The sequence below is a fragment of the Kineococcus sp. GCM10028916 genome (assembly GCF_042674865.1).
In the GTDB taxonomy this organism is placed as follows: Bacteria; Actinomycetota; Actinomycetes; order Actinomycetales; family Kineococcaceae; genus Kineococcus.
The window spans coordinates 56,459-170,156 of sequence record NZ_JBHTFM010000003.1 but is presented as its reverse complement, the minus strand read 5'-3'; the positions used below and the strand labels follow the sequence as shown (position 1 = coordinate 170,156).

Sequence of the window (113,698 nt, the reverse complement as noted above, 5' to 3'; positions counted from 1 at the left end):
AGGGTGGCGACCATGACGAGCGCGGCACCTGCGAAGCGGAGCTGCGCCGCCGCCCAGACGACCGGGACGACGAAGAACACCTGTCCCGTGACCCCGGCGTCCTGGCTGAGCAGGTCGAGCCACACCACGACCCCCACCCCGGCGAGCGGGGCGATGACGACCAGCGGCGCCGCCCGCTCGGCGGGGAGTCCCAGCAGCACCGCCGACACCGCGCCCAGGCCGAGCAGCGCGACGGTCTTCGCGGCGTGCAGCCCACCCATCGTCGCGGCACCGGCGACCAGGCAGGTGACGATCGTGGTCATGAGGGCGATCGCGGCCCAGACGCGGGCCGACCGCGGGTTCCGGGCGCTCAGCGACCGCACGAGAGCACCCGTCCAGGTGACAGTGCGCATCGGGTCCACGCTGCTACATCGGCATCTGCTGCGACGGCTCAACCCCTGGCGGCGCGGTTCGTCCCTCCGGCCCAGTGCCGGCGGAAGAGGGCGGCTCGCCCGGGGGTTGCCTGGACATGAGCACCCGCCCGCACAAGACCCCCGGACCCGACCACCCCATCAGCGTGACCCCGACGTCCGGGCGCGTCGTCGCGCGCGTGGGCGACACCGTGGTCGCCACCTCGACGTCGGCGCAGACGCTGCAGGAGTCGACCTACCCGGCCGTGCAGTACCTGCCGCTGGCCGACGTCGACCCGGCCCTCCTGCGCAAGACCGCCACCACGTCGTGGTGCCCCTACAAGGGTGAGGCGTCGTACTACTCGCTGACCGTGGACGGTGCGGAGCTCACCGACGCGGTCTGGACCTACGAGGACGCCTCCCCCGCGGTGGCCCCGATCACCGGCCACGTGGCGTTCTACCCGGACCGGGTCTCGGTCACCGTCGAGGACTGACCCACGGGCCCCTCGGCTCACCCGAGCGGAGGGGCCCGCAGCTCGTCGTCAGGACTGGGCCGGGACCTCGCCGCCGAGGGTCTCCTCGACGCCGTCGGACACGTCGTCGCTCACCTCGTCGCTGCGTCCTCCGCCGTCACCGCTGGTGAGGTGGTGGGCGGCGACGACGAGCGGGAAGTGGCTGAAGGCCTGCGGGAAGTTGCCGAGCTGACGCTTGGAGACGGGGTCGTACTCCTCGGCCAGCAGCCCGACGTCGTTGCGCAGCGACAGCAGGCGGTTGAACAGCGCCCGCGCCTCCTCGGTCCGGCCGATGCCGTGCAGGGCGTCGACGAGCCAGAACGAACAGGCCAGGAAGACCCCTTCGGAACCGGGGAGCCCGTCGCCGGACTCCTCCGTCCGGTAACGCATCACGAGCCCGTCCTGGGTCAGGTCGCGCTGGATCGCGTCGACCGTCGCCACGACGCGCGGGTCGTCGAAGGGCAGGAAACCGACGCGCGGGATGAGCAGCAGGCTCGCGTCGAGGTTGTCCGAACCGTAGGACTGGGTGAACGTCCCCGTCGTCGGGGAGACCCCGTTCGCGAGGACGTCGGCGCGGATCTCGTCCCGCACGCGACGCCAGCGCTGCACCGGTCCGGGCAGGCCGAACTCCTCGACGCTGCGCACCATCCGGTCCGCCGCGACCCAGGCCATGACCTTGGAGTGGGTGAAGTGGCGGCGGTCGCCGCGCATCTCCCACAGACCGTTGTCGGCCTCCTGCCACCGCGCCTCGAGGTGGTGCATGAGGGCCTTCTGCAGGTTCCACGAGTCGTCCTCGCGTTCCAGGCCGGCCTGGCGGGCGAGGAAGAGGCTGTCCAGCACCTCTCCCCACACGTCGAGCTGCAGCTGGCCGGCGGCCTCGTTGCCGATGCGGACCGGGGAGGAACCCTCGTAGCCCTTGAGCCACGGCAGCTCCATCTCGGGCAGGCGCCGGGTGCCGTCGAGGCCGTACATGATCTGCAGGTCGCCGGGGTCGCCGGCGACCGTCCGCAGCAACCAGTCGCGCCAGGCCCCGGCCTCCTCGACGTGACCGGAGAGCAGCATCGCCTGCAGGGTGTATGTGGCGTCGCGCAGCCAGCAGTACCGGTAGTCCCAGTTGCGGGTCCCCCCGATCTCCTCGGGCAGCGACGTCGTGACCGCGGCCACTATTCCCCCCGTGGGGGCGTAGGTCATGGCCTTGAGCACCACCAGCGACCGCGTGACGGCCTCTTCCCAGTGCCCCTCGACGGTCTCCGTCTGGTTCCAGTCCCCCCAGAAGTCGAGGGTGTCCTGCAGCGCGTGGAAGGGGTCCGGGCGGTGCGGCATCTTCTCGTGGCTCTTGCCCCACGTCAGGACGAACGGGACGCGCTCACCCTCGGTGATGACGAAGTCGGAGACGGACGTGAGGTCGCGGCCCTGGATGTCGGTGGTGCTCCAGAACCAGACCGAGTCCGGTCCGGCGACGGCCTCGAGCTCGTCGCCGCGCCGGCGGACCCACGGCACGATCGACCCGTAGTCGAAGCGGAGGGCGAGCTCGGAACTCATCCGGACCTCGCCCTCGAGGCCCTCGACGATGCGGATGACGTCGGGGTGGTTGCCGCGCGGCGGCATGAAGTCGGTGACGCGGACGGTGCCGTCCGGGGTGTCCCACTCCGTCTCCAGGATCAGCGAGCTGCCGCGGTAGCGGCGGCGGCTGCACGTGGCCCCACCGACGGGTCCCAACCGCCAGCGTCCCGCGTCCGGGGTGTCGAGCAACGCGGCGAAGCAGGCCGGGGAGTCGAACCTCGGGAAGCAGAGCCAGTCGATCGATCCGGTGCGGTCGATCAGCGCGGCGGTGTGGAGATCACCGATGAGCGCGTAGTCCTCGATCCTGGCCATTGGTCCATCCTCCCCCGAGCGGAGCACCCGGATGGACACAGGGCCCGGCGTGTCAGCGCAGGTGACCCGCGGTGACCGAGCGGAGGTGGCCGTCGACGACGGAACGCAGGTGGCCGTCGGTGGTCGCGGTGACCTTCACGGCCGTCTTGACGGTGGTGGTGACGGTGGTGACGGTGCGCAGGTGACCAGTGGTGCCGGTGGGGTTCCCGGCGGCCGACGCGGCGGGCGCCAGGGCTGCGCCGCCGGCGAGGAGAGCACCGGAGACGAGGACGGCGGCGAGCGTGCGGGGCATGGTCACGTCGAGCTCCAGTTCAGTCAGGGCCGGGACTGAGTGTCACCGACAACCCGAGCATCGGCGGGTTCCTGAGCACGCTTGAGCACTGAGAGGTTGTTCTTGAGACTACTCTCCGTGACCTCTGGGAATCTGCGACCGGGTCCGTCGAACTCCAGGCGCATCTCCACCTCGTCCTGCGTCGGGTCGAGGTCGTAGGGGACCCGGACACCGGTGTCGCGAAACCCCCAGCGACGGTAGAAACCCTGCGCCCTGGGGTTGTCCTCGTGGACGTGCAACGTCATGCGGGTGGCCTCGGGGCGACTGCGCGCCCAGCGCAGGACCTCGGCGAGCAACCGGTCCGCGAGCCCCGCACCCCGGTGGGCGGGATCGACGAAGACGGAGACGAGGAACAGTCCCTCCTGCGGGTGGGTGAAGGCGCTCATGGTGCCCACCCACCGTTCGCCGGCCTGGGCGACGACGGTGGAACTCCCCGGTTCCCGGGTGCGGCGGACGCGGAAGCGCCACTCGGCCTCGTCGTGGTGGCGGGCCGTCTCGAGGGTCTCGGCGAAGGCCAGCGGGGTGTCCTCGAGCATGCGCAGACGCAGGTCGCGCCAGCGCCGCCAGTCGACTTCGTCGACCCCCCTCAGCACCACGTCCACGTTGCCACACTAGAGGTGGCGATCCGTCGCACCGCGTGCCACGCTCGTTCGGAGCGTGATCCTCGGCGTTGAGGAAGGTGCACCGTGAAGGAACGACAGACGACCCGCGTGGCGACGGACGTCGCCACCGAGGCCGAGAACGTCCTGGAACTGCGCGAGGACGGACACCGGGTCGCAGCGGTCGCGGGGACCCGGGTGGCCGACCTGGACGTGCGACGCGTGCTGGCCTGGTGGCGCGGCTTCGAGGAGCAGGTTTCCTCCCGGGGAGAGGAACTGCGCGGCCTCGGCCCGGAACTCGAGGAAGCGGCCCGCGCCGCCGACGCGATCCTGGCGAAGACGCCGCCGGTCCTGGCCGCGGACGTGTTCGACGCCGTCGCGGTCGGGTTCGCCTCCGTCCCCGGCATCCCCACCCTGCTCGGGCCGTGGTTCGCGGAGTTCGCACGGTCCTGCGGACGCGAGGCCGGCACCCACGAACTGGCCGACGCGGCCTGGGCCGGGATGTTCGCCGTCCAGCGCGCCGGGGCACCCGCACCGGGTGCCGGGTCGCTCGTCGACGCGATGGCGCCGGCCGCCGACGCCCTCGCCGGGGCCGACGTCGCGGACGTCCCGGCGGTGGCCGCTCTGCACGCCGCCTACCGCGCCGCGGCCGACGGGACCCGGCACACCGTCGTCGACGGGGTCGTGGACCCCGGAGCCCTCGTGGTGACCTGGTTCTTCGAACGGGGCACCGTCGTCTGAAGTAGTTGACGCTTGAACGACCTCCGTGTACCTTCAGGGGTGAGCAGTTGAAGCTGCAATCATCTAGCGGAGGTCACCATGGGCTGGTTCGGCGGAAAGACCAAGGACGCGGAGTCCACCACCACGACGACGACGGGCGCACTGCCCGTCGTCCCCGGCTACCTGGCCGGGACGTGGACCATCGACGCCTCGCACTCCGAGGTGTCCTTCACGGTGCGCCACATGGCCGTCAGCAAGGTCCGCGGTCGCCTGGGCTCCGTGTCCGGCGAGATCGTCACCAGCCAGGACCCGGCCGGCTCGGCCGTCACCGCCGAGGTCGACGTCACCACCGTGACCACGTTCAACGAGCAGCGCGACGGTCACATCAAGAGCGGCGACTTCTTCGAGATCGAGAACCACCCCACCGCCTCGTTCCGCTCCACCTCGCTGACCCACGACGGCGACGACTTCGTCCTCACCGGCGACCTGACCCTCAAGGGCGTCACCAAGCCCATCACCCTCGGCCTCGAGGTCTCCGGCTTCGGTCCCGACGCCTACGGCGGCACCCGCGCCGGGTTCTCGGCCAAGGGCACCATCAACCGTCGCGACTTCGGCCTCTCCTTCGACGCGAAGCTCGACAACGGTGGCCTCGTCGTCTCCGACAAGGTCGACCTCGAGCTCGACATCGAAGCCGTCCTCAACGCCTGACCCTCACCGCCCACCCGTGATCTTGCTGGGAATCCCAGCAAGATCACGGTCGAGGAGGGTGCGGAGCATCGCGGAGCGGGGGGACGTCGCCATCAGGCGGAGGTCCTCGACGGGGTTCGTGGAACCGTCGAGGAAACCCAGCACGCGGTGGACCGGGTTGCGCCGGAACAGGTCCACGAAGAACCGGGCACCGTCCACCCGACCGGTGGCCATCGCCTGCAGGACGAGGGAGTCCATGAGCAGGTGCCGCGGCCGGTGCGCCGGCGGCAACCGCAGCTCCTCCCCCCGCACCGCCTGCCCGGCGAGGTCGTCCGCCTGGCGCTGCAGGGCCGTGAACGAGTAGCCCGTCGAGGGACGGACCGACCCGGAGTTCGCACCCCAGCGCAGCACCTGCGGGTCCCCCGACGCCGGGAACCGGGCGTCGGTCATCGGGATGACGCCGCGCTCCTCCCCCAGCACCTCGTGCGCACCGATCCCCGCGCGCTGCAGGTACGCCCCCAGCCGGTCCCGGTACTGCTCGTCGGTGAGCAGGTCGAACGAGAACTCGGTGTACTCGACGAGCGCCTCCGTCGGCGACGTCGGCAGGACGTAGCCGAACGCGACCCCGCCCGCGGGCTGCGGTGTGCGGAAGTCCATCAACGTGACCGTGCGCGGGTCGAAGACCGGGCGGGCGGTGCGGATGCGGTGGCCCAGGAAGTGCTGCCACAGCAGCGTCCGACCCGTGCGCGGCACCGGAACGGGCCGGGTGTCGATCACCCGACCCGCCAGCGACGCGGGGTCGTCGACGACCCGTTCGAGGATCGGGACGCCGTGAGCGGCGAGGCGCTCGCGGACGGCCCGGTCGAGGTCGGTGGAGTGCAGCATCCGGTAGCGCCACGAGCCGAGGTCGGCGGTGACGGCCGCGTCCTCCCCCACGACGCGGACCCGGGGCCAGGACGCGGCGACGAGGTGACCGAACGGCCCCGGACCACTCACCCCCCAAGTGCTCCAGGTGCGGTCCTGGGTCCGCTGGGTCGCGCCCCGGGGGGCCTCGACCACGTCGAAGGGGACGCCGGTACCGGCCAGGCGCCAGGCCAGGCTCGAACCCGCCGCGCCGAGGCCGACGATCGTGAGTCTGGTACGCGTGTGATCCACGCCCCTAGGGTCGGTCACGGACCACTGAGCTCGAGAAGGGGACTCCCGTGAAGATCGTCAACGGTTTCAAGGACTTCATCCTGCGGGGCAACGTCATCGACCTGGCGGTCGCGGTCGTCATCGGGGCGGCGTTCTCGGGGATCATCAAGTCCGTCGTCGACGGACTCATCAACCCGATCATCGCCGCGATCGGCGGCGCGCCCGACCTGAACGGGACGTGGGTCATCAAGCTCCGCGTGATCGACGGGCAGATCGTCGGCATCCAGGTCGGGACCATCGTCGGCGCGGTCATCAACTTCCTGATCATCGCGGCCGCCGTCTACTTCCTGATCGTCGTCCCGATCAACCGCCTGCTCGCCCTCCGCAAGCGGGGCGAGGTCGCGGAGCCCAAGTCCCCGTCCGAGGACATCCTGCTGCTCACCGAGATCCGCGACCTGCTCGCGCGTCAGTCCGGCGGGACCACGCCGACCCTGGACACCAGGGACTAGCGGGTGCCGGTGGGCCCGTCGTCGCCGGGGACGGCTTCGGCGAGGTCCTCCGCGGAGATCTGCACCCCGGCCGTCGGGTCGCCCGCACCGGTCCCGTCCGCGACGTCGTCCTCGAGCCCGAACGGGTCCTGGGGGTCGCGGGCGGGGCTGGGGATGGGGCCGGAGTCGCTGGAGCGGGCGTTCTCGCGGCTCCCGCCCTCCTCGACGGCGTGGACCTCGGCGTTGTCGAACACGTCGACCTGATCGGTGCTCTCGTTGCTGTCGGTGCTCTCGGTGCTCATCCGCCCACCCTGCTGGCTGGAGCGTGGGCCCGCACGCGGGAGTTCCCACCGTGTCCTGACCCGGTCCTGGGCCTGCGCACAGGACCGGTGCCGAACGTCAGGGGAACACCGCCCGCTGTGGGCGGTGGGTACCGCGTTCGAGGAGTCCCCTGTGAGTGAGCCGTTCACCCAGCCGATCGCCGGCCCCGTCGCGCCGGACCGGTCGCCGTGGTGGCAGAAGCCGATCGTCGCGATCGCGACGGTCGTGGTCGTCACCGGCCTGACCGGCGGGGTCGCGTACGCCGCGACCCGCGGTGACGCCGGCGGCGGCACCACCCAGGAGCAGTCCGGGTTCCCGGGCGGCGGGCAGTTCGGTCGTCACCAGCAGGTCCCGCCGGGTCAGGTGCCGGGCGGCACCCAGCAGGGTCAGACCTGGCGCGGCGCGGGAGCCCCCACGACCTGATCCCGCCGCGCTGCGGCCGCCAGCCAGGCCGCGAACTCCGCCGGCGGCAACGGCCGCGCGTGCAGGTAGCCCTGGGACTCGTCGACGTCGAGACCCCGCAGGACCGTCAGGGTCGCCTCGTCCTCGACCCCCTCCGCGACGACGCGCAGCCCCAGCCGGTGCGCGAGCGCCACGGTGGCCTCGACGATCTCGGCGGTGCGGGGTTCGGTGAGCACGCGCATCGTGAAGGCGCGGTCCAGCTTGAGCTCCGTCGCGGGCAGGTCGGTCAGGTAGGCCAGCGAGGAGTAGCCCGTCCCGTAGTCGTCGATGCTCAGCTGGACCCCGCGGCGGGTCAGCTCGTGGGTGACGGCGAGGGCCAGGTCGGGGTCGGCCATGAGGGTCGTCTCGGTCACCTCGAGGACGAGGCGGCCCGGGGCGAGGCCGGTCTGCTCGAGGACCCGGTCGACCAGGCACAGCAGGCCCGGGTGCGTCAGCGACGACGCGGACAGGTTCACCGAGATGCGCAGCGGCACGCCGCCGTCGCTCCAGGGCCCCGACTCCTCGACCGCCCGCTGGAGCAGGTGCACGGTCAGGGCGTCCATCAGACCGTGCTCCTCGACGAGGTCGAGGAAGGTCAACGGGGGCAGCAGTCCGCGCGTGGGGTGCTGCCAGCGGACGAGCGCCTCGACCCCGACCACCCGACGGGTCACCACGTCGAGCTGCGGTTGGTAGTGCACGGCGATCTCGCGCCGCATCTGCTGCTCCCCCGCGCCGACGAGGGCCTTCAGGTCGGCCACCAGCGCGGCCCGATCGCGCAGCCGGGCGTCGACCTCGCAGTCGTAGAGGCTGACGCCGCCGCCGGAGGTCTTCGCGGTGTACATCGCGGCGTCGGCCTGGCGCAGCAACCGGTCGGGGTCGAAACCCCCGGCGGGCAGCGACCGCACCCCGATGCTGAGCCCGATCTCGACCTGCGCGGCGACGGCCCGGTGCACCGTGGCGGCGATCTCGACGGCCTGGTCCTCGTCCCGGCCCGGCATGACGACGGCGAACTCGTCACCGCCGATGCGGGTGAGCACGGCGTCGGCGGGCAGGGCCCGCCGCACGCTCACCGCGACGCGACGCAGCAGGTCGTCGCCGGCGTGGTGGCCCTGCCGGTCGTTGACCTCCTTGAAGTGGTCGACGTCGAGCAGCAGCATCGCCGCGGGCAGACCCCGCCCGACCAGGTCCTCGAGTTCGCGGACCAGCGCACGCCGGTTGCCGACCCCGGTGAGCTCGTCGGTGAGGGCCTGGTGGCGCGACTCGGCCAGCTGGGCGAGCTCGCGGACCAGGTGCACGACGCGGAAGGTGATGCCGAGGATGGCGGCCGAGGCGTAGGCCGTCGCGTGCCAGCCGTCGGCCCGTCCGTCGGCGACGAGCACCACCACGGCGAGGGCGAGCACGATGAGCGCGCCGACCGCCGGGGCCTGGCTCGTCGCGGCGACGGGAACCGGTCGCCCGCGACGGGTGGAGGCGTAGGCGATGACCAGGAACGCGAGCGTCCACGCGGCCTGGCCGTGGACGGCGTCGCCGGGGTGCCCGCGCAGGGTCGAGCTGACGAGTCCGACGCTGACGAGCGCCGCCACGATCAGCCACATGCGAGGGTCCCGGGAGAGGCCGCCGACGCCGGCGACCGTCAGGGCGGTCCCGAGCAGGATGACCAGCGACCCCGCGATCAGCAGCCAGAGCTGCACCTTCCAGTCCGGCCACCCGGGCGACAGGAAGTGGAAGCGCTGCTGGGCGACGATCCCGGCGCCGGTGCAGGCCAGCACCGCGCTGAGGCCGTTGAGGAAGTCGCCGGGGTCGGAGGTGTAGGTGCGGAAGCGGTTCCAGCGCACCAGCCCCTGGTAGGCGAGGGGGATCGCCGCGAGGACGCACCCACCGAGGAGCCCGAGGCTCCGCTCGCCCGTGACGAGGGCCAGCACCGGCGGGACGCCCACGACCACCGACGCGGCCGCGAACCAGCGCCAGACGACGTCGTCGGTGCGGCGCTGCGCCCCGCGGGCGAGGACCAGGACGGCCACCAGGTGGGCGCCCGCGAGCAGCGCGGAGGACACGGGCCGGTCCACCGGGAGGAGCAGGGCCACGCCCACGGCGACGCAGGCCAGGGCGACGACCGTCACCCGGGCGTCCGGCCGGGTCGCGCTGTTCGTCACTGCAAGGAGATCGACGGGGTGGTCCCGGTTCTGGCTGGGCCGATCGGTGGGTTCGGGACCTGGTCCCGGTCAGCGCCCCGGTCAGCGCCCCGGTCAGCGCTCCGGTCAGCCGTCCGGTTGCGGCAGCCGGCGGACCCGGAGGACGCGGAGCCGGTTGAGGGCGGCGGCCACCTCGTGCCGGCGGGGAACGGCGACGTCGGCCGGTGAACCGTCGACCCAGTCCGCGACCGGACCGGCGAGGTCGGCGTCGAGGAGGTCGAGGACCTGCGCCAGCGTGCGCCGGCCGTCGAGGTGACCGGCCGCGACGGCGTGGTCGAGGGCCAACCCCGCCCCGGTGACCTGGCCGGCGTCGGTGAACTGGCGGACGGCGCGGACGTCCACGTCGTGCTCGCCGAACCGGAGGGTGTCGGTGCCGACGGCCGAGATCCGCCGCCTCCCCTTCGCGGTCGCGTCGACGCTGCCCGGTTCCGGGACGCGGGCGCGGACGGGCGGGAAGCGGCCGGCCTCGACGACCCGGCCGGTCGGGCGGGCGGCGACCTCGCGGGCCCGGGCGGTGATGTCGGTGCAGCGGTAGGAGTCCATCAGCAGCACCCGGTCGGCGACGTCGAGGTAGTCCCCCGAGGCGCCGACGACGAGGACGGTGGAGACGCCGTGGTCCTCGCCGAGCGAGCGGACCAGGTCGACGAAGGGGTTCAGCGGCTCGGAGGTCTTGGCCACGAGTTCCTGCATCCGGGCGTCGCGGACCATGAGGTTGCTGGCCGCGGTGTCCTCGTCGATCAGCAGCAACCGCGACCCGGCCTCGAGCGCCTCCAGGGTCGCCGCGGCCTGCGACGTCGACCCCGAGGCGTCGGCGGTGGAGAAGTCACGGGGGTCCAGCCCGCCCGGCAGGCCGGTGACGAAGGCGCCGACGTCGACGCGGGTGACGTGGCGGCCGTCCTCCGCGCGGATCGCGACGGCGTCACCGGTGGTGACGACCAGGTCGCGACCGTCGCCCGGCACGTGGTCGTGGACACCGCCCTCCAGGGCGCGCAGCAGCGTCGACTTGCCGTGGAAGCCGCCGCCGACGATCACGGTCACGCCCGTGGGGATCCCCATGCCCGTGGTCGCCCCCCGGTGCGGCAGGTCGACGCTCACCCGCAGCGACTCCGGGGAGGCGAAGGGAACGGCCCCACGGGCGGGTCGGTCGTCGACCCCGCTGGCCCGCGGCAGCACCGCACCGTCGGCGACGAAGGCGACGAGCCCCCGTCCGGGGAGGGCCCGACGCAGGTGGTCGGCGTCCTCGACGGCGTCCACGAACGCGCGGGCCTGCTCGAGGTCGACGCCGAGGACGTGGTCCGCGAGCAGGTCGGGGAGTTCCCGGGCGAGGTCGGCCGCGGCCGTGCGGCCCTCGATCCGACGTCGCGGACCCGGCAGGTGGTAGCCGAGGCGCAGCAGCGCACTCCCGTCGACGGAGACCCCGAAGCTGCTGCGCTGCAGCACCTCCTGACCGCCGGCGTCGATGCGGAAGGCGGACCGCGGGGCGGCGGCCGAGCGGGCCAGGAACCCCGCGAGGGCCCGCCGCCGCACCGCGGGGCGCAGGTCGAGCGCCGCGAACGGGGTGTCGGCGAGACGCACCTCCCACCGCGACGGCGGGGCGAACGGGTCGGCCTGCGGGTGCGTCAGCGTCGCCGTCACCCCCGGGGCCAGCGGCCAGGGCCGACCGGTCAGCGAGCGGTAGCGGGGGTAGGGAGCGCCGTCGAGTCGCTCCAGGGTCTCGCGCAGTTCCACGTGCCCCACGTGATCCGTCCGGGTGGGGGACTGTCAAGGTGAGCCGCCCGTGGTCGATGCTGTCAGGGTGCTGACGGAGCCTGCCCCGGGCGACGCGACAGCGGCCGACGACACGTCGGACCTGCTGGCGCGGTCCGAGGCTGCCCGCACCCGGGGCGACTACCGCGGCGGCCGGCTGCTGGCCGAGCAGGCGGTGGCGCTGGCTGCCGCCGCGGGGGACGACGCCGCCCTGGCCCTGGCCCTGCGGCTCGTCTGCAACCAGGCCCTGCGCCTGGGCGACGTCGAGGACGCCGCCCGCGCCGGCAACGAGGCCGTGCTGGTCGCCGAACGGCTCGGCGACCGGGGCGGGCAGGTGGACGCCCTGAACCTGCTGTCCTTCGCCTACCTGAACCTCGCCCTCTACGACGAGGCGCTGGAGTCGATCGAGCGCAGCATCGAACGCGCCCTCACCCTCGACGACCCGGAGCTGCGCTCGGGCACGTTCAACCGCGCCGGGACGATCCGGTCCGCGATGGGCGACTTCGCCGAGGCCGCGGAACTCTTCGACCGCGCGTCCGAGGAGATCGCCGGTGGCGGGGTGTCGAGCGAGACGGTGTTCTGCCTCCTGACGAACACGGCCGACCTCGTGGTGCAGGAGGCGCACTCCGGACGCGAGGTCGACACCGAGCGACTGCACCGCGGGGTCGACCTCTCCCAGCGCGCGCTCGTCCTCGCCCACGAGGTCGGGAACCCCTACCGGCAGGCGTTGTCGCTGCTGAACTCCGGAACCCTGTCGGCGTACCTGGGCGACGCCGAGGTCGCCGAGGAGACCCTCGCCACCGCCATGGCCCTCACCCGTGAGCACGGGTACCGCGGACTGGAGGTCGGGGTGCTGGAGACCCTGGCGATGGACGCGCAACGCCGCCGCGCGTTCGCCGAGGCGGTCGAACGGTTCGACGACGTCGTCGCCCTGGCCACGGAGGTCCACGACGCGAGCGTGCTCGCCCGGGCGTTCCACAACACCGCCCAGTGCCACGAGGAACTCGGGCAGTTCCGCGAGGCCCTCGCCGCCTACCGCCGCTTCCACGACCTCGAGTCGACGCAACGGACCCAGACGGCCGAGGTGCGGGCCCGGCTCCTCGGGCGGACGGTGGAACTCAGCGAGCTGCGCCACGAGGCGGCGTCGCTGGGTCGCCAGGCCCACGAGGACCCGCTGACCGGGCTGGACAACCGCCGGTCCTTCGACGCCGCCCTGCCGGAACTCCTGGCGGGTGCCTGCGAGCGCGACCTCGTCTGCGTCGCCCTGCTCGACGTCGACCACTTCAAACGGGTCAACGACGCGTTCGGTCACGCCGTGGGCGACGAGGTCCTGCGACGGCTGGGGGTGATCATGCGCGAGGAGGTCCGCCGTCGTGACGTGCTCGCCCGCATCGGGGGTGAGGAGTTCGCCCTGGTCTGCCTGCTGCCCGGCCCCGAACGCGTCGACCACCTCGCCGACGGGATGCAGTTGCGGCTGGACCGCCTGCGCCGCAAGGTGTCCGAGACCTGCTGGGACGAGGTCGTCCCGGGGTTGCACGTCACCGTGTCGATCGGGGCGGTCCTCACCGGCGTGGGCGGTGCGCAGGGCGCGGACGACCTGCTGCGCGCGGCCGACGAGTTGCTGTACGCGGCGAAGGCCGCCGGACGCGACCGCGTGCTGACGCGGTACCTCACCGTCCGCTGATCCTCACCGCCCGGCGAGGACGTCCTCGAGGCTGCGCGCGGGGTGGCCCGTGACGGATTCCACGTCGCCCGAGACGACGTCGAGCTCGCCCTTCGCGATGGCCGTGTAGGTGCTGACCCACCCCTCCACCATCCAGTCGGGCGCGCCGAAACCCGCCCGCGCGTCGTAGGCCTCCTCCAGCGTCTCCTCGACGTAGGTGACCTCCCGACCCTGGACGCGGGAGATCGTCGCGGCGATCTCGGAGAACGTCAGCGCCTGCGGACCCGTCAGGTCGTAGCTGCGGCCGGCGTGGGCGTCGTCGAGGAGGGCGGCGACCGCGACCTCGGCGACGTCGGCGCGGGCGACCGCACCCACCCGGCCCGCTCCGCCCGGACCGCGCAGCGCTCCCTCGACGACGAACTCCGGGAGGATGTCGGAGTAGAAGGAGTCACGCAGGAACGTCGTCCCGAACTTCGCCGCGCTCAGCATCTCCTCGGTGGCGAAGTGGTCGCGACCGAAGGTGAACGTGCAGTCCGCGGCGGCGTTGAGGAACGACGTGTAGACGACCCGCTGCACCCCCGCCGCGGCCGCGGCCTCCACGACCGAGCGGTGCTGGTCGAGGCGGTGCTCGTCCTCGGCCGCGGAGGTGAAGAACAGCGTGTGGACCCCGTGGAACGCGTGCTTCAGCGCCTTCGCGTCGCCGTAGCCCGCGGTCCGCACCCCGGCCCCCGGCAGGTCCGGGGCGCGGGAGGCGTCACGCACGACGAGTCGCTGCTGGACACCGGCCGAGGACAGCGCCCGGGCGATCCGGCCGCCGACCGCTCCGGTGGCGCCGGTGACTGCGATGAGGTCCATGGCTCCAGACTGCCACCGCCGGGCGTCGTGTGGTCACCCCACTGCGTCCGGGTGTCGCACCCACCGGTGTCACGACGTGGAGTGAGCCGTGGGTGCGACGAAGACGTCGCCATGGCGCCCGGATCGTCACACCCACACGTGCACCCACCCCGCGTCCAGGACGGGACGCCGACCCGGGGGTCAGCCGGCCGGGTAGCCGGTGGGGACGGTCGCTGCGCCCTTCAGCGGCATGAGCACCCACAGCACCGGGTAGATCAGCACCTGGCTGCCGGGGACCACGACGAGGGTCGCGATGAAGATGGCGCGCATCACCCAGGGGTCCAGCCCGAAGCGCTCGGCGAGGCCGGCGCAGACCCCACCGAGGAGACGGCGGTCCTGCGGGCGGGACAGTCCCTGGCGGGCGAAGCCGGTGTGGATGGCGTTCACGGTGGTGCTCCTTCGTCGTGGCGTTCCGCACCGTGCGGTGCCGATGGCTCAACTGTGCCGCCACCGGGTCACCCCGACATCGGGGACGAACCCTGAACGATCCCCGAGTCGACCCTGGCTCCCTACCCCCGGGCCGTCGGGGGCTGGCCGTAGTCGGCGAACTCCGCCACGACGCGTTCGATCTCGTCGGCCGGGAGTGCCACGGGTTCCGCGACGGCGGCCGCGCGCAGGTAGACGTCGCACAACCACTCCAGCTGCCGCGCCCGGTCGTAGGCACCCCGCAGGTCCCCGCCCGTCGTGAGGGTCCCGTGGTGCTTCAGGATCACCGCACTCCGACCCTCCAGGGACCGGGAGGCGTTGTCGCGCAACTCTTCCGTGCCGAACGTGGCGTACGGGGCGACGAGGACGGAACCGCCGAACATCGCGATCTGGTAGTGCACGGGCGGGAGTTCCTCGCGCAGCAACGACAGCGCCGTCGCGGCCGGGGAGTGGGTGTGCACGACCGCCCCGGCCCCGTGCTCGCGGTAGGCCACGAGGTGCAGCGGGAGTTCCGAGGTGGGTCTGAGCGAACCCGCCACGACCTCCCCGGCGAGGTCGACGACGACGACGTCCGAGACCGTCATCGACCCGTAGTCCGTTCCGCTCGGGGTGACGGCGACGAGGTCCCCCGCGCGCACCGACACGTTCCCCGACGTGCCCACCACGAGCCCGTCGGAGACCATCCGCCGGGCGAACTCCACGACCTCTTCCCGTTCGCGCTCCAGCACGTCAGGCCCGCCCCGTCCGGCGGAACTCCTCGACCTGGGCGAGGTCGACGATGCCGGCGTCGGAGCCCAGCCCGGTGGCGACGAGGCTGCCGCAGGCCAGGCCGCGGTCGGCGGCGGCGATCAGGTCGAGCCCTTCCAGCAACCCGGAGATGAAACCCGACGTGAACGCGTCCCCGCAGCCCGTGGTGTCCACGACGTCGACGTCGAACGCGGGGACGACGGTCTCGGCCTCACCGTTGCGGGCGACGCTGACGCCGTCGCCGCCGAGGGTGAGAACCGTGCAGCCGACCCCCTTGCCGTGCAACCAGGTGATGATCTCGGCGCGGTCCTCGGTGCCGACGATCCACCCCGCCTCCTCGATGTTCGGCATGAGGTAGTCGACGTGCGGCAGGACGGGTTCGAGGAGCTCGACGGCGTCGGGACGCGGGCTCATGAGGAAGTCGACGGTGGTGGTCAACCCCAGTTCCTTCGCCCGCTGGAGGATCCGCCCGGCGGGTTCACCGTCGATCCCGGGCAGGACGAACAACCCGCCCAGGTGGAAGACCTGTGCCTGCGCGACGACGTCCCACGGGACGTCCTCCTCCCGCAGCCCCGCGTTCGCGCCGATGACGTGCAGCGCAGGCCGGGAACCGTCGGCGCGGATCGGCAGCAGGCTCGCCGAGGTCTGCCGGTCGGGGTCGGTGAGCAGGTGGTCGACGTTCACGCCGTAGCCGGTCATGGTGGTGCGGACGAAGTCACCGATGGTGTCCGCGCCGACCCGGCCCACGCTGGCGACGTCGACACCGAGCTTCGCGAGGTTCACCGACGGTGCGGCCGCGGTCCCGGCGACGGTGAACCGGATCTGCTCCAGCGGGGCGAGCTGCTGTCCCGGCGGGACGGCCGTGAACGGCCACCCCAGCGCGTCGGCGATGTGCGCTCCGAAGGAGACGACCTGCGGCATCGAGCGTCCTCTCGTCGGGACGGTCGACGTCGATCCGCCCTCGTGATCTTCCGCGCCAGTCTCGGAGCATCCCCTCCCCCTCGCAACCGTGATCTTGCTGGGAATCCCAGCAAGATCACGAGTCAGGAGGGGTGGACGGCGAGGAGGGCGGAGTGGTCGGCCCAGGAGGCGGTGAGGGTCTCGCCGGGGGGTGCGGGGGTGCCGAGCACGCGGAGGACCACGAGGTCACCGGCGGCGGTCGTGATCGTCGTGACCGCGCCGACCGTCGCGACCTGGACCGACGTGATCGTCGGGGCGTCCGACGCCGATCCGCTGCCCCGGGCCGTGGCGTGCTTGGGGCCGGGCTCGAAGCGCCCGTCGACGGCGACCTGGATGTCCGCCTCGGTGCCGCCGGTGACGATCGCGCGGTGCAGGACGTCGGCGTGGACGGGATCGCCGACCGCGTCGTAGACCCAGCGCGGCCCGAGGACGGAGTGGTCCATCGTCGTGACCAGGAACTCCTCCGCCCCCTCGAGCGGAGCCGCCCGGTAGGTGAGCGGCGCCTGCAGCACCGGTCCCTCACCGACCCGCACGAGCATCGTCTCGACCCCGACCTCACCGGCGGGGTCGTCGAAGCGGAACCGGCCGACCTGGAGCAGTTCCGCGCCGGCCGCGACCCCGCTCCACGGCTGCCGCGGCAACCAGTCGGACAGCGCCTCGAGCTTGGTGGGCGTGAGCTGCGCCCGGTGGATGACGGCCATGCGCCGAAGCTACTGCGGCGGCTGCCCGTAGACGTGCCCGACGGGCAGCCGGACGACACGCCGCCGGTCGGCGACCATCGCCCGGCGGTAGTCGTCCCAGTCCGGGTGCTCGCCCGCGAGCGCCCGGTAGAGGTCGACGAGTTCCTCGACGGCCTCGTCGTCCTCGCGCTCGGCGACGGCGGAGAGGGTGGCGTCGCCCTCGACGACGACCCAGCTCCAGAAGTCGGGGGAGGTGACGTGCAGGCTGGCGCGCGGGTCGCGTTCGAGGTTCCTGGACTTGGCGCGGCCGGCGGTGACGGAGATGCGGATCAGGCCGGTGGCGCGGTCGAGGTGGTGGCTGACGTTGGACAGCTGAGGTCGCCCGTCGCGCTTCAGCGTCACGAGGACGCTGTTGCGGGTGGAGGCGACGAGGTCGAGCAGGTCGTTCTGCGGGTCCGTCATGGGGGAGGAAGTCCGGGGCGGGCGCCGTTCTTCCCGTCCGGACAGGTGGAGTGACACCGATGGGTGCGACGCGTGCGGTGGTGCGGGAGCAGGAACGAGGCCGGGAACGACGAAGGCCCCGGTCTCTCGACCGGGGCCTTCGCCATCTGTGCGCGAGGGGGGAGTTGAACCCCCACGCCCTTTCGGGCACACGGACCTGAACCGTGCGCGTCTGCCTATTCCGCCACTCGCGCAGACATCTAAACCGTACCAGCCCCCGGACGGTCCGGAGGACACGGGCGGGACGGCTCATCACGACAGCTCCACCGGCGTGCACCGCGTCCACACCGGCAGGAGGGGGCGTCCCGGCTACCATGCCGAGGGCTGGACCATCGGTGACGATCTTGGGAGGAGGCTCGACGTGGGAGTCCTGGACCGCTTCGAACGCGGCGTGGAACGCGCCGTCAACGGCGTCTTCGCGCGGGCCTTCCGCAGCGAGGTGCAGCCCGTCGAGGTCGCGAGCGCCCTGCGCCGTGAGCTGGACGACCGGGCGGCCGTGCTGTCCCGCGGGCGCACGCTCGTCCCGAACAGCTTCATCGTCGAGCTCGGCCCCGCCGACCACGAGAAGATCGCCTCCTGGCAGGACACCCTCGCCGACGAGCTCGTCGCGGCGGTGACCCAGCACGCCGAGAAGCAGCGCTACTCCTTCGTGGGCCCGGTCCGCGTCGACTTCCACGAGGCCGACGACCTGGAGACGGGCGTCTTCCGCGTCCTCTCCTCCACCGTCAAGGGCCGGGTCGCTCCGTCCACCCCGAAGACCGCCGACGCGGGCCGGCCGCGGCTCGAGGTCGACGGGCGCGGCTACGTGCTGGCGGAGTCGGTGACGGTCATCGGCCGCGGTTCCGACGCGGACGTCGTCGTCGACGACCCGGGCGTCTCGCGCCGTCACGCCGAGATCCGCGTCGTGGGCCAGGGAGCACGGCTGTCCGACCTCAGCTCCACCAACGGCACCTTCGTCGACGGCGAACGGGTCTCCTCGATGGACCTCTTCGACGGCACGACGATCACCGTGGGGCGCACCAAGCTGGTGTTCCACTCCGCGCGCCGGGACGAGGGCTGGACGTGACCCCGGGCGCGGCGAGGGGAACGGCTCCGTGAGCGAACTGACCCTCACCGTCCTGCGACTGGGGCTGTTGATCGTCATCTGGCTCTTCGTCCTCGCGATCGTCAGCGTCCTGCGCGCCGACCTGCTGGGCACGCGGGTCACCACCCGCCGGACGGAACGGGCGAGGGCGAAGCCGCCGCGCGAGGCCGCCCAGCCCCCGGAACCGGTGCGCCCCAAGCGGGCGACCCTCGTCGTCACCGAGGGTTCGCTGCGCGGGACGACGCTCAGCCTCGGCCAGGCCGCCGTCCTCATCGGCCGCGGCGCCGACTGCACGCTCGTCCTCGACGACGAGTACGCCTCGACCAAGCACGTGCGGATCACCGCGAACCCCGCCGGTGACGGCTGGGTCGTGGAGGACCTGCAGTCCACGAACGGAACCGTCCTCGGTCGCGAGAAGCTGACCACCCCCGCCCCCTTCGAGCCCGGCACGCCGTTGCGCATCGGCAAGACCGTGCTCGAACTCCGGAGGTAGCCCGTGGCCATCGCGCTGAACTACGCCGCGCGCTCCGACGTCGGACTCGGGCGCAGCAACAACCAGGACTCCGGCTACGCCGGACCGCACCTGCTCGTGATCGCCGACGGGATGGGCGGTCACGCCGGTGGTGACGTCGCGAGCTCGCTCGCCGTCGGGGAGCTCTCCGTCCTCGACGGGGAGTCGCACGGCAGCGACGACGCCGCCCAGCACCTGCACACCGCCCTCGACGCCGCCAACGGGCAGTTGCGCCGCCGGGTCGAGGACGAACCCGACCTGTCCGGGATGGGCACCACGGTCACCGCGATCCTGCGGGCGGGCAGCCGACTCGTCCTCGCCCACATCGGCGACTCGCGCGGCTACCTGCTGCGCGAAGGTCAGCTCACGCAGCTGACGAAGGACCACAGCTACGTGCAGAGCCTCATCGACGAGGGCCGGATCAGCCCCGAGGAGGCCGAACGCCACCCGCAACGTTCGGTGATCATGCGCGTCCTCACCGGTCGCGACGACGACGAGGCCGACGTCTCGGTCCGCGAGGCGAAGCCGGGCGACCGCTACCTGCTCTGCAGCGACGGGCTGTCCGGCGTCGTCAGCCACGAGACCCTCACCGAGACGCTCGCCGCGGGGATGGACCCCGACGCGACGTGCCAGCGCCTCGTGGAACTGGCGCTGCGCGGTGGGGGTCCGGACAACATCTCCTGCATCGTCGCCGACGTCGTCGAACTCGGGGGCGGGCCACCGCCCTCCACCACCCCGCAGGTCGTGGGCGCCGCGGCGTTCCACCGTCCCCGCCGCTCCTCCGCCGCCGGGACCCCGGCGGCCCGCGCCGCCGCCCTGCGCGCGCGGCAGGAGGACTCCGGCGACGACTCGGAGGACGACGATCAGCCGCCCCTGACCGAGCGCGAACGCCGACGGCGTCGCCGCCGCTGGATCGCCGGGCCCGTGCTGCTGGTCCTGCTGCTCGTCGCCGGCGGTTTCGGCGGCTGGCGGTGGAGCCAGCAGCAGTACTTCGTCGGGGTCGACGGGAGGACCGTCGCGGTCTACCAGGGCCTCACCCAGGACATCGGTCCGTTGTCCACGTCGCACGTGCTGGAGTCGACCGACATCTCCGTCTCCGACCTGCCCACCTACTGGTCGACCCGCGTCGAGGCGAGGATCTCGGCGCGCGACCTCGCCGGGGCCCACGACACGGTGCAGAACCTCGAGGACCTCGCCGCCGCCTGCCGCGCGGCCACCGCACCCTCCCCCGCGACACCCGCGACCGTGCCGACGGTGCCCACGACCGCACCCACGGACGCACCCACGGGTTCTCCCAGCGCGACCCCGACCGCGAGCGCGAGCGCGAGCCCCACGCAGACGTTGACCCCCGAGGACTGCGGAGGTGCCGGCTGATGGCGACCGTGCTGCCCGTCTACCCCACCACCCGCCGCAACGTGGAACTGCTGCTCGTGCTGCTCGCCGTCGTCATCGCCGGCGGCGCCTGGGCCGTCGTCGGGCTGACCATCGACGGGGCGCTGCCCCCGAACCTCTTCGCCTACGCCGGCGGTCTGGGGGGTCTCGCGGTCCTGCTGCACCTGGTCCTGCGCTGGCGCGCGAAGCACGCCGACCCGCTGCTGCTGCCCGTCGCGACCCTGCTCAACGGCATCGGGCTGGTGATGATCCACCGCCTCGACGAGGCGCTGGACACCTCCTCGGCGTCCCGGCAGTTCCTCTGGTCGGCGCTGGGGATCATCGCCGCCGGGGTCGTGCTGGTGTTCGTGCGTGACCACCGCATCCTGCGTCGCTACACCTGGACCGCGGCCGTCGCCGGTCTCGTCCTCCTGCTGCTGCCGATGGTCCCCGGCCTGGGCCGCACCGTGAACGGCGCCCGGATCTGGATCGGTCTCGCCGGGTTCACCTTCCAGCCCGGGGAACTCGCGAAGATCTGCCTGGCGATCTTCTTCGCCGGCTACCTCGTCGTGCACCGGGACGCGTTGAGCCTCACCGGCCGCAAGGTGCTGTTCCTGCAGCTGCCGCGCGCCCGCGACCTCGGCCCGATCCTGCTGGCGTGGGTCGCGAGCATCGGCATCCTGGTGCTGCAGCGCGACCTCGGGACGTCCCTGCTGTTCTTCGGGTTGTTCGTCGCGGTGCTCTACGTCTCGACCGAGCGGGTCAGCTGGATCGTGCTCGGGCTGCTGATGTTCTCCGCCGCCGCGGTGTTCGCGGCGCGGACGATGGGCCACGTCGAGGCCCGCGTCGACATCTGGCTGCACCCCTTCACGGCCGAGAACCGCACCGGTTCCAGCTTCCAGCTCGTGCAGGGGTTGTACGGCATGGCCAACGGGGGGCTGCTCGGCACCGGCCTCGGTGAGGGCCGTCCGCAGACCGTCCCGTACGCCAACTCCGACTTCATCTACTCCTCCCTCGGGGAGGAACTCGGCCTCGTCGGGCTGTTCGCCGTCCTGATCCTCTACGTGGTGCTCGTCGAGCGGGGCATGCGCACCGCGATCGGCGTCCGCGACGGGTTCGGGAAGCTGCTCGCCGCCGGTCTGGCGTTCTCGGTGACCCTGCAGGTGTTCGTCGTCGTCGGCGGCGTCACCCGCGTCATCCCGCTGACCGGTCTGACGATGCCGTTCCTGGCCGCCGGCGGGTCCTCGCTGGTGTCGAACTGGATCGTCGTGGCCCTGCTGCTGCGGGTCTCCGACCTGGCCCGTCGTCCCGCCGCGGAGGTCCGCAACGGCCCCGACGGCGACACGGGCGTGACCCAGGCGGTGAGGATCCCGTGAACCGGCCCCTGCGACGCCTGTCCCTCGTCGTCGCCTTCCTGTTCTTCGCGCTGTTCGCCTCGACGACGTGGATCCAGTTCCTGCGCGCCGACCAGCTCAACGCGATGCCGGGGAACTCGCGGCAGCTCTACGCGGAGTTCGGCCGGGAACGCGGCGCGATCCTCGTCGACGGCGGGGCCGCGATCGCCTCCAGCGTGCCCTCCGACGACCAGTACGACCGGCTGCGCACCTACGCCGCGGGCCAGTTGTACGCGCCCGTGACGGGCTACTACTCGCTGCGCTACGGCACCTCGGGCATCGAGCGGTCCGAGAACGACGTCCTCGCCGGGTCCGCCGACGAGCTGTTCTACCGCAACCTCTCCAGCCTGCTCACGGGCGAACAGCCCAAGGGCGCCTCCGTCACGCTGACGCTGCGACCCAAGGTCCAGCAGGCCGCGTGGGACGCCCTCGACGGGCGCAAGGGAGCCGTCGTGGCGCTCGACCCGGACACCGGCGACATCCTCGCGATGGTCTCCAGCCCGACCTACGACCCGAACACCCTGGCCACCCACGACGGGGACGCCGAGGCGCAGTCCTGGAAGTCGCTGAACGCCGACGAGGACGACCCGCTCATCAACCGGGCCACCGGCTCGCTCTACCCGCCGGGGTCGACGTTCAAGCTCGTGACCGCCGCCGCGGCGCTGGAGAGCGGCGACTACACCGCCGACACCCAGCTCGACGGACCGCAGGAACTCGCGCTGCCGCAGACCAGCAACACCCTGAAGAACGACGAGGGCACCGCCTGCGGCCCGGGCGACGAGGTGTCGCTGGCCGACGCCCTGAAGATCTCCTGCAACACCGCGTTCGGTTCGCTGGGCCTGAAGCTCGGCGCCGACACCATCGAGTCGCAGGCGGCGAAGTTCGGGTTCGGGCAGTCGCTGTCCATCCCGACCTCCGTCGCGACCAGCCGCTACCCCACGGGCGACGCCGTCGCCGGGCCGCTGCTGGCCTACTCCGCGATCGGCCAGGGCAGCGACGTCGCGACGCCGTTGCAGGTCGCGATGCTCTCGGCCGGCATCGCCAACGACGGGGTCGTCATGAAGCCCAACCTCATCGCCAACGTGCGCGACTCCGACTCCGCCGACGTCATCGAGGAACCGGCGCCGGAAGAACTCGGCCGCGCCGTCAGTTCCGGCACGGCGAAGACGCTGCAGCAGATGATGGAGCTCGTCGTCTCCTCCGGGACCGGCACCCGGGCCCAGATCGACGGGGCCACGGTCGGGGGGAAGACGGGGACCGCGCAGCACGGTGCGGGTCTGCCGCCCTACGCCTGGTTCACGTCCTTCGCGGAGAAGGGCGGCAAGAAGGTCGCCGTCGCCGTCGTGATCGAGGACGGCGGGTCGACCGAGAGCGCCTACGGTGGACGGTTGTCCGCGCCGGTGGCCAAGACGGTCATGGAGGCGGCGCTCGATGGGTGAGACGGACGCTCGCCGGGCAGGATCAACAGGAGAAGCGGGACGGGGAGAGCTGTGACGGACACGACGACTGGCCAGGGGGTGCCGGCACCGCGCGTGCTCGGCGGCCGGTACGAGGTCGGCTCACTGCTCGGCCGCGGCGGGATGGCCGAGGTCCACGTCGCCCGCGACACCCGCCTCGGGCGGATGGTCGCGGTGAAGCTGCTGCGCTCCGACCTGGCCCGGGACCCCTCGTTCCAGGCGCGGTTCCGCCGGGAGGCGCAGGCCGCGGCCGGGCTGAACCACCCCTCGATCGTCGCTGTCTACGACACCGGCGCCGACACGACGGTGGAACCCGGCGGCGGGCGGGTGGAGCTCCCGTGGATCGTCATGGAGTACGTCGAGGGCCGCACGCTGCGCGACATGCTGCGCACCGACCACCCGCTCGCCATCGAGGAGTGCCTCTCGATCACCGAGGGCATCCTGAACGGGCTGGAGTACTCCCACCGGATGGGGATCGTCCACCGCGACATCAAACCCGCCAACGTGATGATCACGCCGGCGGGCGAGATCAAGGTGATGGACTTCGGCATCGCGCGGGCCGTCAGCGACTCCTCGGCGACGTTGACGCAGACCTCCGCCGTGATGGGCACCGCCCAGTACCTCTCCCCGGAGCAGGCGCGCGGGGAGCAGGTCGACTCCCGCAGCGACCTCTACTCCACCGGCTGCCTGCTCTACGAGATCCTCACCGGCCGCCCGCCCTTCACCGGCGACGCACCGGTCGCGGTCGCGTACCAGCACGTCTCCGAGCAGCCGCGGCCGCCGTCGGCGCTGGCCCCGCAGATCCCGCCGGCCGTCGACCACGTCGTCCTCATGGCGTTGTCGAAGGACCGCGAGCACCGCTACCAGTCGGCCGCCGACTTCGCCGACGACCTGCGCCGGGCCGTCGAGGGTCGTCCGCTGCGCGGGGCGAGCTTCGCCACCCAGACGTTCGCGGCCGCTCCCCCGACCGCCGCGACCACCGTGACCCCGCCCGTGGCGGTCCCGGTCCCGGTGAGCCCGCCGACGGGCGCCTTGCCGCGCGTCAGCGACGGCGACCCGCCCTACGAGGAGGACCCCGCCCGCAGGCGCTGGCCGTGGGTGCTGCTCATCGTCGCGCTCGTGCTGGGCATCGGCGGGGTCGGCTACGCGCTGCTGAACAACGACGGCGGCAGCAGCAGCGGGGAGCAGACGTCCTCCGCGCCGGCGACCGTCGCGATGCCCGACGTCGTGGGCTCGGCGCAGGCCGACGCCGAGTCGCAGCTCACCCGGCTCGGGCTGACGACGACCGTGACCCAGCAGGCCGACGACACCGTCGCCGAGGGGAACGTCATCAGCACCGACCCGGAGGCGGGTGCGCAGCTGACCGTCGGCACGAGCGTGACCCTCGTCGTCTCGACCGGGTCGAACGCCGCCGTCGTCCCCGACGTGTCCGGGAAGACGCAGGAGGAGGCCCGCGCGGCCCTCACCGCGGTCGGCCTCAGCGTCGGCGACGTCAGCACCGGGGACAGCCCGACCGTGGACAAGGGCGAGGTCATCTCGACCGACCCCGCCGCCCAGGCGTCCGTCCCCAAGGGCAGTGCCGTCGCGCTGACCATCGCCAGCGGCAAGGTGACGGTGCCGGACGTGACCGGGAAGCCGCTCGCCGACGCCGTGAAGCAACTGCGCGACCTGGGTCTCAGCACGAACTCCACGGAGACGACGGTCACGACCGACGCCGACCCCGGCACGGTCGTGACCCAGGACGTGTCGCCGGACTCCAGCGTCGACGTCCGGACCCTCGTGAACCTGACGGTCGCGCCGGAGCGGACCGCCACGGAGTCGCCGACGTCGACGCCGACCGGGTCCCCCACCTCCAGCGCGTCACCGTCGAGCAGTCCGACGTCCTCGGGTTCGCAGACGGGCGCGGTCGGCACCCCGACCGAGGACGGGAACGGCCAGTGACCCGGATCCTGCACCTTTCCGACACCCACCTGATGGCGGCCGGGGCCCTGCACCAGGGGCTCGTCGACACCACGGCGGCGCTCGGGCACGTGCTGGAGTCGTTGCACGGCACCGGTTCCCTCGACGCCGTCGTCGTCTCCGGGGACGTCTCCGACGACGGGTCGCCGGCCTCCTACGAGACGGCGCGCAGCCTCGTGGGGCAGTTCGCGTCCGACCACGGTGCTGTCCCGGTGTTCGCGATGGGCAACCACGACCTGCCCGGTCCGTTCACCGCCGTCCTGGGGCCGACGCGGGCCGTGCACGTCGTCGACGGTCTGCGGATCGTTGTCCTCGACTCCTCGGTGCCGCAGCGGGGGTACGGCGAACTCTCCGCGGAGCAGCTGTCCTGGTTGGGCGCCGAGCTGTCGACGCCCGCCGCACGCGGTTCCGTCGTCGTCGTGCACCACTCCCCGCTGCCGGCGCCGACGGTCCTGCACGAGGCCCTGCGGCTGCAGGACCCCGCGGGGCTGCTGGCCGTGCTCGAGGGCTCCGACGTCCGGGCGGTGCTGTCCGGGCACTACCACCACCCCTTCGCGGCGACCTACCCCTCGGGACTGGCCGCGTTCGTCGCGCCCGGCGTCGCGAACCGCACCGACGTCCTGGTCGCCGCCGGGCGGGAACGGGCCGTGCGCGGCAGCGGGGCCCTGCTCGTCGAGCTCGACGACGACGGCGTCCGCGCGACCGTCCTGACGGTGACCACGCCCGGGGACGGTCAGGAACTCTTCGTGCTCGACGAGGCGACCGTGACCCGGATCGCCGTGGAGGCGGGCGTCCCCGCCTGACCCCCCGATCCGTGATCTTGCGGGGATTCCCTGCATGATCACGGGTGCTGGGAGAAGGCGGGTGGCCCAGGGTGCTCCGCTAGCGTGCAGGCGTGCCGAGCACCGCGCCCCCTCCTCGCGCCCTGGCCCACGGGATCGCGGGCGGGCTGGTCCTGATGGCGGTCTTCACCGCCTGGTGGGCCAGTGACTCGCTCTACGCCGGCCACCGGCCCGCAGCCGTCGCGTTCACCGCGCTGGGTGCGGCGGCGGCGGTGGTGTTCCTGGTGCAGGCCGTCCGGCTGGTCCGGGCCGGGCGCTCGATGCCCCGGGACCTCGACGCCGTCGACCAGGAGCACCGGCGTCGCAGCGGCCGCACCTTCGGGATCGTCTTCGCCGCCGAGGGGTTGCTGATCGGTGTCGCCGCAGGGGTGCTGAACGGCACCGGGCACGCGGAGTACGTGCTCCCGGTCATCGCACTGATCGTCGGGCTGCACTTCTACCCGATGGCGTGGGTGTTCCAACGCCGACTGGACCTGTGGCTGGCGACGTGGGTGACCCTCGTCGGGGTCGCAGGCGTCCTCGTCCTCGCGCTGAGCGCGGCCTCGCGCGACCAGGTGTGGGCCTGGGTGGGTGTCGCCACGGCGCTGGCGACCGCGAGCTACGGGACGTACATGGTCCGCTACGGGAACCGGTTGCTGCGCAGCGTCTGAGGGGCCGTCGCCCGGTCCGCGGAGTCTCCACGGGGTCCGCGCTGGCAGGGTGGGGCCGTGTCACGCCCCGACCTCACCGGACTGCAGCCGGTCTACCGCGTCCACCTGGGGCGAGCGCTGCGGTGGGCCGTCACCGGAGCCGTCGCCCTGATGGCACCGAGCGCGGTCTACCGGTTGCTGGACCACCCCGGCGGCTGGGACGTCGGGCTCGCGGTGGGACAGGTGGTCGTCTTCGGCTCACTGCTCCTCCTGCAGTGGCGCCAACCGGACGCCGTGTTCGTCCTCGAGGACGGGCTGGTGTGGCAGCAGTCCTTCCGGCGCCGGACAGCGGTCCCGTGGCACGACGTCCGTGAGGTCCGGACGGGCAGCCGGTGGAAGGGCTACAGCTCCGCCGTCCTCGCGAACGGCCGGAGGCTCCCACTGGTCGCGATGCCCCTCCCCGACGCACGACGTCTGGCGGACGCCCTGACCGCCTCCCGCTGAACGGGTCGTCGGCGGCGAGGGGCCACAGGAACCGCTGCACCGCGTCCGCGGTGGGAAGCGGGTGCCAGGATCGCGGGGTGAGCGCCGAGACGCAGGAGTTCTGGGACGAGCAGGCCGCGGACTTCGACGACGAGGCCGACCACGGTCTGCGGGACCCGGCGGTCCGGGCGGCGTGGGCGGAACTCCTGCTGCCGTTGCTGCCTCCCGCCCCGTCCCGCATCGGCGACCTCGGCTGCGGCACCGGGAGCCTGTCGGTCCTGGTGGCCGGCGCCGGTCACGACGTCCTCGGGATGGACCTGTCCCCCGCGATGATCGCGCTGGCCCGCGCCAAGGCAGCCGCGGCCGGCCTCGCGGTGGGTTTCACCGTCGGGGACGCCGCCCGTCCTCCGCTCGCGCCCGGCTCGCTCGACGTCGTCGTGGCCCGCCACGTGCTGTGGGCCGTCGACGACCCGGCCGCCGCCCTGGCGAGGTGGGTGGACCTGCTCGCGCCCGGCGGTCGGCTGCTGCTGGTCGAGGGCCGCTGGTCGACGGGGGCGGGGATCTCCGCCGAGGACTGCCGACGACTCGTCCTCGGAGTGCGCGAACAGGCCGACGTGCGGTCGTTGCCCGACGCGGCGCTCTGGGGGAAGGAGATCACCGACGACCGGTACCTGGTGAGCAGCTCGCGCTGACGGAGTCAGCGACGCCATCGCGGTGTCCACAGGCCGGTGTCGTCCCCACCCTGGGGATCCGCCTGTGGACGAGGACGGGGGCCGGTGCGGGGGTCGCCCAGGCTGGTCGGCATGTCGATCTCGCACCCCACCGACCTACCGCCCGTCGTGACCCTCGCGGACCTCACCGACCGCTGGCGCCTCATCGCCGCGGACCTCCCGCCGAGCTCGGAGACCGCCACGGACCTGTGGGTCCAGGTCCTCGACGCGGACGGGCGGCAGCGGCCCCCGTTCGTCGTCGTCGAGGAGGTCCCGGTCCTCCCCGACCGGTCCTTCGCCGACAACCTCGCCGGGGTGCTGACGCACCTGCTCGAGGAGGAGACCGCCGGGATCGGGACGGTCGCCTTCGCCGTCGTCCGCGACGCCCCCGCCGGCGTGCACGCCGCCGACCTGTCCTGGTCGGCCGAGCTCACGGCGGCCGCCGCACGCGAAGGGGTGCGCGTGCTGGGGGTCCACCTCCTGGTGGGTGAGGAGCTCACCCGGATCTCGTGAGCTCAGGCGGGTTGGGGCACCGGCGCGCCACGACGTGGCGGCCGGCGGACGGCCTCCTCCAGGGTGATCGCGCTGATCGCGTCGCAGAGTTCCGGCAGCGACTCGAGCACCTGCTCGGCCACCTCCAGCGGAACGGCCTGCGGCGACAGGATCGTCACGGTCACCTTGCCCTTGGTGCTGGGTCCCTGGGACACGAAGCACCCGGGAACGCGCTCGGAGATCCCCGAGACGAACCCGTTGAGGTCGCGGGTGCCGATCGGACGGATCGTCTCGATGGCCAGAACTGTCTTCATCGTGCTCCTCGGCGCCTCGTGCGGGTGGCCGCGGCCCACCGCCGGTCGGCGGGCCACCTGACACCCATCGGCACGCGTCACCCTCGGCCACACGTCGACGGGCACAGATCACACCAGATGGCCCACGCCGTCACCCTCCCGGACCGGCGACCACGCTCAGCGACGTGCGGGCGCGACCTCGGCCAGCAGCGCGAGCAGCGACCGGTCGCTCCCGCGCGGGGCGAGCAGGCAGAGCCCGACGGGGAGCTCCCCCACGCGCCCCCACGGCAGTCCGAGGGCGGGGACACCGGTCTGGGAGGCCAGTGTGGAGAGTTGCAGCGTGCCGGCGCGGGCGGCCTCGAACTCCGCGGGCGTCGCGTCGAGCGCCGGGGCGGGGGTGGCCGTGCTGGGCAGGCCGAGGAACCCTCCGGCCAGCACCGCGTCCAGCCTCGCCCGGGTCCCCTCGACGACCTGCCGGGCGGCACGCACCTGCTCCGCGCCCACGTCGGCACCGGCGCGGAACCGGGACTCGACCGGCGGCGAGAGCGCGCCGGGGTTGGCGGTGATGAAGGCGCCGTCGTTCGCCCACGCCTCGGCGGCCTGCACGGTGCGGAAGGCCGCCGTCCACGCCGACACCTCCGTCGGGGTGAAGTCGTCGGCGAGGTCCACGACGGGCAGACCGGTCTGGACGGCGAGCGCCGTGAGCGCCGCCTCCACGGCGAGGCGGGTGGGCTCGTCGGCGAGGCCCAGCAGGGTCGCGCTGCGCAGCAACGCCTGCGGGCGCTGCACGGCGGCCGGGGGCAGCAGCACGTCGGCGGCGTCGGCGAGCAGGGCGGCGTCCCGGGCGAGCAGGCCGACGGTGTCGAAGGACTGCGCGAGCGGCAGGACGCCGCTGGTGTCGACGAGTCCGTGGGTGGGGCGCCAGGCGTAGAGGGCGCTGAAGGAGGCGGGCACCCGCAGGGAGCCGGCGGTGTCGGTGCCGAGCCCGAGTCCCGCGGCGCCGGCGGCCACGGCGGCCGCGGAGCCGGAGGAGGACCCGCCGGGGACCCGGCCGGGGGCGGCGACGTTGCGGGGGGTGCCGTAGTGGGCGTTGGTGCCCATGAGCGAGAACGCGAGCTCGTCGGTGTGGGCGATGCCGGCGACGACGGCGCCGGCGTCGAGGAGGCGCTGCAGGGCGGGGGCGTTGGCGTCCTCGACGGGCGCGAGGTCGAGCCAGCGCGGCACGCCCCCGCCGATCCGCTGCCCGGCGACGGCGACGAGGTCCTTCACCGCGATCCTCACCCCGGCGAGGGGGCCGCTGCCGCTGCCGCGGACGAGGGGTTCGCCGCCGCCGCCGGTGCGCCAGCGGGCCGGGTCGTCCTCGGGGTGGACGGGTGGGGTCGTGGGCGCACCGGAGACGTGGGCGGCGGCCACCTGCCACCCCTGCTCGCCGAGGTGCCAGAGCTGGGTCTGGAGGCCGCGGCCGCCGTCGAGGCGGTCGGTCTCGGAAACGGTGAGGGCGTCGGTGGGCGAGCTCCAGCGGACGTGGACGCGGCGCAGCCACCGGGTGGGTGCACCGCCCCGGCGGGCGCGGAACGCCGAGATGGCGGCGTGGCCCACGACGGCGGTACCACCCTCGGCGCGCAGGGTGGGGTGGCCGGGGGCGAAGAGCCGGTCGAGTTCCTCGAGGTCGTCCTCGCGCAGGGCCTTCTCGTAGGCCGCCGCGGCTGCGAGCAGCCCGGCCTCGTCGAACTCGCTCACGCGTCCTCCGTCGCTCGGTACCTGCCGGAACTGTCCCACGGGGCGACGGGCAGGATCGGTGGGGTGGACACCATCACCGCTCAGGACGTGCACGACGCCGCGACCCGCATCACCGGCCGGATCCGCCGGACCCCCGTCCTGGGGATCGGCCCCGGACGGTGGCTGAAGCTGGAGCAGCTGCAGCACACCGGGTCCTTCAAGGCGCGGGGGGCGTTCAACCGTCAACTCGCGGCCCGCGAACGGGGTGAGCTGGACCCCGCCCGGGGGATCGTCGCCGCCTCGGGCGGCAACGCCGGCCTGGCCCACGCCTACGCGGCGGCGCAGCTCGGGGTCCCGGCGACGGTGTTCGTGCCGGAGACGGCACCGGCGGTGAAGGTGGCGCGGTTGGGTGCGCTCGGCGCGGACGTGCGGCTGGTGGGCAGCGAGTACGCCGTGGCCTACGAGGCGGCGGTCGAGTTCGCGGCGGCGAAGGGGGCGGTGTTCTGCCACGCCTACGACCAGCCGGAGATCGCGGCCGGAGCGGGGACGCTGGCGCTGGAACTGCTCGAGGACGTGCCGGACGTCGACACCGTCGTGGTGGCCGTCGGGGGTGGCGGGTTGTTCGCCGGCGTCGCCGCCGCGCTGGAGGGGCGGGTGCGGGTGGTGGCCGTCGAACCGGTCGGCGCCCCGACGTTGCACCGGGCGCTGGCGGCGGGTGGGCCGGTGGACGTCGCGGTGTCCGGGATCGCCGCCGACTCCCTCGGCGCGCGCAGCGTCGGCGCCCTCGCGTTCGACCTGGCGCAGCGGAGCGATCCCGTGAGCCTGCTCGTCGACGACGCGGCGATCACCGCCGCCCGCTCGGACCTCTGGTCGCAGTTCCGGGTCGTCGCCGAGCACGGGGCGGCCGCGGCGTGGGCCGGGGTGAGCGCCTACGGACCCGCCGAGGGCGAACGGGTGGTGGTCGTGGTGTGCGGGGCGAACACCGACCCCTCGACCCTCTGAGCCCTGCGCACGCGGTCCCCGGGAACGTCGGGGGTGCGTCGGTCCGGGAAACGGAGGATCGTGGTGAGGGTCACCGGGACTCGGTGGTCCTCACCGTCAGGAGGCACCGTGCCAGAGTTCGCAGGCTCCGGGATCGACCACCTCAACCTGCCCGTCGCCGATCTCGCCGCGTCCGTCGCGTTCTACGAACCAGTGCTGGCGACGCTGGGGATCTCGACGCTCATCGCCGCGCCGGAAGGACCGGGGCAGAAGGCGATGCACGCGTTCGGCGTCCACCCGAAACCCTTCTTCTGGCTCGTGCAGAGCGGGACCGACGGTCCTCGCTACGACGAGGACACCCACGTCGCGTTCACCGCGGCGGACCGCGCCACCGTCGACGCGTTCCACACCGCCGCCCTCGCCGCCGGGGCCACCACCCTGCGACCGCCGGGGGTCTGGGCCGAGTACCACCCGACCTACTACGGCGCCTTCGTCTCCGACCCGAACGGGGTGAACCTGGAGGCCGTCTGCCACGCCCCCGCCTGAGTCCTCAGGGAGCGCGGACCAGTTCGTCGACGGCGTCGAGACCGCCGGCGACGGCGATCTCGTCCCGCAGGCGGGCGGCGGCCCGGCGGAACCCGGGTTCTCCCAGGACGCGGCCGACGGCGTCGTCGATCCGCCGCGGCGACGGGTGGTCGGTGCGCAGGTCGATCCCGGCGCCGGACCAGGCGACCCGCGCGGCGACCTCGGCCTTGTCCTCGGTGCGCCCCGCGACGACGAGCGGCACCCCGTGCGCGAGGGCCTGGGTGACCGTCCCGTAGCCGCCGTTGGTGACCAGCGCCGACACCTTCGGGAGGAACGTCGAGTAGTCGAGGAAACCCGCCGTCCGGACGTTGTCCGGCACGTCGCCCAACGCCTGCCGCAGTTCCGCTTCCGGTCGTCCGCCCGCGGTGAGGACGACGAGCACGGGCCGGTCGGCGAGGGCCCGCACCGCGGGGACGAGGAGGCGGGAGAAGTCCGCGTTCGCCACCGTCCCCTGGGTCACGTGCACGACGGGGCGGCCACCGTCGAGGTCGTCCCACCACTCCGGCAGGGGCAGGTGCGCAGCGGGGGTCGGCAACGGACCGACGAACCGCACGGTCAGGGGCAGCCCGGGGCGCGGGTACTCCAGACCGGGCGGGCACAACTGCAGGACGGCGTCCATCGTCAACGGCGCGTCGAACATCGACGTCGCCGGGACGCGGCCGGTGAGCCGGCGGAACTCCGCCACGAGCAGTCGCTGCGGGCTCGCGAAGACCCACCGGTCGATGAGCTGCTTCAGCGCCGCGTTGCGCACCCGGACCAGCGGTCCGCGTCCGGGCGCCAGACCCAGCCCGTAGGGCGCGGTGCCGCCGCCCTCGACGGGCAGCGGGCTGATCCCCAGCAGCAGGATGCGCGGACGGTCCTCGCGCACGATGAGCGGGTAGGCGCCCATGAACAGGAGTTCGGTGATGAGCACGTCGGCGGGTTCGTCGGCGAGCGCGGCCTCGACCGCGGCGAACTGGGGGCCGATGTAGCGCACGAACAACGTCTCGAGGTCGTGGCCGACGGCCTGTGGACCACTGCTGCCGGGACGCCGGTCGGGGTGGTCGAGGTCGCCCGCGTAGGCGTGCGTGGGCAGTTCCACGAAACCGGCGCCGGCGCGCTCGACCCGGTCGCGGTAGGCCGCCCCCGTGAGGACCCGGACCCGGTGGCCGCGGCGCACGAGGTCCGCCGCGACGGCCACGACCGGCCCCAGGTGACCCTGGACGGGAAGGCTGGTCAGCAGGACGGAGGCCACCCGAGGAGCCTTCCCACCCGGGGAGGTCGGGTCAAGGGCCGGGACGTGGAAGAGTCCCCGGGTCCATCGTCGGCGAACGTCGGCGAACGTCAGGCAGTACCCGAGGAGCACCGTGCCGGACCGATCCCCCCTCGTCGTCGTGATCACCACCGGCGGGACCATCGCCAGCACCGTCGACGAGGACGGCGTGAGCAGCCCCACCCTGGGCGGAGCCGACCTGCTGGGTCCGGCGGCGGCGGACCTCGGGGTCCGGGTGCGGCTCGTCGAGGCGCTGCGCGTGGACTCCTCCACGATCACGCTCGCCCAGGCGTGGACGATCCGCACGCGGGTGGCGGAGGCCCTGGCCGACCCCGCCGTCGACGGCGTCGTGGTGCTGCACGGCACCGACTCCCTGGAGGAGACCGCGTACCTGCTGGACCTGCACCACGACGACCCGCGCCCGGTCGTCCTCACCGGCTCGCAGCGCACCGCCGACCACCCCGAACCCGACGCCCCCGCCAACGTGCGCGAGGCGTTGCGCCTCGCGGTCGACGCGCGGGCCCGAGGCCGGGGGGTGCTCGTCGCGTTCGGTGGCCGGGTGCACGCCGCGGCGGGCCTCGCCAAGCGCCACACCACCGACCTCGACGCGTTCTGGGTCCCCGACGGGCCCCTCCCCCGGGCGCTCGTCGCGCCCGGCGCCGGCGACTGGCCCCGGGTCGACGTCGTGGCCGTCTCCCCCGGCACGGACGGTGCGCTGGTCGACGCCGTCCGCGAGCTGGGTGGACGCGGGATCGTGCTGCAGGGGCTGGGGTCCGGCAACGCGACGACGGACGTCGTGGCGGCGGTGGCGCGAGCGGTCGCGCGCGAGGTGGCCGTGGTCGTGACGACCCGCGTCCCGACCGGCCCGATCGCCTCCAGCTACGGCGCGGGCGGCGGCGGGTCGGAACTCGCCGCGGTGGGCGCCGTCCCCGCCGGGCGGTTGCGGTCCGGGCAGGCGCGGGTCCTGCTGGCGACGTTGCTGCGGTCCGGCCCCGGCGACCTGGCCCGGGAGTTCGTGCGGCGCGGTTGATCGCGATCGGAGAAGCCCCGGGACCCGGGACCCCGCTAGCGTGGCGCGGAGGCGACGGCGCGCGAGGGACGGGGACACGATGGCCAGGGTCACGAAGCAGGCCGCGGCGGAACCCGCCGCGGACACCCACGACGTCATCCGGGTGCACGGGGCCCGGGAGAACAACCTCCAGGACGTCAGCGTCGAGATCCCCAAGCGTCGGCTGACGGTGTTCACCGGGGTGTCGGGCTCGGGCAAGAGTTCACTGGTGTTCGGGACGATCGCGGCGGAGTCGCAACGCCTCATCAACGAGACCTACAGCGCCTTCGTCCAGGGTTTCATGCCGACCATGGCCCGTCCGGACGTCGACGTCCTCGAGGGCCTGACGACGGCCATCATCGTCGACCAGCAGCGCATGGGCGCCGACAGCCGGTCCACCGTGGGGACGGCGACGGACGCGAACGCGATGCTGCGGATCCTCTTCAGCCGCCTCGGGGAACCCCGCATCGGATCGCCGCAGGCGTTCTCGTTCAACGTGGCCTCGGTCTCGGGTTCGGGCGCGGTCACGGTGCAGAAGGGGGCCGCGACGAAGGCCGTGAAGGCCAGCTTCTCGCGCACCGGGGGGATGTGCCCGCGGTGCGAAGGCCTGGGCAACGTCTCCGACCTGGACCTCTCGCAGCTCTACGACGACTCCAAGTCCCTCAACGAGGGCGCGCTGACGATCCCCGGGTACAGCATCGACGGCTGGTACGGGCGCATCTTCACCGGCTGCGGGTTCTTCGACCCGGACAAGCCGATCGCGAAGTTCACCACGAAGGAGTTGCACGACCTCCTCTACCGGGAACCCACGAAGATCAAGGTCGACGGCATCAACCTCACCTACGAGGGTCTGGTCCCGAAGATCCAGAAGTCGATGCTGTCCAAGGACGTCGACTCGCTGCAGCCGCACATCCGCGCCTTCGTCGAACGCGTCGCGACGTTCGCGGTCTGCCCGGAGTGCGAGGGGACCCGGCTCAGCGAGGGCGCCCGCTCGTCGAGGATCGACGGCGTCAGCATCGCCGACGCCTGCCGGATGCAGATCAGCGACCTCGCCGGATGGGTCCGCGGGATCACCGACCCCTCCGTCGCACCGCTGCTGGAGACCCTCACGGGGACCCTCGACTCGTTCGCCGCGATCGGGTTGGGCTACCTGTCGCTGGAACGCCCGTCGGGGACGTTGTCCGGGGGCGAGGCGCAGCGGGTGAAGATGGTGCGGCAACTGGGTTCGGCCCTGACCGACGTCACGTACGTGTTCGACGAACCCACCACGGGGTTGCACCCGCACGACATCGCGAACATGAACGACCTGCTGCGACAGTTGCGGGACAAGGGGAACACCGTCCTCGTCGTCGAGCACAAACCCGAGACGATCGCGATCGCCGACCACGTCGTCGACCTCGGTCCCGGCGCCGGCACCGGCGGTGGCCGGGTGTGCTTCGAGGGCAGCGTCGACGGCCTGCGCGCCAGCGGCACCGTCACCGGGAGGCACTTCGACGACCGCGCCCGGTTGAAGCCCACCGTCCGGACGTCGACGAGTTCGCTGCCGATCCGGGGCGCGTCGCAGCACAACCTCAAGGACGTCGACGTCGACGTCCCGCTCGGGATCCTCACCGTCGTCACCGGCGTCGCAGGGTCGGGCAAGAGTTCCCTGATCCACGGTTCGCTGCCGCCGGGGGCGGACGTCGTGTCGGTGGACCAGGCGCCCATCCGGGGTTCGCGCCGCAGCAACCCCGCCACCTGGACCGGGTTGCTGGAACCGATCCGCAAGGCGTTCGCGAAGGCGAACGGGGTGAAACCCGCCCTGTTCAGCGCGAACTCCGAGGGGGCGTGCCCGGCCTGCAACGGCGCCGGGGTGATCTACACCGACCTCGCGATGATGGCCGGGGTGGCGACGACCTGCGTCGAGTGCGAGGGCCGCCGGTTCGACGACGCCGTGCTGGACCACCTGTTCGGCGGGAAGAACATCGCCGAGGTCCTGGCCATGTCCGTCGCCGAGGCCGAGGAGTTCTTCGGCTCCGGGGACGCGGGGATCCCCGCGGCGCACGCGATCCTCGACCGTCTCGCCGACGTGGGGCTGGGGTACCTGACGCTGGGACAGCCGCTCACGACGTTGTCCGGCGGCGAACGTCAGCGCCTCAAGCTCGCCGTGCACATGGGCGGCAGGGGCGGGACCTACGTCCTCGACGAACCCACGACCGGCCTGCACCTCGCCGACGTCGAACACCTCCTCGGCCTGCTGGACCGGCTGGTGGACTCGGGGAAGTCGATCATCGTCATCGAGCACCACCAGGCCGTCATGGCGCACGCCGACTGGATCATCGACCTCGGCCCCGGCGCCGGGCACGACGGCGGAACCGTCGTGTTCGAGGGGACACCTGCCGAACTCGTCGCCGACGCCTCCACGTTGACCGGCCGCCACCTCGCGGCCTACGTGGGTTCCTGAGTCAGTCCTGCGGGGTCCGGCCGGCGAGCAGGGCCGCGCAGGACCAGTAGGCGAGGGCCGCGAGCGCGCCCCAGGCCACGGACCCGAGGGCGACCACGAAGGCGACGACCGCCCCCCAGGACACCTCCCCGGTGCCCGCGCTCCCGTTCTGCTGGACGGCCACCGCGATGAACCCCAGCAGGACCCCGAGCACGGTGCCCGCGACGGCCGAGTTCTTCAGCCGCTCGAGGTTCCTCTCCACCGGGTTCGACCACGCCGCGTCGTCGTCGGTCCAGCCGCGCTCACCGTCGAGTTCACTCATCGGGCCATCGTGGCGGATCGACCCGTCCGACGGGAGGCGAGGCAGAGGACGAGGGCCGTCAGCGCGAGCAGGGTCGCGAGGAGTCCCAGGCCACCGGCCGACACCCACTGGAGCAGGAACACCCGCTGGTAGCCCTGCATCTCCTCCGCGCGCTGTCGTGCCGTCGGTCCCTGGAACTCGACCCAGGCGGAGATCGTCGTCGTGCCGAACGCCCACAGCGCGCACGCCCCGGCGAGCAACCCGACGGCGAGCCGTCGTCGCGCCACGACCAGCCACCCCGGCCGGGTCCCGAGCACCAGACCCGCCAGGACGAGCACGGCGAACGCGCTGATCGTCGTCGGCCAGCTCAGGGGGTCGTAGCTCAGCACCTCAGCCCAGTGGTCGGCGAAGACGGCGGGTTCGCGCGCCAGGTCGCCGGCCTCCTCGACGACGTCGGGGGTGCCGACGATCTGGTGCACCGCGGCCACGGACAGACCCAGCGGGGTCGCGGCGGTCGTCAGGAGCAACCAGAAGACCCACGACCACCGGTCTGCGGAACTCCGCTCCTCGTCGTCAGCGGCCTCGTCAGCAGCGTCGTCATCGGCGGCGGCCGGTTCCCCGGGTCCCACGTGGGCGCTCACGCGCCGGGCCGGCGGTAGCGGGCGTACTCGTCGGCGCTCGGGCGGGGGAAGGCGACCGGGACCTCGACCGGCCGAGGTTCCGGCTCGTCCACCACCGCGATCCCGGCGGGTTCGTCCGCTGCGGCGAGTTCCCCGGGTTCGTCGGCCTCGGCCTCGGCGTCGTCGACGTCGACGGCGGCGGCGGGTCCGACGGTGGCGGCGGGCAGGGAGTCGCCGACGAGGACGATCACGGCGACCACCCCGAACACGGCGACCGTCACCAGGGCCGAGACGGGCAGGACCACCTCCAGCAGGCTCGTCGAGGTCGAGAAGTAGGCGGCGTCGTCCGGCGTGCGCTGCGACGCGGCGATCATGACGACGAGCACGGCGAGCGCGACGAGGGACGAGAGAGCGCCCCCGGCGGCCGCGACCCACCGGCACGCGCGGTGCAGCGGCCACCGCTCACCGGCGGCCAGGTGCAGTCCGGCCACGGCGACGCAGACCGCGGTCGCGGCCAGCAGCACGCGGTCGGTCGGCACGACGTAGGAGACGAGGGTCCACCGGTCCCAGAAGGTGATCCCCGGGGTCGGGATGACCGTGACGTTCCCGTTCTCGTCGGAGGTGGAGCTGGAGAAGTACTGGGCGTCGAGAGCCCCGGTGAGCACCTGCCGGAACACGACGAGCGCCGTCACCGGTAGCGCCAGCTCCACGAGGGTGAGCGCCCACACCACCCGGTGCAGACTGCGCGGAGCTCGGGGGGCGTCGTGGATCTCCTGAGACACCCTCCCGACCCTAGTGATCCGAGCGGTCCGGGAGACCGGGTTGGCGCGGACGGCTGCGCACGGACCGTCCGGCGACCACCATCGAGGGGTGCGGACGCGCGGAGTGCTGACGGCAGGGCTGACGGTGGTGTTGCTGACGGCGGCGTGTTCCAGCGACCACGGGTCCGTCGACCCGCCTGCCCCGGACACCCACGGCTGGACGGCGCTCCCGGCCCCGCCGGTCCGGGCCCCGGTGCTGCGGCGCGGGCAGGCCGCGGTCTGGACGGGTACGGAGGCGCTCGTCTGGGGCGGACTCCCCGTCGACACCGACGGCTGCTTCTTCACCCCACAACCTGACGGAGCGGCGTGGGACCCGGCCACGCGGACCTGGACGGCGATGGCGCCGTCGCCGATCGGCGCCCGGCAGGACGCCGAGATGCTGTGGACGGGGAGCGGCGCGGTGCTCGTCGGGGGCCGCGATCCGCTGGCCGACTGCGACGGCCGGCCCGGGGGTGCCCTCAGCAGCGCGCTGTTCACACCCGGTCCCGCCGGCGGCAGCTGGACGGGGCTGCCCGACCTGCCGTGGCCGGCGGACGCCGTGGTGGCGACGAGCGCCTGGGCCGGCGACCGGGTGCTGGTGTGGTCGCCGGCCCAGGGCGGGTGGGGCTTGCGACCGGGCGACCCGGCCTGGACCGCGCTCCCCACACCCGGCACCGAGGTGACCCGGCCGGACGGCGAGAACGCCTTCGCGACGGCGCACAACGTGTGGACGGGTGCGGAGTGGATGGTGTGGTCCAGCGAGGCGTCCACCGCGGGAACCGTCGAGGCCGGGTTGGCCTACGACCCCGCGGCGGGTTCGTGGCGTGACGTCGCCGTCGGACCCGCGCTCGCGCAGGGCACCGACGTGGTGTGGACGGGGAACCAGGTCCTGGCCTACGACCCGCTCGCCGGGGTGCTGGCCCACGACCCCTCGAGCGACCGGTGGAGCCGTGGTGAGGAAGGGCCGATCCCGCTGCTGACCACCGGCTCCGGCAACGGTGGACCCGTCGTGACCTGGGCCGGGACCCGGTTGCTGGTGTGGGGTGGCTCGCGCGAGCGGGACCTGGGCCGGTGCATCGACGGTGACGGACCGGACGACTCCGCCTCCGACCACGGCGGCGTCTGCAACCCCGCGACCGGTCCGCTGGGCGCGGTCTACGACCCGGCCACGGACGAGTGGACGAAGATCACCGACGGTCCCTGGCCGCGCCGGACGGAGACCGCGGCGGTGTGGACGGGCCGCGAACTGCTGCTCGCGGGGGGCCGCGACCTGGAGGTGGAACGGGACGGTCAGCCCCGTCCGTACCCGGACGCACCCGCGGAGGCGGTGGTGACGTTCACCCCTCCCGCGTGACCCGGGGCGGCGCGGCCGTCACCGACGCGCGAGCAGATCCTCCAGCGCCCCGTCCAGGTGCGGGTGGGTGAAGCGGAACTCGGCGGCGGCGAGCTTCGCGGACACCGCCCGGCGGCCCGTGAGTCCCAGTGCTGGGTCGGTGCGGAGCAGGACGGCGCCGACGTGCAGCAGCGGCGCGGGGGTCGGCGGGGCCGGCGGGCGGTGCAGGACGCGGCGCAGGCTCCGCATGAGTTCGGCGTTGCGCACGGGGCTCGGGGCGGTGACCACGAGCACTCCCTCGGGGGGCTCCTCGGACCCCAGGCACCACGACACGACCCGGAGCCAGTCGTCGACGTGGATCCAGCTGAACCACTGCCGGCCGCTGCCGACCCGGCCGCCGAGGCCGATCCGGGTCAGCCACGCGAGCCGGTCCAGCGCGGGGGTTCCCCGGTCGAGGACGATGCTGGTGCGCAGCACCACCTGACGTCGGGCGTTCACGCCGGCGGCGGCGGACTCCCAAGCCGTCGCGACGCCCGCCATCTGCGGTGGGCCGTCGGCGGGCGGGGAGGACTCGGTGATCAGCCGGTCCCCCGCGTCACCGTGGATGGCCAATGTGCTGGCCTGCACCCACACGGGAACGGGTTCGTCGAGGGTGGCCGCCGCGGCGGCCAGGGCGCGGGTCGGGTCGACGCGGGAGGAGGTGAGCAGGTCGACGTTCGCCTGGGTGGGGCGGCGGTCGACGAGTTCGCCGGCGAGGTTCACCACCGCGGCCCCTTCGAGTTCCCGCGCCCACGGGCCGAGCGTCCGCCCGTCCCAGCCGACCTGGCGGTGCGGGCCGTCGACGGGTCGGCGGGTGAGGACGACGACCTCGTGACCCGCGTCGGTCAGGTGCGCGCTCAAGCGTCGGCCCAGGGCGCCGGACCCGCCGGCGATGACGATCTTCACCACCGCAGGTTAGGGGGAGGTGATCGGATGTGGGCATGACTGGAGAACCTTCGGACGTCGTCGCCGTCTACGAGCAGTACCTGGCCGCCTGCAACGAACGCCGCTTCGACGATCTGCGGAACCTCGTCGCCGCGGACGTCAGCGGGTCCGGGCCCACCGACGGGATCGACGCCTACGTCGAGGGCGTCGCCGCGGTCGTCCGCGGCTTCCCCGACTACCGCTGGGACCTGCAGGAGCTCCTCGTCCAGGGGGACACGGTCTGCGCGCGCCTCACCGGCCGGGGTACCCACACGGGCACGTTCAGCGGCGTCGCCGCCACCGGCCGGGCCATCGAGGTGCAGGAACTGGTCGTCTACCGCATCCGGGACGGCCGGATCGTCCACTGCTGGGGCGACCTGTTCCCCGTGGTGCGCGACGCGCTGACGGCGACGGGCGGGTCGTGACCGCGGGTCACTCGCAGGCGGTGCCGTCCCCGTCGCCGTCGAGGTCGGTGCTGTAACCGGGGTCGCCGCGGTGCAGCGGGGCGGCCCCGGCGGCGCGGGCGGCGGCGCAGCTCGTGAACGCCACCGGGGGCGCGGAGGTGGCGGTGGAAGTGGAGGTGGCGGGGCAGCCGGCGAGGACCCCGGCCATCGCGTCCCGCTCGGCCGGGGTGACCCACAACCCGTACTTGGCCTTCACCTCCACCTGGCGCTGGACGTAGGTGCAGCGGTAACCCCGGTCCGGGGGGAGCCAGGTCGCGGCGTCACCGTCACCCTTGGCCGAGTTGATCGGGCCGTCGACGGCGAGGAGTTCCAGCGGGTCGTTGGCGAACTCGACGCGCTTGGCGGCGTCCCAGGACCGCGCGCCCTTCTGCCAGGCGTCGGACAGGGCGACGACGTGGTCGATCTGCACGGCCTCGCTGGTGCCCTGGCCGCGGGTGAAGGAGATCGTCGCGCCGCCGTAGGGGTCGTCGAGGGTTCCGGTGAGGACGACGCAGTCCTGCGTGCCGGGTTTGAACGTGATGTCGGTGAGGTCGCGCGCGAGGACGTCGTCGCGGGTGTCGCAACCGTTGTGGTCGGTGTCGACCCAGCCGTTGCCGAACTCCTCGCGGGAGTAGCCGGTCTTGGCGGCGCGGCCCTTCACGGTGAGGGCGTCGAGCGTGGGGTCGACCGGTGCGTCGTCCTTCGCGGTGCCGCACCCGGCGAGGAGCACGCCGGCCAACCCCAGCGCGAGGACCCGTCGGACCCGTCGCACCCCCCGGTCACCGGCCCGTGCGCGGCGGAACGTGAGCCTCACGCGGGGCGGGGTCCGGGCGTGCGCAGGTGGCGCTGGCGCTCGGCGTAGTCGAGGACGTCCTCGAGACGGACCCGGCGGTGCGTCCCGGGTTTCGTGAACGGCAGGGCGCCGGACTCGAGCAACCGGACCATCGTGGGCCGGCTGACGCCGAGGACCTCCGCGGCCTCCTGGGTGGTGAGCAGGGCCTCGTGCGGGGTGAGCGTTACGGCCTCGCCGTGGGAGAGGGCGATCACGGCCTCGCGCAACGCGGCGGCGAGTTCCGCGGGCACCGCGGCAGAACGCCGTCCGACCTTCAGCACCAGGGGGCTGTCCGGTTGCGAGGCAAGCAGTTCAGCGAGTCCGGTCAGCCCCTCGAGAGCGGGGCGGACGGTGACCTCAGCGCCGTGACAGGCGACGGTGGACGACACCCCGCCACGGTAACAGGATCGTCTCGAATCGAACAGAACGAAAGTTGGGGGTAGGCTGTGCGAACCGACCTGCCCCCCGATCGTGAGGACCGGCCGTGCTGACACTGCTGATCGTCCACGCTGTCGCCGCGGTCCTCGCTGTGCCCCTGGTGCGGTGGCTGGACCGGCGCGCGTTCGCCCTGCTCGCCCTCGCCCCGACCGCCACGACCGTCTGGGCCGCCGTCCAGGGCCCCGCCGTCCTGGCCGGGAACGGCCCGGAACTGCTCGTCCCGTGGGTCCCCTCGCTGGACGCCGAACTCGCGTTCCGCCTCGACCCGCTGTCCTGGGTCCTGGTCCTGCTCGTCGGCGGCGTGGGCGCGCTCGTGCTGTTCTACTGCGGCAGCTACTTCCACCGCGACGACCCCGGGACCGCGCGGTTCGCGGCGGTCCTGACCGCGTTCACCGGCGCCATGACCGGCCTCGTCCTGGCCGACGACCTGGTGCAGCTGTACGTGTTCTGGGAACTCACGACGGTGTTCTCGTACCTGCTCATCGGCTACGACTCGCACAAGAAGGCGGCGCGGCGCGCCGCCACCCAGGCCCTCGTCGTGACGACGCTGGGCGGGCTCGCGATGCTCGTCGGGTTGATCGTGCTGGGCCAGAGCGCGGGCACCTACCGGATGTCGGAACTGCTGGCGGACTTCCCGACGGGAACGGCCGCGACGGTCGCCGTCGTGCTCGTGCTCGTCGGTGCGGTCTCGAAGTCCGCCCTGGTCCCGTTCCACTTCTGGCTGCCCGCCGCGATGGCCGCCCCGACCCCCGTCAGCGCGTACCTGCACGCCGCCGCGATGGTGAAGGCCGGCGTCTACCTCGTCGCGCGGTTCGCCCCCGCCGCAGCGGTTCTCCCCGCCTGGCAGACCACCGTCATCGGACTCGGCCTGGCCACGATGCTCGTCGGCGGGTACCGCTCGCTGCGCCAGCACGACGTGAAGCTGCTGCTGGCCTTCGGCACCGTCTCCCAGCTGGGGTTCCTCGTCGTGCTCGTCGGGGCCGGTACGCAGGCCGCCGCGAGCGCGGGGATCGCCCTGCTCGTCGCCCACGCGACGTTCAAGGCCGCGCTGTTCCTCGTCGTCGGGATCGTCGACCACCAGACCGGCACCCGCGACCTGCGCGAACTCTCCGGGCTCGGACGGCGGATGCCGCTGCTCGCGGTCGTCGGGACGATCGCGGCGGCGTCGATGGCCGGGTTGCCGATCACCGCGGGGTTCGTGGCGAAGGAGGCCGCGTACACGGCGTTCACGCACGACCGGCCGTGGATCCTCGCCGTGCTGGTCCTGGGGTCCGTGCTCACCGCGGCGTACTCGGCGCGGTTCGTGTGGGGCACGTTCTGCCGCAAACCCGGGGTCCCCGACTCGACCGCCGCGCGGCCCTCGGCCGGGCTGATCGCCGCACCGCTGGTCCTCGCCGCCGTGACGTTGCTGATGGGACCGCTCGCGAGGTTCCTCGACCGCCCCGCCGCGCTCGTCGCGCACGAGAACTCCGGGGAGGAGGCCGAGCACCTCGCGCTCTGGCACGGGTTCACGCCCACCCTGGGGCTGACCGTGCTGACGTTCGCGCTGGCCGCCGCGCTGTTCCTGGGGCGTTCCGCGGTGGAGCGGTTCCAGGCCCGGATGCCCCACCCCGTCGGAGCGGACCGCGCGTACCGGCGCAGCGTCCACGCCGTCGACCGCGTCGCCGTCGAGGTCACCGGCGCGACCCAGCGTGGTTCGCTGCCGATCTACCTGGCCTCGATCCTGCTGGTCGTCGTGATCGTGCCGGGCGGGGCGCTGTTCTGGAACCGGCCGTGGCCGGCGGACGTCGTGCTCGCCGACAACGCCGGGCAGGTGCTCGTCGGGATCGTCGTCGTCACCGCCGCCGTCCTCACCGTCCGGGCCCGCCGCCGGCTGCGGGCGGTCATGCTCGCCGGGGTCACCGGCTACGGCGTCACGCTGCTGTTCGTCCTGCACGCCGGCCCGGACCTCGCCCTCACCCAGGCGCTGGCCGAGACGATCACCCTCGTCGTGTTCGTCCTCGCGCTGCGCCGGCTCCCCCCGTTCTTCTCCTCCCGGCCGCTGGTCGGGACGCGCTGGGTGCGGATCGCGATCGGGATCGCCGTCGGGACCTGCACGTCCTGCTTCGCCCTCGTCGCCTCCGGGGCGCGGGTCGCGACCCCCACGTCGCTGCGGCTGCCCGAGTTCGCCTACGCCTACGGCGGCGGGAAGAACGTCGTCAACGTGACCCTCGTCGACGCCCGCGCCTGGGACACCATGGGTGAGATCTCGGTGCTGCTCGTCGCGGCGACCGGCGTCGCGAGCCTGGTGTTCCGCCGCCGGATGGGCTCGATCGACCGGGCCCTCGCCGCGCACTACGAGGAAGCCCCCGAGGCGCCTCAGCGCAGCCGGCTCGCGAACTGGCTCCCGGCCGGCAGCACCGTCTCGCCGGAACGCCGGTCGGTGGTCTTCGAGGTCGTCACCCGGCTGACGTTCCACGCGATCGTCGTGCTGTCGCTCTACCTCGTGTTCTCCGGGCACAACGCCCCCGGCGGGGGTTTCGCCGGCGGGCTCGTGGCGGGGCTCGCGCTCGTCGTCCGCTACCTCGCGGGGGGTCGCTACGAGTTCAACACCGCGGTCCCGATCAACGCGGGCTGGCTGCTGGGCTGCGGGTTGTTCCTGTCGGCCGGCACCGGCCTCGTCGGGATCCTGCTCGGCGGGAACGTCCTGCAGACCGCGATCATCCAGTTCGACGTCGCCGTCCTCGGCCACGTGAAGCTCGTGACGTCCGTGTTCTTCGACGTCGGGGTCTACCTGCTCGTCATCGGCCTCGTCGTCGACGTCATCCGCAGCCTGGGCGCCGAGATCGACCGCCAGATCGAGGAGGAGGTCTCCGCGTGAGCCCCAACCTGACGCTGATCGTCATCTCCGGGGTGCTCGTCGCCAGCGGCGTCTCGCTGCTGCTGGAACGCACGCTGACCCGCGTCCTCATCGGGGTCGTCCTGCTCGGCAACGGCATCAACGTGCTCTACCTGGTGGCCAGCGGCCGACCCGGCCGCGCGCCGATCCTCGGCGGGGGCACCACGGCGGAGAACATGAGCGACCCGCTGCCGCAGGCGATGGTCCTGACCGCGATCGTCATCACCCTCGGGATGGTCGCGTTCGTCCTCGCGCTCGCCTACCGGAGCTGGCAGATCGACGGCCACGACGAGGTCCAGGACGACGTCGAGGACCGCCGCATCGTGCGGCGGGCGGAACTCGACGAGACGTCCGGCAGCTACGACGACGACACCCACGAGACCAGCGAGGACGAGGGAGAGGGGGTTTCGAGATGACCGACCTGGCGACCGAGTGGCCGCGCGTCCTGCTGCCCCTGCCCGTGGTGCTGCCGCTGTTCGCGGCGGGCCTCACGCTGGCCCTCGCACGCAGACCGCGGGCGCAGCGCACCATCAGCGTCACCGCGCTGAGCATCGTCGTGATCGCCTCGATCACCATGCTGGTCCTCACCGACCGCGGGACGGGCACCTACTCCATCGACGTCGGGGGCTGGCCCGCCCGCCTCGGGATCCCGCTGGTCGCCGACCGGTTGTCGACCCTCATGCTCGTCGTGAGTTCCGTCGTCACCCTCGCCGTCCTCGTGTACTCCCTCGCGCAGGGTGTCGCCGACGGCGAGGAGGGGACACCCGTCTCGATCTACCACCCGACGTACCTGGTGCTCTCGGCCGGGGTGTCGAACGCGTTCCTGTCCGGGGACCTGTTCAACCTCTACGTGGGGTTCGAGATCCTGCTGGCGGCCAGCTACATCCTGCTGACCCTGGGCGGGACGAAGGCCCGGGTCCGGGCCGGGACGACCTACGTCGTCGTCAGCCTGTTGTCGTCGATGGTGTTCCTCACCGCGATCGCGCTGGTCTACATGGCGACCGGCACCGTGAACATGGCCGAACTCTCCGTCCGGCTGCAGGAGATCGACCCCGACGTGCGTCTCGTGCTGCACCTGCTGCTGCTCGTCGGTTTCGGCATCAAGGCCGCGGTGTTCCCGCTCTCGGCCTGGCTGCCCGACTCCTACCCGACGGCGCCCGCGCCGGTCACCGCGGTGTTCGCCGGGTTGCTGACGAAAGTCGGCGTCTACGCGATCATCCGGACCGAGACGCTGCTGTTCCCCGGCAGCGAGGCGAACACCCTGCTGCTGTGGGTGGCGCTGGCGACGATGGTCGTCGGGATCCTCGGCGCGGTCGCGCAGAACGACGTGAAACGTCTGCTGTCGTTCACGCTCGTCAGCCACATCGGGTACATGGTGTTCGGGATCGCGCTGGGGACGACGGCCGGGTTGTCCGGTGCGGTGTTCTACGTCGCCCACCACATCACCGTGCAGACGACGCTGTTCCTCGTGACGGGTCTCGTCGAACGCCACTCCGGCAGCACGTCCCTGGACTCCCTCGGGGCCCTGGCGCAGAAGGCCCCGCTGCTGGCCGTCCTGTTCTTCGTCCCGGCGATGAACCTCGCGGGGATCCCGCCGTTCTCGGGGTTCCTCGGGAAGCTCGGTCTGCTGCAGGCCGGCGTCGACGTCGGGACCCCGCTGGCCTACGGGCTGGTCGCGGGGGGCGTGGTCACGAGCCTGCTGACGCTGTACGCGATCGCCAAGGTGTGGAACCGGGCGTTCTGGCAGGAACCCCTGGTCGATCCGGAGGACAACCCGGACGACGCCGGGAACACCGGTCTGGCGACGGCCACCGAGGTCGGGGTCCGCACGCCGGTCGGGATGCTGGTGCCGACCGCGGCGCTCGTCCTCGTCGGGGTGGGGATCACGTTCGTCGCAGGTCCGTTGTTCGGGATCAGCGACCGCGCGGCGCGCGACCTGCTGGACCGCACGCCCTACACGTCCACCGTCCTGCACGACCGGGTCCCGGAGGTCGCCGAGTGAGCGCGACAGTGATCTCGCTGCGCGAACGCGTCAGCCTGCCGATCCTGGTGTGGCTGGTCGTCCTGTGGTTGCTGCTGTGGGGTGACGTGTCGTGGGCGAACGTGATCTCGGGAACCCTGCTCGGATTGCTCGTCACGATCGTCCTGCCGTTGCCGCGGGTGCGGTTCGGGATGCGCGTCCGCCCGCTGCGGATCGTCGCGCTGTTCGCCCGGTTCCTGGTCGACCTGGTCGCGGCGAGCGGTCAGGTCGCGTGGCTCGCGGTCCGGCCGGGCCGCCAGCCGCGGAACTCCGTGGTGCGCGTCCCGCTGCACAGCGGCTCCGACCTGTTCGTCGCCATGACCGCGGAACTCGTGTCGCTGGTCCCGGGGAGCGTCGTCGTCGAGATCGGGGCCCCGTCGGCCCGGGGCGGGCAGGGGTCCATCTACATCCACGCGCTGGGCGTCACCGGCGAGGAGGGCCGGGAACGCATCCGCCGCGAGGTCCTGCTCACCGAGCGCCGCATCATGACGACGTTCGCCGAACCCGCGGCCTACGCCGAGTACCTGGAGCGCTGCCGCGCGGACGGTTCGGCCGCCCTGTGCGAGAGGAGTCCGCGATGACCGTCGTCGTCGGAGCGTGCCTGGCGATGCTGACGATCGCGGCCCTGCTCGCGCTGCTGCGGGTCGCGAAGGGTCCGACGATGCTGGACCGGGTCGTCGCCCTGGACGTCCTCGTCGCGATCGTCGTCATCGCGCTGTGCGTCGAGGCCGCGGCGAACCGGCACGCGACGACGTTGCCGGTCATCGTCGTCCTCGCGCTGGTGGGCTTCGTGGGATCGGTCAGCGTGGCGCGCTACGCGTCGAAGGAATCTCCGGAAGAGAGGGGTGAACGGTGAACTGGTCGCTGATCGCCGATGTGGTCTCCGCGGTGTGCCTGCTCCTCGGGTGCCTGCTCACGTTGCTCGCCGCGATCGGGTTGCTGCGGTTGTCCGACGTCCTGGCCCGGATGCACACGACCGCGAAACCCCAGGTGCTCGGGGTGCTGCTGGCGCTGACCGGGGTCGGGCTGCAGCTGCGGCAGGGGACCGACGTCGCGACGCTCGTCGCGATCGGCGCGTTCCAGCTGCTGACCGTGCCGGTCGCGGCGCACATGGTGGGGCGCGCGGCGTACCGGACGGGTCAGGTCGACCCGGCGATGCTCGACCGGGACGAGCTCGCCGAACGGTTGGCGGAGGAGGAACGCTCACCGTCCTGAGGAACTGCCGTCCCGGGCGAACCGGTGGGCCGAGCCCCCCTGGTGCGGTCACCGAACCCTGACGTAGCGTCACAGTCGAGGCCCACGGCGACAGGGATCGACCAGTGACCGGTGACCGGTGACCACCAGTTCCCCCGGCTGTCGCGCACCGAGGCCCGGCTGCTGGAACTCGTCGCCGACGGACGCGCCCTCACCACCGCCGGCGCGGAACTCGCCCTGTCCCCACCGTGAGCTCCACCGTCGTCGACCTGCGGGAACGCTTCGGCGTCGCCAGCACGGCGGCCGTCGTGGCGGCCGCCCGGGACGCCGGGATGCTGCCGGGCGGGTAGCCCGCACGCACCCTCACAGCAGCGGCGCGAGCAGCTCCCGGACCGGGCCGACGTGCCGCACCAGACCCAGCAGGGTCAACGCCGGGAAGACGAGGTACTGCAGCAGCGGTTCCGGACCGCGCCCCGCGTCGAAGAGCCGCAGGCCGACCGTCCGCTTGCGTCCGCGGAGCCACGTCGTGAAGGGCAGCGGGACACCGTCGGTGGTCAACGCGTCACCCGCGATGTGGACGACGATCCCACCCGCCACCGCGACGGGCAGCCAGGGCAGCACCACCCCCTGCGCGGTGAGCCACCACGCACCCAGCCCCGAGATCAGCAGGTTCCCGAGCGCGGTCTTCTCGGCGTTGCCCGGGACGAGCTGCGCGACGGCGTGCAGCGCCAGCCCGATCGCGAGCGCCAGCACCACCAGGGCGGACCAGCGGTGGTCCGCGGCGACGGCGGCGAGGATCCCGAAGACGAGGGGCGCGACGATCACGTCGTGGGTGCCGCCGCGGTGGCGGACGGCGAGCGCCCCGATCGCACGGGAGAGCAGCCTCGTCGGTGGTCCCCACATGGAGCCCGCGGTGGAGCCCTTCTGGTCGAGGTCGGGCAGGTAGGCGAACCCGCCCCAGCCCACGACCCAGGCGAGTTGCTCGAGGGGGGCGTCGACGCCGACGTGCGTCGCGAGGCCGAGGGTGAGAGCCCCTGCCGCCAACCCGCTGGCGGCGTGCGCCGGGCCCATCACGTGCGTCCAACCTCCAAGATCAGCTGGGGTCAGCCTACCGACGGTGCGTCGAGATCCTTACCGAGCGTGCAGGTCCGGGGGTGTCGAGGCAGTTCTGCAGGACCGTGACGTGGCGCCGGGGAGGTCGTGCGCCAGGTCGTTCTCGGTACCTGACGGGCTCGGCGCGGGGCACCACGTGCTTGACGACGTCGACCAACGCACTGGCTCACGCACCCGACTGGACATCGCCCGACCTGCCGCTCACGGCGAGAAGCGAACGATCACGAACGCCCACCTCGGCCCACTGGTAGCACCGCTGCAGGACCCACCCGTCAACCCTGCCGAGCCTTGCGGTGGTGCATGAGGGCGACGAGCCCACCCGCGGCCGCAGCGCCCAGACAAGCCCACGAGACCACCCGCGACGCCAGAGAACCGATGACCGGCTCCGACAACCCGGCGGCGATCGCCGCCAGCACGAGGACCACGAGTGCGGCAACCCTGTTGCGAGTCGAGGAGCTCGAGGATGCGGTGGGAGCGTTGCGGGTCATCGTGTCCTCCGTCGGCAGTGGTGATCCGTGCTCCGACCTTCTCATCCGAGCCCGCCCCAGCATCGTGAACGGCAACCCGACTGTCGGGCGGACTTGGCACGCCACACCCCTGAGACACGTCACGGTCGCCGCAGACCGGGGCGCGCCGGCGACTTCACGGTCATCCCGCGGTGCGAGTGATCGTTTGCCTGTCAAGTCCTCGTACCGGGAGACGTGCGTGGCCGCCTCGACCGCTCAGGAGCGGATGAGCGTGGAGGTCAGGGTCGCCTCCAGGTGTCGCTGCGCAGCACCGACGGTCAGTCTCCCCAGTCGCACGCTGTCGGCCGCACCGACCAGCAACCACGTCAGCATCGTCAGCACCCACTCCGGATCCACCTCGACGCGGAAGTCCCCGCTCTCCTGACCCCGCCGGACCAGCTGTCGCAGCGACTCCTCCGTCGTCGCGGTCCGCGCCAGCAGCGCGGCTTCCACGTTCTCCTGCAGCGGCTGCAGACCCAACAGGCCCACGACCGCGGACAACCGACCAAGCGCCTGCACCACCCGCTGCAACGCCTCCGGAGGGCTCCCCTCCTCGGGGGCGGCGTCCTGCACCGAGCTGACGAAAGCCTCCGCCGCCGTACGGCACAGCTCGGCCACCAACGCAGCACGAGAGGGAAAGCGGCGAAACAGCGTCGCCCGGCTCACCCCCGCCGCCTGGGCCAGCTCCTGCATGGACGCTGCCGGCGCCAGCGCGAGGTGCCGGGCGGCTGCTGCCGCCACCGGGTCACCGAAGACCACCACGGTCGAATCGGTGACCGAGCCTGGACGGGATGCGGTGGCGGGCATGACGGCATCGTACTCACGTGAGACGTCAGCGTCTCATGTGAGTTACCGTCGCCACCATGCTGACGACCGGACTGCTGTGGGCGATCGCCGGGCTCGCGGCCCTGGACTCCCTCAACCCCGCCACCGTCGCCGGGGTCACCCTGATCCTGCTCGCGCCCCTGCGTCGTCCGGCGCTCACCGCCCTGGCCTACGTGACCGGCGCCTACGTGATCGTCCTGACCGTGGGCTCAGGGCTCTTCCTCGGCAGCGCCACCCTCGGCGACACCGTTGCCGGTGCCGCTACCTGGGTCCGTCGCGGCGCCCTGCTGTTGGCTGCCCTCGTCCTGCTCGTCACAGCCCTGCGGCGGCTGAGGACCCGCACCCGGGCCGCGGTCGTCCTGCCCACCTGGTTCGGGCCGTGGACCGCCGCCCCCCTCGGCGTCCTGGTCACCGGGGCCGACCTCCCCAACGCCTTCCCCTACCTGATCGCGATCGAGCGCCTCAACGCCGCCGACGTTCCCACCGGCACCGGCCTGCTCGTGCTCGCCGGGTACAGCCTCGTGTACTGCCTGCCCTGCCTGCTCCTGCTGATCGCCGGCATCACCTGGCGCCGCCAGATCACCGTTCGCCTGCAACGGGTCTACGACCGTCTCGGCGGTGAACGGGTACAACTGCGGTCCGTGCCGGCCACCCTGGGGCTGCTGCTCGCGTCCGCCGTGGTCGGGGTTCTGGCGCTCACCCTCTGACTCGTGCGGCACGCCCCTGCGCCTGTTTTGGTTGACTCTGGGGTTTGTGGGGATCCTCAGGCCGCGTGAGCGGCTTGGATAGCATCCGTGCGATGCGGTGAATGATCACCAGCCCGCAGATCGGTGGTCACACCGATTACCTCGACGACCCGGGTGTGTGGGAGCTGCTCGAGCTGGCCCTGACCGACCAGATGGCCATGGGCCACTGAGTCGGTTCCTCGGGGAGGGGCCGGACCGTTACTGAGCTGTTGTACGAGCGGATGATCTCGCTGCGGTCCTGCCCCTTGGGTAAAGCTCTTTCGCCCGCAGCGGAGCAAGAAACAGCCCCAGACACGACCTGCCACAGGGGACGAGTCACCGAGCGCCGTGCTGAGGTCCTCCAGCGCCGCGAAGTGCACCGGGGTCGCATACCTGGCGCTACCACCCCGACCCAGACCGACTTGATCGTCAGCCAGGTCGTCCGTGAGCTGGCTCTCGATCGACTCACGCCGTGGTCGGCGCACCAAGAACAGAGAGCAGTTCCAGCTTCTCGTGATCCTCCGTCCCCGGGACCGCGGTGTACACCAGCAGCAGGTGCGACTGCTGCGGGTCCAGCAACGTCTGGCAGTGCAGCTGGATCTGACCCACCAACGGGTGCACGAAACGTTTGACGTCATCGGGGCGGACACCGACCTCGTGCAGCTCCCACAACGCCCGCAGTTCCTCGGAGTTCGCCAGAGCCAGATCGGCCAACTCAGCCGCCCGGGACCCGGGACCACGACGGGTGACGACCTCACGCAGGTGCGAGGCGTACAACCGCGACAAGAACGCGTGATCCTCCGGTGCGTACCACGCACGGGTCGCAGCGTCAGTGAACCAGCGGTAACCCAGGCTGCGCGCAGGGCCGCTCCATCGGGTGGCGTCACCGGTCAGCGCGACACCCATCGGCGTCTGACGCAAGGTCACCCCCAGTTCGGTGACGATCTCAGCGGGGGTGTCTTCCAACCGGTCCAGGATCCGCAGCAGTCCGGGACTGACGTGCTCGCTGAGGGCACCGCGCACCGGTGGCTCATGCCCGGCCAGGCGGAACAGGTGGTCACGCTCATCCAGACCCAGGTGCAGCCCCTGGGCGATGGAAGCGATCATCTGCACCGACGGTTGGGGCCCGCGCTCACGCTCGAGCCGGGCGTAGTAGTCCGTGGACATGTGCGCCAGGGCGGCGACCTCCTCACGTCGCAGCCCGGCGGTACGGCGCCGCTGCCCCCGGGGCAGACCGACGTCCTGGGGTTGCAGGGCCTCGCGCCGGTGGCGCAGGAACTGCGCCAACCCCGTCCTGTCGATGTCCATGGTCCCCCTCGCGCTGTGGTGCCCCCCTTCCTACCGGCTGCGGTCACACCCAGCCACGACCTGCCGATCCCCCTCTCACCGCACTCAACCTCTCACCGCACTCAACGCCGGCGGCCACCTCACCGTCGAGCTGGACCAGGCCGTTGGGGCGGATCGGCAGGCCCTGGATACGGCCGCGGACCTGGCTGAGGCTGGTCTCACCACCCCGACCCAGGAGGATCAGTGACCCAGCGCGCCACTACCGGAGCCGAGCCTCGCGAGCACACCGACCCCTGGCACCGGAGCACTGACCACCCAGTGTCGGCCAGTCCCAGCGCCGCCACCCGGCATCTGCTGGGCCTGCAGGAAGCGCCAGAACGGTCCCTGACCCGTACAACGGTGGACGGGACCCTGCAGCGACTGGGGGGACCGCTCGGGCTGGCCTGCGCCGCAGCGCCCACGATCGCCTTCGTGATCATCGAGGCCGTCGCCGGCCTCACCCCGGCCCTCATCGGCCTGACGGTCACCGCGATGACGGCCTGCGCGATCCGCCTGGCTCGACGGGAGTCTCCCGGAGCCGCGGTCGCGGGGCTGGTCGTGGCGGCGGTGTGCGCCGGGGTCGCCGCGGTGACCGGGGAAGCTCGGGACTTCTTCCTCCCGGCGATGGTGGTGCCAGTGCTGTTCGTCCTGGCCTACAGCGGGTCACTGCTCGCCCGGCGCCCGTTGATGGGCCTGATCGTCAACCCACTCTCCGGCGGACCGCGCCGCTGGCACACCCACCGCGGGCTGCGGCGGCTGTACACCGCCAGCACGCTGGTGGGCCTGGGACTGGCCGGGCTCACCCTGTCCGCCCGCATCCTCCTCTACCTCGCCGACCAGCCCGCAGCACTGGCGGTGGTGCAGGTCGTTTCCACCACCAGCTTCGCCGTGCACTTCGCCCTCACGCTGGTCCTGGCCCGCCGCAGCGCGGGCGCACCGGTTCAGGCCATCACCGCCACCTAGCCGCCCGCCACCCGCCCACTCCTCCTCGACACTCACCCGACACTGACCCGGCACCCCCCTATGACGTGCTCGCGAAGATCTCGACCCGGATCACCAACGAGGTGCCACTGTCCATCGCGTCAGTGCGTCCGACTTTCCTGAATCCCCGCCGCCGCAGTCCTCCACCCTTCAGGAGAACGTCATGTCCCGCACTCCCCAGTTGTCCTTGCCCGATCTGTCCGGGCGCCGTGCTCTGGTCACCGGAGCCAGTGACGGCATCGGCTTCGGCATCGCCGCCCGCCTCGCCGGCGCCGGCGCCGAGGTGTTGCTGCCCGTGCGCAACCGCGCCAAGGGCGAAGCCGCCCTGGCCCGCATCCGCGAACAGCACCCCTCGTCCAACGTCACCCTGCATGACCTGGACCTGTCCTCACTGCAATCGGTCGCCGCCCTCGGACACCGCCTGCAGTCGGAAGGAAATCCGATCCACCTGCTCATCAACAACGCCGGCGTCATGACCCCGCCCCAGCGTCAGACCACGACCGACGGGCTGGAGCTGCAGCTGGGCACCAACCACCTCGGCCACGTCGCCCTGGTCGCCCACCTGCTGCCCCTGCTGCGCGGCGGCCGGGCCCGGATCACCTCCCAGATCAGCGTGGCCGCCCGCACCGGCGCGGTGAACTGGGCGGACATCAACTGGGAGAACAACTATCACGGTATGCACGCCTACAGATCCTCAAAGATCGCGTTCGGGCTGTTCGGCCTCGAACTGGACCGCCGCAGCCGCGCCGAAGGGTGGGGAATCACGAGCAACCTGTCGCATCCCGGGGTCGCGCCGACCAGCCTGCTCGCCGCTCGCCCTGAACTGCAGCGCGAACGCAACACCCCCCAGATCGCCGTCATCCGCAGGCTCTCGCGCGCAGGGATCCTCGTCGGGACCGTCGAGAGCGCTCAGCTGCCGGCGCTCTACGCCGCGACTGCACCGCAGGCTCAGGGTGGACGGCTCTACGGACCCACCGGGTTCGGGAACCTCGGAGGCGGTCCCGGTGAGCAGCCGCTGTATCGCCCGCTGCGGGATGAGGCTGAGGCTGACCGTGTCTGGACCGTGTCTCAGACCCTGGCCGGGGTGTCACTCACGACGACGACGACAACGGCACGAGGCTGAGACCCAACCCACACCCTCGCGTCATCTTGGCCTTGTCTCCCCACAGCGCGTGGAACGGTTGCATGTTCGCCAGCGCACGCCACCTTGCACCCGGCCCCATCCGTCTACCGTCAGACGCTGACCTTCATCGAAGGTACTAGTCCCCGCACGGATCGAAAGGACAGTCGTGATGAACAAGCACGAGAACACCTGGGCCACCTACCAGGCAGCCTGGCGAGATTTCGCTGCCGACGAACGTCACCACCTACTGACTCAGAGCGTGGCCGCTGAAGGTCATCACCTCGATTCTCGGGGAGAGGCCCACGGCGTGGACGAACTTGCGAACTACATCACGGCGTTCCGGACATCGGCGCCAGGCTCGATCTTCAAGGACTACCGTTACCTGGAGCACCATGACCAGGCCATAGCGAACTGGACCCTGAACGGTTCGGACGGCTTGTTGCTCACCAAGGGTGCGAGCCACGCTCGATCCGGTGGTGGCGTCGAGCTCACCGAGATCGCCGGTTTCTTCCTCGCCTGAGGCGGTCGTAGACGACCTGCTTCCCTCTCCCGGCAGGTCCTAGTGATCTTCGACTAGGACAGGTTGCATGAGACAAGCCGCTCCGACTGCAGCGACCAGATCTCCTGCCGCCAGGCAAAGAGGCTCCGCGGATGGGCGGCCGCTGCGCTCTGGTGTGGCCTACGTTCCCTGGAGGGGAATAGCTGGACTCAAGCCACAGAGATCTTACCTGCACCCGGTGCCCCTCGCCGCCGGTGAGACCTCGCGCTGACGGTGGCGATGACCGCGTCGAAACCCTGGGCGCGGGTGAGGACAGGGTGGACACGGGTCAGGCGTGCAGGTCGACGCCGGCGAAGTTCTCAGCCAGGTCCGTCCGCGCGGCACGGCTGCGCGCCAACCACCGCAACTGCGAGAGCTGCAACTGGGCCTGGAAGGGATCCTCCGCGCTGTGCAGCATGCTCGTCATCCACCACGCGAAGTGCGTCGCCCGCCACACCCGCGCCAACGCCCGCTGCGAATACGTCCCGGCCGACTCCGGGTCGTCCTTGCGCACCAGGCCCACCAGCGCCGGGGCCAGCAACGCCACGTCAGCCACCGCGAGGTTCAAACCCTTCGCCCCGGTGGGGGGCAGGATGTGTGCAGCATCCCCGGCCAGGAACAACCGCCCGGACCGCATCGGGGTCTGCACCAGGCTGCGCATCGCCAGCACCGACTTCTCCGTGATGGGACCGCTGATCAGCTCGAACTCGCGCCGACCCGAGCCCAGGCGCGTCGACAGCGTGCTCCAGATCCGGTCATCGGACCACTCCGCCACGTCGGTGCCGGCGGGCACCTGCAGGTAGAGACGACTCACCGAGGGTGAACGCATCGAGTGCATCGCGAAACCGTCGGGGTGCCAGGCGTAGCGGACGTGGTCGGTGGAGGGAGCGACCTGGGCGAGCACACCCAGCCAGGAGTGGGGGTAGCTGCGCTCGAAACGCGTCCGGTCCTCTTCCGGCACCGCCGAGCGGCTAGGCCCGAAGGACCCGTCGCAGCCGGCGATGACAGCCGCGTCGAGGCGAGCGGGGTTGCCGTCGGCGTCGGTGTAGGTCACACAGGGGTGCACGGTGTCGATGTCGTGGATCTGGGTGTCGGACACCTCGTAGACGACCTGCTGTCCGCGGCGGTGCGCGGCGGTGATGAGGTCCTTCTGCACCTCGCCCTGGCCGTAGACGACGGTGCTGCGTCCGGTGAGTTCCTCGAAGTCGATGAACACGTCGTCCTCGGGCCAGGTCAGGTAGATGCCTTGGTGCTGGCCCCCTTCACGGGCCAGACGATCTCCCAGTCCGGCGTTCGTCAGCACGTCGATGGTGGACTGTTCCAGGACCCCGGCCCGGATGCGGGCGGCGACGTGAGCTTCGGAGCGGGTTTCCAACACCACGGATTCCACCCCGTCGCCGGCGAGCAGGTGGGAGAGCAGCATGCCGGCGGGGCCGGCGCCGATGATGGCGACCTCTGTGCGCATGGGGTCACCGTCGCAGTCCGGTGAGTGCGCCGTCTGCGTTTCGATGGATGCTTCATCGAACTATCACCCGCTCGGGCGATCGCCCTGGACGCGCTTGCACCACGTCCGCACCACGCCCGCACAGCGCCCGTTGAGGAAGCTTCACAATGATGACCACCTCACGTTCAGCACCTTCGTACCGTCACTTCGCTGTCAACACCCGCGCCCGCCTACTGCTCGTCGGTGCCCCGGCTCCCCGGCTCCCCGGCTCCCCGGCTCCCCGGCTCCCGCGATGGCAGAACGCGGTTACGACTTGATCATCAACGTCACGTCGTCCACAACAACGTCGCCCTTCTCGGGCCGCGCCGCGCACGGGCCTTCAAGGCCGCACTCGAAGCCTTCACCAGATCCTCTGACCCCCGAATCCACCGAATCCACCGCCAGGGCTGCGACCCAGGCTGTGACTGCGGCCGAGTCACTGATCCCGGAGCGTTCACACGCAGATCAGCTGCGGACGATGCCGCGGATCCCGCCTCCGACCAGCGTGGCCACATCCACCATCACCTTCGGCAAGACCAGCCCGCCCGGGGTGGCGACGTAACAGGTCCGCCACCGGGGCTGGAAACCCTGCTTGAACGCGCGAAGGCCCTTGAAGTTGTAGAACCGCTCACCGTGGGTCCACAACAGGTGCCCGACCCGATCCCACGCGGAGGGCGCAACGTCGCTCCGCAAACCCGACAGAGGCGCTACCCCCAGACTGAAGGACGAGAAGCCCTGCTCCTTGGCCCACAGGATGCACTCGATGAACAGGTACGTCATGACGGTGCGGGGCCCATCGGGCAGGCGGCGCATGAGGTCGACCTGCACCTGCTGACCATCGCCGTCGATCCACAAGGTGGCGAAGGCGATGATCTGCTCTTCCTGACGCACCACGACCAACGGGAAGCGGGCGACGTAGTCCTCGTCGAAGGCCCCCAGGGAGAACCGCTTCTCCTTGCCGTTGCGGTGGGTGAGCCAGGCGTCGGAGACCTCACGCAGAGCGGGCAGCAGCGGCGTGACGTCTTGCACCGCGACGAAGTCGACGCTCAATCCGAGGCGTTGAGACTTGTTGCGGCAATTGCGCAGCCCCATCCGGGCCTTGCCCGCGAGGGTGAACTCATCGAGCACGATCACGGCTTCCTCCCCGAGCTTGGCCAGGCTCAGCCCGCAGTCGCGGTAGAGGTCGGTGTGCTCGCTCGAGACGTTGTAGAAGACCGGCCGGCCCCCGTGGGAATCGACCTCCGCCACGAAGCTCGCGACGAGGTCACCGACATCGTCTGGGTCCCCGACGGGGTCCCCCATGACCACCCAGCTGCGACCCTCGACCTGGTACATGAGGAAGGACGTAGCGCTCGGGTTGAAGTGGAAACGCTTGTCCCCGGTGAAGGCCAGGTGCGAGGTGCAGCGCCCGGACTGGGCGACGATACCGGCCACCTTGGCCATCTCGACCTCACACCGAACCTGCGGGTCGGGGATCACCGCCCGGGCGATCCGACGGCCACCGATGAGGACTCCCACCGCGCCCACGACCATGGCCACCCGGTCCGCACCCGAGGCGCCGCCGGAGACCGACGCCGCCCACAAAGGCGCGTTGACCACCCCGCACAAGCCGCTGAACTCGTACCACCAGACGGCCACCCCGATCAGCACGGCTGCGGTGATCGACCAGGACGGGTTGCGCGGGCGGGCCAAGAGCACGCCGCGGTAGAAGGTGGAGCCGGCGAGCACCAGCAACAGGGCCAGCCCAGCGGTCACCGCAGCCAGCACCAGGTCAGCGTGGGCGGTAGCGACTCCCGTGACCCCCGTGAGCAGTGCGAGAGCAGCCACCCAGGCGCGCTTCAGGCGGTGGTGCAGACCCTGGGCCGTGAACAGGGCCCCCAACCCGGCCAGACTGATGGTCATGGCCGACACGTCCAGTTCCCCGGGGCCCGGAAGGTCACCCACCAGGAGCATGAACACGCCCGCACCGGCCATCACCAGCGCCAGCACCGACGACGTGGGGACAGACGGAAGGCGGGCCAGAGACCTCGGGCCGGCAGGCATCGCCGACGCCGACGCCGACGCCGTTGCCACCGCGCTGCGCCGGGCCTCGTGCACGACGAGGAGCACGGCGGCGAGAAGCAACGGCAGCACGAAGTAGCACAGTCGGTAGGCCACCAGCGCCACCGCGAGCGCGCCGGGTGAGGTGCTCGATGCGATGAGCAGCACCAGCGTCGATTCGAAGACGCCCAACCCACCGGGCACGTTGCTCACCAGCCCGGCGACGGTCGCGATCGCGAAGGCCACGGCGAAGGCCAGGAACGGGAGCCGCCCTTCCCCGGGCAGCAGGACGTAGAGGGCCGCGGCCATGGCCAGCCACTCGAGCGTCGAGAGCAGGACTTGAGCCACCGCCAGGCGGGGAGCGGGGCGATCCACACGCCAGCCGCGCCAGCCGATGGAGCGCCCGAAGCGGGACCAGAGCAGGTAGGCCAGCACCGAGACCAGCAGCAGCGACCCGAGGCCGGTGATCACCGCGTCGGGCAGGTGCAGGGCTTGCCCGACCCGGGCCGGGTCGAGCAGCATTCCGCTACCCGCCAAGACCGTGACACCCAGCGTCAGGGTCACCAGGTTGAAGCCGATGATCGCGGTGATGGCCGCCCGGGGAACCTGCCAGCTGGAGTAGACACGGGCCCGCAACGCCGCCCCCACCACCGCAGAGGCGCCCAGGTTGTTGCCGAAGGCGGTGGCGACGAAGGAGGCGAGGCCGTAGCAGCGGTAGGGCAAGGGGTGCTTGACGTAGCGCAGGGCCAAGGCGTCGTAGCCGGTCATGGCCAGGTACGAAACCGCGGTCGCGGCGAGAGCGGCGAGCACTGCACCCGCGCCCAGCGCCACCAGGTCCTCGTCCAACTGCGCCACGTCGTAGTGGCGAAGTGCCCGGCGCAGCAGCATCGCGGCGGCGGCGAGCAGGCCCAGCACGAGCAGGGGGGCGAGCAGGCGGCGCGCCGCGAGGGTCCGAGGCCGGAGCAAGGGCGGGGAACTCACCGACCAGCAGTCGGCACCGCGACTCTTCTCCTGAAGGAGGGCGGGGTGTGGACCCGGCACGAACTACTCGAACCACGCGCCCGCAGCGCCCGCAGCGCCCGCAGCGCCCGCAGCGCCGTCGAAGTCCGCCTCGAGGGCTCCCGCGTCGGCCAACTCATCCCCATGATGAGCGAAGAACTCTTCCCCGCCATCCGCCACCTGCACACCGCCGAGCTGGCCACCGCCGCCCGAGCTCTCCAACACGGCGACGAAGCCGCCGCCGAACTCACCCTCCACACCATCCGTGCCAACGCGTTGAGCAACGAACGGTTTCGCCAGCTCGCACGTTGAGGCTTGGTGAGTGGCAGTTCTCCGCAGCTCCTGCGAGCTGGCCGGAACGGAACGGTGGGTGGCGCCGCTGGTCAGTCCCCCGCACCGCGCCACTCATCCAGCTCACCTGACCAGCACTTGTGACACTGAATGACTTCTCGTGGTCGGGATCGAGAGTCCGCTCGTCTGTCCGGGTGAGGTGAAGCCTCAAGATCTTCTAGCTAAATGCCGATCAGGAGGAGTAGCGCACCGAGGGGCTGATCCCCACCAGGCGCTCTGATCGTGGGTCCCACCTCTCACCTCTACTCATCGGAAGGCCGGTCATGAACACGCTGCGCAACCTGAAGGTCGCCACCAAGCTGTTCGCCGGCTTCGGCGTCGTCTGCCTGCTCCTGGCTGCGGTCGTAGCCCTCGGCATCTCCCGCCTGAGCGGCTCCCAGGCCAACCTGGACAAGGTCTCCACCGACGGCATCGCTTCCGTGCAGACCATCAGCGCAACCAAGATCGCCTTCCTCAACCTGCGCATGGACCTGGCCAACACCGCCCTCTCCCAGCCTGGCGACGTCGAGAAGGCCGTCGAGAAGATCACCGCCGACGACGCCAAGTACGACACGGCGTGGCAGGCCTACCTGGCCACCTCACCCAGCACCAGCGAAGGCGACCACGCCCAGGTCGAGGACCTCATCGCCACCTACCGCACCAACCGCGCACAGGTGCTGCCCTTCGCGAAAGCCGGTGACCTCGTCGGCTTCGTCAAGGCCCGCACCGAGCTCACGGTGCCCCCCTCGGACGCCCTGAACGCCCAGCTCGACGCGATGACCGTCACCGAGCAGGGTTCCGCCAAGACTCTCGCCGCCGACGGGGCCTCGACCTACCACGCCGCGGTCACCCTCCTGCTGGTCATCGGTGCTGTCGCCGTCGTCGTTGCCGCCGTCATCGCCGTCCTGGTGTCCCGCTCCATCGCCGGCCCCCTCGCCCGCACCCTCACCGTCGTCCAGGGCCTGGCCACCGGCCGCCTGGACCAGCGCGTCAACGTCACCACCAAGGACGAGGTCGGTCAGCTCGCCACCGCCCTGGACACCACCATGGACAACCTCACCACCACCATGCTCCGCATCGCCGACAACGCCGCCACCCTCGCCGGCTCCTCCGAGGAACTCACCAGCGTCGCCACCCAGCTCTCCTCCGGTGCGGAGGAGTCGGCGGCACAGACCCAGGTCGTCTCCGCGGCCACGGAGGAGATCAGCGCGAACATCGGCACCGTCGCCGCTGCCGCCGAGCAGATGACCTCCGCCATCCGCGAGATCGCCACCTCCACCGCCGAGGCCTCCTCGGTCTCCGCCGACGCCGTGTCCAGCGCGTCGCAGGCCTCGGAGATCCTGGAACGCCTCTCCGCCTCCTCCCGCGAGATCGGCGACGTCGTCAAGCTCATCACCTCCATCGCCGAACAGACCAACCTCCTCGCCCTCAACGCCACCATCGAAGCCGCCCGCGCCGGAGAGATGGGCAAGGGCTTCGCCGTCGTCGCCGGAGAGGTGAAGGAACTGGCCCAGCAGACCGCCCGGGCCACCGAATCCATCACCACCCGGGTCGCGGCCACCCAGGCTGACGCGACCGAGGCCGCGTTCGCCATCGGCGGCATCAGTGAGGTCATCGCCCGCATCGACGGGTTGCAGGCCACCATCGCCGCCGCGGTGGAGGAGCAGTCCGCGACGACCTCGGAGATGGTCCGCAACGTCACCGAGGTCTCCTCCGGCAGCCAGGAGATCGCCACCAACATCTCCGGCATCGCCGCCGCGGCGGATCAGACCACCGCCGGGGCCACCCACACCGCCACCACCGCCGGTGAGGTCTCGCGCGCCGCGGTGGAGCTGAACGAACTGGTGGGCTCCTTCACCCTCCCCCGCCGCTGAGCACCAGCCCCAGTGGGGTCGACGGAGTACGACCACGACCCAGCAGCACCGGCCGAGCCGTCAGCGGCACACCCTTCGCCGCTCTCCAACGCCACAGTCATCCCGAGGTGCGCGAACGGTCGGGTCGCCAGCGCCTCGGTAGTGGGATGAACTGACAGCCGGCCCGCGCCTCTCCCCCCTCAGGTGCGGGCCAGGGGCTGGTCGTGACGTGTCGACCTCCGACACGACCGGCCCTGCCTGACATCGGTGCGAGCCGGTTCGAGACGCTCGGTCGTGGCGTTCCTCTGGATGAAGATCGACAACCGGCAACGCCCTGGCGTGCCGATGTCGGATCGAGCCAGACAGGATCGCGTAGCCGTTCCGCGGGTGGGACCCTGCCGTGGTTCGTCCCGCGCTTCGTCTGAGTTTCCATGGCGCGATTCGTCGGCGTCGGCGTCGGCGTCGGCGTCGGCGTCGGCGTCGGCGACCGTGGCCTGGTCACCCGGCGGTCTCGGGCCGCCACTTCGCAGAACCCTCACCCCGGTCCACGACCACCTCACCCACCGGCTGGTGTGATCTCCAGGTCATGCTTCCCTCGAGCGTCCAGCACCGCGAACAGGTGGAAGAAGACCTGCTTCGCCTGCGCCGGCAGCCGGTACGGCCCGCACCGCCCGATGGCTTCGACCTCCCCAGGGTGAGAATCGAAGCTGGTGCGGCCTCCGTGTTCATCGCCGGTGCTCCAGGCCAGCGGGATGTCGGTGCTGCAGGCGGCATCGACGAGCAGCACACCGTCCCAAGGGGCGGCGGCGAGGTCCTCATCGGTGAAGCCGACCACCAGCTCGTACTCCAGGCTGACCATCTGCCGCGTACCCCCGACCTCGGCCGGGGGCTGGGTCACCCAGCGCATCCGGCCAGGTGCCCTCGTCGGTCGAACCCCGGGCGATGACGCGTTGACCAGGGATGAGCTCGCCGCAGTCGACATCCAAGCCGGCGAGGAGGTGCGGGGACAGTCGCCTGGAACGAGATGGCACGGTCACCCCATTGATCATTCCGCCCGGTGTGTCCCCCGTTCCGTGGAGCTGCAGCGGCAGCTGCCCGGCATCGAGGTGCACTACGGGAACCACGGGGTGGATCCCTCCTGCCCGACTCTGCATCGGCAGCTCGGCCTGCCGCCGCTGCCCGCCGTTGCCAGGCCGGGCGACGACGAGCGCAGGTCGACCTCTACGCCTACGCCCCGTTGAGCGGCGCCACCCACCGAGCGCACGAGGCCGGTGCGACGGCATCCGAGTGGTCCCGGGGCACGTACCGCTCTCACACTCTTCCGGTCATCCCGCCGTCCGCGCTCGACGACCTCGCGGTCATGGCGACGGCCGAGCGATCGCACATCGGCGTAGGTGGCGTCAGAGTGGCGCCTTGCCGAGCGTTCAGATCGAGGACGTCCTCGACGAGGTGCTCGAGCGTTCCGGTGGGCGAGCCGGTGGCAGCCTGTCCTTCCGCGACGCCGTGAAGGCGGTGCACGACGACCGCGATCGTCGTTGACGCCAGCGTCCTCGCCCCCGAGGTGATCGACCGCGAGGTGGCCTCCGTCCTGCACCGAGCCGGGATCGCAGGCCGCCTGCCGCAGCGCCGCGTCGATCCGGCGTCGGACGACCTCATCGACCTGCCCCTACGACGAGTCGCTCACCGGCCGCTGCTGCACCGCTGCCGGGAACTGCGCCACACGCTCACCAGCTACGACGCCGCCCACGTCGCGCTGACCGAGGTGCTGGGCATCGTCCTGGTCACCGCCGACGCCCGTCTGTCCCGTGCGCCGGGCACCACCTGCGAAGTGGACGTCGTGCGCTGAGCTGAGTGCCACCCACGACGATGACCGCCGGCTGTACCGGAAGGTCGTCCCGGCTGCCCCGCTGCTGGCACGCTGGTCACGTGATCCTCCCGAAGGTCCGCGACCCGCGACTGGTCACGATCCGCCGCGGTGGAGAACTCACCGACGAGGACCACCGGCTCATCGCCCTGTGGGCCGCTGACTGCGCCGACCACGTGCTGCACCTCTTCGAGGTCGAACAGCCCGCGGACACCCGTCCACGCGAGGCCATCGAGGCAGCACGCGCCTGGGCCGGGGGCAGCGTGCAGATGATGGACGCCCGAGCTCGCGGTGGGCACGCGATGGGAGCGGCTCGCCCGCTGCGGGGGGCTGCCCGCTGCGCCGCCTACGCCGCCGGCCAGGCCGCGTGCGTACCTCACGTGCCCGAGCACGACCTCGGCGCCGCCGCCTACGCGATCAAGGCGGCACGGGCAGCGGGCACGGCCGGTCCCACCACCGGACGGCTGGAGCGCGACTGGCAGCGCGAGCGGCTCCCGGAGCGCGTCCGGGAGCTGGTGCTCGAGGACCAAGCCAGACGCGACGCGATCTGCTGGTCCGTCTTCGCCGGCTGACGAGACCTCGCGGTGCGGTCTGGCCGACGGGGCGGAGGAAGACACGCGCAGTCGAGTGGCGTGCTCGTCGTCTGCGCGCGACCCCGACGGTGCCGTCGGTGCCGCGTCCGGTCGGCGAGTCCCGTCGGCGGTGTCAGCCGGGCGGCAGACCCTCGGCCCACAGCGCCTGCAGGACGCGCTCGCTGGCACGGCCGTCCTCCAGGGCGCAGAAGCGTTCCACGAACCGGGCGTAGCGTCCCGCCTGCGCAGCGGCCACCGCAGGCAGGTCGAGCAGCGCCGCGGTCAGCGCCTCCTGGTCGAGCAGGACCGGGCCCGGCGCCTCTGCCTCCAGGTCGAAGGTGAAGCCGCGCAGGCGGTCGCGGTAGTGCGCGAGGTCGTAGGCGAAGACCAGGATCGGCTTGCCCGTGACCGCGAAGTCGAACATCGACGACGAGTAGTCGGTGACCAGGACGTCGGCGGCCAGGTACAGGTCGGAGATGTCGGGGTACGCGCCCACGTCCTGCACCCGCCCGCCGCCGGCGGGACGGCTCTGGTGGCCCATGTAGTGGTGCAGGCGCAGCAGGACGACGGCGTCGTCACCGAGGCGCCGCGCGAGGGCCCCGACGTCCAGCCCCAGCGGGGCGTCGACGCCCGGAGCGGCCTCGTCGTCGCGGTAGGTGGGCGCGTACAGGACGGCCGTCGTGCCCTCCGCGAGGCCGAGCTCGGCGCGCACCCGAGCGCGCCGGGCGTCGCGGTCGGGCGCGGAGAGCACGTCGTTGCGCGGGTAGCCGGTCTCCAGCACCCGGCCCCGGTAGGCGAACGCGGCCCGCAGCAACCGCGTCCCCTCGGCGCTCGGGGTGACGAGCAGGTCCCAGCGGGCGATGTCGTCGTCCAGCTCGGCCATGACGTCGTCCGGGGGCTGGAACGCGGCGTCGCGGTGGATGCGCTTCAGCGGTGTCCCGTGCCAGGTCTGCAGGTACACCGCCCCGGGACGCTTGCGCCACCGGTCGAGCTGGATGTGCGTGTTCGAGACCAGCACGTCCGCCGCCTCGAGCGCCACGACGGCTTGCGGTGTCCCGATCGGCACGGTCGCCACGCCGGGCGGGAACGTCGCGGCCTGGCGGGAGGAGGCGAGCCAGAGGTGGTCGACGCCGTCACCGCCGCGGGCGGTCCAGGCCTCGTGCAGCGCCCGCGGGTTGTCGGCGTAGCGGCCGTTGTCAGCGTTCCAGACGACCTTCACCGATCTCCCGCCCCCACCGTGCTCGTCCCGGGCGGGATGTCCCGCGCTGTGCGCCGACGCTAGCCGCTCGACAGGGTTCGTGCAGGCCGGTGAGGACCTGGCGGTCCGACTGCGGACCGAGCTCCACCGTGGTCGAGGGTCGCGACCGCCGGAGACCCGACCCGGTGCCTCGTGCTCGGCCATCGGGTCAGGCGCGGGAAGCGGGGTCACCCCGCGCAGCGGTGCATCTGCTGGAGGGCTGCGAGGCTCACGATCGTCCTGCCCGAGCTCCGGCGTGCCACCCACCGCCTGCTGAGGACGACCGAGGACTGACGCCGCGAACGCACAGAAGCGCCGACGACTGCACTGTCGCGCTCATGGCGATGTCCGGGCGTTCAGCCCTGGCCGTCGCACCCACCGCTGTCACCACATGAGGTCACCCGTGGGTGAACCGAAACGGTCACCCGGGCGACCAGATCGGCGCACCCACGTCTTCCCCCACGACGGGGGTCGCCCCGTTGCACCGACGTCACGGTCATCCCGCTGTCATGGACGTCGACGACGTCGCGCTCAGGGCTCCCCCGACCCGCGCGGTCGGTGCCGAGCGGCCACGTCCGAAACACGGCCGTTCAATCGAGCGCTCAGCTGAGAACGTCCTCCACGATCGCGCGCTGAACGGCCAGCCCCGCCCACTCGTCGTCGCCGACCGCGTCGTAGACCAAGGCCAGCGGACCGCTGAAACCGGCGTCGAGGATCGAGGACAGGCTCGCGCGGTAGTCGACCTCGTCGACGTCCCCCCCGTCCCAGTGGGCCTTGGCGTGGCAGGTCTCCGCGTAGGGGGCGACCTCGGCCAGGTCGACGTACTTGCCCGGACCGCTCCAGTTCCCCAGGTCCACCAGCAGTCCCACCGCTCCGTCGAGGGGGTCGAGGACGGCCTGCACGTCCGCGGCGTCGCGCGTCACGACACCCCAGTTCTCGGTGACGACGCGCAGATCCCCGGCACGGGCAGCGATGCGCCCCAGCGCCGCGGAACTGTCGGCCTGCGCGGTGTCGGTGCGGGTCTGGCCGGCCACCACCCGGATCCGGGCGGCCCCCAAGGCGACAGCGTCGGTGAGGTAGGAGGAGATCCACGCCTCCTCGCGCGCGGCCTCGCTCGGGTGGGTCAGATCACCGTCGTCCACCAGCAACGCGTCCAGCACGACACCGGCCTCAGCCAGCGCCGCGCGCAGTTCGGCGAGGTAGCTGGCGTCGCGGTGCGGGAGGTGGAAGTGGCACAGCTGCACCATGCGGTAGCCGTGCTCGCGCAGCGCGGCGGGCAGCTCGAGCAGCGGCAGCCCAGCGGGTTCGGTGGTGGTTGTGGCCCGGAAGCGGCCCAGGGTGCGGTCCAGGGACCAGGCGTGGACCGCCGCGGCCGGCAGCAGATCGTGGCCGGGACCGGGATTGGTGTCATCGCTGACCGTCATGCCCCCAGCATCTCGTACGCGCACCTCCCCGCCCTTGGCCGGACCCCACGCCCACGGGCATCACGGTCATGACGATGAGCGGGATGCCGACCAAGTGGGTGAGGACATCAGCTGACCGCGGCCAGCGGCTCCCAACGGGCCGCGCCAGCAGCCACGTCGATCACCACCCGACCCAGCGGCTGCGTCGCTGCATCCACCACGAAGTCCGGCCCACCCCGACCGGCATCCTCACCCGGACGCCGGTCCAGGTACGGGGTGAGGGTGAAGACCACCTCACGCGCACCGCCGGGCAACGGATAGGGGCCATAGCTGCCCCGGGAGTACGGCTGCCCCGGCTCACCGGTGACGCTGCCGCCGCCGATGTTCCCCGCCTCCTGCACCTCCCGCGGCAGGGGCGGGTCGACCTCGTACTCCACATCAGCCACCGGGCTGACGAACCACTGCCCGGCGTCGGGATCGTCCTCATGGACCGCCGGGGCGATCTCGTAGTCCAGCGACACCATCTGCCAGGACTCACCTGCTGGCTCAGGCAGCCGGTTGCCTGCGGCGTCGGGCCAGTGGCCTTCGTCGCGCAGGCCCCGCAGGTGCAGGTGACGACCCGGGACGACCTCACCGCAGTCCACGTCGAAAGCCATCAGCAGCGTGCCCTGCTCGTTGTCGATGTTGCTCATGCAGTGAGCGTCGTGGGTCGCCCCGACCTGGCGCATCAGGGATTCCCCTGAGCGCACCCCGGGATCGAGGTACCCAACCGCACGGTCATCCCGCGGTGCGCGCGAAGCGCACGGTCCTCCCGCGGTGCGCGCGGTCGGCGACGTCGCGGTCCTGGCGAGAGTCGGACGGTCCGCCGGCGCTGGACCGGCAGTGGACCGGCTGCCGTCCTGCCACTCTGCTCACGTGGACCACCCCGCACGCCGCGTGCTCCCGCTCCTGGCCCCCCTGCTGCTGATCGCCGCCTCGGCCGGCTGCTCGGGGGAGGAGACGGGCGAGGTCACGGTGGAGACCACCCTGCACCTGTGCCGCCAGCAGGAGTGCCGAGACCTACCGGCCGCGGGGGCAGAGGTCACCTTCTTCGCCGGCGGCAGCGAGGTCGGGACCGCGACCCTGGACGACGCCGGCCGCACCACCAAGACCTTCGGCCCCGGCACGTACACCGTGGACGTCTCGATGCCCGAGTTCGGCCTCCACATCACCCAGGACCAGGTGACCCCCACCGGCCTGGAGGCCGATGGGGGCATCACCTTCGCTCTGGCCTTCCCCGGCACCCTGAACCTGACCGCCGACGCGTCGTAGCCCGACGTCGCGGTCACCCGAGAACTGCGTGCACCCGTCTCAGAAGGGGGCCGTCACTGCGGGCCCCGAGCCAGACCGACCCCCGTGAATGGTCGAGCTCCCGCGTTCCGCGCGGGATCACGGCTGTTCACGACCCGCAGGACGGGCCCTAGTAGCGCAGGAGGGCACCGATGCCGTCGGCCATCGTGACCAGGGGCGCCTCACCGTCCTCCTCCGGGAGCGGGACGAGGTGGATCTCGGCGTCGGAGGCGGCCAGGGCGCGGACGAGGGCCGCGTCGGCGCGGACCTGCACGGCGTCCTCGACGCCCAGGGCGTGCAGGTCCATCGTCGTGGTGCTGATCTCGAGCGGTCCCCGGCCGGCCCAGAGGAGTTCCGTCGAGCTCGGGTCGTCGAGCAGCAGCATCGTCGCCACCTGGCCCGCGCGCAGGGCGGAGACGACCGCGGCCATCCCCTCGACGGCCCGGCCCGCCCGGCCGCGTTCCTGGACGAAGTCGTCGACGACGGTCTGGCGCCGCGCCGAGCGGACGACGTCGAGGACCTCGGCGACGGCGGCCGTGAACGCCTTCTCGTGGGTGCCGGCCGCCCGCGAGCCGCCCTTGACGTCGCGGAGCAGGGCCCGCAGCGGGGCGGGGGCCTTCTCGCGCAGCGCGGCGGCGGCCTTCGCGTCACCGGTGAGCAGCACGACCTCGGGGTGCTCGCGGCGGACGAGGTCGGTGAGGTCGGCGGCGACGGCGGCGGCGTTGTGGTCCCAGGAGTCCTGCACGGAGCGCTGGTAGCGGTGCTCGGCGCGGTTGTCCCCGGATCCCTTGTGCAGCAGGTCGTGTCCCCCCTCGACGGAGTGGACCTGGGCCCCCTGGACCGCACCGGTGCGGGTGAGGGTGATGTCGGCGCCGGCCCGGTCGAGCTCGACGAGCACGTAGCGGACGTCGTCGGCCCTCGACCGCACGAGCGGCATGAGGTGCGCGACGGGGCCGGTGCTGACCTCCTCGCGCAGCGGCGGGGCGGGCAGCACGACGTCGAGCTGCAGCCCCTCCTTCGTGGCGAGCATCGCGCGCCCGACGTGACCGCCGACGCCGGTCGGTTCGGTGGCGACGGCGTCGAGCGCGCTCAGCGCGGTCTCGGGGGCGCCCTGGCCGGCCAGGGCCGACCGGGCGTCCTGCCAGCGCAGGTCGATGTCGTGGGCGCCGGTCGCCCGGTCGCGGGTCGCGTCGACGTAGACGGACACGTGCGGACCGGGGTCCAGCGCCAGGTCCTTGAGCCAGTCCAGCTTCACGGGACTCCTCCTCATCGCGTATGGATGCCCCACGCTCTTACCCGTGACTCAGAGTTTCAACCGGAGCGCGATCACGCGACCAGGTTTCCCACCGGCCCCACGTAGAGCCAGACGCCGGCGACGCGGGTGAAGGCCGAGTTCTCGTGCTGGACACCGCGGCGGCCCGCCTGGCGGTGGTGCGCCTCGAACTCGACGGTCCCGGTGTCGTCGAAGGGGCTCCCACCCGTGGTGGCGAGCACGAGGAGGCGGCGCCACTCGACGCCGGCGTCCAGGTCGAGCCCGTCGGGTCGGGTGGCGGGGTCCCAGGTGCGGAGCAGGTGCTCGCGGTCGCCCACGGCGAAGGCCGTGTAGCGCGAACGCATCAGCGCCTCCGCGGTCGGCGCCGCCCGGCCCCCCAGGTACCGGCCGCAGCACCCGGCGAACGGCTCGCCCCAGCCGCACGGGCACGGTCCCTCGGGAGTGGTCACCCCGTCATCCTGCCCGGCGGCGGGGCCGTGGTGGAGCGCACGACGAGACGCGGGGCCACCAGCCGCAGGCCGACGGGCAGCTCGGGGTCCTCGAGGCGGACCAGCAGGCGCTCCCCCGCGATCCGGCCGACCTCGCGGGCGGCGTTGTCGACGCTGGTCAACGACACCGCCCGCAGCCGGGCCAGCGAGGTGTCGTCGTAGCCGGCGACGGAGACGTCGCCGGGGACGGCGAGGCCGAGGTCGGCGGCGGCCGCGAGGACCCCGACGGCGCAGGCGTCGTTCGCGGCGAGCACGGCGGTCGGCCGCTCGGCGGCACGTCGGTCGGCGCCGAGCAGGACGAGACCCGCGCGGTGGCCGGCGTCCTCGGTCATCTCGGCGACGGCCACCAGGGGTGTCCCGCCGCCGGCCCGGACGGCCGCCTCGAAGGCCTCGCGGCGCAGCCGGCCGACGGGCCCGGACCCGCCGACGTGGGCGATGCGGCGGTGGCCGAGGGCGAGCAGGTGGTCGACGACGAGCCCCACCCCGGCCGGGTCGTCCCCGGCGACGACGTCGAGGTCGGTCCCGGGCGGGGTGCGGGTGCCGGCCAGCACGACCGGCAGGTGCACCGCGACCTCCTCGACGAGGGTGAGGTCGGGCAGGGTGCCGATGACGACGAGCCCGTCGACGCGCAGGTCGGCGAAGGTCTGCGGGGCCTCGGGTTCGCTGCGGACCTCGGCCAGCACCGGTCGCAGCCCGGCCGCGCGCAGCACGGGCCGCAGTCCGTCGAGGACGTCCACGAACCACGGGTTGCGCAGGTCGTCGAGGACGAGCCCGACGGCCCGGGTGCGGCCCTGCGCGAGGCTGCGGGCGGTCGGGTCGGGGCGGTAGCCGAGCTCGTCCATCGCGCTGAGCACGGCGGCGCGGCGTTCGGGCGAGACCTTCGGGCTCTCCTGCAGCACGAGCGAGACCAGCGACTTGGAGACCCCTGCGCGCGCGGCGACGCTGCGGATCGTGGGTCGTCCCCCCGGATCGCTCACGCCTCTACCCTCCTTGACATCGGGTTGGTGGTGGGTCGATCGTAGAGGGTATTGGACCGGTCCAACGACGATGACGTCCTGAAGGAGTCCCCTTGTCCGACCTGCACCTCGGCCTCGCCGGCGTGGGCCGCATCGGCGTCATGCACGCCCGCAACGTCGTCACGACCCCCGGCGTGGGCCGGCTCACCGTCGCCGACGTCGACACCGTCCGCGCGCGGTCCGTGGCCGACGAGCTGGGCGTCGAGGCCGCCGTCGACGTCGACGCCCTGCTCGCCTCCGGGATCGACGGGCTGATCGTCGCGACCGGCACCGCGCAGCACCCCGAACTCATCCGGGCCGGCGTCGAGGCCGGCATCCCGGTGTTCTCCGAGAAACCCGTCGCGCCGGACGTCGCGCTGTCGCTGCCCGTCCTGGACTTCATCGCCGCCCACGACGGTGTCGTCCGCATCGGTCACCAGCGCCGCTACGACGCCGGCTACCTCGAGGCCAAGCGCGCGCACTCGACCGGCGAGCTCGGCTGGCTGCACGCGATCCGGGCCGTGACCTGCGACGTGACCCCGCCGCCGGTGTTGTTCCTCGCGACCTCGGGCGGGTTGTTCCGCGACTGCTCCGTCCACGACTTCGACGTCATCCGCTGGATCACCGGCCGGGAGGTCGTCGAGGTCTACGCCCGGGGCAGCAACAACGGCGACCCCGAGATCGGGGCCGTGGGCGACGTCGACACCGCCCTCGCCGTCTGCACCCTCGACGACGGGACCCTCGCCGTCGTCACGGCCTCCCGCTACAACGGGGCGGGCCACGACGTCCGGCTGGAACTGCAGGGCTCCGCCGGGTCGCTGCTCGTCGGCCTCGACGAACGGAGCGCGCTGCGCTCGGCCGAACCCGGCGTCACCTTCCCCACCGGAACCCCGCACACGACGTTCGCCGAACGCTTCGCCGACGCCTACCGCGCCGAGATCGCCGCCTTCGCGGACCTGGTCCGCGGGATCGACGGGGAATTGTGCCGGCCCGAGGACGCCGTCGCCGCGTCCCGGGTCGCCGACGCCGCGCAGGAGTCGCTCGCCAGCGGGACGCCGGTCCGGGTCTGACCTCGGGAGCCGCCGGGGACACGAGCGGACGGGACGAACGGTCGGCGGTCCGCTGATCGCCCGGATGCAGCAGTCAAGTACCGGGCCGTGCCGTCCGATCCTCCAGTGTCGAAGGAACCACGCGCGACGACGCTGACGCGGCACGTCCCCTGCGGACACCCCGTCGGAGACCCAGGACCGCGTCGGTGTGACTCCCCGCCTCGTCGCGAGACGGTGGCCGACGACGACGTCGTCGTTCGGCACCGGTGGGGCGGCGGGTTCGAGGTGGGTGAGGAGGTGGTCGGTGTGACGACCGGCGTGGGAGCCGTGTGGGTCGGTGTCCAGGCGGTCTGCACCGCCCAGCGGGAGGTCTACGGCTACGAGCTGCTGCACCGGACCGGAGCGGCGAACCGTGCGGAGCTCGTGGGCGCGGTCGAGCACGAGCGAGCCACCGCGCAGGTCATCGCCGCGGCGTTCGGGGAGTTCGGCACCGAGGAACTGGCCGGAGGCCGGCGGCTGTTCATCAACCTGACCCGTTCGTTCGTCACCGGCCAGCTGCCGCTGCCCTTCGCCGCCGAAGGGGTCGTGCTGGAACTGCTGGAGACCGTCGACGTGGACCACTGGGTGATGTCCGGTCTGCGGAACCTCAAGCGACGTGGCTTCGCCATCGCCGTCGACGACTTCGACGGCGAGACCGAGCGGGTACCCGCCGTGGCTCTGGCCGACTACGTCAAGATCGACCTGCAGGTGAGCGGCAACCGCCTGCTCGACGTCATGGCCCTGGTCAAGCGGGTCAACCCGACGGCGGTCGTCGTGGTCGAGAGGGTGGAGACCGAGGAACAGTTCGAAGCGTGCCGTGCCGCGAACGCCGACCTGTTCCAGGGGTACCTCTTCCACCGCCCGGACGTCCTGACGCGTCCCGTGCTCGACTCCTCCCACCTGAACTGCGTGCAGCTGATCGCCCTGCTGTCGGACCGGGACGCCCCCGTCGAGCGGGTGCTCGACCTGCTGTCCGCCGATCCCGGACTGAGCGTGCGGGTGCTGAAGACGGTCAGCTCGGCTGCCTACGCCCCCCGGGGGGGCATCACCTCCCTGCAGCAGGCGATCGTGCTGCTGGGCCGTCGGGAACTGCTCAACTGGGCGGTCCTGGTGCTGCTGAAGGGATCGGGATCGGCGCGCGTTCCCCAGCAGACCCTGACCTGGATCTTCACTCGCGCCGAGGCCTGCCGGCTGCTGCTGCCCGCCGACCCCGAGGCCGCCTCCACCGTCGGCCTGCTCTCCGCCGCCGCCGAGGCACTGGGGTTCGACCTGGGCGAACTCACCCGGGGATGCACCCTGCAGCCCGCGGTCCACGAGGCCCTCACGAGCGCCACCGGGGTCCTGGGCACCTGTCTCGACGCCGTGCGCCTCCACGAGGACTCCCTCACGGGGGACCGCCGTGACCACCGCGTGCGCCTTCGAGGAGGGCTGGCCGCACGCCCCGACGGGCAGCCCGACCCGGGCGCCGTGCCGGCCTTCCCCGGAGCCATGCGTCCCGCCTCGGTGTCGCTGGCCTACCTGCGGGCTCAGGTCACCGCCCAGAACCGGGTGACGGAACTCCTCTCCCGCACGGCGGGATCGACGGGCGGGCCGACCACCTGAGCGGTGGCGGGATCCGGGGTCGCACCGGGGCCGGCAGGGGTCCGGCGACCGGTCACCGCGTGAGGCGGTCCTGCAGGAGCAGCGCGGCGGCACCCACCGCGGGGCCCGTCGCGGCGGCCGTGGAGACCGTGACCGTCACCGGCCGCCCCCAGACCCGGGAGGACGAGGCCCCGATGCGCGCCGTGATGGCCGACCCGTAGATCGCCGGGGCGGCGGCGAAACCCGGCCCGGTGAGCACGAGCAGGTCGAGGTCGAAGAGGTTCACGAGGGTCTCGGCGGCAGCGGCGACGTAGCGCGCGGAGTCGTCGAGGATCGCCCGGCAGGCCTGCCCGCCGGTGCGGGCGGCCCGGGCGACGGCGGAGAAGTCGGTGAGCAGGGCCCGGCGGGCCACCCGTTCCAGCCCGGCCTCCCGGCGGGCGTCCGGATCGGCCAGGGCGCGGGCGACCACCGTCTCCGGGCCGGCCATCACCTCCAGGCAGCCGGAACCACCGCAGGGACAGGGTGGGCCGTCGACGACGACGCAGACGTGCCCGAACTCCCCCGCGTGCCCGCGCGAGCCCCGGTGCGCGGCGCCGTCGATCACGATGCCCGCGCCCAGTCCCGCCCCCAGGTACAGGGCGGCGAAGGAGCGGGAGTTCTCCACCCGGGCGACCCAGTACTCACCGACCGCGGCCGCGGTCGCGTCGTTCTCCACCAGGACCGGCCACCCCGTGACCCGCTGCAGGGAGCGGCGCAGTCGTTCGCCGTCGACCGCGCCGACCGCGCCGGCCGCGGGGCGGGCGGGATCGGCGGGATCGGACTCGCGACCGGTCCGCCGCAGCAGACCGCCCCCGGGACCTCCCCAGACCAGCCCGATCCCGAGGCAGGTCCCGCGGTCCTGCCCGCTCTTGGTCAGGAGCTGGTCGACGTCGGAGGCCAGGCGCGCGGCGAGGTCGTCGGTGGCCGGCTCCGCGGACCCGTCGACGGGGGCGAACCGCCGGGTGAGCCGGGCCAGCACCCCGCCGGTCTGACTGGTCAGCACGTAGGTCACGGTCGTCGTGGCGAGGTCGATGCCGACGGCCGTCCGGCCGCCGGGGTCCAGCTGCAGGAGGGTTCGCGGCTTGCCGCCGGTGCGGGTGCGCCCGGCCTCGACGACGACGCCTTCGGACAGCAGGCGCTTCACGGTGGTGGAGACCGAGGCCTCGGTGAGTCCGGTGAGGGCTGCGAGCTCGACCCGGCTGACCTGACCGGCCGCCCGCAGGGCGTCCAGCAGCCGCTCGCGGGCACCGTCCCGGCGCGGTCGACGGACCGACCTCGGCGGGTCCTCCACCGACGTCATCGATGCTCCTCGGGCTGATCAAGGCGGGACGGCTCCTCGTGAGCTGTTGCGCACTCTAGTGCTGCCGAGTCCCGTCCGCGGTAGTCCTTGACGTGACTTCCTCAAGTTAATTAAGTTAAAACGGACGGACCGCGCTCCACCCCGGCACCGATGGCGGTGCACGCGGAGCGGCCCGGCACTCGCACCGCCGCGAGCTGCGGCCACAGACCGAGGACACCGCCATGAACCTCTCGATCAGTGCCACCCCCCGAACCCCCGGGCTCCACCGCCCGCGGCGCCTGTCCCGCCTCCTCCGCCTCACGGTCGCCGGTGCCGCAGCCCTGACCCTGCTCGCGACCGGGTGCTCGGCCGGCGGGTCGGGAAACGGCGACGACGCCTCCACCCTCGTCGCCTACACCGGCCAGGCCGGCGACTACCAGGTCAACTTCAACCCCTTCTCTCCCTCCGACATCGGCGGGGCGGGGCTGATCTTCGAACCGCTGTTCTTCATCAACAAGACCGCCGCCGACGCCGACCCGAAACCCCTGCTGGGCACCGAGCACACCTGGAACGACGCCGGGACCGAACTCGACGTCACCCTGCGCGACGGGGTCACCTGGTCCGACGGCAAACCCTTCACCGCCGACGACGTCGTCTTCACCTTCCAGATGCTGCTGGACCACGAAGCCCTCAACAGCACCGGTTTCGACGGGACGGTCACCAAGGTCGACGCGACCCACGTCACCTTCACCTGGCCGGAACCCGCCTACACCGCCGGACCCGACGTCCTCAGCGCCACCGTCATCGTCCCCCAGCACCTCTGGAAGGACATCGACCCCGAGTCCGACGTCCTCGAGAAGCCCGTGGGCACCGGCGCCTACACCCTCAGCGAGTTCAAGGGCCAGGCCTTCACGATGGAGGCCAACCCGAAGTACTGGGGCGGGAAGCCGAAGGTCGCGAAGGTCCGCTACCTCGCCCTCTCGGGCAACCAGGCCGGTGCCGACGCGATCGCCGCGGGCACGATCGACTGGCAGACCGGGCCAATCCCCGACATGGCGAACACGCACAAGAACTTCCCGAACTACGACACCGGTTCCGTCGCCCAGAACCAGATGGTCCTCGGCGCCTGCGCGAACGCCGACCTGGGGTGCCAGGGACCGCAGACCGACCCCGCCGTGCGCCAGGCGTTGTTCTACGCCATCGACCGCACCCAGCTGAACAAGCTCGCCTTCCAGGACACCGCCTCGGAGATCTCCCCGAGCATGGCGCTGACCAGCACCCAGGCCGACACGATCTCCGCGAAGGTCGACCCGGAGGTGGCCCCGAAGACCGCCGAACCGCAGACCTCCGCCCAGGTCCTCGAAGCCGACGGCTGGGTCAAGGGCGCCGACGGGATCTACGCCAAGGACGGCCAGAAACTCACCCTGACCATCGAGGTCGTCACCGGCTGGACCGACTACATCACCGCCATCCAGACCATCGCCGCCCAGGCCGAGGCCGCCGGCATCGACATCCAGACCGCCCAGTCCTCGTGGAACGAGTGGACCGACAAGCGGTTCAAGGGGAACTTCGAGCTGGCCATCGACTCGCTGTACCAGGGACCGGCCCCCGACCCGTACTACCTCTACAGCTACTTCTACGACGGCCGGATGACCGCCCCGGTGGGGACGAAGGCCAACGGCAACAACTGGTCGCGGTTCTCCGACCCCGCCGTCGACGCCGCCCTGGACGCCCTCCAGAAACTGCCCTCGGAGGACACCGCCGGACGCCAGGCCCAGTTCGACGTCATCCAGTCCGCCGTCGCCACCCAGATGCCCTACGTCCCGGTCATGACCGGCGCCAACACGAGCGTCTGGAACGTGAAGAAGTTCTCCGGCTGGCCCACGAACGAGGACCAGTACGCCTTCCCCGCGGTGTGGTCCGACTTCGACGCGGCCGAGATCCTCAAGACCCTCACGCCGCAGGCCGCGAGCTGACGTCGTGAACTACCTGCTGCGCAAGCTCGGCTTCTACGCCATCGCCTTCTGGGCGGCGCTGACGCTGAACTTCGTCATCCCCCGGCTGCTGCCCGGGGACCCGGTCGACATCCTGCTGGCCAAGCTCAGCCAGCGCGGGACGGTCATCACCCCCGAGACCCGCAAGGCGTACGCGATCCTCCTCGGCGGGGACACCGACGCCTCGCTACCCGCGCAGTACGTCAGCTACCTCGGCAACATCCTCCACGGCGACCTCGGGACCTCGATCAGCTACTTCCCCGCCCCCGTCACCCAGGTCATCTCGGCCTCGATGCCCTGGACGGTGGTGCTCATCGGGCTCGCGACCCTCATCGCGGCGTTCCTCGGAGTCCTGCTCGGGGCGTTCGTCGGGTGGCGGCCGGGGACGTGGCTGGACTCGATGGTGCCGGCGACGACGCTGCTGGCCGCCGTGCCGTACTTCTGGCTGTCCCTGGTCCTCGTCTACGCCCTCTCCCGGCTGCTGCACCTCTTCCCCGCCCAGGGCGGCTACGACGTGGTCCTCTCCCCCGGCTGGAACCTGGAGTTCATCGGTTCCGCGGTCTACTACGGGTTCCTGCCGGCGCTCACCATCGTGCTCGCCTCGATCGGCGGCTGGCTGCTGGGGATGCGCAACATGATGGTGTCGACGCTCTCGGAGGACTACGTCCTCACCGCCCGCGCCAAGGGCCTGCCCGGGCGCTGGATCCTGCGCGACTACGCCGCCCGCAACGCCGTCCTGCCCTCGGTGGCCGGTTTCGCCATCTCCCTGGCCTTCGTGGTCTCCGGCTCGGTGGTCACCGAACAGGTGTTCTCCTACCCGGGGATCGGTTCCCGCCTGCTGGCCGCGGTCACCAACAACGACTACGCGCTGATGCAAGGGGTGTTCCTGTTCATCACCCTCGCCGTCCTCGGCGCGAACCTGGTCGTCGACCTGCTCTACGGCCTCATCGACCCCCGCACCCGGGCCCGCTGAGAGGACCGCGATGACGAACATCGACTCCGTCGCCGACACCGGCGCCGCCCCCGGAGCGGACCTCGCGCTCCCGGCCCCCTCCCGCCGGCCCGTCCCGGCCTGGCGGATGCTGCTCCCGACGATGACCCCGTGGCTGGCCGCGGGCCTCACCCTCGTCCTCGGGATCTGCCTGTTCGGGCTGATCGGCCCGCTGCTGGTCGGCGACCCCGACGCCATCCGCGACGTGGGCCTGGAGGCCCCCACCGGCGACCTCTGGCTGGGGACCACCCAGACCGGCCAGGACGTGTTCGCCCAGCTGGCCTTCGCGACCCGCGGTTCCCTCCAGATCGGTTTCCTGGTCGGGATCCTCGCCACCGTGCTGTCGGCGTTCTTCGGCATCTACGGCGCCTACCTCGGGGGCGCCGCCGACGAGGTCTTCTCGTTGCTGACCAACGTCTTCCTGGTCATCCCCGGTCTCCCGCTGGTCATCGTCATCTCGGGTTTCGTGCCGCGGGAGAGCCGCGGGCTGTGGACGATCGCGGTCGTCCTGGCCCTCACCAGCTGGGCCGCCTCGGCCCGGGTGCTGCGCGCGCAGACCCTCTCGGTCCGCCACCGCGAGTACGTCTCCGCGTCCCGGCTCTCCGGTGAGCGCGCGTGGCGGGTCATCGTCGTGGAGATCCTGCCCAACCTGCTCCCGGTGCTGGCCTCGCAGTTCGTGTTCGCGGTCATCGCCGCCGTCCTCGGGGAGGCGGGGCTGTCGTTCCTCGGTCTCGGCGCCTCCGGTTCCTCGACCCTGGGCACGATGCTGTTCTACGCCCAGAACGGCTTCGCCCTGCCGCTGGGCGCCTGGTGGTGGTTCGCCCCGCCCGGGCTGCTCATCGCCCTGCTGGGCACCGGGCTGGCCCTGGTGAACTTCTCCATCGACGAGATCGTCAACCCCCGGCTGAAGAACACCCGCCTGCACCGCCGGCGGACTCGACTGGCGGCCCGTGCCGCCCGGAAGGCGGCCCGGTGAAACCCCAGGACCACGGACGCGACGTCGTGCTGAGCGTGCGCGACGTGACCGTCGTGTACGAGACGGAGGAACCGGTCACGGCCGTGTCCTCGGCGAGCTTCGACCTGCACCGCGGGGAGATCCTCGGCCTGGCCGGGGAGTCCGGCTGCGGGAAGACGACGCTGGCCTACGCCGTGAACCGCCTCCACCAGCCCCCGGCCCGGATCGCGTCGGGGTCGGTCGTCCTGCACGACGCCGACGGCAGCGACGTCGACGTCCTGGCCCTGGACGAGGAGCAGCTGCGCCGGTTCCGCTGGTCGAAGCTGTCGATGGTCTTCCAGGGCGCGATGAACGCGCTGAACCCGGTGCGCAGCATCGGCGCGCAGCTCGACGACACCCTGCGCGCCCACGCCCCGGCGATGGACCGCCGGGCCCGCCGGGCCCGGGCGGCGCAGGTGCTGGAACGCGTCGGGGTCGACCCGGGACGGCTGCGGTCCTACCCGCACGAACTCTCCGGCGGGATGCGGCAGCGGGTGATGATCGCCATGGCCATGCTGCTGGAACCCCAGGTGATGATCATGGACGAGCCGACGACCGCGCTCGACGTCGTCGTCCAGCGCGACATCCTGCGCGAGATCGTCCGGCTGCGCGACGAGATGCGCTTCGCGGTCGTGTTCATCACCCACGACCTCCCGCTGCTGCTGGAGATCAGCGACCGGATCGCCGTCATGCGCGGCGGGGAGATCGTCGAGCTCGACACCGCCGACACCCTCTACCGCGACGCCGCGCACCCCTACACCCGCCAGCTGCTCGGCTCCTTCCCCAGCCTGAGCGGTTCCCGCGGTTCGTTCATCCGCACCGGCGTCCACGACGACCGGCTGGCCACCTCCGAGGAGATCGCGTGACGACCGTGTCGGTGACCGGGCTCACCAAGGACTACTCGCTGCGCGAGGGCCTGCGGCGCAAGCCCCTGCGCGCCGTGGACCGCGTCAGCTTCGACCTCCTCCCCCGCCGCACCGTCGCCCTGGTGGGCGAGTCGGGGTCGGGGAAGTCCACCATCGCCAAACTGCTGGCCCGCCTGGAGAAACCGAGCGCAGGATCCATCGACGTCCGCCTCGACGACGGGACCCCCGTGGTGGGGTCCGTCTACCAGCGCCAGGTCCAGATGGTGTTCCAGGACCCCTTCGCCTCGCTGAACCCCTTCCACTCCGTCGGCCACCACGTCGCCCGCCCGCTGCTGCTGCACCAGCGCACCCGCGGGGCGGCGCAGACCCACCAGCGGGTCCTGGAGATGCTGGAACGGGTCAACCTCGGCCCCGCCGAGGTGGTCGCGGCCCGCCGACCGCACGAACTGTCCGGCGGGCAGCGCCAGCGCGTCGCGATCGCCCGCGCACTGGCCCCGGGGGCGAAGGTCCTCGTCGCCGACGAACCGGTCTCGATGCTCGACGTGTCGATCCGCCTGGGCGTGCTGAACCTGCTGGCCCGCCTGCAGCGGGAGGAGGACCTCGCGGTCCTCTACATCACCCACGACCTCGCCACGGCCCGGCACTTCTCCGACGAGATCCTCGTGCTCTACCGCGGTCGCGTCGTCGAGCGCGGCCCGGCCGACGCGGTGATCCTCGACCCCCACCACGACTACACGCGCCTGCTGGCCCAGGCCGCTCCCGACCCCGAGCGCCCCGGCAAGGTCGTGGCCACCGAGGCGGTGGCCGACCGCGCCGGCATCGACAACTCCGTCTGCTACGACCACCACCGGCAGGAGTGGATCCGGATCGACAGCGTGCCCGCGCCTGCGCGAGGCTCCCACCCGGTCCCCACCGCCCGCCCCTGAGAAACCCCGAGAGAGGACGACCCCGTGGACGTGCGCACCCTGCACCACGGTTGGACCCTGCGGCCCGTGGCCGGCGACCTGCCGCCGGAGGTCCGCGCGGCGAGCGACGCCGGCCCCCTGGACGCCGTCGTGCCGGGATCGGTGCACACCGACCTGCTCGCCGCCGGACTCATCCCCGACCCCTACGCCGCGCAGCACGAGCAGGAGCTCGCCTGGCTGCACCGCACCGGCTGGGAGTACGCCCACCGCCTCACCGAGGCCGCCCCGCAACCCGGGGAACGCGTCGACCTCCAGTTCGACGGCCTGGACACCGTGACCACCGTGACCCTCGGCGACGTCGTCCTGGGGCGCACGCAGAACATGCACCGCCGCCACCGCTTCGACCTCACCCCCCACCTCGGGGACGGCCCGCGCGACCTGCGGGTGCGCTTCGACTCCGCCCTCGAGCACGCCGAGACCGTCGAGAAGGACCTCGGACGCCGCCCCCGCGCCTACGACCACCCCTTCAACGCGGTCCGGAAGATGGCCTGCAGCTTCGGCTGGGACTGGGGCCCGGACCTGCAGACCGCGGGGATCTGGCGGCCGGTGACGGTCTCGCGCTGGCGCACCGCGCGCCTGGCCGGGGTCCGCCCGCTGGCCACCCTCGACGGTTCCACCGGACGCGTCGCCGTCCACGTCGAGGTCGAGCGGTCCGGGCTGGAGGAGGCCGGGACGCTCACCGTCGGCGTCCGGGTCCGCGACCTCCCGGGGCGCGACGACCTCACCGCGACCCTGTCCCTGGACCCCGCGACCACGACCGGCGTCGTGCAGGTCGAGGTCCCCGACGCCCCCGTCTGGTGGCCCCGCGGCCACGGCGACCAGCCCCTCGTGAGCGTCGACGTCGACCTGCGCGCCGGCGAGGACGCACTGGACGCGCTGGACGGGCGCACCCTGCGCACGGGTTTCCGCGACGTCCGCCTCGACGGGTCCGCCGACGAGTTCGGCACCCGCAGCACCCTCGTCGTCAACGGGGTCCCCGTCTTCGCCAAGGGCGTCAACTGGATCCCGCGCGACCACCTGCTCACCCGCCTGGACCGCGAGCGCTACGCCGCCGCGCTCACCGACGCCGTCGACGCGCACTGCAACCTGGTGCGGGTGTGGGGCGGGGGGATCTACGAGGACGACGCGTTCTACGAGCTGTGCGACGAACTCGGCCTGCTGGTCTGGCAGGACTTCCTGCTCGCCTGCGCCGCCTACGCCGAGGAGGAACCGCTGCGCTCGGAGATCGAGGCCGAGGCGCGGGAGAACGTGGCCCGCCTGGCCCACCACCCGGCGCTCGCGGTCTGGAACGGCGGCAACGAGAACCTCTGGGGCCACGAGGACTGGGGGTGGAAGGAGGAGCTCGGGGGTTCCACCTGGGGCCTGGGGTACTACGACGAGGTCTTCCCCGCCGTCCTGGCCGAACTGGACCCCACGAAGGTCTACGTCCCCGGCAGCCCCTCCAGTCCCGACGCGCCCGGGGTCCACCCCAACGACCCCGACCACGGCACCCACCACGTGTGGGACGTGTGGAACTCCGAGGACTGGACCGCCTACCGCGACCGGGTTCCCCGCTTCTGCTCGGAGTTCGGGTTCCAGGCCCCGCCGAGCGCGGCGACGCTGGCCGAACTGCTGGTTCCCGAGCAGCGGGCGAAGACGTCCCCGGTGTTCCTCGCCCACCAGAAGGCGCAGGACGGCAACGGGAAGCTGGACCGCGGGATGGAACCCCACACCGGGGTCCCCGAGGGTTTCGCGGACTGGGTGTGGGCCGGGCAGCTCAACCAGGCCCGCGCGATCACCTTCTCGGTGGAGCACTTCCGCTCCTGGTGGCCGCGGACCGCGGGCAGCGTCTACTGGCAGCTCGACGACTGCTGGCCCTCCACGTCGTGGGCCGTCGTCGACGGCGCGGGCCGGCGCAAACCCGGGTTCCACGCGCTGAAGCACGCCCACGCTCCGCGACTGCTGACCGTGCAGCCCCGCGACGGCGAGGACCACCTCGTCCTGGTGAACGACACCGCGCTCCCGTGGACGGCGCGGGTCGGCGGGCGGGTCACGACCCTCACCGGGCGGACGGTGCGCGTGGAGGACTTCACGGTCGAGGTCGCCCCGCGCTCGGTGCGCAGCACCCCGCTGCCCGCGGCGCTGACCGGTTTCGCCCCCGCCACCGAACTGCTCACCCTGGACGCCTCGGGGCTGCGCGCCGTCCAGGTCCTCGCCGAGGACCGGGACGTCGCGTGGGACCCGGAACCGTTGCACGCGGCGGTGACGGCCGTCGCGGACGGGTACACCGTCCGGGTCCACGCTCGGAGCGCCGCCCGCGACGTCACCCTGCTGGCGGACGCGGTCGCCCCCGACGCCGTCGTCGACGACGGACTGGTGACGTTGCTCGCCGGGGAGTCGCGGACGTTCCACGTGCGCACCCGGGTCCGGGTCGATCCCGCGGGTTTCACCCACCGCGACGTCCTGCGCACGGCGAACCAGTTCGGGGCGCACCGGTGAGCCCGTCCGGGACGATCGGCCTGGTGATCCCCGGCCCGGCCCGGCGGATCGGGGTCGAGCCGTACTTCGCCGAGCTCGTGGAGGGCATCGAGGAGGTGCTGCACCCCGTGGGGTACAGCGTCCTCGTGCTGGTGGCCGCGGACCGGGCCAGCGAGCTCGCGGCCTACCGGCGCTGGGCCGCCGACGACGGGGTCGAGGGCGTGGTCGTCGTGGACCTCGTCGAGGGCGACGCCCGCCCGGCGCTCCTGGAGTCGCTGGAACTGCCGCACGTCCTGGCCGCCCACCTGGACGATCCACGGGCCTGCACGAGCGAGGTCGCCGACGACGCCCAGCGGATCGGTGCGGCCATCGAGTTCCTCGCCGGGATCGGGCACCGCCGCATCGGTCACGTGTCCGGGCCGGCGCACCTCGTGCACACCGCCGAGCGCTCGGTGACCATCCAGGAGGTCGCCCGCCTCCTGGACCTGGACGTGCGGACCGCCGAGGCGGACTACACCGCGACGGCCGGGACCAGTGCCGTCGTGAGCCTGCTGGACGTCGCGGACCCCCCGACGGCCGTGATCTTCGACAACGACGTGATGGCCGTCGCCGCGCTGGAGTTCCTCACCGAGTCCGGGATCTCCGTGCCCGGTGACGTCAGCCTGATGTCCGCCGACGACTCCCCCTTGTGCGAGCTGACGGTCCCCCCGTTGTCCGCCATGAGCCTCGACGTCCACCACCGCGGTGAGCGGCTGGGCACCGCGGTGCTGGCCCTGCTGGCCGGCGGCGACGCGCGCCAGCCTCCGAGCCCCCCGTCGCAGGTGCTGGTGCGCGAGACCACCGCGCCCCCGGCGGACCGGCCGGCCCACGGGGTGTGACCCGGGCTGGCACGCTGGAGGACGTGAGCGCCCACGCCGTGGTCCGGCAGGTCCTGCCCGTCCCCGCCGACGTGGCCTTCGACGTCGTGCACGACTACCCGAACCGGCTGCGCTGGGACACCCTGCTGCGCGCGGCGTACACCGTGGGCGGCGCCGCTCCCGACCGCGGCGTCGACGCCGTCTGCCGGGCCCGCTGGACCCTCGGTGGGCTGACCTTCCGCACGCGCTACGTGACCTTCCGCCGCCCCGACCTGGCGGCGGTCACCCTGACCTCGCGGTCGCCGTTCTTCGCCGCGTGGGCCGCCTCGATGCGCCACCGCGACCTCGAGGGCGGGCGCAGCGAGGTCGTCTACACGTTGACGTTCACCGGTGCCCCCGCCCCGCTGTCCCGCGTCGTCGAGGCCGTCGCCGTGCGGGCGTTCCGGTGGGAGACCGGGCGGCGGTTGCGCGCCCTGGCCGCTCACCTCGCAGGGTCCGCGCCGGCCGCGCCGACAGGTCAGGGGTGACGGTGGCGGCACCGGGGGCACGCCGTCGCGGAGGTGCTCGCCTCAAGCGGCGGACGTCGACTGCCGACGTCAGGGTGTGGAAACCTCCGCGCCGCTGAGCCCGGGCGCCCCCGGCGCCGGAGACCGGACCGACGCCTCCGTCCTGACGTGGTGGCGGGCGCACCCCGCGGCGATGCACCTGACGTTCGCGGTGGCCTACGCCGGTGCGGTCGTGGCGGGCCGGGCGACCCGGTTGCCGGGTTCGACCCTGTCGCTCGTGTGGCCGGCGGCCGCCGTCGGTTTCGTGTGGGTCGCCTGCTGCTGGCACCAGCGCCGTGGCCGGGTCCTGGCCGTCGCGGCGGTGGCCGTCCTGTCGGGGCTGTTGAACGCCGCGACCGGCGCCGGAGCGCTGCTGGGGGCCGCGTTCGCGGTGGCCAACGGCGTGCAGGCCGCCACCTCGTGCCTCGTGGCGCACCGCTGGCACCGTCGCGGTGGCAGCGCGCCGTGGCGGTTGCGGAACCCCGCGGACCTGACCGCCCTGGTCCTGGGGTCGGTGGCCGGGTCGGCAGCGGCAGCCTGCGTCGGACCGCTCGCCCTGCACCTCAGCGCCGGCACCCCGCTGCTCCCGGCGACCGGGGCGTGGCTGGTGCGCAACGCCGCCAGCACCTTCGTCTTCGCCGCCTTCGCCCTGCGGCTGGCCGACCGGGGCCGGCGCTGGCGGACCGGCTGGCGCAGCGGCACGGAGATCGTCGCCGCGACCGTGGTGGTGGTCGCCGCGTACACGGTGGTCTTCACCCAGACCGAGCACCTGCCGCTCGCCTTCGCGCTGCTGCCGTTCAGCATGTGGATCGCGCTGCGCTTCCACACCACGACCACCACCGGCCACGTCCTGCTCGTCGGGATCTGGGTCGTGGCCGCGACCATGGCCGGGCGTGGGCCGTTCGCGGTGGACTCCCCCGCGACCCGGGTGCTGCTGGCCCAGGCCTTCGTCACCGTCATCGGGCTCGCCGCCCTGGTCCTGGCCCTGATCCGGGACGAGCGCGCCGACCTGGTCGCCGGTCTGCGCCGGGCCCAGCGGGAAGCCGCCGAGCAGGCCGCCCTGCTGCGGGAGGTCTTCGAGACCACCGGCGACGGGTTGAGCGTCTACGACGCCCGCGGTGCGGCCCTGCTGCGCAACCGCGCCGCGATGTCGCTCTTCCCCGACCTGCCGCTCGACCTCGCGCAGGAGCGGTGGACGGAGTTCTTCTCCATGCGCCACCCCGACGGCCGGCCCTGGCCGGTGCCGGACCTGCCCGTCTCACGTGCCCTGCGCGGGGAGACGGTCGAGAACGCGGACGTGCTCGTCACGACGCCGGCCGTCCCCGCCGGGCGGCTGCTGAACCTCAGCGCCCACCCGCTGCCCCCGGCCACCGGGCAGCGCTGGGCCGGGGGCGTGGTCCTGGCCGCTCGCGACGTCAGCGCCGAGCGGGCCGCCGCGGCCCGCCTGGCCGCCTCCGAACGCCGCTTCCGCGCCGCCTTCGACACCGCACCGATCAGCATGATGATCGTCGGGCTGACCGGCCGGGACGCCGCGCAGATCCTGCAGGTCAACGCCACGTTGAGCGAGTTCACGGGGTTCGCCGCGTGGGAACTGCTCCAGCTCGACCACCACGCCCTGACCCACCCCGAGGACCGGGGCGAGTGCATCACCGCGTTCGCCCCCTTCCTCGACGGCCGGGCCCACGAGGCCCGGGTGGAGAAGCGCTACCAGCACGCCGACGGCAGCACCCGCTGGGGCCTGCTGTCGGCGACCGTCCTCACCGACTCCGGGTGGAACACGGCCACCAGCGGTGAACCCGACGGCGAGCCGTACCTGCTGTGCCTGATCGAGGACATCACCGTCCGCAGGGCCGCCGAGGACCTCCTGCGGCACCAGGCCCTGCACGACCCCCTGACCGGACTGCCCAACCGGACCCTGATGCACGACCGGCTCACCCACGCCCTGGCCGCCACCAGCCGGGACCACACCCGGGTGGGGGTCCTGTTCTGCGACCTCGACGGGTTCAAGGCCGTCAACGACGCCGCCGGGCACGCCACCGGGGACGACCTGCTGCGCGAGGTCGCCGACCGCTTCTCCACCTGCCTGCGCCCGGGGGACACCCTGGCCCGCCTCGGCGGGGACGAGTTCGCCGTCGTCTGCCCCGGGCTGACCGAGGAGCAGGACCTGCCGGCCATCGCCGAACGCCTGCTGGCCAGCCTGCGGGCGCCCGTCGTGCTGACGCGCGGCACCTTCACCGTCGGAGCCAGCATCGGGATGACGTCGGCGTGCGTCCCGGCCGGGGTGCACGCCGTGACCCCGATCGGCGACGGCCCGGACACCGACGGGACCGACGGCGTGGGTGCCCTGGCCGAGGCGGTCCTCGCCGAAGCCGACGAGGCGATGTACGAGGCCAAGCGCGGCGGCAAGAACCGCGCCCACCGGCACGGGCACCGTCCGATCGGGCACCCCTGACGCCACGGGGTGCTGCAGCGCAGCCCGCCGACCCCGGCGGTTCGGTCGCGGTCAGTAGCTCCGGGCGACGACGGCGACCAGGTCGTCCTCGTCGTCGGCCTCGGGCAGGGAACCGTCGGGCCGTTGCAGGCACCGCACCGTCACCGCGTTCCGGGTCAGCTCCGCCTCCCCGTCGACGCCGAGAGTTCGCCACGGGATCCGCCCGAACCCGGTCCGTGCCGCCTCGGCCGCTTCCTGCACCGAGGACACGTCCACGGTGCGGTCCCGCAGGCGTCGCCGACCGCGCTGCAGCAGGTCGCCCTGCACCTGCTGCAGCAGCGCGGGCACCAGCGAGGCGACCGCCTCCAGGGTGGGACGCCGTCGTTCACCGTTGTCGCGACGGACCAGGGTCACGACGCCCTCGCCCACGTCGCGCGGTCCGACCTCCAGCCGGACGGGCACGCCCTTGAGCTCCCAGCCGGTGACCCGGCGTCCGAAGCCCTGGTCGGTGCGGCGGTCGACCTTCACGCGCACCCCGGCCGCCGACAACTGCTCCTGGATCCGCTGGGCGGCGCCGAGGCTGGCCTCGTCCTCCTTCACCACCACGACCACGACCTGCGTGGGGGCCAGCGCCGGGGGGACCACGAGACCCCTGTCGTCCCCGTGGCCCATGACGAGCCCGCCGACGACCCGGGTGCTCAGACCCCAGCTGGTGGTCCAGCACAGGGGCCTCCCGCCGTCGGCGTCGGCGTAGCGGATGTCGAAGGCGGTCGCGAAGTTCTGGCCCATCTCGTGGCTGGTGGCCACCTGCAACGCCTTGCCGTCGCCCATCATCGCCTCGCAGGCCAGGGTGTTGACGGCGCCGGCGAAGCGTTCCCGGGCGGTCTTGAGCCCGACGTGCACGGGCAGCGCCAGGACGTCGTCGAAGAAGTCGCGGTAGACCTGCAGGTGGATGCGGCGGGCGTAGGCCGAGGCGTCGGCCCGCGTGGCGTGGGCGGTGTGCCCCTCCTGCCACAGGAACTCGGTGGTGCGCAGGAACAGGCGCGGGCGCAGCTCCCAGCGCACGACGTTGGCCCACTGGTTCAGCAGCAGGGGCAGGTCGCGGTGACCCTGGATCCACCTGGCCATCAACTCACCGAAGACGGTCTCGCTGGTGGGACGCACGACCAGCGGCTCGGGCAGCTCCTTGCCCCCGGCGTGGGTGACGACGGCCAGCTCGGGGCTGAAACCCTCGACGTGCTCGGCCTCACGCTGCAGGTAGCTCTCGGGGATGAGCAACGGCAGGTAGACGTTCTCGGCACCGGCCCGCTCGATGCGGGCGTCGACCTCCGCCTGGATCCGCTCCCAGAGGGCGTAGCCGTAGGGCCGGATGACCATGGTGCCGCGGACGGGACCGTTGTCGGCGAGTTCCGCCTTGTCGACGACGTCCTGGTACCAGCGCGGGAAGTCCTGGGCCCGGGGGGTCAGGACCGGAGCTCGCTCGTCGGTGACCGGTGCCATGGACAGCGAGCCTAGGTCGGACGTGTCCGTCGTCGCCCGGGTTTTCTCGCGGGGCCGTGGCGTCGCCGGCCGCACCGGGGGTCAGGTGGGCAGGTCCACCCCGTCCGCCAGCAGGGCGACACCGGCCACCGGGTCACCGGACGTGTTCACGCTGACGTCGAAGACGTGGTCGGCCGCGGTGCTGCGCCAGGCCAGGCGGGTGTCCCCGGAGTCCCCGTACTGGACCCCGAGCACGGTGCCGCTGCGCCACTGCAGCGTGGTGAAGTCGGACCGGGAAGGCTCGCTCGTCGCCGCAGCGGTCGGCGGCTGGGCGGTGTCCCCGCCGTAGAGGATCGTCATCCACACCAGTCCCTCGCGGCGGGCCTCGTCGAAGGGCGTGCCGTCGGCGTCCACACCCGGGGGCAGGTAGGCGACGTTCACCCCGTGGACGTCGGCGGCCGGATCCGCCGACGGTGCCGGTGGGTCGGCCGCCGAGGGGACCGGGTGCTCGAAGACGGCGGCACCCTCGGAGCTGCCGCAGACGGGGGTGAAACCGCGTTCCTGCAGCGTCGGGAAGCTGGGGACGGGGACGTCGAGGTGCTCGGCGACCTCGTCGCACGCCAGGGTGGCGCCCACGAGGTCGGCGACGCTGTCGAGCAGCGCCAGCGGGTCGCCGCGACGGGCGGACTCCGGCGCGGTCAGCGCCGCGACGGCGCTCTCCTGAGCAGGCGTCAGCACCAGCGCGGGTCGGCTGCCGTCCTCGGAGGGAGGGGAGCTGCCCGGGGTGCTGCCGCAACCGCAGAGGACGCAGGCGGCCGCGGTCAGGCCCGCGGCTCGCCGCACCGCTCGTGCTCGTCCACCCATGCCGTGCCTCCTCGCCGGTGATCGCGTCGGTACGGGGACGCACCCGCAGTCTCGCCGTCGTCGGGGCTGGTGGTGCGGCAGTGGTGAGCGCTGGAGGGACGGGGCGGGCAAGATTGCTCCGGTGACTCAGTGCGACGCTCTTCGCCCGTACCGCGGGTGCGCGCTGGGTCCGGACCCGACCTGGGCACGATGAGGTGCACGACACCGGACGGGAGGCAGCGTGGACGCAGCACGGACCGCCGCGCAGGACGCCGCGCGGCAGAGCGTGAGTGACCTCGTGCTCGAGACCAGCGGGGTCGGCACCTTCGTCCTGCACCTGCCGAGTCAGGAGCTGGTCGTCGACGACCGCCTGTTGGAGCTGGTGGGCGTGGACCGGGCCGACTTCACCGGCCGGGGTGGTGACCTCCTCGCGCGTCTCGACGAGGACGAGGCCGCCGCGGCGACTACCGCTCTGACGCGGGCGGTGGTCACGGCCGGGACGTGGAGCGACGAGTACTCGATCTCGGGTCGCGACGGGGTGCGCCGTCGTGTCGCCGTGCGAGGGCGCAGCGTGGTCGGCCACGACGGCGACGGCAACGGCGGCACCGTGACCGCGGTGGTCGGGGTGGTCGAAGGACGGGAGAGCGGGCCCGCGGCGGTGGGCGCACTCGGCGCGCCGGAAACGCAGGCCGAGTCCGCGCGCACCATCCAGATCCTGGAGACGATGTCGGCGGCGTTCTACTCCTTGGACCCCGACTGGCGCTTCACCTACGTCAACGGTCCGGCTGAGACCTTGATCGGGTGCACGCGTCAGGAGGCGGTGGGGCAGGTGGTGTGGGACCTGTTCCCCCAGGCGCGGGGCACGGTCATCGAGGCCACCTACCGCGATGCCCTCACCACCGGGGAGCCGGCCGTCTTCGAGGCGTACTACCCCCAGCCGCTGGACGCGTGGTTCGAGATCCGGGTCTGGCCCAGGGCGGAGGGTCTGTCGGTCTTCTTCCTCGACATCACCGCCCGCCGCGCGGCCCAGGAGGCCGCTGAGCGCAGCACGCGCCGTCTGGCTGCGCTCGGGGAGACCGCCCTGGCCCTGGCCGACGCCGAGGACATCGGCGATGTCGTCACCGTCATGACGCGCCGGGGTCTGGCGGCGTTGGACGCGCAGGGTAGTTCGATCGCCGTTCCCGACCCTGCCGACCCTGCGTACCTGTTGTCCTACATCACCGACAACCTCGTCGAGGACACCCGCGCGGACTTCGCCCGTCTCCCGGTGGACGCGCAACTGTCGGTCGCGGTGACCGCCCGGACCGGGCAGCGGATGCTGCTGGGCGATCAGGCGGCGTGCGAGGCCTTCTCCCCCCACGTGGTGGCCGCGAACGTGGTCACCGGTTGCCAGGCGTGGGCTTCGCTGCCGCTGCGTGCCGACGGGGCGGTCATCGGCGTGCTCACGCTGGGCTGGCGCGAGGCGCAGTCGTTCGAGGAGAGGCAGCTGGAGCTGCTGGAGACCTACGCCGCCCAGTGCGCCCAGACCCTGCAACGCCTGGCCGCCCGGGAGGCCGAGCGGGCCGCGACCGCGCAGCAGGCCGCCCTGGTCGCCCTCGCCCGGGCCCTGGGCGAGGCCGACAGCGAGCAGGAGGTCGTCACCGTGCTCACCGAGCGGGCGGCGTCGTTGCTGCAGGCCGACGGCGCGGTCCTGTGCCTGCGCGAGGCGGGGGACTCCCACGTGCGGGTCCTGACGACCGCCGACGCCTACGACCAACGCATCCGTGACCGGTTGCGGCGTCTGCCGGTGGACTTCGACCTGCCTGCGGTCCGCACCGCGGTCACCGGGGTGCCGTTCTTCCACACCGACCGGGCCGAGAGCCTCGCGGCGATCCCCGGCGCGGCGCGCTCCTACGCCGCCGGTGGCGTCGAGGCCTCCGCCGCGGTCCCGCTGCACGCGCGCGGTCACCTGCTGGGCTGCCTGTCGGTGACCTACCCCCACCCCCACCCCTGGCCGCAGAGCGATCGGGACCTGCTGGCGGCCTGCGCGACGCTGGTCGCCCAGACCTTGGAACGCATCGGGGCCCGGGACGCCGAACGCGAAGCCGGTGCGGAGGTCGCCCGCTTCTCCGAGACCTTGCAGCGTTCCCTGCTCAGCGGCCCCACTGCGCCGGCAGACCTGCAGGTCGCGGTGCGCTACGTGCCCGCAGCCAGTCAGGTGCAGGTCGGAGGGGACTGGTACGACGCCTTCGTGACCTCCGAGGGGACCACCAGCCTGGTCATCGGTGACGTCACCGGCCACGACCGCCACGCCGCGGCCGCGATGGCGCAGTTCCGCAACCTGCTGCGCGGGATCGGCTACGCCCTCGGTCACCCGCCCGCCACGATCTTGAGCGTGCTGGACCAGGCCGCCCACGACCTGGGCGTGGCCGAGATGGCCACCGTCGTCCTCGCCCAGGTCCACCCGAGCCCCCCGCAGCAGGCAGCGGGCCTGCGGACCCTGCACTGGTCCAACGCCGGTCACCTGCCCCCGCTGCTCCTCGCTCCCGACGGCACCACGTGCTACCTCGACACCGCACCGGACCTGCTCATGGGCCTGGACCCCGCCACCTCCCGCACCGACCACGAGCTGCTCCTGGCCCCGGGATCGACCGTGCTGTTCTTCACCGACGGCCTCGTCGAACGTCGTGGGGCCTGGCTGCAGGACGGCTTGGACTGGCTGGCGCGTGCTGCGGCTGACGTGGCTCACCTGCCCCCGGAGCAGATCTGCGATGCCCTGCTCGCTCAGGTCGGTGACCGCGTCGAGGACGACGTCGCCCTGCTGGTGCTGCGGACCGACGCCGAGGAGTCCGAGCGTCCACGATGAGTTCGACCAGTCGTGGCCGCCCCGGTCGTGGCCGCGCTGAGGTCCTGGCCGCGCTGAGGTCCTGGACGCGCTGACCACCGAGGGCGGTGTGGTGCCGGTGGTGGACGGGCGGCCAGGTCGGAAGGGCCCGGCGGCGAGCGGCTTCCGAGAGGTGAGGGCGGGCGCAGGCCCACTCCGTCGCCGACGTGCGGTGGAACTGCTGCACCCTCCGTCGGAGGACAGCGCCGTGGACCGCCGGCTGACCCTGATCGAGGTGAGCACGGCCGGCGGCATCCCGATCGGGCTCGACGTCGTCGAGGGAGTCGAGATCGGTCCAGGAGGAGAGGGTCGCCGGGTCGGGGTCTCAGCTCCCGTCGACGGTGAGGGCGCTGCCCTGGCACGGGCAGGTGTCGGAGACGACGACTCGGTAGGCCGTCACGGGGTCACCGGTGATGTCGAGGGTGATGACTTCTGCGGGCGCGCCGTTGAGGGCGTAACCCTGGCGTTGGCTGTCGGGCCGGCAGGGACCGTCGGCGTGGTTGGCGCCGTCGACGACGGCTGCGGGTGACCACGGCCGCTGGTCGCGGTGGTGGACGACGATGGTGCTGGTGCTGGGTCCTGCGCAGTCGATGACCAGGAAGGCGTGACCGGTGTCGGGCAGGACCGCGGTGAGCGAGGTGTCCACCGGCTGCGGCGAGCCGTCGGCGTGGGCGTCGTGCGTGGACACGGTCAACGTGGTGCCGGGGGGTAGCGCCGGCAGGGGGGTGACGGTTTCCGCGCCGGCGGAGCGGGTCGCGAGCACCACGCCGGCGACGGTGACGGCGGCGGCCGCGGCGATCAGCGGGCGTCGTCGTGCGGTGCGGATCGCCATTGGTCCCCCTGGTGCCGAGCGTTCGACGAGTCGATCAGCAGGCAGGCTCCCACGTCGGACTCGTCGGTGGCAGCGGTTCTGGATCTCGGGATCGACGGTCGGCGATCTCACGCATCTCGGCAGGGGAAGTCGTCGGCCGCTGGGCACGCGCGCAGCGCGGGATGACCGTGAAGTCGGCCGTGGCGGCAGCCACGTAGGGGTGCAGATCCGACAGCTTGGGCTCCAAGCCGAAGTCCAGTCAGTCCGTGAGTCGCTGCTGCAGTTGAGCGACGCGCTCTGCAATGTCGTCGCGGATCGAGGTCATCCGTTCGACACCTTCGATCCCGCGCAAAGACGGTTCGTCGGTCTCCCACACCTCAACGGGTGTCCCGTCGACCGAGTCGACCTGGGCCTCAGAGCCAAGGACCACCACGAGGTCAGCAGCTCGCACCATGTCGTCGCTGAGTTGCTTGGGCTGCTGGTCAGAGATGTCGATTCCGACCTCGGCCAGGCTGGTCACGGACTGGGCGTTGAGGGTGGTGCCGGCCTTGGTGCCGGCGGAGTCGACCTCGACCGTTGAACCGGCGGCTGCGCGCATGAGGCCCGCGGCCATCTGAGACTTGCCGCCGTTCTTGACGCAAACGAACAAGACGCGAGGGGTGCTCGAGGTGGTGGTCATGGTGCGGGGACTCCTCAGGCTCGGGGAGCAGCAGCGGCAACGGGGGTGGCCAGGACGGCCGAGAGGGCGTTGAGGGCCTCGGGAACCACGGTGAAGTAGGCCCACACCCCCCGCTTCTCGCGGGTGAGGAGGCCGGCGTCGACGAGGACCTTGAGGTGGTGGGAGACCGTGGGCTGGCTCAGGCCGAGGGGCTCGATGAGGTCGCAGACGCAGGCCTCGCCCCCTTCGTGGGCGGCGACCAGGGACAGCAGGCGCAATCGGGCGGGGTCGGCGACGGCCTTCAGCGTCCGGGCCAACGACGCTGCGGTCTCGGCGCTGAGGGGCTCGCGGGTCAGAGGAGCGCAGCACGCGATGCTCCCGGTGGCGGCAGGAGCCAGCGTCAGCGTCGCAGAAGTCATGACCTCAGTATGACGTCAAGCATTCACCATTGTCGATATTGACAGTCGACGATGCCCCTGGCAGGGTCGGATCGATGGATGTCGATGCTTACCGGTCGGTGGGCACGTCGTACCGAGAGGACCTGCAGGTATGAGCGACCTGGTCGCCGAGAACCCCCGAGGCAGCACCGAGACTCCGGTGCTGGCCCGGCTGTCGGTCCTGGACCGCTTCCTGCCCGTCTGGATCATCGCGGCCATGGCGCTGGGCTTGATCCTGGGCCGCCTCGTCCCCGGCCTCGACGACGCCCTGAGTGCGGTGGAGGTCGGCTCGGTCAGCCTGCCCATCGCGATCGGGCTGCTGCTGATGATGTACCCGGTGCTGGCCAAGGTCCGCTACTCCGAGACCTCCCGGGTGACGTCTGACCGCCGGCTGCTCGTCAGCTCGCTCATCCTCAACTGGCTGGTGGGGCCGGCGCTGATGTTCGCCCTGGCGTGGCTGCTGCTGCCGGACCAGCCGGAGTACCGCACCGGGCTGGTCATCGTCGGCCTGGCCCGCTGCATCGCCATGGTGCTGATCTGGAACGACCTGTCCTGCGGTGACCGCGAGGCCGCCGCCGTCCTGGTGGCGATCAACTCCGTCTTCCAGATCCTCGCCTTCGCGGCCCTGGGCTGGTTCTACCTGCAGGTCCTGCCCGGGTGGTTGGGGCTGTCGACCACGAGCGTGAAGTTCTCCGTCGGCGCCATCGTCGTCAGCGTCCTGGTCTTCCTCGGCATCCCGCTGCTGGCCGGGTTCCTCACCCGCACGCTGGGCGAGCGGGTCAAGGGGCGCGCCTGGTACGAGGGCCGCTTCCTGCCCAGGATCGGGCCGATCGCCCTGTACGGACTGCTCTTCACGATCGTCATGCTCTTCGCGCTGCAGGGGGACGCCATCACCTCCCGGCCCGGCGACGTCGCGCGGATCGCCCTGCCGCTGCTGGCCTACTTCGTGATCATGTTCGCGGGGTCCTTCGTGCTGGGCAGGCGCATCGGCCTCAGCTACGCCAAGACCTCCACGCTGTCCTTCACCGCGACGGGCAACAACTTCGAGCTCGCCATCGCCGTCGCGATCGGCACCTTCGGCGTCACCTCCGGCCAGGCCCTGGCCGGGGTGGTCGGTCCGCTCATCGAGGTCCCCGTGCTGGTGGCCTTCGTCCACGTCGCCCTGTGGGCCGGACGGCGCTTCTTCCACGGTGACCCCACCGTCCCCGCCTCGGCGAGCAGGAGTGCGCGATGACCACCGCTGAGACCCTGACCCTGCCCGTTGTCGTCATCGGCGCTGGACCTGTCGGCCTGGCCGCCGCGGCCCAGCTCCTCGAGCGGGGCCTGGAACCGCTGGTGCTCGAAGCAGGTGACGACGCTGCTGCGGCGGTGCGGGCGTGGGGTCACGTCCGGCTGTTCTCCCCGTGGCGCTACGACGTCGACGCCGCCGCGGCCCGGCTCCTGGAGCCCACCGGCTGGACGCACCCGGAGCTGACGGGTCTGCCCACCGGCGCTGACCTCGTCGAGCAGTACCTCGCGCCGCTGGCCGCCACCGACGCCCTCGCGCCGCGCATCCGCACCGGCTCCCGCGTCGTCGCGGTCAGCCGCGCCGGGCTCGACGAGACCCACAGCCGGGGCCGCGACGAGCGACCGTTCCTCGTCCGGGTGCAGCACCGCGACGAGCTGGGCCGCACCAGGGTCGTCGACCACCACGCCCGCGCGGTCATCGACGCCTCGGGCACCTGGACCCAGCGCAACCCGCTCGGCGTCTCCGGCCTGCCCGCCCCGGGCGAAGCCGAGGCAGCCCCGTTCACGGCCGGTCCGCTGCCCGACGTCTCCGGTGTCGACCGCGACCGCTTCGCCGGCCGCCGGGTCCTCGTCGTGGGGTCCGGGCACTCGGCCACCGACACCCTGCTGCACCTGGTCGCCCTGGCCGACACCGACCCGGCTGACGGCCCGCCGACCCGCATCACCTGGGCGGTGCGCGGAGCGTCGGTCGAGCGCACCTTCGGCGGCGGTGACCTCGACGGTCTCCCCGCCCGTGGGGCGCTGGGCTCGCGGCTGCGGCAGGCCGTGGAGTCCGGGCGCATCGAGCTGCACACCGGGGTCACCATCACGGCGCTGCAGCCCAGCGCGGATCGCAGCGAGGTCACCGTCGTGGCCACGACCCCGGCCGGCGAGGAGCACCTGGTCGTCGACGTCATCGCCGCGGCCACCGGCTTCCGCCCTGACCTGGCGATGCTGCGCGAGCTGCGCCTGGACCTCGACCCCGGCATGGAGGCGCCGAGTCGTCTCGCGCCGATGATCGACCCCGAGTTCCACTCCTGCGGCACCGTCGCGCCCCACGGCGCCGACGTCCTCGCGCACCCCGAGGTGGGTTTCTTCATCGCGGGGATGAAGAGCTACGGCCGCGCCCCGACGTTCCTGCTGGCCACCGGCTACGAGCAGGTCCGCTCCATCGCGGCGCACCTCGCCGGCGACGCTGCCGCAGCGGCCGACCTGCAGCTCGACCTGCCCGAGACCGGCGTGTGCTCGACACCGACGTCGACACGGGAGATCGACGCCGTTGACGGCGGCTCGTGCTGCGCCACGGCTGCGCCGAAGCCCGTCAGCACCGGGACCGGCCCTGTCGGGGCGAGTGGTGGAGCCGGTCTGGGCTTCACCACCGGCTTCGCGCACGGCCGCTCCGGCTCCGGAAGCTGCTGATCCCGTGACCGAGGAGAGATCTGTGAGTGACAAGCCCAGTGTGATCTTCGTCTGCGTGCACAACGCCGGCCGTTCGCAGATGGCTGCGGGGTTCATGACGGCCCTGTCGGGCGGGGCCGTCGAGGTCCGCTCGGCCGGCTCCACGCCCGCCGACCAGATCAACCCCACTGCAGTGCGAGCCATGGCCGAGGTCGGCATCGACATCACCGCCGAGCAGCCCAAGGTCCTCACCCCCGAGGCCGTGCAGGCCTCCGACGCGGTCATCACCATGGGCTGCGGCGACGCGTGCCCGTTCTACCCGGGCAAGCGCTACGAGGACTGGGTCCTGGAGGACCCCGCCGGGCAGGGCATCGAGGCGGTCCGTCCGATCCGCGACGAGATCCGCACCCGCGTCCAGGCACTCCTGGCTGACCTGCTGCCCACCGGCACCGCCACCTCGACGGACTGACGGACCGCGGCGCCGTCCTGGCGCTGCCGACGCCGGCGTGCCAGGGCTCGGTCAGTGTCGGGACCGCGACGTCGCCGGCCGCTGAGGACCACACGCCCGGGGGCTCCGCGCGCGCCCGGGGTGACCGTGAGGTCGTCTGCTCGAGGTCAGCCAGGTCGGGTCGGACCCTCCGCCAGGACGGCGCCGGCGTGGTCCAGCGCCTGCCAGGTGCCCTCCTGCGAGCGGGCCGCGGTCGCTTCGTCCACCACGGGCGCGGCCCACCAGACGTGACCCTCGACCGCAGCGAGGTGCCGCTGGTCGTCGGGTGTGGTGACGACGACGTGAGCGACGTCGTCGGAGGCGTAGCCGTAGTAGTCCACGACGTTCTCACCCGGGCTGTACCCGCCGCCGGCGCCGGCCACGGTGGCGATCACCGAGGTGGCGGCCGGGACGGGGATGACGGCTGACATCGCCCCGCTGGAGTCCTCGCGGAGGGTGTAACCGGTGCAGAAGAAGATGCTGTCGCCGTCGTCCTCGCGGTAGGCGGCGGCGTCGGAGACGTCGGTGGAGGCTGCGAAGACCCGGCGCAGGTGGTCGGTGGCTCCTGCGGGCAGGGCGTGGGGGTCGGGCCCGTCGTCACCGGCGCGGTGGGCGGCGCGTCCCTGGCCCATCCGAGCGCACCCCTCGCCGTCGGCCTCCACGGTGCCGTCGGTGCTGGTGGTGCTCACCGGTTCCAGACGCGGCGCGTCAGGGTCCTGGACGGGTGGGGTGGACGCGGTGGTGGGGGCCGGGCTCGTGGCAGCTCCGGTGGCGGCCCGCTCGGCTGCGGTCCGGGTCGACGACGAGCAGCCCGTCAGCAGGGCGACCAGGACGACGGCGACGACGGCGACGACGGCGCAGCCACCCGCGGTCTTGACGCTGGGGTTCACGTGTCCACAGTGCCTCACGGGGGTCGCGGAGGCAGCGGGCTGCGTCGACGACTGTCGGTCACCCGCGGCGACGGGGACCCGGCCGAGCGCAGCACGTGGGCCGGTTCAGCGGGTGGAACCCGACGCTGTCGGGTCTCGTCCACTCCTCATGAGGTGGGGGCGAGGTGTGGTGACGTGGTCGCTGGTGTCGCTCCTGGCGTTGTCCTCCACGGCCTGCCGCAGCGCGCCGGAGTCCGGGGTGCTGCCGGAGCCGACGTGGGACGTTCCCGTCCTGAGCGGCGCCTGGGTGCAGATGGCGCCGGCACCGCTCAGCGCCCGAGGCGATGCCGCGAGCACGGTGCGGGACGGGCAGTTCGCCGTCGCCGGTGGCTACGTCTACCCCGATCCCACCCCGGCACCCTGCGGCGACGGAGGCAGCTGCGCGGGACCGGCCCCCAGCTTCCGCGACGACGGCGCGTCCTGGTCGGCGGCGACCGGGTCGTGGACCCCGCAGCCGAGCCTGCACGGGGTGGACAGCTACGCGAGAGGCCCCTTCCTGGAGCCGTGGCTCGGGCCCACGGGTTTCGACGTCGCCCAGGCGCCCCCGCCACTGCCCTTGACCGCCGGGGAGAGCGGGCGCTGGGTGGGTCGCACGTTCGTCGTCGCCGGCTGGTCGAACGCCACCGAGGACGAACGTGTGCGCAAGCCGGTGGCCGTGGGTTCCTTCGACGCTGACACGGGGCGGTGGAGGGTGGATCCGTGGCCGTTGCCCGACGCCTACCAGCAGGAGCTGGTCAGCGTGTGGACGGGGACGCAGTTGGTGATCATCGTCAAGGCGATCGGTGCGGGCTGCTCCGACGAGCAGGCGTGCCGGCGGGTGGTGACCTGGTCACCGCAGGGCGGGTGGAACCAGGTCGCGGAGTGGGCGATCGGGCCGGCCGCCGGCGTCGACGGAGACCCCGGCGGGGCGCCGGAACCAGGTGAGGCGGGCGGGGGCAGTGCGGCGGTGGACCGCTCACCGGGTCACTGGGTGGGCTTCGACGAGTTGTTGTGGGACGGGCGGCGGGTGGTCGGGGTCACCTTCGGGCAGGACGTCGTCCTCGCGTCGGTCGCCGTGGACACCGCTCACGTCGAAGAGCTCGCCTCCCTGCCCGGTGGGGGGTCGACGGCCGAGCCGGTGGCGTTGACCCGTGGTGGTGACGTGCTGCTGGTCTCTGATCGTCAGACCGCGCTGCTGGGCCCGGACGGGGAGTGGGCGAAGCTCCCCGCTGTGCCCGGCCCGCGGGAGGCGGGGCGTGCGGTGGGACTCGTCGGTGACGTCGTGGTGCGGTGGGGTGGGCGGGTGCTGCCCGGGGCCGAGGGCAGTGCCGATTCCGCCGACGGATGGTTCTTCCGGTTGCCGAGCTGAGCCCGCCCAGAACAGCGCGCCCGCGCGCACCGCGGGACGACCGTGAGGCTGCAGGGTGCCGCGACGACGGGCTGCGTGCAGACCGTCGTCGCGGGAGGACAGTTGGATCGGGAGGCCGTCGCTGAGGCGGGACTCCTGTTCGACGGCCTTCACCGGACGGGGTGGCGTCGGTGCGGGACCTGCTCCTGTCCAGATGATCACGCGGATCGCGGGACGACCGGACGTCGGGGTGTTCGAGGTGCCGCGGATCAGTGGCCTCCGGCGATGGTCGCTGGAGAGGACCCTCCCGCCGTTGCCGTCGCTGCGGGGGTGAAGTCGCCAGGGGCACGCGTGGCGCGAGGAGCATCACGCCGAGCCCATCGACGACCTCAGCCGTCGACTCCCGAAGGATCGCGGCTAGCCCGTGACGCGCCGGACCGCCCCCACGACCACGTCCACGGCGACGCCGAACACCACGTGCGACCCGCCTTCCCAGACCCACCACGCCTTCGGCAGGTCCGACACCGGGGCCTGCACGCCCATCACGGGCAGCAGCGTCGCGTGGAAGGCGCCGAACAGCGCGGCGCCGCCGAGGGTCCCTGCCCCGGCCCGCGTGAGCGGCACCCGCCGCGACGCCACGGAGTAGGCGACGGGGTAGCCGTAGGCCAGGGCGCGGTGGAACCAGACGGCGCCCGCCTCCAGGGCGTCGCCCTCCAGGGCGTCGCCGTTCCCGCCGCGCAGGTCGACCAGACGCCGGTACAGCACCGAGGGGGGCATGCGGTCGCCGTGGCCCGCGGGGTCGGCGCCGGGGAGTTCCTTCTGGCCGGGTGCGGGCGGGAGGAGCTTCTCGCCCCAGCCCTGCAGCGTGGACTCGGCCTTCGCCTTCGCCCGCACCGCCACCCAGCCGGCCAGGAAACCCGTCGCCACGTCGAGCGCGAACCGCGATGTCTTCACGAGGTGTGGCTACCCGATCGAGGCAGCGAAAGCAATTTCCGTGGATCCCGTGGATCCCGTGGATCCCGTGGATCTCGGGGCGCGGCGGTGTCGGCCTGGCCGACGGCGCGGTGAGCGTGGACGGCGATGAGCGCTTCACCGGTGACGTTCCCGCATCCCCGTCCCCGATCCTCCAACCCCTCGGCGTACGCCGGGTCCGGGCCCCGGTGCCGGGGAGCAGTGCCGCCGCACCACGTCCCGGCGTGAAGCGGCTCGGGCCGCAGGATCATCCGACCGTCCACGACTGCGCCCAGATCGCGGGATGACCGTGAAGTCGATGGACGCCAGACTGCTGGGATGGCAGGCCACACCGACGTTGAGCTGCAGGCCGCACTCGATGCCGCGGACGCGTACTTGCGGCAGCCCGACGACGGGGCTCTTGCTGAGGAGTGGGAGAAGTGGATGGAGCTGCAGGTCGCGGCGAGCACCGTCGCGGGCTGTGTCCAGACCGTCGTCTCCGGAGGGCAGCTGGACCGGGAGGCCGTTGCGGAGGCAGGGCTGCTCTTCGATGGCCTGCACCGGACGGGGTGGCATCGGGAGGAGACCGCGGCGTGGTGTCGGGTGCGGGATCTGCTCTTGTCCAGATGACCATGCTCGCCACGCACTGAACGCGGGATGACCGTGCGTCTGTCGGCCATGCTGGAGCGGTGCGAGCAAGCCTGGCTGAAGAGCAATGGAACGCCGTGGAATCGGGGCAGGTGATCAGTCCCAGCGGAAGCCGGTTCACGCGTGGTTCCAGCCGCATCAAGCGCCGCGAGGCTGACGCGCTGATCGCAGCCGGGGCCCCACTGGTCCTCTACTGGTACGGCGGCCAGCAGCTCGACTACTTCGACGGCTCCGATGCTCTGGAGCGGTGGCAGGCAGTACGCCAGACCCTGACCAGCCAGACGCCGCAGCCGGGCGGCGAGGTCGTGTGGACGGGTGGGCGCTGGGTCAGTGACGACGACGAGGACCTGCTACTGCTGACCGGTCAGTGCTGAGCGCGCACCGCGGGATGACCGTGCGTTGCGCGCGCACTGCGAGATGAGCAGGCGTTGGTCAGCGATGCCGAGAGCGAGCCACGATGACCGTTGCGAATGAACGAGCGGCAACGACGCTGAAGAAGAGAGCAAGGACGAGCCGCAGGCCCCACCAATCGGCTCCGATGAGCAGCAAGATCCACGACAAGACCGCCGCGGGCCCATGAGACAGCCCACCACCAAGGCTCGTTGCGGTGTGTCCGCAGACTGCCACCACGGGCGCTTCGTCGGCTGGTGCGAGGAACTCAGTTGGAAGGACGGGTCACTGTCGTTGCTCACCACAACAGATCGAGGTCTGAAGGCTTACGTTCGCAGCCCGAAGGACAGTCCGCGTGCTCTTTGAGCTTCACCCGCTCTTCGGCAAGACCGCGACGTCGCCAGCCGCTCGAGACTGCGCACAACTCGTCATGTCTGGTAGATCGATACCGGGTTCAGCTGCTGCTGATCAGGCACCCGCACGGTGACGAGGAAGTCGTTGCGGGTTGCGACCACGATCTCTCCGGTCCACGGGTCCTCGAGGTGGCCATCGTCGTCACCGAAGCCGCAGAGCGCTGTTCCCCCGGGCACGCGAAGGACAGGTCGAGTACTCCCGTCGTCCAGGACGACCTCGACGTCGACCACTCGTCCTCGGACGCGCTCGAAGGGGTGAGCGACCTCCAGGTCGTGGTGGGTCTCGACGAGTCGCGGCTGGGCACTGGGTTCGGTGATGAGGAGGCACGTGAAGTCGACCACCTGGTCACGCTCGACGGGACCTCCGCAACATTCGTGCTCCCAACCACCGACTTCGACGACGACGTCCACGGCGGGAAGGTACGCCGCCGGCCGCTCCGTCGGGGCGGAGGAGCCGCCCGTCGAGGTCCGGTCATCGTCATGACCGCGACGTCGGTGCAGCGGGGCGACCCCCGTCGTGGGGGAAGACGTGGGTGCGCCGATCTGGTCGCCCGGGTGACCGTTTCGGTTCACCCACGGGTGACCTCATGTGGTGACAGCGGTGGGTGCGACGGCCAGGGCTGAACGCCCGGACATCGTCACGAGCGTGAAGTCGTGGCTGGCCGTGATCGCACTCGGAGGGCGGGATGACCGTGAACTACGTGGAGCCGCTCGCCGAGGCGCGGCGCACCCACGACAGGACGGTCAGCAAGGTGGCCTGGTCGAGGCTGCGGGCTGCCCAGTCAGCGGTCGTTAGGTCATGGGCGCCGACAGGGACACTGCTCCTGGTGAGGAAGTCGATGATGTCCTGGCCTTCGAGTGGGCGGTAGTCCATGTAGCGCCGGGGCATGCCGCTGCCTAGCACGGAGGGGGCGACGTCCAATGCTTGATCGGGTACGGAGGTGTTCAGATCGAAGAGCCTGATGTTCCAGTCTTCGTTGCCTGCTTCGTCGGGCTGGGGGGGCGGGTCCGTTGTTCATGTGCTCCTCGATTCTGGCTGAAACACGATCATGCGCTTCTCGGCATGACCGCGACGTCGTCTGCAGTGCGGTAGGTCTGCGCATCGCGTCACCTTGGGAGCGATGGCCTGGACCACTCAGAGAGGTTGTCCAGAGACGTCGCGCAGCACAGTGCCATCCCGGAGGGTGACGTCGAGGGTGTACGTGGGCACCAGGTGGGTGGTGCGGCACTCGCCCTCGCAGTTGTTCTCCGCGCCCGGAGAGGACGGCGTGGTGGTCTTGCGCATCGCACGACCCGGCCACCAAGCGGCGTAGTGACCGTCCTGGACCGTGGCTTGCGCAGTCAGTCCACCCTGGGCGTGGACGGTGACCGCTGCGACGTTCTCGCCTACGAGCCCGTCGAGGACTGAGAGCTCATCGCCGGGGGTCGTGTCCTCGGAGATTCCGCTGACGCTGATGGCGTCGGCGGCCGGGCGCGCCCCTCCACCGCCGCCGCCGGCCACGAACGACGCCTCGCCTCCCGGTGGGAGGTCCACCAGGCACGTCAGCGTCACGACGGGGTCCGACCCCTCGTCCAACACCACGAGGACGAGGTCTCCTCGCCGCTCAGCCAGCCGGGTCTGCCACCGCTTGACGTGGTAGCCGTACGTCAAGGTCTCCTCCGCGGCGCACGCCTGGCTCGCGGCGGCAGCGTCGGCGGGGCTCGCAGCGGTAGGTACCGGCGCCCATGAGCCGGCGTACGCCGTTCCCCCGCCGAGCACCTGGGAGGTGTTGACGCCCAGCACCGCGATGCCGGCGGCCAGGGCGAGAGCACCCACGCGCCGCGCGGTACGAGGGAGCCGGGGCAGGAGCGGATCGCGGCCAGCCCGCCCGGGGTACGTGCGGGGCTGGGCCACGATGCCGTCGAGATCCGCTCGGGCACGGACGCGCGCGGCGTGATCCAGGGGGGTCGAGGGCGCCGCGTCCAGGGCTTTCAGTGCGGCGTTGATCTCAGCGTCCGGGCGGTGGGTGGGGCTCATCGGGTCGCCTCCAACGTGTCGTCTGTGAGGGGGTGGCGCGGCGGTGCCGCGGCGGGCCTCGGGGTGTCGGTGCCGTCCAGGTGCACGCGCAGGGCTCGTCGGGCGCGCATGAGGCGCAACCGGTAGGCGGTGGCGGTGGTGCTGAGTACCAGCGCGGCCTGGGCGGATGTCAGGTCCTCGAAGACGGCGAGGGCGAGGACTTCTTGCTCACCGGGGTCGAGGCGTTGCCAGGCGGTGGTGAGGTCGAGGGAGGCGATGACGGCGTCGTGGGGGTTGCTCGTCGCCTCGCCTTGATCGGCCAGCCGGACGGTGAGGGCTTGGCGGCGGCCGCTGCTCCGGCGTGAGGTCAGCAGGCAGTTGCGGGCGATGCCGAACACCCAGGCGCGTTGAGCGTCGCGACGTCGTGGGGCGTCCTCGAAACGTCGCCAGGCGACGAGCAAGGCGTCGGCGACCACGTCCTCGGCGCTGCTGGTTGCCTCGCTCGGTAGGCGACGGTTGACGAAGCGCAACACGTCGGCGTACACGTCGGTGTACAGCGCGTGAAAACGCTGCTCGTCCGCAGCATCGGGCAGCGGTGGTGGGCTCACACCCACCTCCTGACCGGCACCCCTGTCACTGTTTCACCGGGTCTTGCTGTTGGTGGGGCGGAGGGCTTGCTCACCCGCTGACGCTGTCAGGTGCGGACGCCTCCAACTGTCACCACAGGGTGTCGAGCGGCGCGGACATCAGCAAGACCGCGATCGTCGTCAGCTGCCGACGATCGCGCCCGGACCGCGGGATGACCGGTAGATGTGCGTGTCCGCAGCCCACGACCTCACGGCCTGCAACGGCGCAGTCGAAGGTACTAGGCGGCACCTACTTCCTCCACTACTGTGCACGACATGACAGCGGCTGGCGACGACGCAGACCGACGAGCGCAACTCGTCCGCGGAGTCCTGGACATGTGCCTGCTCGCGATGCTGCGCCAACAGCCCGGCCACGCCTACGAACTCAGCCACCGCCTGCAACAGGCCGGGCTGGGTGAGACCAGCTACGGCACGATCTACCCCCTCATCACCCGCCTGCGCCGACTCGGCCTGCTGGAGGAGCGCAGCGAGCCCAGCGGCTCCGGCCCTCCGCGCAAGGTCTTCAGCCTCTCCCCTCAAGGCGAGACCGCTTTGGCGGCCTGGAGCACCCAGTGGCTGCAATCCACCCACGTCGTGGCAAACCTGCTGGTCGCCACCGACGTCGTCACTCCTCAGGAGGTCACGCTGTGAACGTGCTGCCGGGTAGGAAGAAGAATCACGAGGGACTACCCCCGGTCGTGGCCTCGGCGCTGGCCCAGCTGGACTCCCGCTGGAGGGAGGACGACGTACCGCGGGCGGAGCGTCAGGCCCTGCTGCAGGACGTGCGCGCCGACCTGGTGGCCGCCCACACCGCCACCGGCGGCCAGGACGTGCACGACGTGGCAGACCTGCTGGGCTCTGACCCGGCGACCTTCGCCGATGAGGTGGTGCGAGAGCGTGGCGTTCACCGTCCTCGGGGTCGCTACAGCACCGTGCTGGTGCTCGCCGTGGTCGGGGCGTTGGTGGCGCTGGTCATCTGGCCGTTCTTCCAGACCGCGATCAGCGCCGCGACCATCTCGCCCACCGACACCGCCACACCCGCCTCCGGCAGCTACGTGGACGCCGACGGCAACGTCACCTACATCGCGGATCCCTACACGAGGGGGCAGTGGGTGGTCTTGTTCGGCGGATACGTCTTCATGGGTGTGGTGGCGGTGGCGTTGATGGTGGCCGGGGTGCACGTGGCGCTGCGCAACCGGGTCCGGGCCCACGCCACCGTGTGGCGGGCGGCGGTGTTGATTCCTGTGTCGGTGGCGGTGTCCTTGCCGACGGCGATCTACTACGCGGGGCTGACTGGGTACAGCACCACACTTGAGGTCGTGCTCTTCGAGTGTTCTCTGGTGCTCGGGGGAGCGCTGCTCGCTGTAGTCATTGCGCGGTGGTGGGCGTTGCGCAGGCGGACAACGGTCGTCGCGTAGTCATGAGTCAAGTACATCCCAGAGCGCGGAATGACCGAGCGCTTGGTGGACCGCGCCGAGACGTGGTGACGCTGGGAATGTTGCTGACCGTCCTCGGCTCCTAGGGGGTGGCCGATCCGCTGCATGTCCCCGGGCCCACCTTCAGCCGCTCTGAGCGGCCTTCCGCCGAGAGGCGACTGCCGGGTCGACCACAACACGTCTACGGCCGCCGGGCTGAACAGCCCGGCGGCCGTCGTGCGTCCTGGGTCAGGTCACCGCCGCCGCTGATCGCGCGATGACCGTGACGTCGCGCGGAGACCCAGCCTGATCTCGCCAGGCGACTACGTGCACTCCACCCCAAGGGACCCCACGCGGTAGGTCCCTGTCGGTGCGTCCTCGACGGTGGCGGTGGCGGTGTAGCCGGGTTGGGTGGAGGTCAGCTGACCAGCGCCGGTCGGGATGGGTCGGAGCCATGACCCTCAAGCGACCAACGACACGGATCACCCACACAAGTGGGATGACCGTGCGGTCGTCCCACGACGGCATGACCAGGCGGCCACCCCAAGGAGTGCGCTTTGCTTCGGCAGAGCGTCGTGGTCCACCGTTGAGATCAGCCTCGCCCCTTGGCGAGGTGACCTGATCGGGAGGCGATGTGGACGTGCAGCTGCAGGTGGCCGGAGCGGTCGAGACCTGTCAGGCGGTGCTGTTCGACATGGACGGCGTGCTGGTCGACTCCATGGCCCTCATCGAGGAGCAGCTACGTCAGTGGGCGCGCGAGCACGGCGTCGATCCCCAGCTCCTGGTGGACCTGTCCCCGGGGCGGACCAACGCCGAGCTGGTCGCGCAGGTCGCCCCGCACCTGGATGCCGCTGCCGAGGAGCGGCTGCTGCTGGAGCAGGAGGTGGCCACCGCCGGCGAGGTCCGGGCCTGTGCGGGGGCCTTGGAGCTGGTTGCTCAGCTTCCGGTGGGGGCGTGGGCGGTGGTCACCTCGGGGAACCGGCCGGTGGCTCAGGCGCGGTTGCGCGCAGCTGGGTTCGGCGAGCCCGCTGTCTTGGTCAGCGCGGACGACATCACAGCGGGCAAGCCTGACCCGCAGGGGTGTGAGATGGCTGCGCGCCTTCTTGGTGTGATGCCGCAGGCGTGCGTGGTGGTGGAGGACGCGGTCGCTGGTCTGCAGGCGGCGGCGGCTGCGGGGATGCGGGCGGTGGCGGTCGAGGGCCAGACGGGTCCCTTGCCGGCGCCGTACGCGCACGCGGTCAGGTCTTTGACGCAGGTGAGCGCAAGGTTGGGCTGAGCGGGCGCGATCCGCGTCTGCTTGCATCCGCTCCTCGACAAGAACGTGAAGTTGTCGGCCGCCGCCGACCGCGCGCACCACGGGATGACCGTGAAGTCGCCCGGTGGATGGTGAGGGAAGTGATCGCCCTCGATCGTCAGGTCACCTGCAGTCGTGGGCGGGATCGTGACCGGGGGCAGGCAATGTCACGGAGTCCAGTGCGTAGGTGCCTCGAGTCTTGGCGATCTCGGCGTTGAAGGTGGCCTCGGCGATGAGCTGACCGTCACTGTCCAGCGCCCGCAGCGGTGCCCCCGTCCTGGGAAACGACGCCCGGCGCGCAGCGTCCAACAACGCGGAGAAGCCTTCGACTTCACCTTGCGATCCGGCCATGAACCCGTCGAAGGACGGGTCTTCGTTGCTGACGGGTGCACGGTCGAGCAGGTACTGGTGGTTGCCCTGCGCGTTCTCCAGGTTGGCGCGCATCAGCTCTTCAGCGCTGGCGAAACCGGATACGGACTCGTAGATCGTGTAGGAGTAGCACCGGGAGGGCACGGGGTCCGCAGGTAGGGCTGACGCGGAGGAGCCGGCGAGCAGCAGGGGACTCGTGATGACTGCGACGATGCTGGCCAAGACCCGGATGGTCCTCATGACTGTCCATCGGTGCGTCTGTATCGGTACTCGAGCCGACTTCTTGAGCGTCCGAACGGGTGGTCAGTCACGCTCTCACCAACTGAAACGGCTGAGCGCTTCTCGCCATGACCGCGACGTCGCCGACCGCTCACAACGCGGGATGACCGTGCGGTCGTTGGTGGGTCTGGTCCTGCTGGCGGGACCTCGATCAGTCCCTGGGGCGGTACGCCCTGACGGTGGTGTCGACCTCGGCGTCCCCGGACTCCGGTACGCCGCTGCTGCCGGCGACGATGAGCGTGTCACCCGCCCTGCCACCGCGTGGTGAGCCGTCGCTGTGGATCGCGGATGCGGTGGCGTGGTGCTGAACTCACGGCAGCCTGTGGGCGCCCGATCATCGGGAGAGCCAGCAGGTGCGGTGAGCTGACCGTGCGTTCTGCTCCTCGACGTGACCGGGTCGTCACGTCCAGCGGGGGTGTGGCACGAGGCTGGACCTCGACGCGCTGGTGTCGGTCGTTCACCGATCCAGCGGCTCGTCCAGCACCTTGCTGAACAACGTCGTACCCCTCACGTCCCCGTCGGGGTTCACCGCGTACCCCTCGATGGTCCCGACGCGGTGCCAGCCCCACCGTTCGTAGGTGCCCTCCGCGGGGCTCCCCGTCTCGGTGTCCAGCACCAGCAGAGTTCGCCCCGCTCGCACAGCTGCCTCTTCCGCCGCGGTCACCAGGCGGGAGGCGAGCCCCCGCCCCCGGAAGTCACGGTGGACCAGCAGTTTGGTCAGCTCGGCGCGGTGCGGGGCGTTCTCGGGCTGGTCCACGCGCAGGCTGACGGTCCCGGCGACCCGTGTCGTCCCCTGCACCTCCTCGACCGCGACCCACGTCCACCCGCCCGCGAGGTACCGACGCCACCACTGCTCGGCGTCCACGACGTCGGGGACGCGGACGAAGCCGACGCTGGCGCGGTCCTGGACGGCGTCCCGCAGCACCTCCACGAGGCCGGCGAGGAGGTCGGTCGGGACGGGGTCGGGGACGCGCAGGAGATCCACACGCCCACTGTCCCGTGCCGCCGACACGGACGCGGGACGACCGTGGAGTCGCCGGCGTCCACGACGTGAGGCGTGGTTCAGCCGTCGCCGTTGTCCTGGATGAGCCAGGGGTCCTGGTCGCCGTCGCGCATCAGCAGGTAACCCCACGACGTGGGGCCGTCCGGCATGGTCTCGTCGCCCGCGCCGTGCAGGGTGAAGGTCACGGGGACGAAGACGGCTTGGGCGTGCCCCTCGGCTGCGGTGCCCGTGGGGTCTTGACGGAGGCTGGTTCCCACCTCGATGTCGTCGATCTGCGGGGGATCCTCGGCCCAGTCGCTCCGGCCGGCGAACCTCGAGGTCTCCAGCGCCCGCGCGGTGGACTCGTCGTGCCGGTGCAGGGCCTGCAGGTACGTCCGCACGACGTCTTCCGGTGACGTGCTCGCCGAGGGCGTGTAGGACGGTGCGCTGGAGGCGGGCAGGAGGACGGCGTTGCTCCCGCCGACGAAGTGCAGCCCACCGGTGACCGCAGCCACCACCACCGCTGCTGCCACCGCGCGGGGCAGGACCTGGTGGCGCAGCTTGCGGCGTCTCCCGCCTCGGGTGACCCCGGCGGGGGTGATGCGCGAGGCCGGCGGGGGTGATGCGCGAGGCCGGCGGGGGTGCCGCGGCCAGGGCCGCGCGCAGCTGCGCGGCGACCTCGTCCGGTCCAGGTCGGGTGCCGGGAGGGTTCATCGGGGACTCACCTCGTCCGTGGGCAGGAAGGGTGCCGAGGATGGCCGCAGCCGCTGCTGCAGGGCCCGCCGGGCGTGGCTGGTCTGACTCTTGACGGTGCCTTCGCTGCATCCCATGATCTCGGCGACCTCGGCCACGTCGACGTCTTCGACGAAGCGCAGCACGGCCACCGCCCGCTGTCGTGGAGGCAGCGCGGCGAGTGCGGCCAGCAGGTCCAGGCGCTGACCGGTGTCCACGTCGGTGGCCGCGACGTCGTGGTCCTCGACACGACCGGTGGGGTGCTCGCGCCGTCGCCACGGGCGGCGCTGTTCGCTGATGAAGCGGCGCACCAGGACGACTCGTGCGTAGCCGAGGACGTCACCGTGCCGGGTCACCCGGCCCCAGACGACGTAGAGGCGTTCGAGGGTGTCCTGGACCAGGTCGTCGGCTCGGTGCCAGTCGTGGCAGCAGGCGTAGGCCACCTGCCGCAGCCGCGGGACCGAGGGGACGACGAAGTCCTCGAAGGACTCACTCGTCGTGGCGTTCACGCACCCACCTCCTACCTCCTGGCACGCACGGGCCGACCGCCAGGTTGCACGCCTCCGCGCTGTTCGCGGTGGTCGTGGTGCTGGTGGGAGTCGCGACCGTGGTGCTCGTCGCACCGGATGATCGTCGTTCTCTCGCCCCGGGTTCGATGTCGGTCCTCCTCGGCGTGAGTCTCCTGCTGATCGCTCCGGGCAGGTCACGGCCCGGCGATCACAGCGCCGTTCTCGTCGTCCCTCGAGGTGCGGCCGGGCGACCGCACGATGACCGCGCAGTCGGCTCAGCCGTCGGCGCGGGTGCGCAGATCGACCTCCTGGTCGTGGATGGCGACTTCCTGGTCCGGGCACACGGGGCCCGCGAGCGTGACGGTCCTGCCCGAGGGGAAGGTGACCAGGACGTCCCCGTCCGTGCATCCCGCGTCGAGGATCACCATCCCGCCGTCCGCGTCGACGGTGGAGGTCTGGCCGTCGGAGACGACGCTCACGTCGTCGGGTCCGTCGTTGCGGAAGGACAGGTCACCATCCCCGCCGCAGCCGGCCAGAACCACCACCAGGACCGTCCCTGCCGCGACACCGAACAAGCTCCCCCGTGTCCGTCCCACGAACCGATCCTGCGCTGAGCCCGACGTCGCTGCCCGGCTCCGACCAGAGACTCCACGTCCTGATCACCGAACCGCCGCCCGGTCGGTCGTCGTCTGCGCCTGCGCGCACCGCGGGATGACCGAGGAGCCGCGACGTGTCGAAGCAGCAGCTCATCGTGACCGAGGGGCGGCGAGGAACTCGTGAGCGATGAGGACCTGGGCGGGCTCGCGGTGGGTGGTGCTGAGGGCGTGAACCTGCTCCTGCAGCGTGGGTCCGGTCGACGGTGGCTGCTCGCGGTGCCGTTCGTACTGGCCTTGCTCTTCGCAGCCGTCACCCTCTTCGTGCTGCGCTCCTCCGTCGAGCAAGCCGTCCGCCTGTCGCTGTGGATCTTCTGCCCCTCGCTGATCCTGGTGACCGCGGAGTGGCGACGACGCAGGCGCCAGGCCCGTCGGAAGCCGGCGGTGGAGAGTCGGTAGGGCGACTCCCGCCAGATCCGAGGAGCGCCTCAGGCCGCCCTGACCGAGTGAACGATCCGCTGAGCGCTCGTGCGGTGTGGAACAGGTGGGCAGAACGGGGAACGGCAGACGGTGGCCGTGGGGGTCGACCACCACCCGCCGTAGAGCCCCTTTGCGGTCAGGTCGAGGGGGCGAGCTGGGGGTAGAGCGCCTCGACGGGGCCGCTGAGGGCGGCCTTGACCTGCCGGGACGTCTCGTCGGCGAGGATCTCGTAGGCGCCGGCCTCGGTGCCGTCCAGGACCGTGCGCACGAAGTCCGCGGGGTCGGTCTTGGGGTCGTCGGAGTGCGCGGCCATGGCGGTGTCGACGTAACCGACGTGCGCGCCGACGACGTGCACACCGGCGGGGGCCAGTTCCAGGCGCAGGGAGTTCGTGGCCGACCAGAGGGCGGCCTTGGTGGCGCTGTAGATCCCGCCCGCGGCGTACCAGCTCATGGCGGAGATGACGTCGATGACGACCCCCCGGCCGTGCGCGCTGAGAACCGGTGCGAACGCGCGGGCCAGGAACAGCGGACCGAGGAAGTTGACCTCGACGTTGGTGCGGATCTCCTCCTCGGTCTGGATGAGGATGCTGAACGTCGAGGGGGAGGCTCCCGCGTTGTTGATCAGGATGCTCACGTCGGGCGCGGCGGCGACCGCAGCCGTGATCGAGGCGGGGTCGGTGACGTCGAGGCGCAGCGGGACGACGCGCTCGTCGTCCCAGGTGCGGGGGGTGCGGGCGGTGGCGTAGACCTTGGCTGCGCCGCGGGCCAGGGCCTCGTGCACGAAGTGGGTGCCGATGCCCCCGTTCGCGCCGGTGACCAGGACGACTGCTCCCTTGAAACTGGACATGGTTCTGCTTCCTCGCTGTGGTCGGGCACTGGGTGGCGATCTCGGGTTCCGGGACCAGGGGTCAGGCGGTGTGGGCACGTCTCGACCGGCCGGAGGGGGCCGGAACCGGAGGGAGATGATGGGCGGAGTCGAACGTCAGTCATACTGACTCCACTCATAAGCGAGCATAGTCAGATCTTATTCCGCGGGAGGAACACCATGTCCGTCGCCCCCGGGCAGGGCCGGCGCGAGCGCAACAAGGCGGCCAAGCTCGAGCGGATCGTGGCCGCGGCCGGGGAGCTCTTCGCCGAGCACGGCGTGGACGAGGTCACCACCCAGCAGGTCGCCGACAAGGCCGACATCGGGACGGGCACGCTCTTCCTCTACGCCAGGAGCAAGGGTGAGCTGCTGCTGATGGTGCAGAACGCCCACTACGCCCAGGCGCTGGAGCGCGGGCGCGAGGCGGCGCGGGCCTTGCCGGACACGGCGGGCACGGTGGAGGCCGTCATGGCCGTCGTCGAACCGGTCGTGGAGTGCAACCGCGTCCAGGTCGAGAACGGGCGCACCTACCTGCGCGAGATGGCCTTCGGCGACTCCACCGAGCCCCACCACGCACAGGCCCTGCTGATCGCCGCGCAGACCGAGACGGCCATCGCCGAGGTGCTGACCCGTGACGGTTCCCTGGGGGTGGACACTGCTGCGACCCTGGCCCACGTCGTGACCGCCGTCATGTTCCTGGCCATGGCGACCGACGCCGGCACCACGTGGAGCGTCGAGGAGATCGCCGCCCACATCCGGAGCCAGCTCGTCCTGGTGCTACCCCGCTGACGAGGTCCGCGGGCCGACGTCAGCGGGGGGTCGGAAAGGTGATCACGCTCTTGCCGCGCACCCCGCCCGCGTGCATCGCCTGCAGCGCCCGTGGGGCCTGGTCGAAGGGGAACGTCCTGCCCACCACCGGACGCAGGACGCCGTCCTCGACGAGGCGGGTGATCTGGCGCAACTGCTCGCCGCTGGCGTGCATGAACAGGAACTCGTACGAGACGCCGAGCTTCTCGGCCTGCCGTCGGACCTTGGCGCTGAGCCCGGTGATGGCCAGGCGCAGGACGGGGTTCAGGCCGGCCTCGCGAGCGAAGGTGGGGTCGGGAGGGCCGGTGATGCCGACGACCCTGCCCCCGGGTCGCAGGACGCGCAGGGACTTCGCCAGGGTCTCCCCACCCACGCTGTCCAGCACGAGGTCGTAGCCGCTC

At 72.2% G+C, this 113,698-nt stretch carries 115 protein-coding genes, 1 tRNA gene and 1 pseudogene (2 of these 117 cut by a window edge); 62 read left to right on the top strand and 55 right to left on the bottom strand.

Annotated elements, in window-relative coordinates; translation table 11 throughout:
* Positions 1-392, bottom strand: the 5' portion of a protein-coding gene (locus ACFQ46_RS03220; RefSeq protein ID WP_380257140.1) for a diguanylate cyclase. The gene continues 637 nt to the left of window position 1, outside the view; 392 of the gene's 1,029 nt are visible here — the first part of the coding sequence; it begins with the start codon at positions 390-392; the stop codon falls past the left edge of the window.
* 116 nt (positions 393-508) lie between these two features.
* Here ACFQ46_RS03220 and ACFQ46_RS03215 point away from each other — a divergent pair, with 116 nt between their 5' ends.
* Complete coding sequence (locus tag ACFQ46_RS03215; RefSeq protein ID WP_380257138.1) at positions 509-883, top strand: DUF427 domain-containing protein; 375 nt, start codon at positions 509-511, stop codon at positions 881-883.
* Positions 884-931: 48 nt separating this feature from the next.
* On the opposite strand, the gene ACFQ46_RS03210 is transcribed toward ACFQ46_RS03215, so the two are convergent.
* Genes ACFQ46_RS03210 through ACFQ46_RS03200 form a run of 3 tightly spaced genes read right to left on the bottom strand, consistent with a single transcriptional unit; the run spans position 932 to position 3,709 of the window.
* Positions 932-2,776: a glycoside hydrolase family 15 protein gene (locus tag ACFQ46_RS03210; protein ID WP_380257136.1), complete on the bottom strand. Its 1,845-nt coding sequence runs from the start codon at positions 2,774-2,776 to the stop codon at positions 932-934.
* 52 nt (positions 2,777-2,828) lie between these two features.
* A complete protein-coding gene (locus tag ACFQ46_RS03205; RefSeq protein WP_380257134.1) occupies positions 2,829-3,074 on the bottom strand; it encodes a hypothetical protein in 246 nt (81 codons plus the stop codon).
* A gap of 17 nt (positions 3,075-3,091) precedes the next feature.
* On the bottom strand, positions 3,092-3,709 hold the full coding sequence (locus tag ACFQ46_RS03200; RefSeq protein ID WP_380257132.1) for a GNAT family N-acetyltransferase: 618 nt from the start codon (positions 3,707-3,709) through the stop codon (positions 3,092-3,094).
* Positions 3,710-3,793: 84 nt separating this feature from the next.
* Between ACFQ46_RS03200 and ACFQ46_RS03195 the strand changes: the two genes are divergently transcribed.
* Positions 3,794-4,447 (top strand): DAK2 domain-containing protein, encoded by a 654-nt coding sequence (locus tag ACFQ46_RS03195; RefSeq protein ID WP_328293890.1) that lies wholly within the window; start codon positions 3,794-3,796, stop codon positions 4,445-4,447.
* A gap of 78 nt (positions 4,448-4,525) precedes the next feature.
* Positions 4,526-5,134, top strand: coding sequence for a YceI family protein (locus ACFQ46_RS03190; RefSeq protein WP_380257130.1), 609 nt, complete (start codon positions 4,526-4,528; stop codon positions 5,132-5,134).
* Positions 5,135-5,137: 3 nt separating this feature from the next.
* Here the strand turns inward: ACFQ46_RS03190 and ACFQ46_RS03185 are convergent, their stop codons facing one another.
* On the bottom strand, positions 5,138-6,268 hold the full coding sequence (locus tag ACFQ46_RS03185) for a lycopene cyclase family protein (RefSeq protein WP_380257128.1): 1,131 nt from the start codon (positions 6,266-6,268) through the stop codon (positions 5,138-5,140).
* A gap of 47 nt (positions 6,269-6,315) precedes the next feature.
* Here ACFQ46_RS03185 and mscL point away from each other — a divergent pair, with 47 nt between their 5' ends.
* Positions 6,316-6,756, top strand: a complete 441-nt coding sequence (mscL, locus tag ACFQ46_RS03180) for a large conductance mechanosensitive channel protein MscL (RefSeq protein ID WP_380257126.1) — start codon at positions 6,316-6,318, stop codon at positions 6,754-6,756.
* Here mscL and ACFQ46_RS03175 read toward each other — a convergent pair.
* Positions 6,753-7,037, bottom strand: coding sequence for a hypothetical protein (locus ACFQ46_RS03175; RefSeq protein WP_328293886.1), 285 nt, complete (start codon positions 7,035-7,037; stop codon positions 6,753-6,755). The two genes, mscL and ACFQ46_RS03175, sit on opposite strands and share 4 nt — an antisense overlap.
* Before the next feature lie 151 nt (positions 7,038-7,188).
* On the opposite strand from ACFQ46_RS03175, the gene ACFQ46_RS03170 reads away from it, so the two are divergent.
* Positions 7,189-7,479 (top strand): hypothetical protein, encoded by a 291-nt coding sequence (locus ACFQ46_RS03170; RefSeq protein WP_380257124.1) that lies wholly within the window; start codon positions 7,189-7,191, stop codon positions 7,477-7,479.
* On the opposite strand, the gene ACFQ46_RS03165 is transcribed toward ACFQ46_RS03170, so the two are convergent.
* A complete protein-coding gene (locus ACFQ46_RS03165) occupies positions 7,443-9,650 on the bottom strand; it encodes a putative bifunctional diguanylate cyclase/phosphodiesterase (protein ID WP_380257122.1) in 2,208 nt (735 codons plus the stop codon). The genes ACFQ46_RS03170 and ACFQ46_RS03165 overlap by 37 nt on opposite strands.
* Before the next feature lie 105 nt (positions 9,651-9,755).
* Entirely contained in the window at positions 9,756-11,426 is a 1,671-nt protein-coding gene (locus ACFQ46_RS03160; RefSeq protein ID WP_380257120.1) for a P-loop domain-containing protein, read from the bottom strand.
* Between the two features lie 58 nt (positions 11,427-11,484).
* Here ACFQ46_RS03160 and ACFQ46_RS03155 point away from each other — a divergent pair, with 58 nt between their 5' ends.
* On the top strand, positions 11,485-13,119 hold the full coding sequence (locus ACFQ46_RS03155; protein ID WP_380257118.1) for a diguanylate cyclase: 1,635 nt from the start codon (positions 11,485-11,487) through the stop codon (positions 13,117-13,119).
* A 3-nt stretch (positions 13,120-13,122) separates the two neighbouring features.
* On the opposite strand, the gene ACFQ46_RS03150 is transcribed toward ACFQ46_RS03155, so the two are convergent.
* The 7 genes from ACFQ46_RS03150 to ACFQ46_RS03120 form a co-directional block, all read right to left on the bottom strand.
* A complete protein-coding gene (locus ACFQ46_RS03150) occupies positions 13,123-13,953 on the bottom strand; it encodes an SDR family oxidoreductase (RefSeq protein ID WP_380257116.1) in 831 nt (276 codons plus the stop codon).
* A gap of 180 nt (positions 13,954-14,133) precedes the next feature.
* Positions 14,134-14,379: a PspC domain-containing protein gene (locus tag ACFQ46_RS03145; protein ID WP_380257114.1), complete on the bottom strand. Its 246-nt coding sequence runs from the start codon at positions 14,377-14,379 to the stop codon at positions 14,134-14,136.
* 122 nt (positions 14,380-14,501) lie between these two features.
* Positions 14,502-15,146: a class II aldolase/adducin family protein gene (locus tag ACFQ46_RS03140; protein ID WP_380257112.1), complete on the bottom strand. Its 645-nt coding sequence runs from the start codon at positions 15,144-15,146 to the stop codon at positions 14,502-14,504.
* 1 nt (position 15,147) lies between these two features.
* Positions 15,148-16,086: a carbohydrate kinase family protein gene (locus ACFQ46_RS03135; protein WP_380257110.1), complete on the bottom strand. Its 939-nt coding sequence runs from the start codon at positions 16,084-16,086 to the stop codon at positions 15,148-15,150.
* Positions 16,087-16,208: 122 nt separating this feature from the next.
* Positions 16,209-16,826 carry a hypothetical protein gene (locus ACFQ46_RS03130; RefSeq protein WP_380257108.1) on the bottom strand — a complete coding sequence of 206 codons (618 nt, stop codon included), beginning with the start codon at positions 16,824-16,826 and terminating at the stop codon, positions 16,209-16,211.
* A 9-nt stretch (positions 16,827-16,835) separates the two neighbouring features.
* Positions 16,836-17,267 (bottom strand): PPOX class F420-dependent oxidoreductase, encoded by a 432-nt coding sequence (locus ACFQ46_RS03125; protein WP_380257106.1) that lies wholly within the window; start codon positions 17,265-17,267, stop codon positions 16,836-16,838.
* A 149-nt stretch (positions 17,268-17,416) separates the two neighbouring features.
* Positions 17,417-17,500 (bottom strand) — tRNA-Leu (locus tag ACFQ46_RS03120).
* 167 nt (positions 17,501-17,667) lie between these two features.
* On the opposite strand from ACFQ46_RS03120, the gene ACFQ46_RS03115 reads away from it, so the two are divergent.
* The 11 genes from ACFQ46_RS03115 (at position 17,668) to ACFQ46_RS03065 (ending at position 28,259) form a co-directional block, all read left to right on the top strand.
* Positions 17,668-18,372 (top strand): DUF3662 and FHA domain-containing protein, encoded by a 705-nt coding sequence (locus ACFQ46_RS03115; RefSeq protein ID WP_328293873.1) that lies wholly within the window; start codon positions 17,668-17,670, stop codon positions 18,370-18,372.
* A gap of 28 nt (positions 18,373-18,400) precedes the next feature.
* Positions 18,401-18,883 carry an FHA domain-containing protein gene (locus ACFQ46_RS03110; protein WP_328293872.1) on the top strand — a complete coding sequence of 161 codons (483 nt, stop codon included), beginning with the start codon at positions 18,401-18,403 and terminating at the stop codon, positions 18,881-18,883.
* 3 nt (positions 18,884-18,886) lie between these two features.
* On the top strand, positions 18,887-20,275 hold the full coding sequence (locus ACFQ46_RS03105) for a protein phosphatase 2C domain-containing protein (RefSeq protein WP_380257104.1): 1,389 nt from the start codon (positions 18,887-18,889) through the stop codon (positions 20,273-20,275).
* Positions 20,275-21,648 carry an FtsW/RodA/SpoVE family cell cycle protein gene (locus tag ACFQ46_RS03100; protein WP_380257102.1) on the top strand — a complete coding sequence of 458 codons (1,374 nt, stop codon included), beginning with the start codon at positions 20,275-20,277 and terminating at the stop codon, positions 21,646-21,648. Before ACFQ46_RS03105 ends, ACFQ46_RS03100 begins: the two co-directional genes overlap by 1 nt.
* A complete protein-coding gene (locus ACFQ46_RS03095; RefSeq protein ID WP_380257100.1) occupies positions 21,645-23,105 on the top strand; it encodes a peptidoglycan D,D-transpeptidase FtsI family protein in 1,461 nt (486 codons plus the stop codon). The genes ACFQ46_RS03100 and ACFQ46_RS03095 overlap by 4 nt, the downstream gene beginning before the upstream one ends.
* A gap of 78 nt (positions 23,106-23,183) precedes the next feature.
* Positions 23,184-25,064: a Stk1 family PASTA domain-containing Ser/Thr kinase gene (gene pknB, locus ACFQ46_RS03090; protein ID WP_380257098.1), complete on the top strand. Its 1,881-nt coding sequence runs from the start codon at positions 23,184-23,186 to the stop codon at positions 25,062-25,064.
* Entirely contained in the window at positions 25,061-25,885 is an 825-nt protein-coding gene (locus ACFQ46_RS03085) for a metallophosphoesterase family protein (protein ID WP_380257096.1), read from the top strand. Before pknB ends, ACFQ46_RS03085 begins: the two co-directional genes overlap by 4 nt.
* 92 nt (positions 25,886-25,977) lie before the next feature.
* A complete protein-coding gene (locus tag ACFQ46_RS03080) occupies positions 25,978-26,574 on the top strand; it encodes a hypothetical protein (protein ID WP_380257095.1) in 597 nt (198 codons plus the stop codon).
* Positions 26,575-26,631: 57 nt separating this feature from the next.
* Positions 26,632-27,057, top strand: coding sequence for a hypothetical protein (locus ACFQ46_RS03075; protein WP_380257093.1), 426 nt, complete (start codon positions 26,632-26,634; stop codon positions 27,055-27,057).
* Between the two features lie 77 nt (positions 27,058-27,134).
* Positions 27,135-27,728, top strand: coding sequence for a class I SAM-dependent methyltransferase (locus ACFQ46_RS03070; RefSeq protein WP_380257091.1), 594 nt, complete (start codon positions 27,135-27,137; stop codon positions 27,726-27,728).
* 111 nt (positions 27,729-27,839) lie between these two features.
* Positions 27,840-28,259 carry a hypothetical protein gene (locus ACFQ46_RS03065; protein WP_380257089.1) on the top strand — a complete coding sequence of 140 codons (420 nt, stop codon included), beginning with the start codon at positions 27,840-27,842 and terminating at the stop codon, positions 28,257-28,259.
* A 2-nt stretch (positions 28,260-28,261) separates the two neighbouring features.
* On the opposite strand, the gene ACFQ46_RS03060 is transcribed toward ACFQ46_RS03065, so the two are convergent.
* Both ACFQ46_RS03060 and ACFQ46_RS03055 read right to left on the bottom strand, forming a co-directional pair.
* Positions 28,262-28,552, bottom strand: a complete 291-nt coding sequence (locus ACFQ46_RS03060; protein WP_380257087.1) for a hypothetical protein — start codon at positions 28,550-28,552, stop codon at positions 28,262-28,264.
* A 156-nt stretch (positions 28,553-28,708) separates the two neighbouring features.
* Positions 28,709-30,271 carry an AtzH-like domain-containing protein gene (locus ACFQ46_RS03055; RefSeq protein WP_380257085.1) on the bottom strand — a complete coding sequence of 521 codons (1,563 nt, stop codon included), beginning with the start codon at positions 30,269-30,271 and terminating at the stop codon, positions 28,709-28,711.
* Positions 30,272-30,334: 63 nt separating this feature from the next.
* Here ACFQ46_RS03055 and ACFQ46_RS03050 point away from each other — a divergent pair, with 63 nt between their 5' ends.
* Both ACFQ46_RS03050 and ACFQ46_RS03045 read left to right on the top strand, forming a co-directional pair.
* Complete coding sequence (locus tag ACFQ46_RS03050) at positions 30,335-31,252, top strand: threonine/serine dehydratase (protein ID WP_380257083.1); 918 nt, start codon at positions 30,335-30,337, stop codon at positions 31,250-31,252.
* A 108-nt stretch (positions 31,253-31,360) separates the two neighbouring features.
* The gene (locus tag ACFQ46_RS03045; RefSeq protein WP_380257081.1) at positions 31,361-31,777 is read left to right on the top strand and encodes a VOC family protein; all 417 of its coding nucleotides are present in this window, start codon (positions 31,361-31,363) and stop codon (positions 31,775-31,777) included.
* A 4-nt stretch (positions 31,778-31,781) separates the two neighbouring features.
* Here ACFQ46_RS03045 and ACFQ46_RS03040 read toward each other — a convergent pair whose 3' ends face one another.
* Positions 31,782-33,050, bottom strand: coding sequence for a glycosyltransferase (locus ACFQ46_RS03040; protein WP_380257079.1), 1,269 nt, complete (start codon positions 33,048-33,050; stop codon positions 31,782-31,784).
* Between the two features lie 112 nt (positions 33,051-33,162).
* Here ACFQ46_RS03040 and ACFQ46_RS03035 point away from each other — a divergent pair, with 112 nt between their 5' ends.
* Together ACFQ46_RS03035 and ACFQ46_RS03030 are read left to right on the top strand one after the other, a co-directional pair.
* Positions 33,163-34,098, top strand: coding sequence for an asparaginase (locus ACFQ46_RS03035; protein WP_380257077.1), 936 nt, complete (start codon positions 33,163-33,165; stop codon positions 34,096-34,098).
* A 79-nt stretch (positions 34,099-34,177) separates the two neighbouring features.
* Entirely contained in the window at positions 34,178-36,559 is a 2,382-nt protein-coding gene (locus ACFQ46_RS03030) for an ATP-binding cassette domain-containing protein (RefSeq protein ID WP_380257075.1), read from the top strand.
* Between the two features lies 1 nt (position 36,560).
* Here the strand turns inward: ACFQ46_RS03030 and ACFQ46_RS03025 are convergent, their stop codons facing one another.
* The 3 genes from ACFQ46_RS03025 to ACFQ46_RS03015 are packed head-to-tail and all read right to left on the bottom strand — an operon-like array spanning position 36,561 to position 38,241.
* Positions 36,561-36,860 (bottom strand): hypothetical protein, encoded by a 300-nt coding sequence (locus ACFQ46_RS03025; protein ID WP_380257073.1) that lies wholly within the window; start codon positions 36,858-36,860, stop codon positions 36,561-36,563.
* Positions 36,857-37,480 carry a hypothetical protein gene (locus ACFQ46_RS03020; protein ID WP_380257071.1) on the bottom strand — a complete coding sequence of 208 codons (624 nt, stop codon included), beginning with the start codon at positions 37,478-37,480 and terminating at the stop codon, positions 36,857-36,859. The genes ACFQ46_RS03025 and ACFQ46_RS03020 overlap by 4 nt, the downstream gene beginning before the upstream one ends.
* Complete coding sequence (locus ACFQ46_RS03015; protein WP_380257069.1) at positions 37,477-38,241, bottom strand: hypothetical protein; 765 nt, start codon at positions 38,239-38,241, stop codon at positions 37,477-37,479. The genes ACFQ46_RS03020 and ACFQ46_RS03015 overlap by 4 nt, the downstream gene beginning before the upstream one ends.
* A gap of 88 nt (positions 38,242-38,329) precedes the next feature.
* Between ACFQ46_RS03015 and ACFQ46_RS03010 the strand changes: the two genes are divergently transcribed.
* Positions 38,330-39,613, top strand: a complete 1,284-nt coding sequence (locus ACFQ46_RS03010; RefSeq protein ID WP_380257067.1) for a hypothetical protein — start codon at positions 38,330-38,332, stop codon at positions 39,611-39,613.
* An 18-nt stretch (positions 39,614-39,631) separates the two neighbouring features.
* Here ACFQ46_RS03010 and ACFQ46_RS03005 read toward each other — a convergent pair whose 3' ends face one another.
* Positions 39,632-40,537 (bottom strand): TIGR01777 family oxidoreductase, encoded by a 906-nt coding sequence (locus ACFQ46_RS03005; RefSeq protein ID WP_380257065.1) that lies wholly within the window; start codon positions 40,535-40,537, stop codon positions 39,632-39,634.
* 35 nt (positions 40,538-40,572) lie between these two features.
* On the opposite strand from ACFQ46_RS03005, the gene ACFQ46_RS03000 reads away from it, so the two are divergent.
* A complete protein-coding gene (locus tag ACFQ46_RS03000; RefSeq protein WP_380257063.1) occupies positions 40,573-40,980 on the top strand; it encodes an ester cyclase in 408 nt (135 codons plus the stop codon).
* 7 nt (positions 40,981-40,987) lie between these two features.
* Here ACFQ46_RS03000 and ACFQ46_RS02995 read toward each other — a convergent pair whose 3' ends face one another.
* Together ACFQ46_RS02995 and ACFQ46_RS02990 are read right to left on the bottom strand one after the other, a co-directional pair.
* On the bottom strand, positions 40,988-41,812 hold the full coding sequence (locus tag ACFQ46_RS02995; protein ID WP_380257061.1) for a DUF1524 domain-containing protein: 825 nt from the start codon (positions 41,810-41,812) through the stop codon (positions 40,988-40,990).
* Positions 41,809-42,219 carry a helix-turn-helix domain-containing protein gene (locus ACFQ46_RS02990; protein WP_380257059.1) on the bottom strand — a complete coding sequence of 137 codons (411 nt, stop codon included), beginning with the start codon at positions 42,217-42,219 and terminating at the stop codon, positions 41,809-41,811. Before ACFQ46_RS02990 ends, ACFQ46_RS02995 begins: the two co-directional genes overlap by 4 nt.
* Positions 42,220-42,314: 95 nt before the next feature.
* On the opposite strand from ACFQ46_RS02990, the gene ACFQ46_RS02985 reads away from it, so the two are divergent.
* The 6 genes from ACFQ46_RS02985 to mnhG are packed head-to-tail and all read left to right on the top strand — an operon-like array spanning position 42,315 to position 48,381.
* Positions 42,315-45,128, top strand: a complete 2,814-nt coding sequence (locus ACFQ46_RS02985) for a Na+/H+ antiporter subunit A (protein ID WP_380257057.1) — start codon at positions 42,315-42,317, stop codon at positions 45,126-45,128.
* Entirely contained in the window at positions 45,125-45,562 is a 438-nt protein-coding gene (locus tag ACFQ46_RS02980) for a Na(+)/H(+) antiporter subunit C (RefSeq protein WP_328293844.1), read from the top strand. The genes ACFQ46_RS02985 and ACFQ46_RS02980 overlap by 4 nt, the downstream gene beginning before the upstream one ends.
* A complete protein-coding gene (locus ACFQ46_RS02975; RefSeq protein ID WP_380257055.1) occupies positions 45,559-47,148 on the top strand; it encodes a Na+/H+ antiporter subunit D in 1,590 nt (529 codons plus the stop codon). Before ACFQ46_RS02980 ends, ACFQ46_RS02975 begins: the two co-directional genes overlap by 4 nt.
* Entirely contained in the window at positions 47,145-47,747 is a 603-nt protein-coding gene (locus ACFQ46_RS02970; protein ID WP_380257053.1) for a Na+/H+ antiporter subunit E, read from the top strand. The genes ACFQ46_RS02975 and ACFQ46_RS02970 overlap by 4 nt, the downstream gene beginning before the upstream one ends.
* On the top strand, positions 47,744-48,022 hold the full coding sequence (locus ACFQ46_RS02965; protein ID WP_328293841.1) for a monovalent cation/H+ antiporter complex subunit F: 279 nt from the start codon (positions 47,744-47,746) through the stop codon (positions 48,020-48,022). The genes ACFQ46_RS02970 and ACFQ46_RS02965 overlap by 4 nt, the downstream gene beginning before the upstream one ends.
* Positions 48,019-48,381 (top strand): monovalent cation/H(+) antiporter subunit G, encoded by a 363-nt coding sequence (mnhG, locus tag ACFQ46_RS02960; protein ID WP_380257051.1) that lies wholly within the window; start codon positions 48,019-48,021, stop codon positions 48,379-48,381. The genes ACFQ46_RS02965 and mnhG overlap by 4 nt, the downstream gene beginning before the upstream one ends.
* Positions 48,382-48,723: 342 nt before the next feature.
* Here the strand turns inward: mnhG and ACFQ46_RS02955 are convergent, their stop codons facing one another.
* From ACFQ46_RS02955 to ACFQ46_RS02945, 3 genes are all read right to left on the bottom strand, one after another.
* Complete coding sequence (locus tag ACFQ46_RS02955; RefSeq protein ID WP_380257049.1) at positions 48,724-49,431, bottom strand: metal-dependent hydrolase; 708 nt, start codon at positions 49,429-49,431, stop codon at positions 48,724-48,726.
* Positions 49,432-49,745: 314 nt separating this feature from the next.
* The gene (locus tag ACFQ46_RS02950; RefSeq protein ID WP_380257047.1) at positions 49,746-49,898 is read right to left on the bottom strand and encodes a hypothetical protein; all 153 of its coding nucleotides are present in this window, start codon (positions 49,896-49,898) and stop codon (positions 49,746-49,748) included.
* Positions 49,899-50,195: 297 nt separating this feature from the next.
* Entirely contained in the window at positions 50,196-50,786 is a 591-nt protein-coding gene (locus tag ACFQ46_RS02945) for a TetR/AcrR family transcriptional regulator (RefSeq protein ID WP_380257045.1), read from the bottom strand.
* A 56-nt stretch (positions 50,787-50,842) separates the two neighbouring features.
* Here ACFQ46_RS02945 and ACFQ46_RS02940 point away from each other — a divergent pair, with 56 nt between their 5' ends.
* Positions 50,843-51,511, top strand: coding sequence for a GAP family protein (locus ACFQ46_RS02940; protein WP_380257043.1), 669 nt, complete (start codon positions 50,843-50,845; stop codon positions 51,509-51,511).
* Positions 51,512-51,994: 483 nt separating this feature from the next.
* Here ACFQ46_RS02940 and ACFQ46_RS02935 read toward each other — a convergent pair whose 3' ends face one another.
* Positions 51,995-52,837: a helix-turn-helix transcriptional regulator gene (locus tag ACFQ46_RS02935; RefSeq protein ID WP_380257041.1), complete on the bottom strand. Its 843-nt coding sequence runs from the start codon at positions 52,835-52,837 to the stop codon at positions 51,995-51,997.
* A 378-nt stretch (positions 52,838-53,215) separates the two neighbouring features.
* Here ACFQ46_RS02935 and ACFQ46_RS02930 point away from each other — a divergent pair, with 378 nt between their 5' ends.
* The 3 genes from ACFQ46_RS02930 (at position 53,216) to ACFQ46_RS02920 (ending at position 55,479) form a co-directional block, all read left to right on the top strand.
* The gene (locus tag ACFQ46_RS02930) at positions 53,216-53,818 is read left to right on the top strand and encodes a DUF3159 domain-containing protein (RefSeq protein ID WP_380257039.1); all 603 of its coding nucleotides are present in this window, start codon (positions 53,216-53,218) and stop codon (positions 53,816-53,818) included.
* A gap of 181 nt (positions 53,819-53,999) precedes the next feature.
* Entirely contained in the window at positions 54,000-54,959 is a 960-nt protein-coding gene (locus tag ACFQ46_RS02925; protein WP_380257038.1) for an SDR family oxidoreductase, read from the top strand.
* Between the two features lie 169 nt (positions 54,960-55,128).
* Entirely contained in the window at positions 55,129-55,479 is a 351-nt protein-coding gene (locus tag ACFQ46_RS02920) for a hypothetical protein (protein WP_380257036.1), read from the top strand.
* Positions 55,480-55,786: 307 nt separating this feature from the next.
* Here the strand turns inward: ACFQ46_RS02920 and ACFQ46_RS02915 are convergent, their stop codons facing one another.
* Both ACFQ46_RS02915 and mprF read right to left on the bottom strand, forming a co-directional pair.
* On the bottom strand, positions 55,787-56,962 hold the full coding sequence (locus ACFQ46_RS02915) for a 4-hydroxybenzoate 3-monooxygenase (RefSeq protein ID WP_380257034.1): 1,176 nt from the start codon (positions 56,960-56,962) through the stop codon (positions 55,787-55,789).
* Between the two features lie 483 nt (positions 56,963-57,445).
* Positions 57,446-60,001 (bottom strand): bifunctional lysylphosphatidylglycerol flippase/synthetase MprF, encoded by a 2,556-nt coding sequence (mprF, locus tag ACFQ46_RS02910; RefSeq protein ID WP_380257032.1) that lies wholly within the window; start codon positions 59,999-60,001, stop codon positions 57,446-57,448.
* A gap of 45 nt (positions 60,002-60,046) precedes the next feature.
* Between mprF and ACFQ46_RS02905 the strand changes: the two genes are divergently transcribed.
* Positions 60,047-60,331, top strand: coding sequence for a hypothetical protein (locus ACFQ46_RS02905; RefSeq protein ID WP_380257030.1), 285 nt, complete (start codon positions 60,047-60,049; stop codon positions 60,329-60,331).
* A gap of 302 nt (positions 60,332-60,633) precedes the next feature.
* Entirely contained in the window at positions 60,634-62,223 is a 1,590-nt protein-coding gene (locus ACFQ46_RS02900) for a methyl-accepting chemotaxis protein (protein ID WP_380257028.1), read from the top strand.
* Positions 62,224-62,758: 535 nt separating this feature from the next.
* On the opposite strand, the gene ACFQ46_RS02895 is transcribed toward ACFQ46_RS02900, so the two are convergent.
* The gene (locus tag ACFQ46_RS02895; RefSeq protein ID WP_380257026.1) at positions 62,759-63,100 is read right to left on the bottom strand and encodes a hypothetical protein; all 342 of its coding nucleotides are present in this window, start codon (positions 63,098-63,100) and stop codon (positions 62,759-62,761) included.
* Positions 63,101-63,615: 515 nt separating this feature from the next.
* Here ACFQ46_RS02895 and ACFQ46_RS02890 point away from each other — a divergent pair.
* From ACFQ46_RS02890 to ACFQ46_RS02880, 3 genes are all read left to right on the top strand, one after another.
* The gene (locus tag ACFQ46_RS02890) at positions 63,616-63,741 is read left to right on the top strand and encodes a hypothetical protein (RefSeq protein WP_380257024.1); all 126 of its coding nucleotides are present in this window, start codon (positions 63,616-63,618) and stop codon (positions 63,739-63,741) included.
* Positions 63,731-64,048 carry a type II toxin-antitoxin system VapC family toxin gene (locus ACFQ46_RS02885; protein WP_380258389.1) on the top strand — a complete coding sequence of 106 codons (318 nt, stop codon included), beginning with the start codon at positions 63,731-63,733 and terminating at the stop codon, positions 64,046-64,048. The genes ACFQ46_RS02890 and ACFQ46_RS02885 overlap by 11 nt, the downstream gene beginning before the upstream one ends.
* Positions 64,049-64,128: 80 nt before the next feature.
* Positions 64,129-64,638, top strand: a complete 510-nt coding sequence (locus ACFQ46_RS02880; protein ID WP_380257022.1) for a putative immunity protein — start codon at positions 64,129-64,131, stop codon at positions 64,636-64,638.
* Between the two features lie 133 nt (positions 64,639-64,771).
* Here the strand turns inward: ACFQ46_RS02880 and ACFQ46_RS02875 are convergent, their stop codons facing one another.
* The 3 genes from ACFQ46_RS02875 to ACFQ46_RS02865 all read right to left on the bottom strand — a co-directional run bounded on the left by ACFQ46_RS02875 (position 64,772) and on the right by ACFQ46_RS02865 (position 67,970).
* On the bottom strand, positions 64,772-65,857 hold the full coding sequence (locus tag ACFQ46_RS02875) for a CDP-glycerol glycerophosphotransferase family protein (protein WP_380257020.1): 1,086 nt from the start codon (positions 65,855-65,857) through the stop codon (positions 64,772-64,774).
* A 620-nt stretch (positions 65,858-66,477) separates the two neighbouring features.
* Positions 66,478-67,299, bottom strand: a complete 822-nt coding sequence (locus ACFQ46_RS02870) for a sugar phosphate isomerase/epimerase family protein (RefSeq protein WP_380257018.1) — start codon at positions 67,297-67,299, stop codon at positions 66,478-66,480.
* 107 nt (positions 67,300-67,406) lie between these two features.
* A complete protein-coding gene (locus tag ACFQ46_RS02865) occupies positions 67,407-67,970 on the bottom strand; it encodes a hypothetical protein (protein ID WP_380257016.1) in 564 nt (187 codons plus the stop codon).
* Positions 67,971-68,193: 223 nt separating this feature from the next.
* On the opposite strand from ACFQ46_RS02865, the gene ACFQ46_RS02860 reads away from it, so the two are divergent.
* Positions 68,194-68,589 carry a hypothetical protein gene (locus tag ACFQ46_RS02860; protein WP_380257014.1) on the top strand — a complete coding sequence of 132 codons (396 nt, stop codon included), beginning with the start codon at positions 68,194-68,196 and terminating at the stop codon, positions 68,587-68,589.
* Between the two features lie 148 nt (positions 68,590-68,737).
* Here ACFQ46_RS02860 and ACFQ46_RS02855 read toward each other — a convergent pair whose 3' ends face one another.
* The 3 genes from ACFQ46_RS02855 to ACFQ46_RS02845 all read right to left on the bottom strand — a co-directional run bounded on the left by ACFQ46_RS02855 (position 68,738) and on the right by ACFQ46_RS02845 (position 71,345).
* Positions 68,738-69,862 carry a Vms1/Ankzf1 family peptidyl-tRNA hydrolase gene (locus ACFQ46_RS02855; protein WP_380257012.1) on the bottom strand — a complete coding sequence of 375 codons (1,125 nt, stop codon included), beginning with the start codon at positions 69,860-69,862 and terminating at the stop codon, positions 68,738-68,740.
* A 71-nt stretch (positions 69,863-69,933) separates the two neighbouring features.
* Complete coding sequence (locus ACFQ46_RS02850; protein ID WP_380257010.1) at positions 69,934-70,329, bottom strand: YchJ family protein; 396 nt, start codon at positions 70,327-70,329, stop codon at positions 69,934-69,936.
* Entirely contained in the window at positions 70,326-71,345 is a 1,020-nt protein-coding gene (locus ACFQ46_RS02845) for a LacI family DNA-binding transcriptional regulator (RefSeq protein WP_380257008.1), read from the bottom strand. The genes ACFQ46_RS02850 and ACFQ46_RS02845 overlap by 4 nt, the downstream gene beginning before the upstream one ends.
* A 92-nt stretch (positions 71,346-71,437) precedes the next feature.
* On the opposite strand from ACFQ46_RS02845, the gene ACFQ46_RS02840 reads away from it, so the two are divergent.
* Both ACFQ46_RS02840 and ACFQ46_RS02835 read left to right on the top strand, forming a co-directional pair.
* Entirely contained in the window at positions 71,438-72,433 is a 996-nt protein-coding gene (locus tag ACFQ46_RS02840) for a Gfo/Idh/MocA family oxidoreductase (protein ID WP_380257006.1), read from the top strand.
* Positions 72,434-72,718: 285 nt separating this feature from the next.
* On the top strand, positions 72,719-74,053 hold the full coding sequence (locus ACFQ46_RS02835; protein WP_380257004.1) for an EAL and HDOD domain-containing protein: 1,335 nt from the start codon (positions 72,719-72,721) through the stop codon (positions 74,051-74,053).
* A gap of 52 nt (positions 74,054-74,105) precedes the next feature.
* Here the strand turns inward: ACFQ46_RS02835 and ACFQ46_RS02830 are convergent, their stop codons facing one another.
* On the bottom strand, positions 74,106-75,371 hold the full coding sequence (locus ACFQ46_RS02830) for an ROK family protein (RefSeq protein WP_380257002.1): 1,266 nt from the start codon (positions 75,369-75,371) through the stop codon (positions 74,106-74,108).
* Between the two features lie 221 nt (positions 75,372-75,592).
* Between ACFQ46_RS02830 and ACFQ46_RS02825 the strand changes: the two genes are divergently transcribed.
* From ACFQ46_RS02825 to ACFQ46_RS02785, 9 genes are all read left to right on the top strand, one after another.
* Positions 75,593-77,326: an ABC transporter substrate-binding protein gene (locus tag ACFQ46_RS02825; protein WP_380257000.1), complete on the top strand. Its 1,734-nt coding sequence runs from the start codon at positions 75,593-75,595 to the stop codon at positions 77,324-77,326.
* A 4-nt stretch (positions 77,327-77,330) separates the two neighbouring features.
* Positions 77,331-78,317, top strand: coding sequence for an ABC transporter permease (locus ACFQ46_RS02820; protein ID WP_380256998.1), 987 nt, complete (start codon positions 77,331-77,333; stop codon positions 78,315-78,317).
* Between the two features lie 10 nt (positions 78,318-78,327).
* Positions 78,328-79,311: an ABC transporter permease gene (locus ACFQ46_RS02815; protein ID WP_380256996.1), complete on the top strand. Its 984-nt coding sequence runs from the start codon at positions 78,328-78,330 to the stop codon at positions 79,309-79,311.
* Complete coding sequence (locus tag ACFQ46_RS02810) at positions 79,308-80,195, top strand: ABC transporter ATP-binding protein (RefSeq protein WP_380256994.1); 888 nt, start codon at positions 79,308-79,310, stop codon at positions 80,193-80,195. Before ACFQ46_RS02815 ends, ACFQ46_RS02810 begins: the two co-directional genes overlap by 4 nt.
* The gene (locus tag ACFQ46_RS02805; RefSeq protein ID WP_380256992.1) at positions 80,192-81,121 is read left to right on the top strand and encodes an ABC transporter ATP-binding protein; all 930 of its coding nucleotides are present in this window, start codon (positions 80,192-80,194) and stop codon (positions 81,119-81,121) included. Before ACFQ46_RS02810 ends, ACFQ46_RS02805 begins: the two co-directional genes overlap by 4 nt.
* 24 nt (positions 81,122-81,145) lie before the next feature.
* Positions 81,146-83,638 carry a glycoside hydrolase family 2 protein gene (locus ACFQ46_RS02800; protein WP_380256990.1) on the top strand — a complete coding sequence of 831 codons (2,493 nt, stop codon included), beginning with the start codon at positions 81,146-81,148 and terminating at the stop codon, positions 83,636-83,638.
* 23 nt (positions 83,639-83,661) lie between these two features.
* Positions 83,662-84,495, top strand: a complete 834-nt coding sequence (locus ACFQ46_RS02795) for a LacI family DNA-binding transcriptional regulator (RefSeq protein WP_380256988.1) — start codon at positions 83,662-83,664, stop codon at positions 84,493-84,495.
* Between the two features lie 23 nt (positions 84,496-84,518).
* The gene (locus ACFQ46_RS02790; protein ID WP_380256986.1) at positions 84,519-85,001 is read left to right on the top strand and encodes an SRPBCC family protein; all 483 of its coding nucleotides are present in this window, start codon (positions 84,519-84,521) and stop codon (positions 84,999-85,001) included.
* 76 nt (positions 85,002-85,077) lie between these two features.
* Positions 85,078-87,471 carry a diguanylate cyclase domain-containing protein gene (locus ACFQ46_RS02785; RefSeq protein ID WP_380256984.1) on the top strand — a complete coding sequence of 798 codons (2,394 nt, stop codon included), beginning with the start codon at positions 85,078-85,080 and terminating at the stop codon, positions 87,469-87,471.
* A gap of 51 nt (positions 87,472-87,522) precedes the next feature.
* On the opposite strand, the gene proS is transcribed toward ACFQ46_RS02785, so the two are convergent.
* Together proS and ACFQ46_RS02775 are read right to left on the bottom strand one after the other, a co-directional pair.
* Positions 87,523-88,950 carry a proline--tRNA ligase gene (gene proS / locus ACFQ46_RS02780; RefSeq protein WP_380256982.1) on the bottom strand — a complete coding sequence of 476 codons (1,428 nt, stop codon included), beginning with the start codon at positions 88,948-88,950 and terminating at the stop codon, positions 87,523-87,525.
* An 81-nt stretch (positions 88,951-89,031) separates the two neighbouring features.
* Positions 89,032-89,793 carry a hypothetical protein gene (locus ACFQ46_RS02775; protein ID WP_380256980.1) on the bottom strand — a complete coding sequence of 254 codons (762 nt, stop codon included), beginning with the start codon at positions 89,791-89,793 and terminating at the stop codon, positions 89,032-89,034.
* A gap of 220 nt (positions 89,794-90,013) precedes the next feature.
* On the opposite strand from ACFQ46_RS02775, the gene ACFQ46_RS02770 reads away from it, so the two are divergent.
* Positions 90,014-92,617 carry a SpoIIE family protein phosphatase gene (locus ACFQ46_RS02770; protein ID WP_380256978.1) on the top strand — a complete coding sequence of 868 codons (2,604 nt, stop codon included), beginning with the start codon at positions 90,014-90,016 and terminating at the stop codon, positions 92,615-92,617.
* A 343-nt stretch (positions 92,618-92,960) separates the two neighbouring features.
* On the opposite strand, the gene ACFQ46_RS02765 is transcribed toward ACFQ46_RS02770, so the two are convergent.
* The 3 genes from ACFQ46_RS02765 to ACFQ46_RS02755 form a co-directional block, all read right to left on the bottom strand.
* A complete protein-coding gene (locus tag ACFQ46_RS02765; RefSeq protein WP_380256976.1) occupies positions 92,961-93,467 on the bottom strand; it encodes a hypothetical protein in 507 nt (168 codons plus the stop codon).
* Between the two features lie 238 nt (positions 93,468-93,705).
* Complete coding sequence (locus ACFQ46_RS02760; protein ID WP_380256974.1) at positions 93,706-94,125, bottom strand: low molecular weight phosphatase family protein; 420 nt, start codon at positions 94,123-94,125, stop codon at positions 93,706-93,708.
* Positions 94,126-94,139: 14 nt separating this feature from the next.
* Positions 94,140-94,523, bottom strand: coding sequence for a metalloregulator ArsR/SmtB family transcription factor (locus tag ACFQ46_RS02755; protein WP_380256972.1), 384 nt, complete (start codon positions 94,521-94,523; stop codon positions 94,140-94,142).
* 130 nt (positions 94,524-94,653) lie between these two features.
* Here ACFQ46_RS02755 and arsB point away from each other — a divergent pair, with 130 nt between their 5' ends.
* Genes arsB through ACFQ46_RS02740 form a run of 3 tightly spaced genes read left to right on the top strand, consistent with a single transcriptional unit; the run spans position 94,654 to position 97,674 of the window.
* Positions 94,654-95,775, top strand: a complete 1,122-nt coding sequence (gene arsB, locus ACFQ46_RS02750; protein WP_380256970.1) for an ACR3 family arsenite efflux transporter — start codon at positions 94,654-94,656, stop codon at positions 95,773-95,775.
* Complete coding sequence (locus ACFQ46_RS02745) at positions 95,772-97,226, top strand: FAD-dependent oxidoreductase (protein WP_380256968.1); 1,455 nt, start codon at positions 95,772-95,774, stop codon at positions 97,224-97,226. The genes arsB and ACFQ46_RS02745 overlap by 4 nt, the downstream gene beginning before the upstream one ends.
* 22 nt (positions 97,227-97,248) lie before the next feature.
* Positions 97,249-97,674 carry an arsenate reductase ArsC gene (locus ACFQ46_RS02740; RefSeq protein WP_380256966.1) on the top strand — a complete coding sequence of 142 codons (426 nt, stop codon included), beginning with the start codon at positions 97,249-97,251 and terminating at the stop codon, positions 97,672-97,674.
* 146 nt (positions 97,675-97,820) lie between these two features.
* Here ACFQ46_RS02740 and ACFQ46_RS02735 read toward each other — a convergent pair whose 3' ends face one another.
* On the bottom strand, positions 97,821-98,582 hold the full coding sequence (locus ACFQ46_RS02735; protein WP_380256964.1) for a hypothetical protein: 762 nt from the start codon (positions 98,580-98,582) through the stop codon (positions 97,821-97,823).
* Positions 98,583-98,751: 169 nt separating this feature from the next.
* On the opposite strand from ACFQ46_RS02735, the gene ACFQ46_RS02730 reads away from it, so the two are divergent.
* The gene (locus ACFQ46_RS02730; RefSeq protein WP_380256962.1) at positions 98,752-99,969 is read left to right on the top strand and encodes a hypothetical protein; all 1,218 of its coding nucleotides are present in this window, start codon (positions 98,752-98,754) and stop codon (positions 99,967-99,969) included.
* 396 nt (positions 99,970-100,365) lie between these two features.
* Here the strand turns inward: ACFQ46_RS02730 and ACFQ46_RS02725 are convergent, their stop codons facing one another.
* Positions 100,366-100,902, bottom strand: a complete 537-nt coding sequence (locus ACFQ46_RS02725; RefSeq protein WP_380256960.1) for a DUF1440 domain-containing protein — start codon at positions 100,900-100,902, stop codon at positions 100,366-100,368.
* 336 nt (positions 100,903-101,238) lie between these two features.
* Here ACFQ46_RS02725 and ACFQ46_RS02720 point away from each other — a divergent pair, with 336 nt between their 5' ends.
* On the top strand, positions 101,239-101,529 hold the full coding sequence (locus ACFQ46_RS02720) for a hypothetical protein (protein WP_380256958.1): 291 nt from the start codon (positions 101,239-101,241) through the stop codon (positions 101,527-101,529).
* A 59-nt stretch (positions 101,530-101,588) separates the two neighbouring features.
* Positions 101,589-101,921: a hypothetical protein gene (locus tag ACFQ46_RS02715; RefSeq protein WP_380256956.1), complete on the top strand. Its 333-nt coding sequence runs from the start codon at positions 101,589-101,591 to the stop codon at positions 101,919-101,921.
* Positions 101,922-102,365: 444 nt separating this feature from the next.
* Here the strand turns inward: ACFQ46_RS02715 and ACFQ46_RS02710 are convergent, their stop codons facing one another.
* The 3 genes from ACFQ46_RS02710 to ACFQ46_RS02700 all read right to left on the bottom strand — a co-directional run bounded on the left by ACFQ46_RS02710 (position 102,366) and on the right by ACFQ46_RS02700 (position 104,954).
* Positions 102,366-102,761, bottom strand: a complete 396-nt coding sequence (locus ACFQ46_RS02710) for a DUF6578 domain-containing protein (RefSeq protein ID WP_380256954.1) — start codon at positions 102,759-102,761, stop codon at positions 102,366-102,368.
* A 724-nt stretch (positions 102,762-103,485) separates the two neighbouring features.
* Positions 103,486-104,166 (bottom strand): hypothetical protein, encoded by a 681-nt coding sequence (locus ACFQ46_RS02705; RefSeq protein ID WP_380256952.1) that lies wholly within the window; start codon positions 104,164-104,166, stop codon positions 103,486-103,488.
* A gap of 197 nt (positions 104,167-104,363) precedes the next feature.
* Positions 104,364-104,954, bottom strand: a complete 591-nt coding sequence (locus ACFQ46_RS02700; RefSeq protein ID WP_380256950.1) for an RNA polymerase sigma factor — start codon at positions 104,952-104,954, stop codon at positions 104,364-104,366.
* A 294-nt stretch (positions 104,955-105,248) separates the two neighbouring features.
* Here ACFQ46_RS02700 and ACFQ46_RS02695 point away from each other — a divergent pair, with 294 nt between their 5' ends.
* The 3 genes from ACFQ46_RS02695 to ACFQ46_RS02685 all read left to right on the top strand — a co-directional run bounded on the left by ACFQ46_RS02695 (position 105,249) and on the right by ACFQ46_RS02685 (position 107,663).
* Positions 105,249-105,623: a PadR family transcriptional regulator gene (locus tag ACFQ46_RS02695; protein ID WP_380256948.1), complete on the top strand. Its 375-nt coding sequence runs from the start codon at positions 105,249-105,251 to the stop codon at positions 105,621-105,623.
* A 47-nt stretch (positions 105,624-105,670) separates the two neighbouring features.
* On the top strand, positions 105,671-106,390 hold the full coding sequence (locus ACFQ46_RS02690; protein WP_380256946.1) for a hypothetical protein: 720 nt from the start codon (positions 105,671-105,673) through the stop codon (positions 106,388-106,390).
* A 631-nt stretch (positions 106,391-107,021) separates the two neighbouring features.
* Positions 107,022-107,663, top strand: a complete 642-nt coding sequence (locus ACFQ46_RS02685; protein WP_380256944.1) for an HAD-IA family hydrolase — start codon at positions 107,022-107,024, stop codon at positions 107,661-107,663.
* A 141-nt stretch (positions 107,664-107,804) separates the two neighbouring features.
* Here the strand turns inward: ACFQ46_RS02685 and ACFQ46_RS02680 are convergent, their stop codons facing one another.
* From ACFQ46_RS02680 to ACFQ46_RS02660, 5 genes are all read right to left on the bottom strand, one after another.
* Positions 107,805-108,272 (bottom strand): hypothetical protein, encoded by a 468-nt coding sequence (locus ACFQ46_RS02680; protein WP_380256942.1) that lies wholly within the window; start codon positions 108,270-108,272, stop codon positions 107,805-107,807.
* A gap of 514 nt (positions 108,273-108,786) precedes the next feature.
* Positions 108,787-109,314, bottom strand: a complete 528-nt coding sequence (locus ACFQ46_RS02675) for a GNAT family N-acetyltransferase (protein ID WP_380256940.1) — start codon at positions 109,312-109,314, stop codon at positions 108,787-108,789.
* A gap of 77 nt (positions 109,315-109,391) precedes the next feature.
* Complete coding sequence (locus tag ACFQ46_RS02670) at positions 109,392-109,844, bottom strand: hypothetical protein (RefSeq protein WP_380256938.1); 453 nt, start codon at positions 109,842-109,844, stop codon at positions 109,392-109,394.
* Positions 109,845-110,021: 177 nt separating this feature from the next.
* Entirely contained in the window at positions 110,022-110,552 is a 531-nt protein-coding gene (locus tag ACFQ46_RS02665; protein WP_380256936.1) for a SigE family RNA polymerase sigma factor, read from the bottom strand.
* A 275-nt stretch (positions 110,553-110,827) separates the two neighbouring features.
* Entirely contained in the window at positions 110,828-111,097 is a 270-nt protein-coding gene (locus tag ACFQ46_RS02660; protein ID WP_380256934.1) for a hypothetical protein, read from the bottom strand.
* 231 nt (positions 111,098-111,328) lie between these two features.
* On the opposite strand from ACFQ46_RS02660, the gene ACFQ46_RS02655 reads away from it, so the two are divergent.
* Positions 111,329-111,604 carry a hypothetical protein gene (locus ACFQ46_RS02655; protein WP_380256932.1) on the top strand — a complete coding sequence of 92 codons (276 nt, stop codon included), beginning with the start codon at positions 111,329-111,331 and terminating at the stop codon, positions 111,602-111,604.
* A gap of 157 nt (positions 111,605-111,761) precedes the next feature.
* Here ACFQ46_RS02655 and ACFQ46_RS02650 read toward each other — a convergent pair whose 3' ends face one another.
* Entirely contained in the window at positions 111,762-112,472 is a 711-nt protein-coding gene (locus ACFQ46_RS02650; protein WP_380256930.1) for an SDR family oxidoreductase, read from the bottom strand.
* A gap of 198 nt (positions 112,473-112,670) precedes the next feature.
* On the opposite strand from ACFQ46_RS02650, the gene ACFQ46_RS02645 reads away from it, so the two are divergent.
* On the top strand, positions 112,671-113,279 hold the full coding sequence (locus tag ACFQ46_RS02645; RefSeq protein ID WP_380256928.1) for a TetR/AcrR family transcriptional regulator: 609 nt from the start codon (positions 112,671-112,673) through the stop codon (positions 113,277-113,279).
* A 19-nt stretch (positions 113,280-113,298) separates the two neighbouring features.
* Here the strand turns inward: ACFQ46_RS02645 and ACFQ46_RS02640 are convergent.
* Positions 113,299-113,698, bottom strand: a pseudogene (locus ACFQ46_RS02640) (NADP-dependent oxidoreductase); it runs 606 nt beyond the window's last position.

Coding starts and splice junctions, on each gene's coding strand:
- ACFQ46_RS03215 (WP_380257138.1), top strand. CDS start 509: ATGAGCACCCGCCCGCACAAGACCCCCGGACCCGACCACCCCATCAGC.
- ACFQ46_RS03210 (WP_380257136.1), bottom strand. CDS start 2,776: ATGGCCAGGATCGAGGACTACGCGCTCATCGGTGATCTCCACACCGCC.
- ACFQ46_RS03190 (WP_380257130.1), top strand. CDS start 4,526: ATGGGCTGGTTCGGCGGAAAGACCAAGGACGCGGAGTCCACCACCACG.
- ACFQ46_RS03175 (WP_328293886.1), bottom strand. CDS start 7,037: ATGAGCACCGAGAGCACCGACAGCAACGAGAGCACCGATCAGGTCGAC.
- ACFQ46_RS03150 (WP_380257116.1), bottom strand. CDS start 13,953: ATGGACCTCATCGCAGTCACCGGCGCCACCGGAGCGGTCGGCGGCCGG.
- ACFQ46_RS03135 (WP_380257110.1), bottom strand. CDS start 16,086: ATGCCGCAGGTCGTCTCCTTCGGAGCGCACATCGCCGACGCGCTGGGG.
- ACFQ46_RS03130 (WP_380257108.1), bottom strand. CDS start 16,826: ATGGCCGTCATCCACCGGGCGCAGCTCACGCCCACCAAGCTCGAGGCG.
- ACFQ46_RS03125 (WP_380257106.1), bottom strand. CDS start 17,267: ATGACGGACCCGCAGAACGACCTGCTCGACCTCGTCGCCTCCACCCGC.
- ACFQ46_RS03100 (WP_380257102.1), top strand. CDS start 20,275: ATGGCGACCGTGCTGCCCGTCTACCCCACCACCCGCCGCAACGTGGAA.
- ACFQ46_RS03065 (WP_380257089.1), top strand. CDS start 27,840: ATGTCGATCTCGCACCCCACCGACCTACCGCCCGTCGTGACCCTCGCG.
- ACFQ46_RS03060 (WP_380257087.1), bottom strand. CDS start 28,552: ATGAAGACAGTTCTGGCCATCGAGACGATCCGTCCGATCGGCACCCGC.
- ACFQ46_RS03030 (WP_380257075.1), top strand. CDS start 34,178: ATGGCCAGGGTCACGAAGCAGGCCGCGGCGGAACCCGCCGCGGACACC.
- ACFQ46_RS03025 (WP_380257073.1), bottom strand. CDS start 36,860: ATGAGTGAACTCGACGGTGAGCGCGGCTGGACCGACGACGACGCGGCG.
- ACFQ46_RS03000 (WP_380257063.1), top strand. CDS start 40,573: ATGACTGGAGAACCTTCGGACGTCGTCGCCGTCTACGAGCAGTACCTG.
- ACFQ46_RS02975 (WP_380257055.1), top strand. CDS start 45,559: ATGACCGACCTGGCGACCGAGTGGCCGCGCGTCCTGCTGCCCCTGCCC.
- ACFQ46_RS02965 (WP_328293841.1), top strand. CDS start 47,744: ATGACCGTCGTCGTCGGAGCGTGCCTGGCGATGCTGACGATCGCGGCC.
- ACFQ46_RS02955 (WP_380257049.1), bottom strand. CDS start 49,431: ATGGGCCCGGCGCACGCCGCCAGCGGGTTGGCGGCAGGGGCTCTCACC.
- ACFQ46_RS02945 (WP_380257045.1), bottom strand. CDS start 50,786: ATGCCCGCCACCGCATCCCGTCCAGGCTCGGTCACCGATTCGACCGTG.
- ACFQ46_RS02940 (WP_380257043.1), top strand. CDS start 50,843: ATGCTGACGACCGGACTGCTGTGGGCGATCGCCGGGCTCGCGGCCCTG.
- ACFQ46_RS02935 (WP_380257041.1), bottom strand. CDS start 52,837: ATGGACATCGACAGGACGGGGTTGGCGCAGTTCCTGCGCCACCGGCGC.
- ACFQ46_RS02925 (WP_380257038.1), top strand. CDS start 54,000: ATGTCCCGCACTCCCCAGTTGTCCTTGCCCGATCTGTCCGGGCGCCGT.
- ACFQ46_RS02920 (WP_380257036.1), top strand. CDS start 55,129: ATGAACAAGCACGAGAACACCTGGGCCACCTACCAGGCAGCCTGGCGA.
- ACFQ46_RS02915 (WP_380257034.1), bottom strand. CDS start 56,962: ATGCGCACAGAGGTCGCCATCATCGGCGCCGGCCCCGCCGGCATGCTG.
- ACFQ46_RS02900 (WP_380257028.1), top strand. CDS start 60,634: ATGAACACGCTGCGCAACCTGAAGGTCGCCACCAAGCTGTTCGCCGGC.
- ACFQ46_RS02870 (WP_380257018.1), bottom strand. CDS start 67,299: ATGACGGTCAGCGATGACACCAATCCCGGTCCCGGCCACGATCTGCTG.
- ACFQ46_RS02865 (WP_380257016.1), bottom strand. CDS start 67,970: ATGAGCAACATCGACAACGAGCAGGGCACGCTGCTGATGGCTTTCGAC.
- ACFQ46_RS02830 (WP_380257002.1), bottom strand. CDS start 75,371: ATGACGTCGGTGGAGGACCCGCCGAGGTCGGTCCGTCGACCGCGCCGG.
- ACFQ46_RS02825 (WP_380257000.1), top strand. CDS start 75,593: ATGAACCTCTCGATCAGTGCCACCCCCCGAACCCCCGGGCTCCACCGC.
- ACFQ46_RS02815 (WP_380256996.1), top strand. CDS start 78,328: ATGACGAACATCGACTCCGTCGCCGACACCGGCGCCGCCCCCGGAGCG.
- proS (WP_380256982.1), bottom strand. CDS start 88,950: ATGGCACCGGTCACCGACGAGCGAGCTCCGGTCCTGACCCCCCGGGCC.
- ACFQ46_RS02775 (WP_380256980.1), bottom strand. CDS start 89,793: ATGGGTGGACGAGCACGAGCGGTGCGGCGAGCCGCGGGCCTGACCGCG.
- ACFQ46_RS02765 (WP_380256976.1), bottom strand. CDS start 93,467: ATGGCGATCCGCACCGCACGACGACGCCCGCTGATCGCCGCGGCCGCC.
- ACFQ46_RS02760 (WP_380256974.1), bottom strand. CDS start 94,125: ATGACCACCACCTCGAGCACCCCTCGCGTCTTGTTCGTTTGCGTCAAG.
- ACFQ46_RS02755 (WP_380256972.1), bottom strand. CDS start 94,523: ATGACTTCTGCGACGCTGACGCTGGCTCCTGCCGCCACCGGGAGCATC.
- arsB (WP_380256970.1), top strand. CDS start 94,654: ATGAGCGACCTGGTCGCCGAGAACCCCCGAGGCAGCACCGAGACTCCG.
- ACFQ46_RS02745 (WP_380256968.1), top strand. CDS start 95,772: ATGACCACCGCTGAGACCCTGACCCTGCCCGTTGTCGTCATCGGCGCT.
- ACFQ46_RS02720 (WP_380256958.1), top strand. CDS start 101,239: ATGGCAGGCCACACCGACGTTGAGCTGCAGGCCGCACTCGATGCCGCG.
- ACFQ46_RS02695 (WP_380256948.1), top strand. CDS start 105,249: ATGACAGCGGCTGGCGACGACGCAGACCGACGAGCGCAACTCGTCCGC.
- ACFQ46_RS02650 (WP_380256930.1), bottom strand. CDS start 112,472: ATGTCCAGTTTCAAGGGAGCAGTCGTCCTGGTCACCGGCGCGAACGGG.
- ACFQ46_RS02645 (WP_380256928.1), top strand. CDS start 112,671: ATGTCCGTCGCCCCCGGGCAGGGCCGGCGCGAGCGCAACAAGGCGGCC.